Raw genomic sequence first — 115,343 nt, forward strand, 5'->3', positions numbered from 1 at the left:
TCCTTATTCAATGGTGCAGTGGTCTCATTGATGCAGGTGACGGTTCTAATATTGGCGTTGTATTTGGCGTTTACTTGCTTGGTGCATTTATCAGCGGTTTGACAATGTGTATTCTGAACTGCGTTGTAAACCCAATGCTGAACCTTCTCGGTGGCGGTGGCAACAAGGGTAACCAACTGATTCAGATTGGCGGTGTGTTCAACAGTACCGCTGCAGTTTGCTGCTACATCCTTATGGGTGCTCTGATTGCAGATGCCACAAAGGCCAAGATTTCGGATGCCACTCCTGCGTTGCTGATTGCACTCGCAATCTTCGTTGTTGCATTTGTAGTTATCCTTTTCACGAGGATTGAAGAACCTGAACAAGCCCCTGTCAAGATGGAACTTGTAAAAGGCGCTATGAGTTATCGTCATTTTGCTCTCGGCGCACTTGCAATTTTCCTTTACATGGGAATTGAAGTAGGTGTTCCCAACTTTGTTCAGCAATATCTTAATGCACCTGAGACATTTGCCCGTCTGCACATTCCAGCAGCAACCGTTGGTATGATTGTTGCCGTATATTGGTTCATGATGCTTATCGGTCGTTTTGCCGGTGCTGCTATCGGTAACAAAGTCAGCAGCCGTGCCATGGTTACCACAGTAAGCATTGCTACACTCTGCTTGGTACTTTTCGGTATGTTTGCCCCTGATACGGTCCTCGTTCCATTCCCAGGTGTTGATTGGGGACAACTGAAGATAGTTTGGTCCGACATTCCTCTCGGCATTTTTGCATTCTTGCTCGTTGGTCTTTGCACCAGCGTAATGTGGGGTGCTATCTTTAATATGGCAGTGGAAGGACTTGGTAAATACACAGCCATCGCTTCTGGTATCTTTATGACAATGGTATTTGGCTGTGCAGTGATGATGTTCATCCAGGCTACCGTTGCTGATGCTGTTGGCTACATCCAGAGTTATTGGGTAGTTGTTGCATGCGCTGCATACATTTTGTTCTACGCTCTCATTGGCAGCCGCGTAACAAAACGTGAAGAAGAAAAAGAATAATATAGAAATTATATAAAACTTATTTATCATGAAATTAACAATCGAAGACGTTCGCAGTCGTTTTATCAAGCATTTCGACGGTCAGACTGGCTCTGTTTATACCGCTCCCGGTAGAATTAACCTCATTGGTGAGCACACTGACTATAACAACGGTTATGTATTCCCTGGCGCCGTAGAACAAGGAATGATTGCCGAGATTAAACCTAATGGCACTCGCAACGTTGATGCCTACAGCATTGACCTCAAGGATCGTGTTCAGTTCTCACTCGATGACGAGAAAGGGCCTAATGCCACTTGGGCACGCTATATCTATGGTGTTTGCCGCGAAATGATGGCTCTTGGTGTTCCCGTAGAAGGTTTCAACACAGCCTTTGCCGGTGACGTACCTCTCGGAGCAGGTATGAGTAGTTCTGCAGCCCTTGAAAGCACTTACGCTTTTGCTATCAATGATCTCTTCGGCGAGAACAAGATTGAGCGCATGGAACTGGCGCTTGTAGGTCAGCGCACAGAACACAAGTACATCGGTGTAAACTGTGGTATTATGGACCAGGCGATTTCTTGCCTCGGTAAGGCCGGTCATCTTATGCGTATGGACTGCCGCAGCGGTGAGATAGAGTATTTCCCCTGGCATCCAAAAGGCTACCAACTCGTACTCGTAAATAGTTGCGTGAAGCACGAACTCAAGGGTTCTCCTTATAATGAGCGCCGCCTGCAATGCGAACACGTTGCAGAGGTGATTGCCAAAAAACATCCTGAAGTTGAGAGTCTTCGCGATGCAACGATGGAGATGCTTGACGAAGTGAAAAACGAAATCACAGGTGCAGAATACAAGCGCGCACGCTACGTCATCGGTGAGGTAGTTCGCGTTCTTGCAGTCTGCGAAGCCCTCGAAATCGATGACTACGAGAAGGTAGGTCAGATGATGTACGACACCCACTATGGTCTCAGCAAGGAATACGAGGTTAGTTGCGAAGAACTCGACTTCCTTAACGATGTGGCTAAGGAGTGCGGTGTAACAGGTTCACGCATCATGGGCGGCGGCTTTGGTGGTTGCACCATCAACCTCGTTGCTGACGAACTGGCTCCTAACTTCAAGAAGGTTGTAGTAGAAAAATTCGAAGAGAAGTACGGCAAGAAGCCTATCGTCATTGACGTTGTCATTGGTGATGGTGCCCGCAAACTCTGCTAATATTCTTTCATACTTACATAACAAACACCCCGAAGATTTCTAATTTCTTCGGGGTGTACTTTTTATGTCAGTTCCAAGGAGAACAAACCATCCTACGGAGCCGTAACATCACGGATTCTCGGTCAAGTATTTTATTCTGTAAACAGTAATAAAAACATACTATAACAGGACGATATAAGTCGCTTAAAAACTAAACTGTACTATAGTCTTCTATGCACAATAAGTTAGAATAGTGAATTGTCTGCCATATTGACCAATGTCACAAAGACGAGAGTTTCCAGATTGCCTCCATATTTTATTTCCGTTTTCATAGTGTAATTTGTATTTAGATTGTTTAAGTAGGTTTATAAAATAATTGGAGCCTTTAGATGTGAAAAATTTCACAGAAAAGTTATGGCATAAACCAGTTCCTATTGACCAATGTATTTCACTTCCGAAGCCATCTCGCGTATTTCTTATATAAGTCGTAGTGCTACCAATAAATTCTGCTTGATATGAAGTTTGTTTGTATCCAAGACTTCTTAATATAGATTCAGCTTTATACCCTTCATTGTTATCTGCATATTGATTCATCATTTGTAATGTATATGGAGTTACACCTGTAGGATATTTTCTTTGAGCAAATAGAGTCAAAGGCATTAGAATTAATATTAAAAAGGGTACGTATTTTTTCATAATTTGAAATTTGTTAAAAGGATTTAATAAAATATCTGTCGCACTCCAAAAAATATGGAGTGCGACTATAATTGTATCAGTTAACTAAAACTTTTATTCTGCGAGTTTGTTGTCTGAACCGAGTACTTCAGTAATTTTATGACAATAGAGGTCATACATCAGGTCGCGTGCTGGTCCGCAATATTTGCGTGGGTCGAATTCGCCCGGTTTGTCATTGAAGACCTTGCGCACAGCGGCTGTGAATGCGAGACGACTGTCGGAGTCGATGTTAATCTTGCATACAGCGCTCTTTGATGCCTTACGGAGTTGTTCTTCTGGAATACCTACTGCATCGGGCAATTTACCGCCATTGGCATTGATGATGTCCACATATTCCTGTGGTACAGAACTTGATCCGTGGAGTACGATTGGGAAACCTGGAAGTTTCTCCATAATAGCATCGAGCACGTCGAATGCCAAAGGAGGAGGAACGAGTTTACCAGTCTTCGGGTCGCGCGTGCACTGTTCTGGCTTGAATTTGTAAGCGCCATGACTTGTACCGATGGAGATTGCGAGGCTATCGCAACCAGTTCGTGTAACGAAGTCGATCACCTCTTCTGGCTGTGTGTAGTGAGATTCTTCTGCAACAACCTCGTCTTCAACACCTGCAAGTACACCGAGTTCACCTTCTACTGTAACATCGAATTGGTGAGCATATTCAACTACCTTCTTTGTAAGTGCAACGTTCTCTTCATAAGGAAGTGAGGAGCCGTCGATCATAACGCTTGAGAAACCGCTGTCAACGCAACTCTTGCAAATCTCGAAACTGTCGCCATGGTCGAGGTGCAGACAGATTTCGGGATGCTCACAGCCGAGTTCTTTTGCATACTCTACAGCGCCCTGTGCGAGGTAGCGCAGGAGAGTCTCGTTAGCGTATGCACGCGCACCCTTCGATACTTGTAGGATTACAGGAGACTTTTTGTCGCTCGATGCTTTGATAATTGCCTGGAGCTGCTCCATGTTGTTAAAGTTGAAGGCGGGAATAGCATAGCCGCCATTGATGGCACGTTTGAACATCTCGCGGGTGTTCACAAGGCCTAAATCTTTATAATTTACCATAGATTTGAAAAAATAAAAATGTTTGATATTCTTATTGCAAAAATAGTATTTAAATTTGAAATTATAAAAAGAATAAATCGATTTTAAATATTTCGAACCAAATTTGGTGTCAAAATATATCAAAACCTACTATAGACCTCGCATAATAAAAGGGGAATAGCCTGAACTACAAAGGGAGAAGTTCAGGCTATTATCCTATAAATGGAGACATTGATTGCCTTTACTATCTTACAATAAATTTTCTTGTAAAAACAGAACCATCTTCTCGTGTGAGTTTTACGATAACAACTCCTCCACTAAGATCGGACTTGGCTATTTCATATTCTCTTGCACCATTGAGTTTTGTTTTGCGAATCAGTTGTCCGTTTGGTGCATATAATTCCACATTTTTTAATTTGGAGTTACCTGACACAGAGATGAAACTTTCTCCATTTTTCCAACTTGGAGCATCTGAGTTAATAGCGAAAGTTTTTATGGTTGTAACTTCAGAAGTATCCTTATATTCTTCTATCTCATAGATTGAAGGCGCTGTTCCGGTCCATGCTATTTTTATGTCTGAAGCGTCATTGTATCCCGTCAGGTCGATAATCTGAATATTTGCAGTGGCGCATTTTCCTAAACGCGTCCAACTGCTGCCGTCGGTTGTTACACTGGCACTTGCGTTACTACCTACTGATGCATCCTGATAGATGCAAACTCCTGCGACCTTATAATCTTGCATGAAATGATAAGTGATGGGTGAACCACCATAGCCTTCCTTTGTACTTGCTTTGCTGTCATACAAGTTAAACAATCCGTTTCCATTTGCATCTTCTGCAACAGGCAAAACAAGCGAATGCTTGTTGACTTCAATTTCAAAAAGTCTTAGCCATTTTGATGTATTTGCACTGCTGACATACAAACGTACATAAAGCGCAGCCTGATCCTCACCATCAAAATCGCAATACGTCATTTCGTCATTGAACTTGACAGCATTAGCATTAGATATTGTAAATGTCGTTGTATTTGTCCCTTTTATCTTCAAGTCTTTCCAATCTGTCTTATTTGTGGAAAACTGGACTTTTGCTCCATACGGATAGTCGTTGTTGACTGTTCCGAAACATACTCTCACATCGCTAAGACGGGTGGTGTCTTCGAGTGTCAACACGTAGGCATCGCCAGTTGCTTGATTTCTGTTTAATGACCACCATGAGGTATAGTCGCCATCGGTCAAGCTGCTCAATGAAGTTCCGCTGGCATTACCACCAGACGGGACTTCAACCTGACTTATCTTTGCTGTTGAAGATGGAGTAACGGAGAAAGTCCTTGCAGACATCTTCATCGTTTTAGGAGTTTCTCCATCATTCTCGAAGATTATATACTTGATGAATCCTTCTTTGAGTTCCTCGGCAGATGTGATGGTTCGCCATGTCTTGAAGTTTTCTGACACTTTTACTGTATAATTTGCGAGCAGTGTATCATTCAGAATGTAAGATGATATTTTAGTTGCATCGGGCAACTTTATTCCGATATAATTGCCTTTGTTCAGAACAACCGTTGAAGTGATATTCAGATAATAGCTGTTTGTCGTAGTTGCATACATTGCGCGTACTGCTTTTGCTTCTATACCTGTCAGGTTAGTTACTGCCTGTCGCCCTGTTGGTAAGCCATTCTCAAAATAATTGTCCATGCAGTATTCCTGCAACCAGGCCACAAATTTCTTGAAATACAGTTCTGACGGTTGGGAAACACGTTGTGACACCGATATGCCGCTACCCATTCCTTCTAAAGCATAGGCTATGTACTTTGTATCGGTATATATCGCTTCGAGCTCTTTATTAGCAGCTATAAATTCATTCCACCTCGTTTCTCTATCGCCTGTTGTTTGCGAAACTTCTATAAGCTTCAATGAATTAGAGGTCATTGTTTTCAGCTTTTGCAGCCATGGTGCAATGTCTTGATAGAAAAGTCGGTCAGACTCTTTTTCAGATGTTTCAAATGCTATGAATTTGTCACAGGCGGTATTTATTCTTTCAAGTCTTTGTTTCAGATTAACAAGATATGTATTAGATATTCCTTTCTGAATGGCAGATTTGGAACTGTTCATCATAGTGGAAAAATCAGAGGGGTCGTTGTAACGCAGATAGTCAGCCAAGAACTCGAAATCTTCTGCATTTTCCTTACCTACCACAGCCTTAACAGCAGCCTTGTAACTTGTACTGTTAACAAACTTGGCTGTATTCCAAGCATAATCTGCAACGCTGAAAAGTGCTATTTTTGAAAGTTCGCCCTCTTGCATAGGATTGGAAACAATACCTATACCATTTTCAAGAGTTGCAGGCAGGCTTCCATTGTTTGATACACTCGGCATGTCATAGAAATTTGAATACATATCCTTTGTATATATCTGACCGTCAGCATTGTCATTACATGGATAATTCCACCACCAACCGACATTCCTCCCAAGATATTTCTTTACCTGATTGAGGTCAGAGGAGTTTGGAATACTCCACACTCCCCATCCGGTAGTATATATAGTTATGTGTTGTGGAGTATTTGCAAGAGCAGTAAAAAATCCTTGTCTCTGTTCTTCTGAACTGGAAAATGTGGTACAGTAAATCTGTGGCACAAAATGGAGTGGCTTAACAGTGTCAGCCGGTGCCGCAGTGGATTTATTGTACTTTTGTTCTATTGCCTGTTGAACAGCATTCAGTCTTTCTGCATTCAGCGCATATCCAGATTCAGAGTTAGGTATGCCAACATCATCCACAAATATAGCAAATTGTCGCACCCCGAGTTTGTACATCAAGTCAAATTTAGCCATGATGTCATTGACAACTGTTGAGCTGTTGAGGAAATTGTTTCCGGGATGAATCGCCCATATAAAGTTAACTTTGGTCTTGTGCGCCTCTTCTGTCAGTTCTTTTACCATATTTTGAGAAAGCCATCCGTTCTTTTCTTGCTGTTCTGTAATAGAAACAGGATAAGCATCTTTCCAATTATTGGAATGATATGGATCACTCTTCGCACCATAAAGATACGTATTCATCTTATAGCGCATCATAAATTTGAAAATATCCTTCTTGACTGAGACGCTGTAAGGATAACCATAGTAACCTTCAACAAGCCCCCTACTCTGCTGGTCTGCGTAGTCATAAATATTCACACACCGCAAGTTTTCGGTTCCGTTGTCAAGCATTTGTTCAAAGGTGGCGAGCCCCATGAATGTGGCATCAGTATTTTCGCCGAGCACTATGAGTTCAGCCTGTCCGTCTTGATTTCTTAGCGACAATAAATGTTTGTCATACTTATCTGTTTTACCGAAGACCGTTCTGTTCAATCCACGGGTAGAGACAAGATTATCGGCTACTTCATTTGAGCCATTGACACCGAGATAGATATTAGTCATGCCAGAGACTGCTGAACTGCTGATTTCAGCAGACACACCTGCTTCTGACAAAATGCTTTTTATTCGGTCTTTTGTATAATTGTCTATTCCCGACTCGCACACGATGTTCACTGTCGAAGAGAGCGAAACCGTCCCATCCTGCAAGTTTTGTGTTTGCGGTATCGGATAAATCGAATAGCTTTGTCCGAATGCAAAGAGGCTGATGACGCATGTCATTGCAGCTAAGAATAATCTTTTCATTTTCATTTTTAAACAGTTTTTGTGATTTATCTTAATGCAGCAAGCGTTTCCTTGAGTGCTGCTATTTTAGTCTTTGCATCGCTCTGCTTTTTCCTCTCCAATGCGACGACAGATTCCGGTGCATTCTGCACAAAGCGTTCATTTGCGAGTTTCTTTTCTACACCTGCGAGAAAACCTTCAAGGTGCTTCAACTCTGCTTCTGCTTTTGCAATTTCTGCCTCTTTATCTATAAGATTGCCGAGTTGTACGGCATATTCGGAAGTACCTATGAGGAAAGCAGAAGTTCCTTCACTCTTTGCATTCACGACAGAGATGTTTTCAACATTCGCCATTTTTTTGACCAAATCGTCATATTTTGCGAAAGTATTGTTTCCTACTACTTCGATGTTGAGTTTTTGCTTTTGAGCGATGTTCCTTTGATTTCTCACAGCCCTTACACTGCTGATTATGTTCTTTACTTGCTCCATTTCTGAGAGCATTTGATTATCCTTCTCTTCGGGCTTTCCGATATTTTGCGGACTGACCATAATGCTTTCGCCATCTTCTCTGTCATAGAGATGCTGCCAAAGTTCTTCAGTGATGAAGGGCATGAATGGGTGCAACAGATGCAGCAGATTATCGAAGATATTTAGTGTTGCTATATATGTTTCATTGTCAACAGGTTGTCCATACGCAGGTTTTACCATTTCAAGATACCAACTTGAGAATTCGTCCCAGAAGAGGCGATAGACGAGCATTAGCGCTTCGCTTATGCGATACTTTGAATAAAGGTCGTCCAGTTCTTCTGCGCTTTTCCTTATTTTGGCACTCATCCATTCCACTGCTTTTCTTGCTGTTTCAGGTTGCTGAACATCAGCAGTCTGCCATCCTTTCACGAGTCGGAAAGCATTCCATATTTTGTTACAGAAATTTCGTCCCTGCTCACAGAGTGTTTCATCGAAGAGAATATCATTTCCCGCCGGTGCACAGAGCATCATGCCTACACGCACACCATCTGCCCCGAACTTGTCAATCAGTTCGAGGGGGTCGGGACTGTTGCCAAGTTGCTTCGACATTTTCCGTCCCAACTTGTCGCGGACGATACCCGTAAAATACACATTATTGAAAGGCATCTTTCCTGTATATTCGTATCCTGCCATGATCATACGTGCTACCCAGAAGAAAATAATGTCTGGACCTGTTACGAGGTCGCTGGTGGGATAATAATAATTTATCTCTTCGTTGTTTGGATTTGAAATGCCATTGAAGAGTGATATTGGCCACAGCCATGAACTGAACCATGTATCGAGTGCATCTTCGTCTTGTCTCAGGTCTTCTGCTTTGAGATTTACGTTACCCGTTTTCTTTTGAGCAAGTTTCAGGGCTTCCTCGATTGTTTCTGCAACTACATAACCACCTTCAGGCAGATAGTATGCAGGTATTCGGTGTCCCCACCAGAGTTGCCGGCTGATGCACCAGTCCTTGATGTTTTCCAGCCAATGACGATAGGTGTTCTTGTATTTTGCAGGATGGAATTTTATTTCATCGTTCATAACCGGTGGCAGCGCGAGGTCGGCAAAATGCTTCATCTTAAGGAACCATTGCATTGACAATTTCGGCTCAATAGGCACGTTTGTACGTTCGCTGAACCCTACGTTATTGGTATAGTCTTCAATCTTTTCCAACAGTCCTGCATCAGCGAGATCCTTTTCTATTTGCTTTCTGACCTCGAAGCGATCCATTCCTACATAAAGTCCAGCAGATTCGGAAAGCGTTCCGTTATCGTTGAATATATCAATGCTTTGCAGATTGTGCTTTTCGCCAAGCATATAGTCGTTGACATCGTGTGCAGGTGTTACCTTCAGACAGCCTGTACCAAATTCCACGTCTACGTAGTCGTCCTCTATGACAGGTATGCTTCGTCCCACCAGTGGTACGATAACGCGCTTGCCTTTCAGCCATGTATTCTTTTCGTCGTTTGGATTGATACACATTGCCGTATCTCCCATAATGGTTTCAGGACGTGTAGTGGCAACAATGGCATAACGCCCATCCGGGTCGCCTTCTACCATATATTTTAAGTAGTACAACTTGCTGTGTTCCTCTTTGTAAACCACTTCTTCGTCGCTTAGAGCCGTCTGGGCCTTGGGGTCCCAGTTTACCATACGAACACCACGATAGATGAGACCTTTGTTATATAAATCAACAAAAACTTTAATAACGCTTTTTGAGCGCTCGTCGTCCATCGTAAATGCCGTTCTGTCCCAATCGCAACTTGCTCCTACCCTTCTCAGTTGTTTGAGGATAATGCCTCCGTGTTCTTCTGTCCATGCCCATGCATGCTTCAGGAACTCTTCTCGCGTGAGTTCAGTTTTCTTAATACCCTGCTCTGCTAACCTGTTGACCACTTTTGCTTCTGTTGCTATAGATGCATGGTCTGTTCCCGGTACCCAACATGCGTTTTTGCCTTCCATGCGCGCGCGTCGTACCAGAATGTCTTGTATGGTTTCATTGAGCATGTGCCCCATGTGGAGGATACCCGTCACATTTGGTGGAGGAATGACTATAGTATATGGTTTTCTACCATCGGGTTTAGATGCAAACAATTTGTTTTCTTCCCAGTAGGCATACCATTTCTTCTCTACTTCTTCCGGACTATACTTTGTTGCTAATTCCATGATTTTGTGTTTGATTTTTGAAATTTTCGCAAATTTACGAAAAACAGCCCAAACTACTTATTGAAATAATGATATTTTTTAATGGTTGACACAAATATTAAAATTGATTAAATTTCATAAAAAAAGTTATGTCAGTCTTAAAATAAGATGTTACTTTGCAGAATAAAATAAATTCAACATATTTACCATGAAAAAAATCTGCGTTATTGTAATATTGCTTGTCTGTAGTGTCAATTTGTCTTCACAGATTCCTAACAATTACTACTCATCCGCCAACAACAAAAGCGGCTCAACACTAAAGACAGCACTTAGCAGTTGTATTGTCAATCATACAGAGTTGAGTTATATTTCTTTGTGGACAGCATTTCTCACAACAGATGTTCACAATGACATAATATGGGACATGTACTCTGATTCTTCAGCATACAAGCCTGGAGGTTCCAAACAAGGTGCTTCTTATTCAGGCGAACTTGACTCATACAATCGCGAACATTCATTTCCCAAGAGTTGGTTCAACGATGCCACTCCTATGTACACAGATTTGCATCACATAGTCCCTACCGATGGTTATATCAATGGACGACGCAGCAATTACCCTTATGGGGAAACGAGTAATCCTACATATAAAAGTTTGAAAGGTTTCAGTAAATTAGGACCATGCAACAAGGATATAGGATACTCCGGGACCGTTTTTGAACCCAACGATATATATAAAGGCGACTTTGCTCGTATTTATTTCTATATGTTGACCTGCTACGAGAATCAGATAAGCAATTGGTCATCTCCTATGCTCGGCGGCAACAAGTATCCTGGCTTCAGCACATGGGCATTGAATATGTTGCTGCGATGGGCAAAAGAGGATCCCGTTAGCCAGAAAGAAATCGACCGCAATAATGCAGTTTATAAAATACAAGGGAATCGTAATCCGTACGTTGATTATGAGGGACTTGAGCAATACGTTTGGGGAGATCTGAAGAATGTTTCAGTAGATTTGAATAACTACACATCTCCTTATGGCGACATTCCAGGCTCCACTTTGTCTTCTCCTGTATTTTCTGTGTCTTCTGGCCAGGTAGATTCTGCAACAAATGTGATACTAACAGGTCCTAATGGAGCTACTATATATTACAGTTTTGACAATGGAGAAACATGGTCCAGTGGAACTCCACCTATTACTTTTGTTATTACTGAATCTACAACCATTCTTGCTTATGCCACGGATGGCACCGCAAAAAGTTCTACGACAAGTGTTAGTTACACCGTTGGTAACAATTCAAATATATCATCTTCTCTATATGAAAAAGTTATTTCCAACGATCAATTAGTATCTGGAAAGAAATATATTATTTCCGTTCCAACTCGCACGGTATGCATGGCAGAGCGAGAAAACAATGACTTCAAAACTGTTACCACATCATTTGATGGGCAATATATAGATGTTAGTCAGATGGGTGGTGTATGTACGCTTAAATTAGAAGAGACAAGTAACGGTTGGGCATTGAAGAGCACATCGACAGGGCAATATCTAGCCTGGGAGAGCGGCAACTCACTAACTACCAACAGTACTTCATCGTCAAAGAACGCATGCTGGAACATTTCGGCTAATTTTGAATCTACTGCCATAACAAATGCTGCCAACAGCCAACGTAAATTGCAATACAATGCAGCAAACAACGTTCAATGCTTCCGTTGCTACACAAGTTCTCAGACAGCCATACAACTTTATGTACAAGTCAATTCAGACAATGATAATCCTGTTTCTGACACTATCGTTGCCGCTCCCACCCTTTCATATCCATCAGAAAAACCGACACCTAATTCAGAATTTACGTTAAGTTGTGCCACTGAAGGCGCTACAATCTATTATTCATTTAACGGAAGAGAATATGTCAGCGGCAATAGCCCATGTTCGTTCACTATTGACAATATCGGTTCATATAACATAAAAGCCTATTCAGTACTTAACTCACACAAGAGTGATGTTTGTGACTGGGATATTGACATCTATCCAAGTGCTCCAAGTTTTTCACTTGCAGGAGGAACATATCCTACAGGCATGACTATAAGCATTACTGCAAGTGAAGAAGTAAACATTTACTACACACTTGACGGTACAACTCCAAGCGAAGATAGTTTCGGCTATACTGATGCTATCGTATTGCAACCTGGTACTACTACAATTACAGCAATTGCAGAAAGAGATGGTTTTGAGAGTGACGAGGTTACTGCAACATACATCATTACAGATGAAGATGATATAACAAGTGATGTTTTATACAAGAAGATAACAAGCAAGGATGAATTAGTTTCTGGTAGCAAATACCTCATAGTTTATGAAACTGACAACATAACGATGGGAGACATTGCCGGCACGGGCACAAATACCTATTTCAATTCTTGCGTTGCGAATATATCAGGCAACATTATCGAAGAAGTAAATACTGATGCCACAATCGTTACACTTGCAGGCAAAATGGACGAATGGATATTAATTATTTCTAATGGCTACATGGCATGCCAGAGAGACGCGAACTACATACAGGTTCAAAACGAAATTGACAACTCTGCACAATGGACAATAACATTTGATGAGTCAGGCAATGCTCTTATCAAGAGCAATTATAGCGGACAAAATGACCGTTGGATACAATACAACTCTGCATCGAATTCTCTTCGATTCAGCACATACAAAGGTACACAGAAGGATATCCAATTATACAAGGAAATAAAGACAGAACCAACAGGTATTGCAAATAATGCAATAATAAGCGCTAAAACAAATCACATCTACTTTGACCTGCAAGGAAGACGAGTTTACAAACCCACAAAGGGCTTTTACATTGTTAATGGTAAAAAAGTATTTATAAAATAATTTAGAGGGGTGTTCTATGAATTAGGAATTCAAGTTTGATTAGTCTTGATGCTTTTTTAGTTCTTTTGTGCATCTTTTGACCTAAGTTCTTGGTACATAGCCCGCTATGCACCTGCGAACTTAAATCAAAACCTACATCAAAATAACTCAAAAATCATTCAAGCCTAATTTATAGAACACCCCTAGAAAGAACAACAATAGAAACATCATGAAGAAAATCGGTTTATTAGCCTTTGTTTATTTTATAAGCATAAGTTTGCTTGCCCAAATCCCGAGCGGCTATTATAGCGCTGCAAACGGAAAATCAGGGTCGGCATTAAAGACGGCGCTGTATAATATTATAAACACCCACACCACGCTATCTTACAACTACCTTTGGACTGCATTTAAGACAACAGACAAGCGTAGCGATGACAAAGTCTGGGATATGTATTCCAGTGCCACAAATTATACATTCGGCACAGATCAGGCGGGAAGTTACAGCGTTGAAGGCGACAAGTATAATCGCGAGCATTCGTTCCCCAAGAGTTGGTTCAACGAAGATGCCCCCATGGTTACCGACTTGATGCACGTTGTTCCTACAGATGGTTTTGTGAATGGCAAGCGAAGCAATTTCCCTTTTGGAGAAACAGACAATCCGACCTATTCAAGTCAAGGTGGCTTCAGCAAACTTGGCCCTGCCAACAGCGACTTGGGCTATATAGGCACAGTGTTTGAGCCCGACGACCAATACAAAGGCGATTTTGCGCGAATTTATTTCTATATGGTAACTTGCTATGAAAATGTGGTAAGTAATTGGAGTGGTGGCATGACTTCGGGAAATAAATACCCTGCTTTAGCAACATGGGCAAAGGACATGCTTCTTCGTTGGGCAGAAGAAGATCCTGTTAGCCAAAAAGAAATTGACCGTAACAATGCGGTATATAACTTGCAGGGCAACAGAAATCCGTTTGTTGACTACGAAGGACTTGAGAAATACGTATGGGGCGATTTGAGTTCAACTTCCGTGGATTTGAACAACTACACATCTCCGTACGGCACATCGAGCAACACCATAAATGCACCTTATTTCTCCATAGCATCTGGTTCTGCCGTAACTTCAGGCACGACCGTTACGATTGGTTGCCGTACCTCCGGAGCCACTATTCATTATAGTACTGACGGCGGAACGACCTGGCAGACAAGCAATACAAGCGTTGCATTGACTATAACTGAAACTACCACCATCCAGGCTTACTCTACGAAAGACACTTCAACCAGTTCGACTGTCAACGCCACCTATACTATAACCCAAACCGGCGGTGGAACAACAACCGGTAGCGGCACCTTATTCGAAAAAGTAACCAATGCAGACCAGTTGGTAAGCGGCAAGAATTATGTAATTTTCTGTCCATCAAAAAATATGACCATGACTTCAAGTGCAGCGGGTAGCGCTCTCGGTTATGTTGCAACTACACTTACATCAGACGGTTATATTGACGTGAGTACCATTTCAGATGTAGCAATCCTGACACTTGGTGGCAATGAAGGCAGTTGGACACTTCTGATGAACGGAGAAAACTATTTGTCTTGGACAAGTGGTAATTCTCTAAAAACTACTGCCGGTGCAGACACAGACAATCAAAAATGGACTATTTCTATTGGCGCAAGTACCACAACTATACTGAATAAAGCCGAAAACAGTCGAAAACTACAATACAACAGTTCTTCTGGCTCCGAACGATTCGCTTGCTACACATCTTCACAGACAGCAGTTCAACTCTATGTTCAGATAGAAAACAGTTCTTCTACTGAAATCACTACTGTAGAGGCTCCTGTTTTTACTCCTGCAGGTGGAACGATGAGTAAGGGATCTGCCATAAGCATCGCATCGACCACTTCAGGTGCTACCATTCATTATACCATATCAGGCGGCACCGAACAGACAGGGACTACACCTGTAAGCATAACGCTGAGCAATCCAGGAGTTCATGAATACACTGCATACGCCACATACAATGATCTTACCAGTGAAGAGACTTCCGGAAGTTTTGAGGTATTACCTACTGCCCCAGCCTTATCTGTGGCATCAGGGACCTATACGGATGCCCTGTCATTAGAAATTACCAGTTCTGAAACAGATGTAAACATTTTCTACACCACTGACGGCACGACTCCAGACGAGACCTCTACACCTTACACTACCACAATCTCGCTTCCTTTAGGTACTACAACTGTAAGTGCCATTACAGAAATAGATGGACTTGTTTCAGAAATGACAGAGGGGACTTACACTGTCATTCCGAGTTCTCCCGAGTTTTCTGTTGTTTCGGGAACTTATAATTCCGGAACGGTCGTTTCGTTAACAACTTTATTAACAGGAACTAACATATACTACACTACAGACGGCAGCGACCCGACTACGACATCGACACCATACACTTCTGCCATAACACTGACTTCTACAACCACTTTGAAAGCCATTGCCGAGAAGGATGGTGTTAGCAGCAACATCAGCGAGGCTACATATACGATAAGAAGCGGCAGTCTGGTCAGCACTGGTATTTATGCAAAAGTAATTTCATCTGATGACTTAGAACTTGATGCCAATTACTTGATTGTCTATGAAGGAGGGTCGAAAGCGCTTGGCGCATACTTTTCAAACAACAACAAGCCATATTTTGGTGCAGTTGATGTTACAATTAACAATGACAGCATTGACTTAAACGGAATTGGCGACATGCCAACGATTCTGACTATTGTTGGTGAGGCTGATGCCTACACATTTGCACTTCAGGATAATGAGCAAACTGTATATCTTTCATGCCCGACCGACAATAATTATCTTTCAGAAAGTTCATCTGCCACCGACACAAAATCACAATGGACCATCACGATTGGAGAAACTACAACTATTAAAAACAATAGTCTTACTTCAAGATATATCAACTACAACACATCCAGTCCGAGATTTGCTACCTACAAGGCAAGTAGCAACCAAAAGGCGGTTTGTCTTTACAAGGAAGTTCTTGAAGAAAGTGCGCCCTCAACCCTTACAGTCTTATTAGGCGATGTCAACCTTGATGGAGATGTTAATGTTGAAGATGTTACAACACTCGTTAATTACATACTGGGCAGCATGGTTGCAACATTCTCCGAACCTGCTGCAGACTTTGATGAGAACGACACGATCAATGTGAGCGACGTTGTAGATTTAGTCAACAGAATTCTAAACGGCAACACGAGTGAAACAAAGGAAATAACTACCAATTAGCATTGGCAATTAATTAAAGAACACTCCTATAGAAATGGGGAATGTCCGACCTTAACGAGGCATTCCCCATTTTCGCAAAAAAAATGCGACCTTTTCAGATTGCATTTTCATTTGAGCCGAGACGGGGACTCGAACCCCGGACCTACTCATTACGAATGAGTCGCTCTACCAACTGAGCTATTTCGGCAACTTTTGTTCAAAAGTGGTGCAAAGATAATTAGTTTTTGATAATTGGCAATAAATTTAGAAGAATTTATTCCTGTTTCATTCTATTTAATATCTATTAGTTTGTGCATCTGCAAAGAAAGACGCCACAGAGGGTTTGACTTGCAGAAGGATACACAATCTTCAATTATTTTCTGGTTCTTCGCAGATATTCCGGTATCGCATGGCTGAAGGAATAAGTGTTTGGGGAATGTAAAATTGCTCTCTTCAAGTGTTTTTATAAGTCTCTTTATCTGTTCGTCATTTTGGTACACTAATTTCAGTTCATCACACTTATTTTGCTGGATTTGCGCGTTTTGTGCCTGCCCTAATTTTGGTGAAAGCGTTATCCAATCCACTTTTTCTTCAACAAGACGTGTGCCATTTGTTTCTATTGCGACAAAACGTTGCTTATCATGCAGAGCCTTTATCAGGTGGCTGTCAATAAATAAGGACGGCTCTCCTCCTGTAAGTACCACATGCAGAGCGGGATACTGGCATACAACCGATACAATCTCCTCTACAGACATTTCTTTGCCTTCTTCATGAAGCGTGTCGCAAAAAGGGCACTTCAAGTTGCATCCGGAAAACCTCACGAAGACGGCGGGGACACCACTGAAGTACCCCTCGCCTTGCAATGAATAGAAAATCTCGTTGATTTTCAAGATTTTGAAATTTTAGATATTTTCTTCTAAAGAATAGATTGCAATGTTTCCTTCTGATTCTTTGAAGGCAACTTTGTAACAATTCGGAATCTGTTCACAAATCCATCTTGCCACATTTTCAGCCGTAGGATTGAAACTGAAAATATCATTAAAGCAAACATGGTCGAGACGTTTTACGACTTGCTTTACGTGCATAAAATCGACAACCATTCCGTTCTCGTCCAGTTTTTCTGCTTTGCAATAAACAGTTACGATGGCATTATGTCCATGCATATTAGTACACTTGCTTTCGTATTGTAACGACAAGCGATGCGCGTATGAAATTTCTATAGATTTCTCGAGGTAAAACATTCCTTTATTTTAAGATTTTTGCAGTAAACACTTTATTTACGACAGATTTCAAGTTTTCTATTTCATTTTTACGAATTTCGATGGCCAAAATTGTATTTACCGCATCGTATTCTCTTGATACTATCTCAGCCCCTGCGTTTTTAGATAGCCGCATTATCACATCAACATCTGCGTAAGGCACTGCTACTTTCAGCCTCTCTTTTATAATTCTTTCCTCAATCTCGGCAGCGTTCAGTGCTTCCTTTGCAGCAATCTTATATGCAGAGAAAAGACCTCCTGTCCCGAGTTTGACACCTCCGAAATACCTAACGACAACTACGAGCGTATCAGTCAGGTCCATTGAGGTTATCTGTCCCAGGATGGGCTTTCCTGCACTTCCTGAAGGTTCACCATCATCGTTGGCTCGTGTTGCCGATTTCTCTGGTCCCAGAACATATGCATAGCATACATGCCGTGCGTCGTAGTACTTCTTTCTGAATTGTGCTATTGTATCCTTGACATCGTCTTCATTCTCAACATGCAAAGCAAACGAGAGAAAACGGCTTCTTTTTTCTGTATAATTGCCTTCACCACGTTGAGCGATAGTCAGATATGCATCCATTGATGGAGGTGATGAGAAATTTATGCTTCAAAATAGTAGAGGAAAGTAGCAATACCATCGAGTGCATGCTTCTTTTCTCCTTGTATTTCGAGACAGAATTTCAATTCTACCTTCGTAATACCTCTCAAGTCAGCAATACTCTGAAGGTCGACGACCATTCTGACACTTTGGCCTGAGAGCACTGGTTTTCCAAACTTAAGTTTGTCCATGCCATAATTAACCATCATTTTGAGGTTGTTGACTTTTGCTATTTGTTCCCAAAGGCATGGCAGAAGCGACACACTGAGATATCCATGTGCTATGGTTTGTCCAAAAGGTCCTTCTTTTGCTCTTTCCACATCCACATGTATCCACTGATGGTCGTTTGTGGCATCAGCAAACTTATTTATGCGGTCTTGATCAACGAGAATCCAATCAGACTCTCCTATTCTATTTCCTAAAAACTGTTCGAACTCCTTATGAGAGTTAATTACCACTTTACTCATGGTCTAAGAAATTATTTTATTGTTTATTACTTTTCTTAACAACGTTGGACGTTCTTTGTTTACCATTCAACGCAGTATTGTCATCTTTTCTTATAGGCTTGTTACCTGCCTTTGCTATGATTTGTTCCTTCTTTTTGTTGAGTTGCAACGAAACTATTTCCAGATTTGTATTCATCTTACAATCTGCGTCATAATCCACATATTTCATCCCTCCGTAGTTATCTGCCAAGAATTGTTCTATAGTGAATTTGAGGTTATAGTTGTCGTCTATTTTCTCGATTGGTGAGAAATTATCTATTTTTATTCCGCAGGAATCGCTCTTAGAAGGCAGGATGCCTGCCATACCTCCCTCAAGGTCATCTCTCTTCAGTGTTGTTCTGCCCAGAAAGTCCGTCATTTCTTCTGCTACATATTGTTTCATTGCAGCCACATTTCTGTTTTCGAGATTTTGGAAAAACAGATATATAACATTCTCATAATCGAAGGCTGTATTGTTTTCTTTAATAAAATTCTGCTGTGCAAGTTTCATCTCCTCAGGAATTTCTTTTTTATGCTTTCCTTTGGGATGTTGGTCAAGATACGTTTTATAACTTCTGTTTGTATTTTCTTTTTTTGCAACTATCCAATCCAAAGAATCCAATTTTGCTTCTACCAAATTAGCAAAGCAAGCATCATTGAATCTGTTTTGGAATGCTCTGAAATCGTTGGGGTTTGATGAATTTTTTATGCTTTCCCACTCTTTGACTTCCACTTTCACTTGCTCCAATCGAGCGCTTACTTCGCGGCTGTGCCTGCTTTTGGGGAAATCCTCGAGAAAGTCTTCGTAATCCTCAACATTTCGGCTGTTTTTCAGAGCGTCATACCTACTCTTTTCGTTCTCATCTCTTGTTGACGATTTATATGTGATATAAGAGATTGCTATAATTGCAGTTAAAAGTAAGACTACTCCTAAAATGAATGTTTTGCTTATTCGCTTTTTTTTGTTCTTCACCTGTTGGCTGTCTTGCACATTGTCAGTTGAATTCGAACTGTTATTTTTCGATGTTTTATTTTCCATTTTGCTCCCTCTATCTTATTTTTCTGCAAAAATACGTATTGAAGACAAAATTTCAAAATAATTAACAGTTGAAAAACAATGGTGATTGTAAACAAATGATTATTTTTGCAAGAATAAATGAATAAACATAGCAATTAATTGTCTGTAATAATTATGAAAAGTTATATTCTTTCTCTTGTTTTCTGCATACTCTCAGTTTTGGGAGTCAATGCTCAAAAAGTGGCATGTGCCACAAACGTGATACAAATAGTAAACGGAAAAGGCGTTGCGAGCCAGAAGTCCATTAAGAATTCCGGTCTTTCACTTCTCAAGAAGTCAGGTGGTCATTACATTTATGGAAACAATGTTGAGATTGTCAATAATGTCGTAAAACCCCTCAACAACCATGCCTGCTACCTTAATATCTCGAATACAAAAACCCTGTCGGCTGTAATTTACTTCAAAAACAAGGTTGACGCCAATAAGTTTTGGAACGAACTGATGTCTCAGAGTTACATACCTTGCAAAGGTAGTGTTAATCTTTACGAGAAAGTACATAATAATGTTGTTTACCATGTTGTGCAAAAGCCAGTTTACAAGAATGGCTGGCACACTATCAATCTTAATGCTAAACGTCCTGTGCAAAATGACAAACAGGCAACGAAAGAGCCCACCAATCCTGGTAAGAATGAGCCCATTTCAACAACAAAAACAAATGGCAAAAAAGATAATTCTACACAGAAAAAACCAAGCGTTCAGGGTGCAAAGAGCACTCAGGGTAATTCAAGGAAGACGCCCCCTATGAAATCTACAAAGCCCACACTAGACACGAATACTAACGAAACAAAATCTACAAACAAAAAAGTAGAGAACAACACGACTAAACGACCTATGCGACTGACTCCAGAGTCACCAAGAAAGGATTAAATAATCTTCTATGAACTCAAATGATTTTTAACCAGTTATACCTATAACGAACTTGCCGCATATATAATCATAAAACTACTATAAGATATAAGAATAAAAGATATAAATGAAGTCTCCGTCTTCTCAACATTCTGAAAAATCAAAAAGGGGGAATTACAAGAATTTCTTAAATAGAACTTTTTGGGTTTCTATTTTTGTTATTACAGGATTATCTATACTCTTTTTTCTCCCTGATATTACATTTTTTGGTATTGAGTTAAAAAAAATAGACATATTAAGCGACATAAAGAAAGATTCAAATAAAAATGCGTCCTCTGGATTAATCGCACAAATCAACAATGCACATCAAACGTTCAACGATTCTTGTAAAACAGGTGTGACTTGTATCAGAAACTATTCTCAAGAAGAAGGCAAAGGTATGGACGCATTTTACAGTGCGCTTGATAAAGCGTCTCAACAAAAAGTCAGGATCGCTTTTCTTGGTGATTCATTCATTGAAGGAGACATTCTTACAGGCGATTTGCGCGACATGCTTCAAAAGAAATATGGCGGGCAAGGTGTAGGTTTTACAAGTATCGATAATGAGGCTGCACATTTCAGAAAGACGTGTCGTACAACTAATGAGGGTTTCAACAAGCACACCATTTTGGACAAAAACAACAAGATTGAACTAATTGGATTGAGTGGGCAATATTTTACACAAGCAGACAGTGTGCCTCATGCTTCTTTTGAATTGAAAACTCTACCAGACATCTTTTCCACTTTAGGCAACTGTAACCAATCTGAGTTTTTCTATAAAGGAAATGGTAGGTCTTTCAACATTACAGCACGCGTTAATGGAAGTGAAACAATAAATTTCCAAGCAGAGGCTACTCCTGGATTGCATAAGTTGACTGCAACCAATAGTCAAATCAACTCCATACGTTGGCACGTTGACGAAGGTCGTGGAGCGGTGTTTTATGGTGCTACGCTTGAAAACTCAAGTCCAGGCGTATTTGTAGACAACTTTGCCTTAAGATCGAACACAGGAAAAAGACTAATTGACCTATCGGAAGAATTGTTAAGACAGATTGACTCTTTGCGCCACTATGACCTGATTGTACTCCAATATGGCCTAAACATTGTTCACAAACGCTGCACTGATTACTCCACATACGAGGATGAACTTGCAAACATTGTAAAAAAACTCAAACATTGTATGCCCAATACTGCTATAATGATTTTTGGTATGGCAGATAGATGTTCCAAAGGTTCGGATGGCAACTTTCACACTATGAACGCGATTAAATCTTTCATTATTCATCAGGAAAATGCTGCAATTAAATCTGGCTGTTCATTTTGGAACACATTTGAGGCCATGGGTGGTGAGGACAGCATGGAAAAGTTTGTAGAATCATCTCCCCCTATGGCAAACAAAGATTATACTCACATCAATTTTGAAGGAGGCGCATATTTTGCGAAACTGCTTTATGATGCACTCGTATGGGGCAAACAAGAATATGACAGAAAATTACAACTAATAAACAATAATAAAAATTAGATGAAACGCATTATTTATAAGATTATAAACATATTTGTTTTGATGCAAACAATGTTTATATTTTCAACAAGATCCCAAATTGTAACCAAAGAATTGGAAGCAGAACTATTGGTAAATCCTAACTATCCTACAATATTTGAAGGGATGTCGTCTAATGTGATTATAGATGACAACTGTAGTTTGGACGCTTTTTACGAAAAGTTGTACCAATCTAAATTCAGAGGTTCGCAAGATCCAATCAGTGTAGTTCACATAGGTGACAGCCATGTGGCAGGACGCTTTTTTCCTAAACAAGTTGGCGATAATCTTGAAAAAAACTTCCCATCAGTAAAATTCAGCGATTTTGGTAAGAATGGTGCCACATTCACCTCTTTTATGAATTCTGGCTTGTTGCCAAAAGTATATCAACAAAATCCTGATTTGGTTATTTTGTCTTTTGGAACAAATGAAGGCTATTCTTCAACATATACAGGTGAGAGACACTATGGTCAAATAGATCAACTCATCTCAACCATAAAGGAACAGTTGCCAAATGTACTTTTCTTACTAACGACTCCTACTGGTTGCTATTTAAAAAATGGAAAAATTAACCCAAAGAACGGAGAAGTAGCACGCACCATCGTTAAATATGCCAATGAGAACAATATGGCAGCCTACGATCTTTATGATGTGCTTGGAGGTGAAGATTATGCGTGCCAAAATTTGAAAGCAGCCAAATATTTCAGAGTAGATGGCGTGCATTTTACATGGGATGCCTACAAAATGCAGGGTATAATGTTGTACAATGCCATTATAAATGGTTTTCTCGACTATATAGAAAACACCAAACAATAATATTTCTATTTTCATAACACTTATATACATTGGATTTCAGCCATCTTATAGGAAAATTTGATTTTTCTCATTTGACAGAATTGTTCATGTATAATGAGAATAGTCCTCTACTTTTCAATAGTGGGTTATTTCTATTCTTATTTGCAGCGTTTGCAGGGATATATGCACTGCTAAAGAACAAAACTTCAGCAAGATTGTTTTTTGTTATTTGTTTCTCTTATTATTTTTATTACAAGTCAAGTGGATTCTATTTTTTCCTTTTGGCTGTAGTATCTTTATCTGATTTTATAATAGGTAGTTTTTTGGGCAATGTAAAGCGCCAAACTTTCCGCAAAATGCTTGTAGCATTAAGTTTGATTATAAACCTCGGTCTTTTGTGCTATTTCAAATACACAAATTTTCTTGGTGAAATTTTTTCAAATGTTTTCCATGATGGTAAATTTCAGCCCTACAACATATTCCTTCCTGTAGGAATATCTTTTTTCACCTTCCAGTCATTAAGTTATACTATTGATATCTATCGGCAACAAATCAAGCCTCTGATAAATCCTTTAGATTATTTCTTCTATGTATCATTTTTCCCTCAATTGGTAGCAGGCCCTATCGTTAGAGCGAAGGATTTTATCCCCCAAATACGTAAGCCACTATATGTTTCTCGTGAAATGTTTGGGCATGGTCTTTATCTTATAATGAGTGGACTTTTCAAAAAAGCAGTCATTAGTGACTATATCAGCATAAATTTTGTTGATAGAATTTTCGACAATCCTACGTTGTATAGCGGTGTGGAAAATTTATTTGGAGTTTACGGGTATGCACTTCAGATATATTGCGACTTTTCGGGCTATAGCGACATGGCTATTGGCATTGCTTTGCTCCTTGGTTTTACATTCCCTCTAAACTTTAATTCTCCATATAAATCAGCATCCATAACTGAATTTTGGAAAAGATGGCACATATCTTTGAGTTCTTGGCTGAAAGATTATGTATATATATCATTTGGGGGTAATCGGAAAGGTAAAATCAGGCAGTATATCAACCTAATGCTAACTATGCTTATTGGTGGTCTTTGGCACGGTGCCATGCTTAAGTTTATACTTTGGGGCGGCATACATGGATTAGGACTCGTTGTACATAAAATCTGGATGTTCATAACACGACAACAAAAAGGTGGAAAGAACCTTCCCTTATGGCGCCGAATTCCTGCGATATTCATTACGTTCCATTTTGTTTGTATTTGTTGGGTATTTTTCCGAGCGGACAATATGGACAAAGCCTTTATGGTGCTGTCACAAATCGTAACATCTTTCAATGCTCAAGTTTTTGTGCAAATGATTACTGGTTATTGGGGTGTTTTCGTTCTTATGCTAATAGGCTATATTACGCATTTTATGCCTATACAACTTGTAGCAAAGGTTAGCCGTACCATCCAACTATCGCCACTATTTATTCAGGCTCTCTTGATTGTACTAATTACTTACATTGTTATTCAGATTAAAACCGCTGATGTACAACCTTTTATCTACTTCCAATTCTAAAAGTTGCTTTGCTTTTATTGGGGTATGGTTTTCTCATTGGCAATCTTTCTACTGCCCCAAGATACTCTGTATTTACCTGAAATTCAGAAAGAGTAAACTTCTTTAATGAAAAGAATTACAGATTTACATTTGATGGTGAAATTAAATATGTAAATTCGCAGTTAGAAATTTAAGAAATTTGTAGTTTATCATGAAATTAATAATATCAGATGAATTGACATCTCGTTGGCCTAAACTCAAAGTTGGTGTGCTGACTGCAAAAGTCAAGAATTCACCAACTTCATCAGATTTGTGGCGGGAAATATTGAACGAGGTGTCGTGCATTCGTTCAAAATATGATACGACAACCATCAAGTTGCGCCCTGGAATTGTAGCGACCCGAAATGCCTATAAGGCAACAGGAAAAGACCCAAGCCGTTATCGCCCTTCAAACGAACAACTGGCACGGCGCGTAATACAAGGCAAGGAACTTTATAGTGTTGACACACTCGTTGACATAGGTAATTTGGTGTCCCTGCGTTGCGGATATTCTATTGGTGTACTTGACTCTCTTAAGATTGTTGGTGATGTTGTGTTGGGAATCGGCCATCACGAGGAGCCATACGAAGGAATAGGTCGTGGCGTACTAAACATAGAGGGATTGCCTGTTTACAGGGATGAACAGGGTGGCATCGCAACTCCTACAAGCGACAGTATGCGAACAAAGATTTCTTCTGAAACAGTCAACATCTGTGTTTTCTTCAATGGTTATGATGGTGACGAAGGAAACATTGCTTTAGCCATCCAATTCATGCAGTCGCTATTAGAGAGATATGCCGAGGGAAGAGATTTTTCATCCACCATTGTGAAATAAGATTATCCAAACACCATGGGAAACATTCCAAACTTAAAGGACATAGTCCTTCGCGATACTCCATTCGCCGATTTAATGAACCGGAGAGTTTTCAACATTTTGCTTCTTGCTACTAAATATGATGCATTTATGCTCGAAGAAGATGGTCGTGTGGATGAAGAGATGTTCAATGAATACACCCATTTAGGTCTTCGCTATCCTCCTCGTTTTGCTCAAGCAAGCACGTTGGAAGAAGCGGAAAAGATGCTTAGTGAGCGTAATTTTGAACTAATTATCGAAATGCCCAACATGGACAACATCGATTTGACAGCCAATGCACGTAGCATCAAGGAGAAATGGCCACAGATTCCAATCGTGCTTCTGACCCCGTTTTCGAAGGAAGTCAGTAAGCGTGTGGCACGCGAGGATCTCTCTTGTGTGGAATACGTGTTTTCATGGTTGGGCGACTCTGAGTTGCTTTTGGCTATAGTCAAACTGATGGAGGATAAATGGAATGCTCCTCACGACTGTGCTTCTGTAGGTGTTCAGATTATTCTTTTGGTGGAAGACAGCGTGCGATTCTACTCCTCTGCATTGACCCACTTATTCCGATATGTGCTTGAGCAGAGCCAATATTTCGCAAAAGAAGCCTTGAACGATCAACTCCGTACGATGCGTATGCGAGGAAGGCCTAAGGTAATGTTAGCCCGCAGTTATGAAGAGGCTCTGGGCATCTATAATTTATATAAAGACAATATTCTGGGCATCGTCAGTGACATGAGCTTTGCAAAAGGCGGCAAGAAAGAAGAGAAGGCCGGTCTTGCTCTTGGTGAATATATCCGCAGAATTGATGAACACCTTCCAATCATTCTCGAATCAAGCGAAGACGAAAACGCTATTGTTGCAGACAAATTGGACGCAGACTTTATAAGCAAAAACTCTAAGACCTATCCGCAGGACCTGAAGCAGGCAGTGAGAAAGAACTTCGGTTTTGGAGATTTCATCATACAAAACCCTGAAACGGGCGAGGAATTGATGCGCATGAAATCGCTCAAGGATCTTCAGCACCACGTTTTCGAAATACCAGATGATGCTATGCGTTATCATCTTACAAAGAATCATTTTTCCCGTTTCTTCTTTACACGCGCCATGTTCCCTCCAGCAGTAATCTTGAAGGAGGTCAGTGTTCAAGAATACGTTGACATGGATGAGGCGCGCCAGTTGGTATTCGACCTCATTATGAGTTATCGTCGTATGAAAAACGAGGGTGTGGTTGCTATTTATAGCCGAGACATGTTTGATGAATACAGCCATTTCGCCCGTATTGGCAAAGGCAGTCTTGGCGGCAAAGGTCGTGGTTTGGCATTCATGGGTACTATGGTCAAGCGCTACCCAAAACTTGAGAGTAAAGATCTTGCTGTAAACATACCTAAGACTGTAGTGGTCTGCACGGATGTTTTCGATGAGTTTATGGATCAGAATAACCTTTACCCTATTGCATTAAGTGATGCAAGTGATGATGAAATTCTTCAGGCTTTTGTAAATGCCACTCTGCCCCTACATGTCCGAGAAGACTTAGCCTTCTATTTCAACACCTTGCATTGTGCAGTAGCTGTACGCTCTTCAAGCATTCTTGAAGATGCTCATTATCAACCTTTTGCCGGCGTTTACAGCACTTATATGGTACCTGTTGACCCGAACAACAAGGACATATCGTTAGAGAGACTACTAAAAGCCATTAAGGGCGTCTATGCCAGTGTATTCTTCCACGATAGCAAAGCCTATCTTACTGCAACACAGAACCTCATAGACCAAGAAAAAATGGCTGTAGTTCTTCAGGAAGTTGTCGGAAGCATTCACGATACGCTCTACTACCCCACTCTTTCCGGTGTTGCGCGTTCGCTTAATTTCTATCCTGTAGGTGAAGAAAAGGCAGAAGAAGGCATTGCAAGCATTGCTTTCGGACTTGGTAAATATATTGTTGATGGTGGACTTACTCTAAAATTTTCGCCCAAACACCCACGCCATATTTTGCAACTCAGCACTACAGATTTTGCACTACGCGAGACACAGCGTAATTTCTACGCGTTGGACATGGAAAATGAGGTAAACGAGTTTGATATTCACGAAGACTTCAACCTAAAAAAAGTCAGTATTAAGGACGCCCCATTGGACAGCACGCTGAAATATGTTGTTTCTACTTACGATCGCGACAGCGACATGATTTGGGATGGTTATTTTCCTCATGGACGCCGTATTATATCGTTTGCAAACCTTCTTCAAAACGACTCTCTTCCTCTTGCTCCGACCATCAGCAGATTGCTCGAAATAGGACAGAAGGAAATCGGTCGTCCTGTTGAGATAGAATTTGCGGTGAATGTCAATCCAGAAACAGGCACTGGCACTTTCTATCTTCTGCAAATTCGTCCCATCGTGGATAACAAGGAGCGCATAGAAGAAGACCTTGGCATTATTGATTCGAACAATACCATTATCAGTTCTACAAAAGTATTGGGTAATGGCATAGTCAATGATGTTTATGACGTTGTTTATGTGAAATCCGAACTTTTCGATGCGACCAACAATCCACGCATAGCAGAAGAAATTGTCAAAATTAACGAGAAACTGCTTTCAGAAGACCGAAACTACATTCTCGTTGGTCCGGGTCGTTGGGGTAGCAGCGATCCATGGCTTGGTATTCCTGTGAAATGGGCTCACATCAGTGGCGCCAGAGTTATTGTGGAATGCGGTTTGCAAAACTATCAGGTTGACCCCAGTCAAGGCACACATTTCTTCCAGAATCTCACATCGCTTGGGACAGGTTACTTTACAATAAATCCGTTCCGCGATGATGGGTCGTTTGATGAAGACTACCTCAACAGTCTGCCGGCAGAAGAGGAGACAGAATTCGTCAGACTCGTTCACCGTGAAAAGCCTTTCGTTATAAAGATGGACGGCAGAAAGTCTATTGGAGTTGTCATGAAATAAGCCATACTTTGCTTTATTATTTCTAATTTATAGCAATTTCATCAACTTCCATTTTTATTTTTCTGCAATTTCCTATAAGATTTCTGTATATCTGATTATCGGAGAGCAGTTGTTCATTCCCCACTATGAACATCTGCTTTCTTGCTCTCGTAATTGCGACGTTGAGTTTTCTGTCGATTATGACGTCGCCACTTGTCTGAACATTTGAAAGCGTATCGAGTTGATATCGTCTTGAAATCGTAGTACTGAAGAAGATAAAATCCCTCTGACTTCCCTGAAAGCACTCTACAGTGTCTATTGTAATGTCTTCGTAATCGGGAACTTCCTCTTTTCTGAGTTCATTTCTTACAGCCCTAATTTGATTTCTAAAAGGTACGATAATACCGACCTGTTTAGGTGTGTATATTTCCTCCCCGTTTCGCTCATAAAGATTTATCAGACTTTTCAACAACTTTGCGACCACCTTTGCCTCGTTTGTATTGACTTTTACGTTTTCTACTATTTCGGGCGGACTGACATTTACAAACCCCATTCTTGTTTCAGCGATAAAGCGTTCTGTTTGCGACTGGGTTTTATTGAGATTGAGATTTTCCTTTTGGTGTGGGCACGGCACTTCTTCGAGTCTGCCTTCATAGAACACATTGCTTACGAACTTACTGATTTCCGGGTGCATTCTTCCTTGTTTATTCAGTAGTGCCGTAACACCTCTCCAATCATACTTTTGCTGCAGAATGCTCAGGCGTTGGAAGAAAGAATTGCGCAGGTTGTTAAGTCCAATCTGCTGCAGTGAATCCATTTCCACCTTTGTGTTTTTTTCTGATTGCACTACTACTGCGGGCAGTTGCTTGTGGTCCCCTATCAAGATAAACTTAGGTATGCAGACTTTTCCTCGTGAATTCTGCACTGAGAGTAATCCCACTATAAATGGTTCAAGAATTTGTGATGCTTCGTCGATGACTGCACATCCAATTGATTTCAGTTCAAAGAGTTCCGGTTTTCCGCTAATTGAAAGCACTGTTCCCACATAAATGTCCGTAGTTTGAATTATTCTCGCCGCATCCTGTCTTCTGTCACATTTTTCTACTCTTTTGCTCAAGAGCCTCTTTCTAAATTCAGGGGCACAAGCATGTTCATTCCCAATCCTGATATAGTTGGCATTTATTCCATCAAGCATACCACAGATTTCATCAACTGCTCTATTGGTATATGCCATTAGAAGCAGTGCTTGACCGTCAGGAGAAGTTGCAACAAACTCTTCTGTAATATTCTTTAGTGCTACACTTGTTTTTCCCGTTCCAGGAGGTCCTACAAGAAGGAAATAATCTTTCGCCTGCATAACCTGCAACACAATAGAGTTCATTTGTTCTCCATATTCTCCCTTTAGACGAATATTCGGGTTTGTTTCGGGTTTTCTTAGTCCGAGCAACAACTCTTGGCGACTTTTTTCTGTTCTCAGGAGTTGGAACAACCCTCGGAATGCCGTATTAAAAGAACTGTCTGTGTAATCATGTTCTATAGCATATAAGGCATCGGCGGGAAAGACTTCGGAATTTCTTTGGGGAAAAGTCAAAGCAAGTTCTATCTCATCAGTTCTTAAATTCACGATGTGTGCCCTAATCAATTGCTTATTGAGCACATTGTCTTCATTCTTATTCCGTTGATATACTTGAACTATTTCTCCACTTCTGAAATTGGGTATAAAATCATCATCGTAAGCAGGTATTTGGAAAACGATGTTTTCAACAGAATCATTTCCTTTTGTTTCCTTTATTTTCAGATCATAAAGTATGTCGCCCGTCAATATTTTCGTAGTGAAGTCGGCATTCCAGACTCTTGCAAATCCTCGACTTCCTCCCTCTCTCATGTCGCTTGTTTTGCTCATGAATTGTTCACGAACAAGGAATGTCAGATACTCGCAGAAATAATCTTTCAACACTCCTTTCATTTCTTTGAGTGGTGTTGTTATTTCAGAGAGACGAGGCTTCAGAAAATTATTGTATAATTTATCATTTATCTTATTTTCGTTAATAACATCTTCTCTGATATATGGCAGATATTTCGAGAAGTTGCCTTTTCTGATTGCCTGAAGCATTTTCACGATTCTGTTTCTGAGGAACATGATTTCTGCTACTGCTTCTGCTGAGTTACGTTCCTCATAAATCACGGGGTACTTGCTATATAAGAGATAACTTTTAATTTTGTCGCGTGGTATAAGGAAATTATAATGCAACATTTCAGCATAGAGCGTCATTTGCATCAAATTGTCCTTCTTAGGTTTTACTGGCTTACTGTAAAATTCTTCGGCTTTTCCACTTTTGAGTTCTATAAGACTTAACCTGTCTGACGACATGATGTCATACCTTCCTCTCAGCCCTAACGCTTCACAAATAAATGATGGCTCAAGAATGATTTCATCGAGTTTGATATTTACATGCCGGCTGCCGAAGTTTTGGTGTACTATTTTGTATATATTAGCGAAGTGCCGTTTCGTATCTTCAAAAAAATCAGTATTAGTTTCAGAAGAAAGAACCAGATATTGAAGAGCGAAATCCCTAAAGTTTTTCTTGCAAGCATCAAGATAGATCTGCTTCTGTTCACTCTTTTTTGAGTTGACGATATCATCTACAAACTGGTTAGCCAAATTTCCAAGCAGGAAGAAAATTTTTGTGGAAACCGGTTCAAACATCTTTAGCAAATAATTGAACGGATGATTTCCATAATGCATCATACAACCTGCAAGTTGGCTGACATCAATAAGAAAGTCCGGTTCAAAGATGATGAGCCTTGGCTCATATTTTCCATCAGATACTTTAGTATCTATCAAATTAACCGTCATGCCTGTTTCGAGGATTTTGAAAGTTTTTGAAGTTCTTTCGTTCGGAACGACAGTCCATTCATCGCCATCTACAGTAGAACAAACAAAGTTATCTTTATTGATTTGTTCTACTATGGCTCTTTTTTTAAGGTATATCGCCTCTATCTTTTGGGTTTCTCTTTTTTCTGGCACGTAAAGATGTGCCAGATTTGACGGTACTTTTGTATGATAGAGTTGTGCTATAAAATGAGAAAGATGTCCGCAATCCCTTGCAAATGTCTGCTCATCGGGCAACATTTCGCCACGAAGCACTAATCTTATCCTTCTTCGAGCAAAATCTATGTCTCGCTTATCAATTTTGTTTGCTTGACAGACGGCATTAAGTTGTGAAAACAACCCTGTAAATGATGTATTGTAATCTTCTGAAAACGAATTGCAAACACGTTGAAGTAGTTCGTTTAGTTGATAATACTTTGAGCGCAACGATGTTTGTTGTCTGGTGAGTTCCTGTATTTCGGAAAATAAAAGCGTTGGCATGTTGTTATTCTATATTAGATTATGAGTTACACCTCAAATCGTGTCTTCTTCCTCTCCTTTTATGGACAGCCTTGAGTCGTTTGGGCCAAGAATAACCGTATTCTTGGTAAATCGATTTGTAGTGTTGTTTTTATTGCCTGCATTTCCTGTTACTACCTTTTGAGAAAAATCTGCCTTGTTGTTTGTGTTGGCATTTGGGGATATTATCCGGGCAGTATCGTTTGCCAATACAGCGGTTTGGTTTTCTATTTCTATCAGGTTTGGAATGCTCATGCCTATATCACCGACATACTGTTTCCATCTGGACAGTACTTTCACGACGTGATTAGCCGTTTCATCTCCTAACAAGAACCCATCTTTGACAATCGGGTCATGATAATACGCAGGTTCCTTCAGATGAAGTATATAGAAACTGACATCATCCCAGTTCTTTGGATTCTTGCCATTCTTTTGTGCAAGCGCCATAGCATCTCGCACGTGTGCACTTCCACCATTATATGCCGCAATAACATATTTGATTCGTTCTTTCCCTGTAATGTCTTTAAAGTCCTCATTGAGTGCGGCAATTATTTTACATCCCAATTCTATATTCTCTCTTGGTGCAAGATACTCTTTTACATTGTATTTCTCTGCCGTTGCGGGCATTATCTGCATCAGTCCCCTCGCTCCTGCTCCACTTATGGCATTAGGATCGAAACCTGACTCTTCATAGCACAATGCTGCTATAAGATGCCAATCCCAACCTGCCATATCTGCGTTTGCCTTAAAATGTTCATCATAGATGGAAATGACGTCGTCTTCAAGCGATATATAAGGGGGTATTGATTGTTTCCTTACTTCATGTCGCTTTCTGAGACATTGTATCATTACATTTTCAAGACTATCCCTCAACGCGTCCGAATACCATTCGTTGAGTACTTTCTCAAACTTAGGCTGATTGTTTCTTATAGCCCAGGACAAGTGGCTGACAGAATCCTTCGACCCTGCACTAGTCAGTTCTGCGCTATCGATGACTGTCGTCGGGACGAGTGTTGCTATTATATCTGCATTTTTTTCTTTAAGGATGTTTATCATCTGGGTGGTGTCTTCCGCCAAATTCACCTGTAATTCCAGGCCATTATCATCGGCAAAACTCTGCACCAATGCTAATTGTATTCCCATGACTGTATCGTCGATTTCCTCATAAGAATCAATGCCTCGTGTCATGGTTACGACAAGTTTACCACTTTCGAGGATTTCGTCCCAATCGTAAATATTCTTTGCCTCTTGTTTTTGCACCTCTTGTTTTTCGTTGTCATCTTTGTCTTGACGAGTATAATAATAAATACATGTACCAATGATGCATAGAAGGATAACAGCCAAGGCTAAATAAACAATCTGCTTTCTTTTCTTCTTATTATTATTGTTGGCAGCATTGTCTTTGTTGTTGGCAGGATTGCCTATTTCATCATTCTTGTTATCAGTCATATTGACTTTTTGCTTCACGTCTTTCTGTGAAACATTGTCATCCATGTACGGGGTTTCTTGTTCCATTATAAGAATTTGGTTCAAAATTATGCGCGAAGGTACGGCTAAATGTAACAATAATAAATACTTGCATCGTTAAATTATTATAAATTTCTTCTTCAAAGATATTTGTCTACACTCATTATCAAAATAAATGATTAAGTTTGCAATCATAAATCCGGACTGCGTGAACAGAGCATTTATTCTTCAACTCCATCCAATCATTGTCAAAGCAATTCTATCTTTGCTTATGGTTGTTTTTCCGGCTGTCTGCCATGCCTACGATTTTAAGGCAGAGGTGGACGGGGTAACTATGTATTTCAATGACAAAGGAGATCGAAAGGTTGTCCTTACCTATGAAAGTAGGCAGTTGGTATTTGAAGACGGCTCATTTGGTGATTTTGTTGAAGGTTACACTCAACTATCATTCCTTACCATTCCGTCTTCTATAGAATATAACGGCAACACGTATTCCGTTGTTGGGATTGAATCAGGGTGCTTTCAGAATTGCAATTTCAAGAGATTGTCTTTACCACATTCCATTACTTTTATCCAAACCACTATAGCATCATTGGACACCTTGTGCATTGAAGACGCTGCGGCATGGTGTAATGTGAATGGAGGTTATAAGATGATGGAAAAGTCGAAGTTTGTATTATCAGGTACTGAGCCACTGATCCATATAGATTTATTGAGCGCAGACACTCTTACGAGCATACAACCGGGTGCATTCAAATCATGCACCAGTTTGGAGTCCGTTTCATTACCGACATCCATTAAGACTATCGGCAAAGAGGCTTTCTATAATTGCAACGCTCTTGAAACAGTGAACATACAAAGAATAGACGTCTCCGTTGGCGACAAAGCATTCCAAAACACACCATGGTTAAAAAATCAGGCTGACGGGATGATTTACATTGGAAAAACTGCATATTGCTACAAAGGCAGTATGCCTTCGGGAACTTGTCTTTCCATTGATAGCGGCACAACCAACATTGCTTCATTTGCGTTTTCAGGATGCGCCGGTCTAATGTCTGTTGATGTGCCAGAAGGTGTTAAGGATATAGGAGAATCCGCTTTTGAAGATTGCACTGGATTGACAAATGTCACACTACCTTCTACTCTTAACACCATCGGAAGTTCTGCATTTTGTAATACTAAAATTTCGCACATCTCACTTCCTGATAATTTAAGCGTCATTCCTGCCTATTTGTTCTACAGTTGCAAACAATTGGAGTATGTTAAGTTGCCTTCGTCATTGGAACAGATTGGTAGCCAGGCGTTCCGCTATTGCACCAATCTACAAAGCATTGAGTTGCCTTCAAGTCTGAACACTATTGGCTTGAGCGCCTTCCGAAACTGTTCCAAATTGACCAACGTAACATTCAACGACTGCACTCCTGTCATTTCCAATTACGCCTTTCATCAAACAGGCAATTATAACAAAATCTCTGAAGGCATTGTTTACATCGGATCATTGGCATATTGCTATATAGGAACACTTGCAGACAGCACCAATTTAGAATTGAACGACGGAACCACATTCATTGGCGAACGTGCATTCACAAATCAGTCGGGCATCATGTGTCTGACACTTCCTAACAGCATAAAACGCATTGGGGCAAATGCCTTTAATGGTTGTAACAACATATCACACATTGAAAGTAAAATAGAGAACCCTAGTGAATGCTTGCTAACTTCCAATTCATTTACACCCTACGTTTTTACAAATGCACAACTGAATGTACCTTACGGCACGAAACATCTTTATTCCATACAAGAGAATTGGCGTAAATTTAAGTCCATTACTGAAGCCATCCTGACTGGTGATGCCAACGATGACGGCATAGTTAATGTATCGGACGTGGTTCTTCTGATTAACAAAATTCTTTCTGGCGAAGAAGTTGAATACACAGTTGACGATGTTGTTACGTGTATCAACGACATTCTTTCTTCCACATCCGACAAAACTGTAGATGACATTGTAGATATCATAAACAGGATTCTTGGCAGTAATATTCAGAAATTCAACAAGAAAGCGGCAGATTTGACAAATGACGGTGTAATCAACGTGTCAGACGTTGTTGGACTAATAAATGTGATTCTTGGCGAATAAAGAGACTTTCAACAATAAAAAGAGACTTTTTAAGTTAAATATTATAATACTAATGACTTTTGATGTCAGTTAGATCTTCAAAGTGAATGGTTAAATAATGAGAAGACTTATCAATTTAGCATATTTATTGTCTTTAGGAGTGTTTTTGGTTTCATGTGCTACTGCAGAGCGTTTGCAAAAGCGTGGCGACAACTTTTTGGCATTGGGCGAATATGCAGAGGCCTCAGGTCAGTACAAACGTGCTTATAATCTGACATCACCTAAAGACCACGAGAAACGCGGCTTTCTCCAATATCGCATGGCTGAATGTTTCAGAAAATATGGCTATACCGCTCGTGCAGTAGGTGCGTATAAGAGTGCTGCTCGTTACAATTACACAGACACTTTAACCTACTATTGGGAAGGTGAGATGCTTCGCAAGCAGGGAGATTATAAAGGTGCTCGAAAGGCATACGAGAGTCAACTTGAAATTACCCCCAAACATGAAGGATCTCTTCAGGGGCTTACATCTTGCGACATATCGCCAGACATCAAGGCGGCAGGTTCGGCTTACAGTGTGAAAATTGAGCCACTATTTAACGGAAGTCGTGCAGATTATTCCCCTGCTTTTATGGGCACCGAAGCCGATCAGTTGTACTATTCCACGACACGTTCTCAAGCCACTGGGGACGACTACAGCGGCATTACAGGTGAGATGGCAGCCGACATCTACTATAGCAAGAAAGATGACAAAGGAAATTGGACACGCCCTGAAGGCGCTGAAGGCAACCTAAACAGCGAATTTGATGAAGGTGCCTGCCAATTCAGTGCTGACGGTAAGACGATGTATCTCACGATTTGTCGTACTGATGCCGACTATCCGAGAATGGCAGAAATTTGGACGGCTAGTCGCAGCGATGCAACATGGGCCAAGCCACAACAACTAAAAATAACAAGCGATACTTTATCAAGTTATGCTCATCCCGCTCCGAGCGCTGATGGTCGTTGGTTGTATTTTGTCAGCGATATGCCGGGAGGATTTGGTGGTCTAGATATCTGGCGCGCCTCTTTAAGCAGCAAGGGCGTGGGTACGGTAGAAAACCTCGGTCCCAAAATTAATACAAAAGGCGACGAAATGTTTCCCACCACACGTTACAATGGTGAACTGTACTTTTCTTCCAACGGAAAGGAGGGGCTTGGCGGTTTGGACATATTCAAAGCGGTGGAAGATACCGTGAACAAGACATGGATTGTGGAACACCTGCCTGCCCCGATGAACTCAAATGGTGATGACTTCGGTATGACGTTTGAAGGCAAACACAATCGCGGCTATTTCTCATCAAACCGTAGCACTGGCGGCAGAGGTTGGGATAAGATTTATTCTTTCAGTTATCCGGAAAGACTAACGACAGTGAAAGGCTGGGTGTATGAACAAGACGGATATGAACTCACTACTGCACAAGTGTACATGGTAGGTGATGATGGCACTAACGAAAAGGTGGCAGTCCTTAGTGATGGGTCCTTTGAGCGTGAAGTGAAACCTGGAGTGAACTATGTTTTTCTTGCTGTTTGCAATGGTTTCTTGAACTACCAGAATGAATTGAAAGTACCCGAGCATCTCACCGAAGAGACACAATACGTACTTCAGTTCCCTATGCCAAGCATGAACATTCCCGTCCTGGTCCGCAATGTCTTCTACGAATTCGACAAAGCCGACCTTACTCCAGAATCAGTAGAGGCTTTGGACCGACTCGTAAAACTTCTCACACAGAACAAGCATATCACTATCGAACTGAGTTCACATTGTGACTATCGTGGCGAAGACGACTATAATCTTGCTTTGTCTCAACGTCGCGCAGAAAGTGTGGTAAACTATCTTACGGAACATGGAGTTTCGGCAGACCGTCTTCAAGCCAAAGGCTATGGCGAGAAGCGTCCGAAAATTGTCAACAAGAAACTCACCGAGACGCACACATTCCTCCATACAGGAGACACGCTCACGCTGGACTACGTACTCAAACTTGATTCTGCCAAGCAAGAGGTTTGCAATGCTTTGAACCGCCGCACTGAATTTCGTGTATTGCGTACAACTTACGGACTATTCGACGAGAAGGGTAATGTTAATGTTGACGCTGTGAAGGCCGATGTCAAGAACAATGCAGCACTGAAAGAAGAGGAAGATAAGGAGAAGGCTGTTGGCAAAAAGGAGGAAGAGGAGAAAGAGGCTGAAGACGAAGTATTTGAATATGTGGAATAGAAAAAATTCAGATGATTTCCATTCTCATTCCCGTATATAATTATGACTGCACGATACTAATTAAGGCATTGTGCAGTCAGTGTGTATCTCTACGGGAGTCAGATAACGATTTTGATTATGAGATCATCTTAGGCGACGACTGCTCCACTGACGAGTCCTGCATTACAGCATTATCAGAAATTGCAAAACTGCCCAGATGCCGTTTGTTACACCAAGACGTCAATATCGGCAGGGCTGCCATACGCAATCGTCTTTACGAAATTTCATGCGGAGATTACTTGCTATTCATCGACTGCGATGCAGAAATAGTGAGTGATGATTTCGTGAAGCGTTATTACAACGAGCGTCAAAACGCTGATGTGATATGTGGAGCACTTTGCAATCCTTCTGAAAAGCCTTATGGCTGCGAATTGCGTTATAAATACGAAAAGGAAGCCGAACTCGCAGGACAACGAAGTGTCTCCTTCCGCACAGCACGACCTTATGACATGCTCTCCACATTCAATATCATGTTTCGTCGTGAAGTATTTGGTAGCATACTTTTCGATGATCGTTGCACTGAATATGGCTATGAAGATGTCTTGATGGGTATTCGCCTAAAAGAAGAAGGTTACAGCATACTACACACAGACAATGCTCTTCTTCATCGCGGCATAAACAGCAACTCATCCTTTCTTAAAAACACAGAGGCAGGCATTCGCGCACTCTATCGCATAGGCGAGCCGCTTCTCTCCCACTCCAATCTTGCCAATACGGCACTCCGCCTGAAACGTTGGCACTTGATGGGTGTTTTTATCTTTTTCTTTAAGTTGTTCAAGTCCATCATCAGGAGCAACTTATTAGGGCGCCACCCCTCGTTACTGCTTTTCAAAGTTTACAAATTAGGGTATTTATGTGCATTGATGGACAAACAAGAAGATTTATAGGCCTTTATACCCTGATTATCCATCAAATATTCGTAATTTCGCGCCCGAAAACAAAAAAGCGAAAAATAGCATGATTACAGTATCAAACCTTGCCATTCAATTCGGTAAGCGCGTTTTGTACAAAGACGTCAACATGAAGTTCACGTCGGGCAATATCTATGGTATTATCGGTGCCAATGGTGCCGGCAAATCAACCTTATTGAAAGCCATTTCCGGCGAGTTGGAACCTACGAAAGGAACAGTAGAGATGGGGCCAGGCGAGCGACTCTCTGTATTGAGTCAGGACCACTTCAAATTTGATGAGTTTACAGTTTTAGATACTGTAATGATGGGTCATACCGTGCTTTGGGATGTTATGAAAGAACGCGAGACCTTATATGCCAAAGAGGACTTTAGCGATGAAGACGGCATCAAGGTGGCAGAACTTGAAGACAAGTTTGCTAGCATAGGTGGCTATACGGCAGAGAGCGATGCTGGCGAGTTGCTCAGTGGTCTCGGTATCAAAGAGCATCTCCACGGCAAACTTATGGGAGAGCTTAGCGGTAAGGAAAAAGTGCGCGTAATGCTTGCACAGGCACTTTTCGGAGAGCCTGACAACCTTCTTCTCGATGAGCCTACCAACGACTTGGACTTGGAGACTGTGGAATGGCTTGAGGACTATCTCGGTAACTTCGAGAACACTGTACTTGTAGTGAGCCACGACCGCCACTTCCTTGATCAAGTTTGTACTCACACCATTGACATCGACTTTGGCAAAGTTACACTCTTTGCAGGCAACTATTCATTCTGGTACGAGAGTAGCCAATTGGCTCTTCGTCAGGCGCAAAATCAAAAATTGAAAGCCGAAGAAAAGAAAAAACAATTAGAAGAATTCATTCGCCGTTTCTCAGCCAATGTTGCCAAGAGTCGCCAGACCACAAGTCGTAAGAAAATGCTTGAGAAACTCAATATAGAAGAAATTAAGCCTTCTACACGCCGCTACCCGGGCATCATCTTCCAAATGGAGCGTGAACCAGGCAACCAGATTCTTGAAGTGAACGACATGAAGGCTGTTACCGAAGACGGTACTGTGCTCTTCGACAAACTTAGTTTCAACGTTGAAAAAGACGAGAAGGTGGTATTCTTGAGTCGTGACCCACGTGCCATGACTGCCTTGTTTGAGATTATCAACGGTCATGCAGAGCCTGCTGAAGGCAGTTACAAATGGGGTGTTACGATTACGACAGCATATCTACCCTTGGATAATACAGAGTTTTTCAAGAGCGAAATGAATATGCTCGACTGGCTGAGCCAATATGGTCAGGGCAACGAAGTCTATTTCAAGGCCTTCTTGGGCAGGATGCTGTTCAAAGACGAAGACGTACTAAAGAAGGTGAACGTACTCAGCGGTGGTGAAAAAATGCGTTGCATGATTGCTCGTATGCAGTTAAAAAATGCAAACTGCCTTATTCTCGACACCCCTACCAATCATCTTGACATGGAAAGTATTCAGGCCTTCAACAACAACCTAAAACTCTTCAAGGGCAATGTGCTCTTTGCCAGTCATGACCACGAATTTATTAACACTGTGGCAAACCGTATCATCGAACTTACGCCAAATGGATGTATCGACAAGTTGATGAACTACGAAGATTACATCTACGATACTCACATCAAGGAATTAAAGGAAAGACTTTATGCCAAGTAAGAGAATACTGTGTTGAGAAAAAGAATGCTGTACTAATGTGCAGCATTATTTTTTTAGAAGGCATATAAAAGTATGCTTTATTGGCATAAAAGTTGCAATTGTAAAAGCATAAAAAGATATAAAAAAATGGAAGAGGAACAAGAAGAAAGAAAAGAAGAACATGTTTTCAATGAAGAAAACGAAGTTACGTTAGAAGTACCTAAAACAGAGGGTTCTAATGAAGAAACTACTGAAAATGTTTCTGAAGAAGACACTGTCGTTTCTGAAACTGACAAAGACTTAGTTGAATCAAAAGAAACAGGCGAAGAAACGCACGAACTCACAACAGAAGAACTTTTGGCAAAGACTGAAAGAGAACTGACGGAGACAAATGACAAATATCTCCGCCAAATTGCTGAATTTGACAACTACCGTAAGCGCACGCTCAAGGAGAAGGCTGATCTCATTCTGAATGGTGGCGAAAAGGTGCTGACGAGTTTGTTACCCATTCTCGATGACTTTTCGCGTGCTCTTGAGAACATAGAAAAGAGCAACGACATTGAGGCACTGAAAGATGGTGTAAAGTTGATATCCGACAAACTCTTCAAATGCCTTGCAGAACAAGGACTGCAGAAAATTGAAACAGAAGGTCAGGATTTTAATACAGACTATCATGAGGCTATTGCCATGATTCCTGCGCCAAGCGATGAAGAAAAAGGCAAAGTTATGGATTGTGTGCAAACGGGTTATAAACTCAACGATAAAGTAATTCGCCACGCCAAAGTGGCAGTAGGCCAATAACTACAGAACTGATACCAAGAAAGGAAAATCATGGATTTTTACGAGATATTAGGTGTAAAAAAAGACGCCACGGCAGACGAGATTAAGAAGGCATACCGCAAGGCAGCGCTGAAATACCACCCCGACCGCAATCCTGGCGACAAGGAAGCCGAGGAGAAGTTCAAGGAGGCCGCTCGTGCTTACGAGATTTTGAGCGATCCCGACAAGCGTGCCCGCTATGACCAGTTTGGCGAAGCAGGCATCAATGGTCAGGGTTTTGGTGCACAAGGTATGGACCTTAATGACATCTTTTCACATTTCAGTACCATATTTGATGAAATGGGTATAGGTGGTTTTAGTGGTTATAGCCGTGGTCCACGCCGTGCACAGTTCAGAGGCAGCGACTTGCGGATGAAGGTAAAACTCTCACTTTCAGAGATTCAGAATGGCGCAACAAAGAAGTTTAAGGTGCATAAGGACATACCTTGTCCTGACTGCCACGGCACTGGTTGCGTCAACGGCAGTCAGCCTGTCACTTGTCCGGACTGTAATGGTCAAGGTTTTGTTCTTCGTCAACAACGCACCATTTTCGGTACAATGCAGTCGCAAGAAACCTGTCCAAAGTGCCATGGAGAAGGCACCATCGTGAAAGACCCTTGCTCTCGCTGTCACGGTGAAGGTATCACGAAGGGTGAAGAGATTGTTGAAATCAACATACCTGCCGGTGTGGAAGAAGGTATGGTGGTTACTTCACGCGGAAAGGGCAACGCTGCGCGTCATAATGGCATAGCCGGCGACCTTCAGGTTCTTATTAGTGAAGAAACCGACAAGTCGCTTATTCGTAATGGCAATGACCTGATTTACAACTTATTACTTACTATACCCCAAGCAGTATTGGGCGACAGTGTGGAGATTCCGACAGTAGATGGTAAGGTACGTATCAAGATTAAGCCTGGTACTCAACCAGGCACAGTTCTTGCTCTTCATGGTAAGGGTTTGCCCTCTGTTAACAGTTACCATACAGGTGATTTACTCGTCAATATCAGCGTTTACATGCCTGAAAAATTGAGCGACGAAGAGCGGAAATTCTTTGAAAAAATGAAAGACAGTGCCAACAGCAAAGGCAACGAGAGCATCAAAGACAAGATTTTCCGTACATTCAGGAAATACTTCGACCAATAAAAGAAATTATACTCATTAGAATAATGGAGCGGTAAATGTGTCCGCTCCTTTTTTCAGACTTTTGCAAAATGGACAACCGTTACCAACATGCTATAGGTTATTTGTTTAATGCAGCTCCTTTGTTCCAAAATATAGGTGCTGGAGCCTATAAACCAGGACTGCAAACAACGAAAACGCTGGATGCTCATTTCGGACACCCACACCGCAACTATAAGACCATCCATGTGGCAGGCACTAATGGTAAAGGTTCCACAGCACACACACTTGCTGCCATCTTGCAGTCTGCAGGCTATCGCGTTGGGCTTTACACCTCGCCACATCTTGTGGATTTTAGGGAACGTATTCGCGTTAATGGTAAGATGATTCCCAAAGAGCGCGTTGTACGTTTTGTTGAAGAAGAGCGATTCTTTTTTGAGCCATTGCACCCTTCATTCTTTGAAATTACCACTTCGCTTGCCCTACTCTACTTTGCTGAAGAAAAAGTGGATGTTGCAGTTATAGAAGTAGGGCTTGGTGGACGCTTGGACTGCACTAACATCATTCAGCCCGAACTTTGCATTATTACCAATATCAGTTTTGACCACACTTCATTTCTTGGCAACACACTTGCAGAAATTGCGAGTGAGAAAGCAGGAATTATGAAAAAGGACGTTCCTGTTGTTATCGGCGAAGCATTAGCAGAGACGAAACCTGTATTTCTGAACAAAGCGAAAGAAGTTGGTGCACCCATTTATTTTGCAGAAAAGGAAGACGAACTTAACAGCATTACCGAAAATGCAGAAGGTTTTGAATATACCACAAAGACTTGGGGCACTTTTCGTGGGGAACTTCGAGGAACTTGCCAACAGAAAAACACCAATACCATTCTATCAGCACTGAAACACCTAAAAGGTTTCAATATTAGCACAAAAAATGTGCATGAGGGATTCGAAAATGTCATGACATTGACAGGTCTTGCAGGACGCTGGCAGACCATCCACGAACATCCTCTCACGATTTGCGATACAGGTCATAATGCTGGTGGTTGGCAATACTTATCAAAACAACTTGAATCACTCAGCAAGAAGCACCATCTACACGTGGTTTTCGGGATGGCAAACGACAAGGACATTGATGGTGTACTCGCAAGTCTTCCTAAAAATGCCACCTACTACTTTACACAAGCAAGTGTTCACCGCGCTATGCCATTTGACTCTCTTCTTGACAAAGCACTTCAACATGGTCTTACGGGAACAGGTTATGCCACTGTAGGCGAAGCTTACGATACGGCATTGGACCTTGCAAAAGAAAGCGATGCCATCTTCGTTGGTGGCAGTAGTTTTGTGGTAGCAGACTTGCTGGCACATATCGAGTTGTAAATGGAATCAAAAGGAGAAAAGAGTTTCTTTATTTTCAGCATTTTTCACTAAATTTGCATTGACTTTGATTTGCACACACGATGAGTAGATAAATCTTTCATTACAATCTTGACTACAGTCATAGTTCTGTAAGAATAAAGAAACAATGCAGTTGTGAAATTGGATAAGGACATAGAGAACATTATTTCTCAGGGTAAAGACTTTGCTCTGTATCGTCTGCCCTTGCAAACGACATGTCATTTCATCGATGGGCAGAAACCAACAAAAGAAGTGCAATCGTTGTCGAGATTATGCGACATTGAAGGTTTCTTGATTTCTCCTTTTTCAACGGACGGATGCGAAAAAACGCTACTTATTCGCGGAAATAATCTGTGCTTTGAATTGCCCACAAACGGAGACTATTTACACATAGATTATCATTTGAATAATGAAAAGTCTTCTTACACAGAAGATTTTGAACGATTTTCTTCTGCGCTTCGTGATGGAGATTTGAAAAAGATTGTGTTAGCTCGCAAACCATTTATACAAATAGATTACAATGCCAATGAGACTTTACATTTTTTTCTAAAAGCCTGCAATCTATACCCTCGTAATTTCGTAACGCTTTGGCATACATCATTGAGCGGGACATGGCTCGTTGCTACACCAGAATTGTTGTTAGAACAAGAAGGAAACACGTTCCGAACAATGGCGCTTGCTGGCACACGTAGCATCCATGAAAAAGATGTTGTAGATGTAGAGAGTTGGGATGCTAAAAATCGACATGAGCAACAAATGGTGGCGGACTACATTTCGGGGATTTTGAACGACAAAGGCACAATTGTGGAAAGCGCAGGTCCCTATCCATCACAATCGGGCGAATTGATGCATCTTCGTACGGATTATACTTTTAATTCGACATCGCCTGTTGGGGATATTTTATCAAGTCTCCACCCCACTCCTGCTGTTTGCGGGTTCCCTAAGCAAATTGCATATGACAAGATAGTTTCATTAGAAAGTATTGACAGGGAATACTATGCTGGTTTTTGTGGTCCACTCAATATCAACAAAAGAAGCGGACTTTACGTTACGTTGCGGTGCATGAAGTTCGTACAAGGTGGTGCTTATGCATACGCTGGCGGCGGACTATTGAAAGAGAGCAATGCTTCAGAAGAATGGACCGAAACATGCCGCAAGATAGAAACCCTACTTAAGATTTTAGAATGATGTACTGCGACAAGACATCCGTCAACATATTATCAGCCTTATTATTGGAACATGGCATTCAGGACATTGTGGTTTGTCCCGGCGCTCGTAATGCTGCGCTTGTTCACAATTTCCATAAGATGTCCTTAGAGGCCTGTATGACCCTTTACCCTGTTACAGACGAGCGTTGTGCTGCATTTGTGGCCTGCGGACTCTACTATGCCAAACGTCAACCGGTGGCTGTATGCGTTACTTCCGGGACGGCCTTGCTTAACACGCTTCCTGCTGTAGCAGAGGCGTATTACCAACACATTCCACTTTTAGTTATTTCTGCAGACAGGCCCGCAGAAGCGATTGGCCAACTTGACGGACAAACCTTACCCCAAGAGGGTGCTTTGATGCCATACGCCAAGACCATTGTGCTGAACGAGAATAATGTGCATTGGTGCGAGCGGGCTTGTAATGAAGCCCTTCTTGCTTTGCGTCATGATGGTGGCTGTCCCGTCCATCTCAATTTGCCCATCTCTCGTCCCCTTTTCAATTTTAACGTAGAGCATCTTCCAACAGTCAGGAAAATTGAAGAGTTTACTCCAAAAACTGATAATGAAACGTTGCCAAAGCATATTATTGAAAGGATTTTCAATGCGCGTCTGCCACTACTCGTAGTGGGTCAACTGTTCCCAAAGAACGTAAATGATACAAGAAGCAAAGTTTTACATAGCGCTCTCGACCATTTAGAGTCCACGGACGGTATTTTGATTATGCCGGAAATCATCAGTAACTGCAATTATAGTTATCGCACGGTATCATACGAGTATTCTGATGAACAGCATGAACTGAAACCCGACCTTGTGGTACACATTGGTGGCAATTTCGTTCACAAACGCCTACGCAAGACGTTAAGAGAACAAGAATGTCCTGTTGTTCGAATTGAAGAGCGACAAAACGACTTTCCTGACACTTTTTACCATCTTGACACGATTGTACGATGTTCGCTCGCAGGTGCCTTGTCTCAATTAGCAAACAGACTCGAAGAGAAACAAGACGTAGTCAGTGAAAAGGCATATTTCAAAGGATTGCTATGCAAGGAAAGGAATGATTCTATTTTTTGTGAAGCAGGAGCAATGGCGCTTGTAAGCGAAAAAATCCAAAACAAGATACAAATCATTCATTTAGGGAACAGTAGTGCGGTACGTCAAGCCTCCCACTATTTTGAAGATGGACCCGATTTCTACTGCAACCGCGGCGTGAACGGCATAGAAGGCACACTCTCTGCTGCAGCCGGACATGCTTTGGGAACTGATGAACAGGTGTGTGTTATTTTAGGCGATTTAAGTTTCTTCTACGACAGTAATGCGCTGTGGAACTGCAAATTAGGAGGAAATTTGAACATCATCATGTTCAACAACAAAGGCGGTGGTATATTCAGAGAACTTGAAGGTCTGGACGCTTCTCCTGCCACTGAAGAGTATGTTTCTGCACGGCACAACACTTTTGCCAAAGGTATTGCAGAAAGTTATGGCGCAGAATACATAGAAGCGACAGACTACGATGAACTCGCTTCCGCCCTCGATGTGATGATAAACCAGAAAAGGTCACGCCCCATTATTATTGAAATTACGATTAAGCAATAAATATATGAGAAATTGGACGACTATTAAGTCCTACGAAGAAATCTGTTTCGATTTCTTCGAAGGCATTGCAAAAATCACTATCAATCGCCCCCGTTACCGCAATGCCTTTACACCAAAGACTGTTCAAGAAATAAGCGACGCTCTGGTGTATTGTCGTGAGAGTCAGGATGTGTGTGTGGTGGTGCTAACTGGTGCAGGTGATAAAGCCTTTTGTTCAGGTGGCGACATGAACGTAAAGGGACGTGGCGGATATGTAGGTGGTGACGGAGTGCCCCGTCTTAATGTGCTCGACGTACAGAAGCAGATTCGCTCTCTTCCGAAGCCCGTTATCGCCATGGTGAATGGCTATGCCATCGGCGGAGGTCACGTACTCCACTTGATGTGCGACCTCACCATAGCCTCTGACAATGCAATTTTCGGACAAACAGGTCCTAAGGTTGGTTCCTTCGATGCAGGCTTTGGTGCATCATATCTTGCTCGCATAGTAGGTCAAAAGAAAGCCCGTGAGATATGGTTCCTATGTCGTCAATACTCTGCGGCAGAAGCCGAACGCATGGGTATGGTCAACAAGGTTGTACCATCAGAACGACTGGAAGACGAAGTAGTGGATTGGGCAAAAACCATGATGGAACGTTCTCCTCTGGCTCTTCGTATGATAAAGGCTGGTTTGAATGCTGAACTTGACGGACAGGCGGGCATTCAGGAACTTGCCGGCGATGCCACAATGCTCTACTATATGCTCGATGAAGCACAAGAAGGTGGTCGTGCTTTCTTAGAGAAGCGCAAGCCTGACTTTTCAAAATACCCCAAGTTGCCATAGCGTTTTATTCAGATGGGACTTCAGATTGACATCCTGCCACGAACACTTCATTTCAAGCAGCCCGCAGGCACCTCGCGCGGCATCTACACTGAGCGCCGACTTTGGTACGTGCGCCTTACATCTGCCGATAATTCTCAACTTTTTGGGCTTGGTGAATGTGCTCCACTTTTTGATCTCAGCGCAGAATATAACGATGATTATGAGCGCGTGTTGCATCATGAGGCTGAAAAATGGAACAAGGAGGGACATTACGATGAAGATTCTCTGCGAGACAACCCATCTATACTGTTTGGTTTTGAGACAGCCCTTTTATCTGCAAAAGCATCATTACGCGGCAATTATCTCCGACTATATGATACATCTTTTACGAGAGGTGAGACGGGTATTCGCATCAACGGATTGGTCTGGATGGGCAATTATGACGAAATGCTGCAGCGCATGCATGAGAAATTGTCTTCCGGTTTCAAATGTATCAAGATAAAAATCGGTGCCATCGCTTTCGACGAAGAACTCCGGCTCATTCAATTACTACGCAAGGAGTTTGACAGAAACATGGTAGAAATTCGCGTAGATGCCAATGGGGGTTTTCCTCCAGAAGAGGCGCCAAAAATCATGGAGTTGCTTTCGAAATACGACATTCATAGTATTGAACAACCCATCAGACAGGGTCAGTGGGACAGCATGGCGACTATTTGCAATCAGTCGCAACTTCCGGTTGCACTTGATGAAGAATTGATAGGTGTTAATAACACTTCAAGAAAAGCGGATTTGCTTGACACGGTTCGTCCGAACTATCTTGTACTCAAACCCACCTTGCATGGTGGTCTGAAAGGCTGTGAAGAATGGATGGCATTGGCTCGGGAGCGTGGAATAGGCTACTGGGTAACCAGTGCTTTGGAGTCTAACGTTGGGCTTAATGCTATTGCTCAATGGGTGTCTTACTTAATGGAAATTCATCCGAAGGACTTTTCGGACTATTATCAAGGTCTTGGCACGGGACAACTATTTATAGACAATTTCAACGACACATCGCTTTTTATCAAGAATGGTGCACTATGGATGAGTTAACAAGATTTAAGTCGGAAGAAGCCGCTTTTCGTGAGCGATGGTATGATGACAGCACAGCACTCGAAGTGTGTACTTCAGGCAGCACAGGTTCGCCAAAGAAGATATTTGTGGATAAAAACAAAATGGCAGCCAGCGCCACGCATACTTGTCGCTTCTTAGGACTTAATCGCGGTGACAGTGCCCTTCTTTGCATGCCGTTAGAATACATTGCAGGACAAATGATGTGTGTCCGGGCATATACGCATGGCTTGCGGCTTGTCATCGTTCCTCCCAGTTCCCGTCCTTTGCGTAACTTGGATACTCCCATAACTTTTGCAGCCATGACACCGATGCAGGTGTTTGAAACACTACATCATCCAGAAGAAAAAGCACGTCTTTCCCATATTCGACAGTTAATAATAGGTGGAGGTGCCATCAGTGATAATCTCAGCGATGAATTACGCGACTTTCCTCATGCGGTATGGAGCACCTACGGCATGACCGAGACACTTTCTCACATTGCCATGCGGCGGCTTAATGGTAAAGAGGCATCCGACTGGTACACACCTTTGCATGGCGTTAAGATTACTCTAAATACAGAATCGTGTCTTGTAATTGACGCGCCTCATGTCTGCGACAGAACGCTTATCACGAACGACATTGCCGAGATGCACATTGATGGCAGTTTTCGCATATTGGGGCGTAAGGATAACGTGATTTGCAGCGGTGGCATCAAGATGCAAATTGAAAGCATTGAGGAACGCATTGGAAAATTGGAGGCAGACTATGCTATCACTTCATTGCCTGATGAAAAATACGGCGAAATCATTGTTATGCTTCATACGGGATTGTCGGAAGAAGAAACCATGGCTATTTGTCGCGCTCATCTAAATCGTTATGAAGTGCCCAAACGTCTGATTTCCTGTCATAAAATTCCAAAGACAGGTTCTGGAAAAATCGCTCGTCAAGAAGTAAAAAAAATGGCTATGAAATTATCCTCCATTCAATGAAAGATTATTTCGACTTTAAGCATTACCGGATTTATCACGACCGCTGCGCCAATAAGGTGGGCACCGACGGTGTGTTGCTCGGTGCGTGGGCAGATGTGTTAGGCGATGAGCGTTTGCTTGACGTTGGTACTGGTAGCGGGATAATTGCTTTAATGATTGCTCAACGAACAGAAAAGGCTTTGATTACAGGAATTGAGAGCAACAAGGACGCGGCAGAACAAGCGGCAGAGAATATCCTTCATTCGCCATATCAACCACGAATAGACATTGTGAATGCTGATTTTAACAATTGGTTGACTGAAGAGCATTTTGACCACATTGTCAGTAACCCTCCATATTTTGATGAAGATGTTCTCCCTACAGATGAAGCACGAAGTTCGGCACGACACACAACTTCACTTACACTTGAAAACCTGATTAGGAAAAGTAAATCGCTTCTCACTGAAGATGGGAAAATCTCTTTGATTATGCCTTACCAACAATTAAACCGCATAAAAAGCATCTGCACCTTGGAACGGCTGCATCTGCATCGCGAAACAGATGTCATAACGACAACAGGAAAAATGCCAAAACGCTGTTTGCTCACATTTGGTAAACGCCAGAGAACAAAGTTGATACATAACACACTGCAACTGTTAGAAAAAAATGGTTTACGAACAGTGGAGCATACGGAACTCACCAAGTCATTTTATCTTTGGTAAATCACAAAAAAAATAAGATTATAAATGAAACGTCTTTGCAAGTTTATTTCTGATTATATGGGCATATTGGTGCTACTGACTGCAGTATTAGCACTTTTGTTTCCCAGTGTCTCATCTCATATAAAACCGACGCTTATCAATCCGCTCTTGGGTATAATTATGTTCGGGATGGGTATGACGCTTAAGTTAGACGACTTCCGCGTGGTATTCAGCCGTCCCAAGGATGTGTTAATAGGCTGTATGGCTCAGTTCACTGTGATGCCATTGTTGGCATGGTTGCTTGCGCATATATTCTCACTTGATGAGGCGCTGACCATTGGTGTTGTACTTGTTGGTTGCTGTCCAGGCGGAACGGCATCGAACGTCATTACCTATCTGGCAAAGGGCGACCTTGCGTTAAGTGTTGGTATGACAGCCACTTCTACGTTGTTGGCACCAGTATTGACGCCATTGCTCGTATGGATTCTGGCTGGCAAGAATGTAGATGTTGACATTATCGGTATGCTACTAAGCATCCTTTGGGTTGTCATTCTGCCCATCGTGGCAGGTTTGATAATCAAGACATTTTTGCCAAAGTTCTCGGAAAAGGCAACGGCTTATCTACCCGCTCTGTCTTCGCTTGTCATTTGTATCATTGTGTTCATCGTGATAGCCGCCAATGCTTCAAAACTTTTATCTGGTGGACTCATCATTATCCTCGTTGTTATACTCCACAACCTCTGCGGACTGACCTTGGGGTACGCAATAGGAAAAGTTACTGGCATGAAAGCCTCCAAGCGACGCGCTGTCAGCATAGAGGTGGGTATGCAGAATTCCGGCCTAGCCTCCAGCCTCGCCACCATCCATTTTGCAGCATACCCCATGGCAACCATCCCAGGTGCCATATTCAGCGTATGGCACAACATCAGCGGTGCTGTTGTCGCTCGGATTTATGGTAGGGAGGAGAATTAGACTGCGTTTTCAAAAAAAATTTTAAATCTTTAGATGAAAACACCTGTTATTTAAGTTTTTTATTAAATTTGCGGTGTCGCAGGGAGAAATCTGCGACCAAGGAAGCGTTTTGATTTATCCTGTATTCTGAAATCGCCAATTTCACAAAGCAAATAGGATTAAATGATAGCGCTCATCTGTGATATATAGATTCATGCAAGCACTCACGCTGTGTGACCTCCTATATGTTTCACAGCGTGAGGTTATTGTTGTTCATTATTTGCATGGTGTTTGGCGATACCAAGAATACAATGAGCTTAACAAGTCTTCACGCTTTTCTTTTCACTATATAGAAGCATTAAGATATAAACTGATATAATGAAATCAACGCTTATACATATATTATCAACGATTGGATTTTTTGATGTCTTATCGCTTCTCATCTTATGTACTCCTCTTGCCTTATTTTTTAATCTTTCGAAGTTAGACCCTACATATTGGTTAAGCAATTTTTCAACGAATCATAATCAACTCACAACGAAAACTTTATATGAAATCTATAACGCCAACCACAATGGAGATGACGAAATTAATGAAATTCTAACACTTGTTGATGTCAAAGATATTACTAGTCGAAAGAAATTGGCTACTCTCATTGACACCATATACAACATGAATCCAATTGGTATAGCAGTAGATTTCATGTTTCCATCTCCACAAGAAGTATCGACTGACAGGGCTTTGGTTGAAACTGTAAAAAAGGTAAAAGACAAGACTTTTTTTGCGTATATGTTAAAAGATTTTGACAAACAATCTAACTCTTTTTGTAATTCAGAGCATTCATTCTTTCTGAATCCAAATTATCCTGAATGGTTTTGCGATTCTGTTAAGGAAGGTTACGCTAACATGAAAAACAACGGAACTAGTGAATCTGTATGGAAATATAGTGTTGTTGAAAAAATAAATAACAAAAAAGTATTCTCTTTACCAGCGATGCTTATAGGAGAAGAATGCTTTAACGATTATCAACCACATGAGTCTTATATTATTAACTATAAAAGAATTAATGTAAAGAAACTATCACCTGATAGTTTAGATTACAACAAAATCAAAGACCATTTTGTTATTGTTGGTTCATACAAATATAGTGGAGATAGATTTGACAGTCCTTTGGGCATGATCCCGGGCATGCTCGTACATGCCTATATAGTACAATCAATAAATTGCGACACCGTGACTGAGCAATCCCCCACAGGAAATTTTCGTATGACAGTTACAGCTTTGTTAATACTTATTATTGTATTAATCTTGACAGACGTTTTTGTCTATTTTTTAAGAATAAAATGTAATTATACATTTGGAGCCATGATTATTGATGGTATTTTTCCATCAATATTCATAGGCATAATTGCAGTTGTGCTAGTAAAAGCTTATAGTTATCATTTACTAATGGACAATAACGTTTTTGCGCATGGACAATCTGCAATAAATGGAATTCTTATTGCGGCTGCAATCATTAAAGTTATATACACATCACTTATTATTTATCTTAGTAGACATAAAACTTGTAACAGAATTTGCAGTTTCTCTATTTATTATAAAATCAATAATCATTAATTATTATGAGAAGAAGCGTTTTAGCCAGTATTTTATTCCTTATTTGCATATTCACTTTTGCCGGACAAAAGTATACTGCATTTATAGTTAAAGGTAATATCACTATTGTTGTAAATGGGCATAGTCGCTTAATGAAGAAGGGTGATGTCCTTGATGAAACGATTTTCATAAACGTACCTCAAGGGGCTTTCCTTACGCTAAGAAGTAATGACAAAAGACACACTATAACCATGAACAAAAACTTTAAAGGTACGATAAAACAAATGAAGAAAATACATGGGGCGAGAGTCAAGCGCACAGTTACATTTATGGATATCATAAGAGGTAAAACTTCTGACGATTTTGTAAATGAAATGTCAGTAGGAGGGTTTAATACAAGAGGTATATTTTGTTCAGAAGAAGAAAAAAAAGCATTTAAAGAGCTTGAACTATTATTTGAAGAATCAGGTTTATTAGATTAGTAGTGAGTCTATTTAATTTATTGTTAAAAACAGAATAACTTCATTGAAAATCAAATGAAACATCTTAAAACAGCAATTCCTTTCATTCTAAGTCTTTTATGTTCTTTTCTTGAATCATATGCACAGACTATTAAGGAAAACTCTACAATCAATACAATCAATAAAAAAGACGATTATTCTATTATTGATAGTTTAAATGGTCAAGATTACATTGCATTTAACAATAGTGACAGCGTTTTATGCGTAATTCGAAGAAATAAAGAATCTCTATCTCTTGAAAGCCTTTTTCCTGAATACAAAGAGATTAAAATAATAGCTAATTCAGAAGGACGCTATTTGTTATGCCGAAAGACTGATAAAAGTTCATATATATATGACTATAAACTAAAGAAAGAATATCCTACAATCTATCATAATGAGAGAAAGCATTACGATTCCCTTGTTTATCTTGGTTTAAGAACAAAAGAACCAATTTTTCACGACTATCAATCTGACATGTTTGGCCTTAATGGTTTTTACGCAGGATTAAATGCAGAAGAATCAGGACTGAATACAGATTCACTTTATAATGATAAAGTATCTATTTACAATGAATACATAGGTAAAGTTTTTGTCCCATTAGCAGAAATACCAATAGGACACTTTGTTTGTTTTGATTTAGACAATTATACAGAGACCTTAAATTATCAAATACCTATTAATAATTCTGAAAATTCCGATTCTATTAATGAGACTTCTTTTTATATTAGTATCCCTAAGTTGAATAATTTGGATAATATTAAAGAAAACATCTTATACTGGATTGCAGATTGTTATGCCGTTTCAAAAGGAGAATACTTTATCTGCGACATTAGAAATATTAAGGATGAGAAATCCTTAATTGAAAGCATTATAAACTATTTCAATAACAACCTCACATCCAACGAATCCATTCATGAAACCTTTCTAGTTTGCCCACTATACAAATCAAACGAATATGCATCATTTTTCATAGAGTATTCTCGACATTCAGAGGCAGAGGGAGATGTAGAGTGCGCATTTGCAGCGACTTTTGATATAAGACAAGGCATACGTCTAACGCTTTCTGATATTGTGAATGAAGAAGGGAAAGAATATATTTATAATTATTTAAGAGATCATTATTATAGAGATCTTAACATTTCATTCTTTAGAATGCCTGTGGCCATTGATAAAGAAGGACTAAAATTCTTTATGGGAGAGAGAGAGAGTAGTTTTGAAGTTGTAACGTCTATCCTAAATAGTGTAAACAATTATGGATTAGAAGATTATATTGACGCCTTAAAGACGCCTTTTATTCCTTATCAAAATATCGAAAGTTATCTTAGAATTAATATCAGTGACACATGTAAAACTATAACAGACCATTTGAATTATTGTTTTAAACCTTTAGAGAATATAGTAAATTCTTTTAATCCACATAAAACCCAACATAAAATTGACACTTATAGTCGTTTCATTGATGATACATATTTCGAAAATATAAATAATAGTTACAACAGACACTATGCAAAAAGTATTCAGAATGAAAAGCCAGAATTGTCAGCCAACATCTACGAACGTTTATTAGAAGAATTCCAAACCACTGCAGCAGATAATTCAATTAGAAATAATTACTATTATTCAGTGTTTCTAACTGCAAATAATTATTATAAGAAAGAGGAATATGATAAAGCAGACAGCATTTGTAATTATCTACTGAATGAAATGCCTATAAATACGACAAGACCATTATCCACAAATTATTCTTTTTATATACTTTTTAATAAAATCATTAGTGAGCCAAATCTTCAAAACTTCAATCCTAATACGAGCATTTATGACTATAGTACAGATGAAGGATTTAACGTTCATATAGACGCACTAATTCTTCTTTCAAAAATACGAAAAAAACAAAATGACTCAAAAGGAGAAAGAGAATATGCGATTATATCTACCGATTTAATTATACCATATCTACAATCAAAAATATTCTCAATTTCTAGAGAACTTCGAACTGGGTTATGGCAACATTATCGCAACTGGCTATTATTTGACTTAGTTGAAATTGCTGTGCATTCAAGAGAGAATCAGATAACGAGTTCAGCATATGGGGCTCTCTTATTTGGGAAAGGACTTCTTTTAAATTCAGAAGTTTCTTTAATGAAACATATACTAAACGGAACCAATGAAGAAGCAAAGATATTACTTTCTGAATATAACAAGATTAAGGCGGATATTGAAAAGTATAGAAGAATTGGAAGACTAGATAAATGTAACGAATTATCTTATCAACTAAATGACATTCATAAAAGTCTTACATACAATGTAGACTATTCCAATTATATAGAAAAACAAAAAGTCTCGCTAAATCAGGTAGATAGTTGTTTACATAATGATGAGATTGCAATAGAATTTACAGATTTACCAAATAAACAAGATACCACATACTATGCATTTGTGCTATGCCCCAATGATACAACACCAAAGATTGTCAAATTATGCTCAAATGGTGACTTAAGAAATACATCCAAAAATGACATCTCTAACGGTAATTTGTATAATGTGATTTGGGGGAACTTAGAAGATTACCTTACTGCAACTAAAACAATTTTCTTTTCTCCTTCTGGAATTCTCAACACTTTGCCTATAGAATCCGCTATAGATATATATACTAATCAAAGAGTTAATTCTATTTACAATATATATAGACTTTCTTCTACACGAGAAATCGCAGTAGCAAGAGATACGGCTTTTAATCATCAGAGTGGAGATTATCATTATGGACTGCTTGTCGGAGGACTTAATTACGATAATGACAGGTATAACACAAAACAAAAAAGTTTTACGGAAGATAACAACGAACCTCTATTTAGAGAGGGATTGAAAATAAATAAAGTAGATTACTTGCCAGCTACAAAAAAGGAAATTGAATGCATAGAACCTTTAATGTATCACATAGAAAATGTTAAAAAGGTTGGTGTGCTTACTAATGATAAAGGCACTGAGCCTGCTTTTAAGTATTATTCGCAATATCCTATTTCATTGCTTCACATAGCCACTCATGGGTTTTATATCAATGATGATAATTATTCGAGATTAGACAAGAATAACTATTTTTCAATCATTGGGAGAAACTATAGAGATATTGAAGAAAAAGGTCTTATACGTTCGGGGCTCGTATTTGCAGGAGTTAACAAAGTCTTAAAGAATAATAAAAAAATCTCCAGCAACAATGATGGAATTTTGACAGCAATGGAAATAAGTTCATTAGATTTACACGGAGTAGATCTCGCAATACTCTCAGCTTGTCAAACAGGCACTGGCATTATAAGTAATGATGGAGTTATCGGAATACAAAGAGGTTTTAAAAAGGCTGGTGTAAATTCTATTCTAATGAGTTTATGGTCAGTTAACGATGAGTCAACATCTATCTTTATGACTAAATTTTATGAAGCACTCGCTAAATATAATGACAAACAGCAAGCACTTAATGAAGCACAAAACTATTTAATTGTTAATACTAAATATAAAGACCCACATTATTGGGCTGCATTTGTATTGTTGGATGGTATAAGATAATTTATCCAAGTATATCAGATTCAGATAAGAGAAGAATTATTCCACAATTCCTGCTCTAACGAAAGAACTCAATCTATATGAAAACTCTCCATTCGTCTAAAGGTATTCCACGAGCATATCCCAGATGGCGATAATGTGGCAGATGCTGCCAGCGAGGACGAAAAAGTGGAAGATGCTGTGCATGTACGTGCGCTTGTGGAGGGTGTAGAAAAGTGCTCCTGTGATGTAGCAGACACCTTCTGCAATAATCCAGACTACTGCAGCCGTGCTTACTGCATCGATGAGGGGCTTGAAACAGATAAGGACTGAAAGTCCCATGCCTATGAAACAGATAGTTTCAAAATTGCTGTGGTCTTTGAGTTTGATGAAACTTACGATGGTGCCTGCTATTGCGCACATCCAAACGAAGGAGAAGAGCCCCCACCCCCACCAGCCTTGTTCGCGAAGTGCCACGAGTGTGATGGGCGAATAACTGCCTGCTATGTGCCAATAGATGGCCGCGTGGTCACATTTGCGCAGAAACGCCCTAGCCTTAATTGTTTGCGGCAAGGCATGATATATCGTTGAGGCTACGTAAGAAAGGAGCATGCCTACCAAATAGAGGATTACTCCTGCGCGCGCGAAGCCGTTATCGGAGCGGTTGCACCATACGAGGAAAATGATGCCAAAGACTATGCCGAGGATGATACCTCCGGCATGAGACAGGGAATTTATGAGTTCTTCTTTTTGGGTGTATTTGATAGACATTTTTACCTAAATGAGGGTGTGTCATCAATAAATAGAGTGCGATGTCGCGCAGAAATCCTACAAATCTATTCAAATCTAACAAATTGATTTTCAGTTAATTGTTTTTGTATGATTTGTAATGATTATGCAAGATTTCTCGCCTTTTAGGCGACTTTATCAATTATGACACACCCTCACACTACATTTTATTACTATTTTTCAGGCATTTTATAGCGTTCGCCTGATTCCTTTACTATTATCTCCTTGAACATGTCATCGTATCCTGGACGTTGTGGCGGTACGGCAATGCCGTCGCGTGTCATTTTGAACTTGCCATCAACTTCCGGTTTTACGCATTGGTCATTGTATTTCACGATGATATATTCTCCGAGTTTTTTCCATTGTTCCAGCATATCCGCAGCCGTTTTGTTTGTATAGTCGTTGAGAAAAGCCTTTGCTTCATGCGGATTAGAGTTGTATAATGCAAGTGCTTTAGCTTCTGTTTCCGGCTGACTTTGGATATAGCCATTTTCGAGTTTTTCGCGCACTGCAAAAACAGCCGGGAAGATGTGGCTGTAGCGCGGATAGGTCATGTTTGCCACCCAGTTGCATACCCAGAATGCCGACTCCCAGGAGAAAGTAACGTCGTTGGCTGTGTTTACGTCGTAACACTTTGGTACTGTTGTTGTGCAACAATAGACAGGTGTGTATGCTATCATGTTGGCATCGTCGTTTCCGAACCACAGTATGCCACCGATGGCATTGGGCAGTGTGCTTCGCATCTGCGCTACTACAGTATATGATGACTGCATTGTAGAAATGGGGCGTTCGTTGAAATACTTCTTGCCTTCGTGCTCCCAAGAAAGAGGAGTTGTGCGATAAGGACCGGAGAAGGGACCTGCTCCTACATCTTTTGTTATGTCGAAAGGCGTGTTTTCGTAGTGGTCGCGCATAGAGTTCATCACATCCTTCAATGAGAGTTTGCGCTTGGGCTTCATATAGAGCGGGAATGGCTCTGCGGTATCTATATGTCGTCCGTCGGCATAGTCTAAGTATTTATCCATGCCTTCCACCCACAGATTGAAGAAACTCCAGGCACGTGTCTCACAATAGCGTATAGCACCAAAATCGGCAGGAGCGTAGGCTTTCGAGAATGAGAATTCTTCATCGCTACCTGAGAAAAAGCCTTTTTTACGCGCGAAATCCACGACATCCTTGCTATACATCACATTCTTTTTGTCCTTCATATCGAACTGATGAATACGGCTATGGTTGGCATGTACTGCAATACAGTCGTCGGGGATACGCACTGCCACCCAAACAGCACCCTTCTCATTGGGTCCTTTTCCTATCATTTCCATGATCCACACTTCGTTGGGGTCTGCAACGGAAAAACTCTCGCCCTCGCTGGCATACCCATATTGCTGCACGAGATCTGTCATAACCTTGATGGCCTCACGAGCCGTCTTGGCGCGCTGCATACCCAGCGCCATCAGGCTTACATAATCAATCTTTCCATCAGGGTCAACCAGTTCTTCGCGTCCTCCAAACGTTGTTTCCATTATGGAGACCTGATATTCGTTGATATTGCCTATGACACTATATGTCTCCGGTGCTTCCGGAATTTCTCCGAGATAATGGTTTGTATCTCCATCTACAATACGTCGCATTTCGCCTTTAGCATGTTTTGCTGCCGGATAGTAGAGGAGTTTTCCATACATGCCGTATGAATCTGCGCTATATGATATGAAAGTGCTACCATCTGCTGAAGCGTCTTTTCCTACAAGAAAGTTCGTGCACGCCAGAGTTGGAACTGTAATGGCTACAGATATGATTGATGAAAGAATTTTCTTCATTGTATGTATGTTTTTTAATTATACTGCTTTGAACGACATATCGAGACACTTCACAGAATGCGTCAATGCCCCTACAGAAATAAAATCCACGCCACATTCGGCATAATCTCTAAGTGTGTCGAGCGTAATACCCCCGCTCGATTCTGTTTCTGCCCTCCCAGCTACGATTTCTACTGCCTTTTTTGTGTTTTCTACTGAGAAATTGTCGAGCATTATTCTGTCGGCACCACCGTTTTCGAGTGCTTCGTTCAGTTCTTCGAAATTGCGGACTTCTATCTCCACTTTCAGGTTGAGGTGGTTGTTGTTCAGGTATTCGTGGCAGCGGTCGAGGGCATTTCCTATACCACCTGCAAAGTCAACGTGATTGTCTTTTAGAAGAATCATGTCAAAAAGTCCGATACGATGGTTCACACCACCCCCGATTTTAACGGCTTCTTTTTCAAGCATACGCATGCCCGGAGTTGTTTTTCTCGTGTCGAGCACACGTGTTTTGGTCCCTTCAAGTCGTCTTACGTACTCGTTTGTCATTGTTGCGATACCGCTCATTCTTTGCATCACGTTCAGCATAAGCCTTTCAGTTTGCAGCAGGCTTCTCACCTTCCCTGTAACAATCATTGCTACATCGCCAGGTTTAACGTGCGCACCGTCGTTTATAAACACCTCGACATCGAGTTGCGGGTCGAAACGGTGGAATATCTCTTTTGCTATTCTTACTCCGGCAAGAATGCCTTCCTCTTTAATCAGCAACTTCTGCTTACCCATTGCGTCTTCGGGTATGCAGCAAAGCGTGGTGTGATCACCGTCGCCGATATCCTCTGAGAAAGCGAGGTCTATCAGTCTGTCATTGAGTTCGTTTACAGTGTACATATTTATTATTGTTTAATTCGTTTTTTTCTATGAGTTCTATGGTTTGTGTGCAATACTTGATTATTTCCGGTCTATGCGTAACGAATATCATCGTTCGGCCTTTCTTTCCTGAAATAATGTTTTTTATCACTTTTTTCTCCGTCTCGGTATCAAGCGATGATGTTGCCTCATCGAAGAGGAGGATGGGATTGTCCTTCAGCAGGGCACGCGCTATACTTATTCTCTGCGCCTGACCTTCAGAAAAGCCATCACCGACTTCACCGCATCGGGCGTCAAGCCCTTCTTCCCGACTGAAAACGAAGTCTGCTGCAGCCATACTGAGCGCAACCCTCATGTCGTCTTCGTTTGCTTTAGGGTTACCCAACAAGAGATTTTCCCTTATTGTGCCACTTAACAATGTGTTTCCTTGTGGTACGTACGAAAAGTTGACTCGTGTGCCAGGTGTTACAACGTGTTCCCCACGTTCTGCATCGGTTATTATCACCTCACCCGATGTGGGCTGAAGGACGGAAAGAAGGAGGCGAATTAGCGTAGTTTTTCCTGCTCCTGTCTCTCCTACTATTGCCGTGATGCTGCCTGGAGAAAATTCCAGGCTTAGGTTATCAAGAATTATCTTACTATCAGGTTCATATCTGAACGTTACATTGCGTACAGAAATGCCAAGAGGTGCATCAAGCGGTTCTTCTTTGCTGTTCTTCTCTTTAGGAATTTCGTCCATTGCCATCAGTCGCTCGGTTGCTGTGAATGAGCCGATAAAGACAGGGATAAACTTTGTCAGAGTCCTGACAGGACCTTGAATTTGACTTACGAGTTGAATGAATGCAATCAATGCTCCATACGTTATGGCGCCAGCGCTGAGACTGGAAACTCCCCAGATGAATGTAACGAGATAGCCAGTGGCGAAACCTATGTTCATGACACCAGAAGAAACCGATGAATAAATGGTTCTGGTCACTATTTCGTCTTGCAACTGTTCCTGTGCACCAAAGAGTTTTGCAATCATGCTGTTTTTACGGCTTAATGTTTTAAGCAATAAAGAATGTTGCAGACTTTCTTGTATGATACTTTGAATCTTACTTTCTGAATCTCTCACCAGATGTGTCAAGACCCGCATCTTTTTGACATACAACTTACTGATTATCAAAAAGAAAGGAAGAATCATAACGATAATCAGTGCAAGTTTGTGGTCCATCCAGAAAAGGAATACAAAAGCACCAATAAATTGGAAGATGGTGGTTAAGAGTGAAGGCAGGTTTTCTGTAAGGAATGTAATGACGTTTGTGACATCTTGTTCTATCCTGTTAAGAAGGTCTCCTGTATGATATTTTTTAGCCTTCATCCACTCACTTTCAAGCAGATGGCTGAAAATATATCTGCGCATTCTGTTTTGCGCCTTTACTCCAAGGAGTGCCCTGATCCACCTTGATGCTAATGAAAGCGCTATTTGCAGGACGACAATAATGCCGAGTAAGATGAATGAAAATGTCAGCGAAAATGTCTGGGACTGTCCGGTGGCAGTGTCAATAGAATTCTTTGTTGCCCAAACGAAGGCTAAGTCAAGGACGACGAGTAATATTCCCACCACAATGTTCAAGACGGCTTGAAAACGGTGCACCTTCCACACCTTCCAAAGCCATTTCATCAGTTCGCTAACCTTGCGCGTTTTGTTCCCTGCTTTTGCGTTCGCCATATCTGTTTCGCATGATAATCAATTGTTTCTTCCCCCACCCCACATGAGTTTCTCTCTGAGTGTATCAAAATAAAACTTGTGCTGCACTTTCATTACACCTATGGTGTGAGGTGCTTTACAAAGTGATATTCTGGTTTTATCCGAAAAACTGCTACTCCTGCCATCTACAGCGAGCATAAATTTGCCGCTACGACTTTTTACCTCCAGCATAATTTCCACATCGTCGCTAAGAACAACGGGGCGTATGCTGATGCTGTGCGGTGCGACAGCCGTCAGGCAGAACGACTTGCTTTGCGGTACGAGAATTGGTCCGCCTGCACTTAAAGAATAGCCTGTAGAACCGGTCGGTGTGCAAACCACAAGACCGTCGGCGGTATAATTAGTCAGCAATTCGCCATCAACAAATGTTTTTATGTCTATTGTAGAAGAATTGTCGTGCTTAAGGAGCGCTACTTCATTGAGTGCATAACAGTATTGCAACTCGCTGTTATACTTTATGCAAGCCTTTAAGACAGTATGCTGTTCTACTATATAGTTTCCTTCTATCACATTGTCGAGTGCCTGATCAATGACATCGGGAGTTACATCAGCGAGGAAACCGAGACGTCCGGTATTAAAGCCAAGGATTGGGCATCCCTTATCACCGACACATGCTGCAGTCGTAAGGAATGTACCGTCGCCACCGACAGAGATAGCGAGGTCTGTTTCAAAATCATTGCCTTCGAATGGCTCACATTCTGTGATGTCCGCATTGAAATTCTGCTTGATGAACTCGCAGAACTTTCTTTCTATGCAGATATCAAACCCATGGTCTTTCAATGACTTAATCAGTTGAAGAACCTGCTGGTTTTTTTCTATTTGGAAATTGTTGCCAAATATTGCAATTTTCATTATGGTTCAACTTTTTCAAGTTTTTTTGTTACTTTTGCACTATTAGTGTCAAAAAGTTGAAGCAAAATTAGTAATTTTTAGGCTTAAATCATCGAATGGTATGACAAAACTTAGTGTAAATGTCAACAAAATAGCAACATTACGCAATTCTCGCGGTGGGAATAACCCTGATTTACTCAAAGTTTCCAAAGACATTGAAAGATTTGGAGGACAAGGTATTACAGTACATCCACGCCCTGACGAGCGTCATATTCGCTATCAAGATGTGCGCGACCTGAAACAAATTGTCAACACTGAATTCAACATTGAGGGTTATCCGAGTGATGATTTTTGTAAATTAGTTTGCGAAGTCTGCCCTACTCAAGTAACCCTTGTTCCAGACTCGCCGGATCAACTGACTTCAAACCATGGTTGGGACACCAAGCACAACGTTGCATTCCTTACTGATATAACACAGCGTTTCAAGACAGCAGGCATAAGAGTGTCCATTTTCATTGACGCAGATATCGAAATGGCAGAATATGCGCTAAAGGCAGGTGCAGACCGCATAGAATTGTACACTGAACCATACGCATCGGGATACACTCACAACCGTGAACTTGCCATTGCTCCCTTTGTTGAAACGGCTAATCATTGCAAATCAATAGGGCTTGGCATCAATGCCGGCCATGACTTAAGTCTTGAGAATCTTCAATACTTTCATGAGCGCATACCCTTTACTGATGAAGTAAGTATAGGCCATGCGCTCATCTGTGATGCACTGTATTCAGGTCTTAAGCAAACGGTTCATGCCTATTTGGAATGCTTGAAATAACACATTAACATTAAATAAGTCGAACGTAACATTAAACCATTTTTATGATACATTTATTCCTTGCAGAGGGCTTCGAGGAGATTGAGGCTCTTGGCACTTTGGACATTCTCAGAAGGTGCGGTCTCAACGTACAGACTGTGTCGATTAACAAGGAAAGCGTTGTCTCAGGCGCCCATGGCATTGATATCAATGCCGACATCACTTGGGACGAGTTGGATTTAACCAACGTTGAAAACATTATTCTCCCCGGCGGGATGCCTGGCGCCGAAAATCTGAGAAACAAGGCTGAACTTATCTCCCAAATCAAACTCGTCAATACACGTGGTGGCATCATCGGTGCCATTTGTGCTGCCCCTTTCATTTTGGGTACAAACAAAATGCTTACTGACAAACGCGCCACTTGCTATCCAGGCTTCGAAAAATATCTTGAAGGAGCGACAACAACGGGAAATCTCGCAGAAGAGGACGGCAATATCATCACAGGGAAAGGTCCGGGAGCAACATTTGAATTTGCTGCAAAAATTGCCAAAAGATTTGTCGACAGCAAAATAGTTGATGACGTTTTAAACGGAATGATTGCTAAATCAGAATAATGACATTTCATGTCGGACATTCTTTCTCAAGACATCCAATATCTTAAAGGCGTTGGTCCGGCAAGGGCGAAATTGCTGAACAGTGAACTCGACGTTTACACGTTGAAGGATTTGTTGTACACCTTCCCTTATAAGTATGTGGACCGGACCATCATCCACAGGATACAGGACCTGGAGGAAGACATGCCGCAAGTTCAACTTGTAGGTCAGATTGTTGATTTTGAGCGTGTAACGAAAGGTCCACATAAGCGTATTGTCGCCACCTTTACAGATGGCACCGGCTACATTGAACTTGTATGGTTCAAGGCATTGAAATACATCAATGAAACCATAAAGGCTAATGTTCCATATTTGATTTTAGGCAAGCCTACTGTTTTTGGCAGGAGGTTCTCCATTGCTCATCCTGAAATTGAAAAATATGACGAAGAGAATACCCGCCAGAACCAGTTTCAGGCGTTCTATTCAACCACTGAACTTCTGAAAAAACGCAACATTTCTTCGAAAGTCATCAGCCATCTGATAAGTAATGCATTCGATGCGGTTCAGGGAAAATTAGCAGAAACTCTCTCGCCTTCTATCATCAACGAAAAAGGGTTGCTTAGCCTTGAGAAGGCATTGTATGATGTACATTATCCGAATAGTTCGAAATCGCTCCCTCTAGCACTTCATCGTCTGAAATTTGAGGAATTATTCTATCTCCAACTCGACATTCTTCACTACGCAAAGGATAGAAAAAAGGAAGTTGCAGGTTTTCTTTTCAAGAAAGTAGGCGAACAATTTCTCACATTCTATAACGATCACTTGCCTTTTGAACTTACCGAGGCTCAAAAACGCGTCATTAAAGAGATACGCTCAGACATGCGCAAGGGGCAACAGATGAACAGGCTTCTTCAGGGTGATGTGGGTTCTGGCAAGACAATGGTTGCACTTATGAGTTGCCTCCTTGCCATAGACAATGGGTTTCAGGCCTGCATCATGGCTCCTACGGAAATACTTGCAGAGCAACATCTTGCAACAGTTCGGGAGCTACTTGGCAACATGAACGTAAACGTAGAATTGCTGACAGGCATTGTAAAAGGTAAAGAACGTAAGCGCATCCTTGACGATTTGGCATCGGGTAAAACACAAATTCTTGTCGGTACTCATGCACTGATAGAGCCAAAAGTCCATTTTCTGAATTTGGGCCTGGCCGTGATCGACGAGCAACACAGGTTTGGAGTGAAACAACGCTCAAAATTGTGGGAAAAGAATATCCGTCCCCCTCATGTACTGGTCATGACAGCAACCCCCATTCCACGAACGCTCGCCATGACTGTTTATGGCGACTTAGATGTATCCGTTATCGACGAATTACCCCCTGGTCGCAAGCCTATCCAGACACTGCATTACTATTCGTCTGACGTTGACAAAATGTATGCAGGAATACGAACAGAACTCAAGCGCGGTCGTCAAGTTTACATCGTTTACCCACTTATAGAAGAGAGCGAAAAGAGCGACCTGAAAAACCTTGAAGACGGTTATATGCAATTAACGGAAGTGTTTTCAGAATACAATGTAGGGAAAGTCCATGGGAAGATGAAATCTCAGGAGAAGGAAGCCGCAATGTCTGCATTTCTGAACAATGAAATACAGATTCTTGTATCCACGACAGTAATAGAAGTTGGAGTGAATGTGCCTAATGCATCAGTAATGGTCATTGAGGAAGCCGATCGTTTCGGTTTGGCACAACTTCACCAACTACGCGGTCGTGTAGGCAGAGGAGCAGAGCAATCCTACTGCATACTGATGACCCATCGTCGGTTGAACGAAAATACTAAGCGAAGGATGGACATCATGGTAGAAAGCAACGACGGATTTGTCATTGCAGAAGAAGACATGAAACTTCGCGGTCCCGGTGATTTAGAAGGCACTGCTCAAAGCGGCCTACCCTTCACACTGAAAATAGCAAACATCATTAAAGACAACAAATTGATGGAAGAAGCCCGGGAATGTGCCACACGGATCATGACTTCAGATCCCGATGAAAATCTTTCGGACAACGCGATTGTCTGGAAACAACTGAAACGACTAAAACGCAACAAGGAAAACTTTTCTGACATCAGTTAAAATATCTGTTTTTTCGCATGAACAATACAATATGTGCCATAGCAACCGGACAAGGAGGTGCTATAGGAATTATACGCATTTCCGGAAATAATGCCATACCTGCCACTCAGAAGATTTTCCGTTCTGCATCTGGGCAGGAATTGTCCCTGCAGAAAGGATATACAATAATTTACGGCACGATTATAGATACAACAAACTCTGTCATCGATGAGGTCCTCGTCAGTGTATTCAAGGCTCCTCATAGTTATACAGGTGAAGATTGTGTGGAAATCTCATGCCATGCTTCAAGTTATATTCTTCAGAAGATATCAGAACTATTGATTAACAACGGTTGCGCTGCTGCCAGACCTGGCGAATTTACTCAACGCGCATTTCTTAACGGAAAGTTGGACCTATCGCAAGCAGAGGCAGTGGCAGATGTCATTGCTGCGCAGTCTGCGTCGGCACATAAAATCGCCATTAACCAAATACGTGGTGGCATTTCAAAAGAACTCCAAAAACTGAGAGAACAATTACTCCACATCAAATCGTTGCTGGAATTGGAACTCGACTTTTCTGACCATGAAGACCTTGAGTTTGCAGACAAAGAAGAACTTATGGCATTGGCTAAGCACATCAATGCCGAAATTGACCGGTTGCTCGGCACTTTCAAGTTAGGCAATGCTATAAAGAACGGCATTCCTGTTGCCATTATCGGAGACACCAATGCCGGAAAAAGCACCTTGCTCAACCGGCTTGTTGGCGAAGAGCGAGCCATAGTCAGCGACATAAGAGGGACGACTCGAGATGTCATAGAAGACACAGTCGTTATCGATGGTGTTCTTTTCCGTTTTATTGATACGGCAGGCATCCGCGAGACCACCGATGTAATTGAACAGATGGGCATTGACCGCACATTCAGCAAACTCCGTCAGGCAGAGATTGTGTTGTGGGTAGTTGACCTGGAACATGCGGATGTTGAAATTGCCAACATATACAAACAAATCGCATCTGCCACGAGTGATTCTAAACTAATTATACTCCTAAACAAAACAGACATTCATGACAAAGATGAATCAGAAATAAAAGAACATGTACTATCTTTGATTCATTCAGATACCAAAAACTCATTCTCGCACGACATATCCATATTTGCTATTAGCGCGAAACGCGGCGACGGGATAGACAAATTAAAAGCCACACTTAGCGAATTCACAAAACGACTGAACACAGAAGATGTGGTTTTGAGCAATGTGAGGCATTTCGATGCATTCAAACGTGCTAATGAGGCTCTTCTACGTGTTATCGACGGGCTTCAGAATGCCTTGTCAGGAGAATTCATCAGTCAGGATCTACACGAATGTACCGAAGCTTTAGGAGAAATCATCGGCGAAGTAAGTTCACAAGAAGTGCTTAACAACATCTTCTCTAAATTCTGCGTGGGAAAGTAGGTTTAGTTTAGACCTCTTTATATATAAAGCGGACTAAACTAAACTGCTTTCAAAAGGCAATTTTCTTTCAATATTAGGAAGTTACATTCTTTTATATAAACAATATGGAAGGATTTTATTTATTATCGCTAAAATGTGCCAACGCTTAGTAACGTAGGCTTTGGATTTCTTCTTCCGAATGGCAGTAATGATTTGATTAGCAACTTTTTCTACTGGCATTACCCAAAACAATCCTTCTCCTTTTGCCATAGCTGTATCAACAAGACCTGGACGAATATCTGTAACAATTATATGCCCTCCGTTTTTGAAAGCCTTCTTACGCAGGGCTTCCATATAGTTGATTTGATAGGCTTTAGTTGCACTATAGGCAGGTGCCATAGGTTCACCCCGCAGACCACCTGCAGAAGTAATGGCAACAAGATAGCCGCAGCCTTGTCGTTCGAAAATGTGGTAGAGCATGTCAATGACAAATGTCCAACCTACAACATTAGTATCAATAGTTGGACGCTCCACGGCATAGTCAAGAGTGGCGTTAATCTCACCAGTACCAGCACACGCGATAGCAACATCAATGTGCCCTAACGTTTCATGGAGAGTACAAATGGCTTGTTCAATCTCTTCTAATTTGGTAATGTCTGCTTTGGCAGGAATGGTCTTTGATGGATATTTCTGATACAATTCGTCAAGCAAATGTGCACGTCGGCCAATAATGCCGATTCTATTGTTCTCATTTGCATACTTTTCGAAAAGAGCTTTACCAATACCTGAGGTGGCTCCAATGATAACGATATTCATATTGTGCTTTTTGTGTACAAAAGTAATAGTTTACCAGTAGGCCTAAGCACAATATAAAGCAAAAGAACCGTCATGACAACAAATTCTCAAAACGTTTTGAGAATTTACAGCCCAAAAGTTATCTCTCTACGTATGTAGCTGATAGTTGTTGGTGTAACTTTTAGATAAGAGGCTATGTTTTTTAGGTTAATACTTTGTACTATTTCAGGACAACGAAGAAGTAAACGCTTATACCGCTCTCTGGTGGTCATGCGATAGGTATCAAGATATTGTGTATAGACCTGCGAAAAGAGATGGTCGGATATGGCTTGCTTAAGCTCTCTCATACCATTGGAATCTAATAGTTTACCTAATTCTTCACCAGCTAATTGAAAGACCTTACAGGAAGTGCCTGCAACAATTGTCACTTCTGACGTCTTGTTTGAAAGACAATTTGGATAGTCGCCCACAAACTCCCTCTCAAAGGCAAATCCTGTAATATAATCTTTTTGTTCAGAGGAATTATGTACTATGTAGTTGAAGTAGCCACATTCAACAAACCCAATATACCGAGATTCTTCACCTGCTTTGATAAAATAATCGCCTTTAGCATATTGTGTCAATCGTCCATGATTAACACAATACTCTTTCAGCGCAGAGAGGTCAAGACCATCGATGTATGAGTTGAAATCTATCATATCTACAATATGTTGGCATTAGTCTACATAAAACACAAATATTCCATTTAGATTATTTCATAAAAATAACAATAGAATTAAGTGTTCAACTTTCACGTAGTTCCTTTATATTTTGTTATCAAATCTTGTCTATCAAATCTATATGAATTCATATAATGTTCAAATGACAATTCATATTGTCGATTCTTAGCCATGTATCTATTATACATTTCAAAGTAATATGCAAATCCTTTCTGTCGAAACCTTTTGGCATGTTTTATCAGCGTCATAGGCGTCATCACAATTAAAGGTCTGTTAGCAGCCAAACGCCTAATTGTTTTGTTCTTAAGAGATTTAAGGTAGCTATTCCAGATGATACCATTTAATCCTTCTTGGTTAACATTTGGGTCTGATAATACTAGCACAGGATACACTTTCTTTCCGCTACCAATAGATGCCCAATGGAAGTTATTGTTTCTGATGTTTTGTAAATGGCCAGTAAGTTGCCCAACCCCTTTATGATCATCACGACCAGCACCTAAAATCTTTTCTTTTAGTTCTTGTATGATTAAATTATAGTTCTTTTGTTCTTTTACCCAGCCATTAAGCCTTATATCCTTACACTCAAACAAAATTGCATGTCGATGCGAGATTAAAACAAGATCAGGTGCACCTAATTCATTCTCTTTTTTATCGTAAAGAGCCTCCATCCTAGCTTCTGTATACATTTCATACCCACTATGACTAGATTCCTTAACATATCTGTACAATAGTGTGTTTTGAACGAAATCTGTTGTTATTAAATCTTTAATAGAACCAACTCTATTCTTTTTTTCTGGTATTTCCTTATTTATCTTTGGCAAATCAAAATATAAACTGTTATAAGCTTTGCCGAGAAAAAGTGGTGATGAATAAAGAATGTAACTATCGCCATCATCAATGACTGGAGATTCACGAAAATAACGATAGTCAGAATTACCTTCCCTATCTTCTTTGGATGAAGAAGCATATTTCATTTCCTTAGATGTATCTAATATCATATGATCGTAAACAGATTTCTCCATCAAGTTATCTATATCACATTCCAATGTTTTCTTGAGTCTTCCTGCGTGTCCAATACTTATTGTTCTTGCAGATATTAGGGTTAAAACATACCTCTTCCATGAAGTTCCATAATGAGTTTCGAATGCATTGAGCAGATTTTTGTTTTGAATGTTAGAACTCTCTAAGTATTTGAAAAAATGATATGCGTAAACGTATTGTTGTATTGCCAATTCTTTTAAATCTTTGCCTAAATCTACATAACACAGATTATTCAAATAAATCAGTTCATATTTTTTTATTCCTTCAACAGCATGAAATTTGCAAATTGTTTGTTGATTAATTTGCAATATTGCTCTAAAAAGATCCCATTCAAATTTTGAATATGATTCATCGTCTGATATTTTTTCTGGCATAGAATATGTGTACCTCAACAATTCTAATCCAGATATAAAGCTACAGAAAAAGAAATCAGTATTAGGATATATCGATTGTGATTTGAAAACATGAAATCTTCTCATAATCTCTTGATACTGCCCTTTGTTTCTTTCAGAAAAGAAATGAATACACTTTTCAAACTCACCTTCTCCATAGTAAGTATCTAAAGCTAGTGCAACATTTATCAACGACTTACGGCTATAATGAGACAAAATATCTTTCACATTTATTTCTGGTTCTTCAGGAAACAAATCTTTAAAGGTGACATACAGATGTATTCTGTATTTATATGGAGACATGTATTTATTCATATTAATTATCTGTTATTAAACCTAAACATCAAAGGATCTATCTGACGGATATCGTTAAACTCAAATATACCAACTCGATCACTGGTCGGCAATAATATATGCTTAGCTTCATTCTGCAAATATGCCATACCTTTAACATTGAAAGCAATAGGAAAAACTTCAAGATAAAAAGAATGTCCTAAAAGCCAAAAATGGTACACGCCATATTCCCTCATAGCGTCTAATAGTATATCTGACATACCCAAATGAGGTCTATCTTGTTCTTTCTCTGCAAGAATGATATCGTTGAAAGCATAGTACACACGTAACTCGCCATAATTGTAACGAGCATATTGTCTTACACTATCAAATATTAGGTTATTACCATCACCTGTTACTTGATGATATTTTTGTAAGAAACATTCATATAACCCTCTCTTCAACTGTCTACAGAGAACATCATTTCTGAAATTTTGACGTATTTTTATCGAATGAGTACTATGGTGATATGAAAAGAAAGTTGAACGTAACTTCTTGTATGAATTCTCGTTAAGATTTTGGCAAAAGAAGCGATATGCATTGAATATCTCTTTGAATGTCAAATCAATCGATGGCACACCATGTACCTTGGTTGTTCCAAAGTAATGATTGCATTCATCGCATACATCTGTACATGTATCCTCGCCACCTAATGCATGAGGAAAAACATGTGGAATGTTGTGAAATGATGCTCCATCAGCAATAGTGCGACCACACCATATACATTTGCCAGTAGATATGTAATTACCAATAGTCACTATAAAAGGATTTGTCTACAAATACATAGAATAATTGTTATTTGACCTATACATTTTGCCCAAAGGGATAATATTTTAACCTCTCTTCCCCTCCATCCTATCAATAAATGTTTCATAAATCAATGAATAGGCATCACTTGCAATGAATACTATGCCTGGGCGCAGAAGAGATTGCATATCATTGGTAAACTCAGGATCTTCCATCTTCTCCTGCATGTTATTGACAAACTGCTTGTAAGATGGAGCCTTGCCAACTACGAACTCCATATATCTCTTATAACACTGAAGGACTTTATCAGCATCCACATCCTTGCGCTGTAAAGCGATATAAAGGTCAAAGAGGTCACGACCTTTCTTGCGCTGGTAAAGGGCACGAAGTTTGGTGCCCAACAATTCCTCGAAATGATAGGTCGTCAACTCGGCTTCGCCAGTGAACCATGAATTCTCCACTTTGAACGGAATCTTTGTCAGCCCAAGTACGTTGAAATGTTCAAAGCAGTTGATTTCAACTTTCAATCGTATCTGCACTGTAGGCGGTATTTCAGACTCCACACGGAACAGCATAGTATTATTATATCGTTTCTGCTTAGTTACCCTATCTGGCAACCAATCTAGAACTTCGCCCAATCGATACATAATAGGCTTGATAGGTCCAGGAGTAATCTGAACCAAGTCAATGTCTTCACTATATCGAGGCTGAGGCGAGAGATAAAGTTTATGCAGGGCTGTTCCACCTCGGAATGCCAACTGCGATGCAAGGAACTCATCACTAAAGATGGAAACCAAGGCACGGCATATAATCAGATCTTGCTCTATCTGCGCATTATCTATCCAGGGAGCATGCTCACTCCATTGTTGTATTGCTGTTCTGTTTATCATATATCGTCCATTTCTATTTCTACGTTTATGTTTATCTTCCATCGACTATCTCTGGATGATGGATTATCTTCTGCCGATGTACTTAAAGGTTGATATTTGAAATACCCCGAAGATGCACGAAGCTGTTCATACAAGTCATCTGCCAAGTTTTTTTCCTTAACGACATTTTCAAGTATATAGCCAAGTCGTTGCCATACAACCTTTTTCACATAAGTTGCAAGTGGCGCAAACTGATTATTAATGTCAATCTGCTCTGAAAGTTCTTCAAGTATGGTGGCGACTCGCGACAATCCGCCTACATGTTGTTGATATTGCACTAAGTCAGCGGCGGTTAGAAGAGGATTTGATATACGGATAGTTCCCGTTTCAGTATTCTTTGTAATCAGGGCTTCCTCTGGCAGTCCATCCCGATAAAACCAATCTATGGTTACATTACGAGTAGAGACTGTCCTACGCTTAGGAAAAGTCGTCATTACAGAGAATTGCTGGGGGCGCTGATGAGCTGCACCAAGCATCTCGGCTGCACTAAGCATACATACATAGTAAGGCTTTTGCAGATACGACATTAACTGATCAATATAATAGGTTGCTGGCACAGATCCACGCAACACATATTGAGTGGGAATAATAACGTAATACCCTCTATATACACTGGCTATAGTCTTGTTTGAACTAAGTCTGGAAAGTTCATTTTGAAGAATCTGTTCTGAAGAGCACAAGTCAACAGCCCTAACATCCTCAACAGAAAACGTAGGAAAGCCATGAATAGCTCTATCTTCAATCCACTTTTGTAATGTCATACTGAGTTATTTTGGTGCAAATATAATAAAATAAATATTATCTTTGTACTGTTTTTGCCTAAAATCACTCTGTTTTATAGAATTTTATCTCAAAATTCGCATTTTTATCGAATTTGGAAGCAAAATACACGCATATAACTCTAAATATGAGATATGATAGCCGTCCAAAAGAAAGAGAAGCCAATTATTCTGTTTGATAGCGCAACCCTTTGGTTTAGTTTATACCCATATTAAATATCCATAACCTAAACTAAACCTTAATGCAAGAATGTGCAAAAATCTGCGTTAAAAAGTGTAAACGTGCAAAGAACTGGAAAAACGATTTTGCAGATGTTTGCATTTTCTTTTTTTGGACGGCACCCATATTTGCAGATTTTTGCCAATTTTGCGTCCCTATACTGTCCCTCGGAGTCACTTTTGGCGCCCATAAATAGGCGCATTTATACTGGCTATCAATCATTTACATTTACAGATATTACTTTCTGCATCGGAAAGTAGTTTTTTTATTGTCAGATGGCTGAGGGGTATGTGTGATTTTACTAAAATCAAGGGCTTATTAAAAGAAACTCTTGAAGTCGGTTCTAAGGGGACTAATCCGTGATTGTCGAAGCCTTGGACATATAATACGGGTATAAGAGAATAACCATTACATTTTTACGCCATTAGTAAATCCTTTAAGTTCTTAACATATTGATAATAACGACATATAACATCGTTGAATAAAACGCATCATCCTATTGTTTAAGGAACTTCGGGATAATATTTAAGCGCATCCGAAGGCCATCCCGTGACGTTTTTGCCGGTATCCAACAGTTGGATATCGTGTAGGTCATATTTTGACAGTTTAAAGTCGAATAATTCTATATTCTCTTTCATTCTCTCAATATGGATTGTCTTGGGGATGATTACAATGTCGTTTTGAATAAGGAATTTCAGTGCCACTTGTGCTGCTGTCTTTCCATACTTCTTTCCTATGCGATCAAGTGTTTCGTTCTTGAGGATATTGCTTCTCCCTTCAGCCAACGGACTCCATGCTTCCAGCGCCACGTTGTAAGGGATCATATATTCTATCATTTTGCGTTGCTGATAGAGGATATGAGTTTCACATTGGTTGACTGCAGGTGTTACTATGGCTTCATCAATAATATTTTGAAAGGTATTAGGATAAAAGTTCGAGAGTCCTATTGCTCTAAACATTCCTTTGCCATAGAGTTCTTCTAGTGTCTTCCATATAACCTTTGGATTTCCCACAGGCCAGTGAATGAGCATTAAATCCACATAGTCAAGTCCTATTTGTTGCATAGAACTGTCTATTGTGCGCAACGTATCTTCCCTTGTATAGCATGAGTTACAAATTTTTGTTGTAATAAATAGCTGCTCCCGAGGTATGCCACACGCCTTGACTGCATCTCCCACTCCTTTCTCGTTATAGTACATGGCTGCAGTATCGATGCTCCTAAAGCCTACAGAAAAGGCATCTTCCACGACTCTCTGCGTGTCGCGTTCAGGGATATTATAGACGCCAAGACCTACCATAGGCATCTTTATACCATTATTCAGTATTTTATATTCCATGGGGCTGTATCAGTCTTCCACATCGTTTTCAAGTTTCTTAATCAGTTTGGCTGGTATGCCACCAACAAGCGAGTTGTCAGGGACATCCTTTGTGACAACAGCACCCGCTGCTATTACAACATTGTTTCCAATGTTAATTCCCGGCAGGATGGTTACATTTCCCCCAATCCAAACATCGTTGCCTATCCGGACTGGTTCTGCTTTTGCCATATATCCACGTCTGGCTTTAGGTGAAAGTGGGTGTCCAACTGTTGTTATCAGTGTGTTCGGTCCAATCATCACGTGGTTCCCGATATATACTTCGCGGATGTCGAGGATAGTCAGGTTGAAATTACCTGTAAAGTCATTGCCTATGTAGATGTTTTTTCCGCAGTCGCAGCAGAAAGTCTTGGCTATCCACACTCTTTCTCCTACGCCGCCAAGCATTTCCTTCAGATAGGCATATTGGGCGGCATAGTCCCTGCCATCTATGGCATTGTATTCCTCACACCACTTGATGGCCTGAGTCTTGCGCGCGATAAGTTCTGCATCGGCATAACTGTATTCCAATCCAGATTTCATTTTCTCAATTTCAGTCATAACATCTGTTCTTATATTTTTCATACATCTTCCAGGCCTGCTGAACAGCATCTGGGGTATCTTCGTTATTGAAAAAAACTGCCCGAGGATTTTTTCCGAATGGTGCCCAATTTCCACATACTGTTCCATTGAGCGCGACGATGGGTTTGAAGATACCGTTTTTGTTATGGGCATGGTGCTGATACTCTTGAGGCAGCACTACATCCCGGCTCTTATAGCCAATAAGGTATTCATCGTATGGTGGTATCAACAGGTATTTTCCTTTTCTGAATCCACGGGTGCGACAGTTTTCCGTGAGGTAAAATTCACGTCCTTGCCATATTTCCTTGTGTATTTCGTTTCCTAAAAGTTCTATGCCTCGTTTGCAATCGCGAACGTTCAATCCCGACCACCATAAAAAGTCTTCCAATGTTGCCGGTTGGCGGCTTTGGAAGTATTTTCGTGTGAAGTGCATCAGTGTATCGTCTCGGTCATACACAGTCGGTTTCTTCACCTTATTGTCAGAAAGTGTGTAGGTGGCTTTAGTCGGGTGTAAATAGCCACTGCATATTGACCCAGACATTTCTGCCATACGGATATGGTACGACAGTCGGTGACTATCCATTCTGATATCTTTCTCTTTTAATGCTTGCACAAAGTCCTCTTTCGTCACACCTGCAGTATCACCTGCAGTACTTTCCAGGATACTCCGCACCTTTATTTCTTCTTCATCTGAAATATTGATCTTATTGCTACTCATCCATCCTTTTGTAACAGCAATGGCTTTTGGCGCACAGAGCCGAAGAAAATGCCAATAGTCTACGGAAGCAATCAGTTGCCATGTTCCTCGCATCAGATGCAGGCGGATGATCTGTCCACTATCGAAAGCCGCCTTGAAAACTTTGTGCGACGGATTACGTGTTCGCATTGCCACCGCCCACCTCATCATGCGATAGTCCTGCGCCTGTATGGCACCCATGTGGCTTACCAAATCTGCAGGGCTGTCGAGCTGCGGTGCTGCGAGTTGTTGATTGAGAAGTCGGATGGCTATAGGATTCATTTTTTACTCTACACTATTGTCTTATTTGAGGACAGTGCGAAGGAATTCGCGCATCAATCGTGCGATTTCGGTATGATGGCTTTCGAGGGTGAAGTGGCCGCTTGAAATAAAATGTATCTCCGCATTGGAGATAGGTCTTCATCGTCTTGTGTCATATTCTGCAACTTTGCACATAATCTATTTTCTGCTTGTTGTCCTCATTTCATTCTATTACTTCTATATAAAAACTGTATGGTCTGAAGCCGTCATTACAACTAATCATTGCACTCATCGGATTCCTCATCCATCCATCGTAAAAGTTGCCTTCACCTCGGGCAAGTGCTTCAACGAACTCACGCATTGAATACCACGCAGAAGGGCACATTCCTTCGGGTTGCTTCCCATCAATAGAAATCCATTGCTGTCCTTCCCTGATATCGCATGTGTGCTCGATAGGATTCTCAAACTTTTTAATCAAATCGGGATAGATTGTCTGTCGCAATGCAGTTATTTTTACTTTATTCATTCTATTTTCTATTTGTTTTTGAAAACGGAACATTTCATCGTCTTCACTCCATTATGAAATCCATCTTCACGGACGGCTTTTGGCAGTTTTGAAACTATGAGTTGATAGGCCTCCATAATCCATGCCTGGACCAAAGATTCGTCTAATTGCTCGTAATACACGTCACTCCAATGTTTTTTATTCCAATGGTAGGCTGGTGTTACTGCAGAAAATTGCGACCGAAGTTCTTCATTTCTTTCAGGTGGCAACTTCAATGCCAGCCTTGGTTCAGCATCATTTATATTATGCTTACCACCCCCTATCCAAAGGCAGACGAAGATCTTACCCTCCAGACGGAAAGTAATAATGTCATCACCAAATGGTTGGTCTTCAGTAACACCATAGAGCGACAACGTGTATTCTCGTACTTGCTCAATGTTCATGATTATTGTTTGTTTGAACAATTCTCAAATCTACCGTGCTTCTTGCAGATATACCTAATGAATGTTATTTCAATGTTTTACCATCTGAAAAAGCCTTGCCTACAGTTTTTCCCAACTGAATGTAAGTATGGTGTACGGGGTCGTAGGTGATAATTTTCATTTTCTCCACATCGGGATTACCGTCTTCAGCCAGATAATTTTCATCACAAAGGATATTGACGATTTCTGCAACGAGATAATAGCCCGTTTCTGATTCGTCAATTTTTTGTTTCACTCTACATTCAAGTGTCATTGGAAAAACTTTGAATAATGGGGCATTCACATTAGGCGCTTTCTCAACATTCCAACCAGTCTTTTCCATCTTGTCTGGCGTATTTCTTCCACTTACGATGCCAACATAGTCTGACGCCACCATTGTTTCAGTTGTGGCAAAGGCTACAGTGAAATCATCATTCTCTTTCAGATTGTCTGTTGTTGCATGAGAACCAAGCGAGATTACAATTTCATGCATATCCCACTGGCCGCCCCATGCAGCATTCATGGCATTAGGTTTTCCATTCTTGTCATAAGTACCGATAATCAGTACGGGTTGTGGAAGAATCCACGGTTTTGATGCAAAACTTTTCATAAAAATTGTTTTTATATGTTTATTAGAACTTCTTTGCTAATAGTGTTATGCCCGCTATGCACCTGCGAACTTAAATCAAAAACTACACCAAAATTACTCAAAAATCATTCAAACCTAATTTATAGAACACCCTTTTATCATATCCAATCAAAATTATCTTTTCCGGCACCTATTTCAAAATGACACTTTGCAATGCCCAGATCCAAGTTGGTGTAACCAATTATTGAAAACCTTTTATTAGCACATACTTGATGTCGATTATTATTCATACCAACATATTCAAAGTAGAATTTCTGCTGATTGACGGCAGTTGGAGCAAACAGCGCCGCTTCTACACCTTTTTTGAACCATAAAGGGGTACTGTCGCTTATGTTGCTTACTTGTTCCGGTGTCTTTATTTTATGCTCAACCCCATCCGTCTCACCATAACCAATAGCAATGTAGCAAACAATCTTCTCACTTTCGGCAAGAACATAAGTTCCAGGCACTTTCGAGTAACTTAGTCCTACCCAACAGGTATTTAAGCCTAATGTTTGAGCATACAGCACTAATTGCTCCCCATAATAGCCAATTCTTTCATCAAGGTCTTTGGCTTTCTTTCCTGCCATGACAATATAATTGTTCACTTTGCGGAACTTACCATATTTGGCCAATCTTCCTTGAAATGCCTTGGGTTCATTTCGTATCAGTTGAATATGCAAACGGCCTTTAATGTTAAGAACATCTATCTTTTCTTCCAAGGCCTTTACTATTTCCTCTGTCAAAGGTTGCCCGTTGTAACTCCTTACGCTATGACGCGCCTTTATGGCTTCATCTATGGTCATATTTATAACTATTATTATTGTTTAATTATTGATTCGTTGAGGTGTAATTGCCATTTCTCATCAGTATGTTTACGCCATTTATTCTCTATCTCGGTTGAAGACTTTGTCGATACTCACTTGGTGATTGACCTAAATGTTTGGTACAGTACCGACTGAAGTAAGATAAAGAGGCAAAATTCATCAGTTCCGCTATTTGAGTGAGCGACAGCCGTTCATCTCCTAAGTATTCTTTCAAGATGGGCATTGTATGACGATTGATGTAAGATATAACGCTATGTCCAGTCATACGCTTAACTGTGGCAGAAAGGTATTTTGGAGACACATTCAGTCTGTCAGCATAGTAACTTACATTACGTTCTCTGCGACTGACTCCAGAAGATAGAATCTCCATAAGTTGTTTTACGATGTATGCAGTCCTGTCGCTGTGTTGGTCACTTGCATCGCGTTGTGCGTGTGCTTCGAAAATGTCGTACATCATAGTCAGACAGAGACTTCCCATCAGTTCTTTGTAGAATTGCAGATTTTTGTCGCACATGCGGTCTTGAATCCGCTTAAAGTCGTAGAGTATATGTTCCGCTTGTTGGTCTGTAAGGTGAATGACAGGATTTTGATTTAAAGAAATACTACCGCCTATACTATAATTGTTTGAAGGTAATAAGTTCTGCAGAAACAGATAGTCCGCGGCCAACCATACCACTTTCATGTCGTTGTGAGCAGCGAGATTGCTTATTCGTTTTGGCATGGGAACAACTACGAGGTCGTTCTTTACGATGTGATAACATCTTTCGTTGAAAACAAAACTACCTTCACCTGCCGTGCAAATCAAATGCAAACAAGTGTTGCTCAATTCTGATGCATTTATATCGTAGAAATCTGTAGAATAGAGAAAATCTGTTTTCATGGACACAAAATTAAGCATTAAGTTATGAAAACCGAATCGATTTGTGGAAAAAGTAAAAATTATGATGTTTTTTGTAAAACTTAAACATAAAAAACACCTTGTACTTTTGCATCATAAAACTTAAAAAAATGGATTTCAGAATGCAAGATCGTATGGAGTTGAAGACATTAGTAGACTTCTACGCAACAGAAAGTGACAAGAACAATCAGGACTGCTACGTTGAGATTTTCCGTCCTGACATTAAGTTGAATGTATATTTTGGTGGTAAGTTGGGCATGAGTGCAACTGACGTTCAAGACATGATCCGCCAATATAAAGCCTTCGGTGCGGCAAAGGTGTCGTTCCACATGAACGGACAACAGAATGTAGATTTCATCGACGAAAATAACGCAACAGGGACTTGCTACGCATTGGCTACACTTGTAACAGAACAAGATGGCAAGGATGTATTGACCACACATGCTGTTCGCTACTATGACAAGTATGTGAAGATTGATGGTCGTTGGTGGATTGCCGAGCGTGAGCAACATTTTGAGTGGTCAACCAATCAAACACTTGGATAATATGGTAAAGCCTTTGAAATTGATACTGGCATCTGCAATGAGCCTATTGTTTTCTACAGCATGTAGTGGAAGCAATAAAGTAAGCACAGATGCAAATGATAATCAAACAAAAAACAAAACAACAGTTATGGCAAAAGATGGAAAAGCAATTGTAGTGTTCTTCTCACATGCTGGAGACAACTACGCAGTAGGAAACATAGAAGTGGGTAATACGAAAATTGTGGCAGATTATATCACAGAACTAATCGGTGCTGAACAGTTTGAGATAGTTACGCACAAGTATGATGGTATGGCTTATACCCCACTCATTGAATTGGCTAAAGAAGAAACAAGAAAGGGCGAATTGCCTGCATACGAGGGCGATGTTGATTTGAGCCAATATGACACGGTTTTTATCGGTGGACCTGTTTGGTGGGGTACTTACCCACAAGTAATGTTCACCTTCTTCAAGAAGCATGCTAATGACCTGAAGGGTAAGACAGTCATACCTTTCACTACTCATGAGGGTTCTGGTCTTGCCAACTGTGTTGAAGACGTGAAAGAAGCCTTCCCCGGTGCAAATGTTACAAAAGGTTTCTCTATCTATGGTCATGAGGTGAGAACAGAGAAAGCAAAGGTGGAAAAATGGCTTAAAACATTAGGATATTAACAATAATAATAATAATAAACAATACAACTATGCAGAATTTTGATTATATGACTCCTACACGGCTCATCTTTGGTAAGGAGTCGATAGTTAAACTTCCTGAGGTAATGCGTTCACTTGGCAAGCGCGTGTTACTGACTTATGGTGGTGGTAGCATTAAGAAGATTGGCCTCTATGACCGTGTGAATGAACTACTGAAAGACTTTGAAATTTTCGAACTTCCAGGTATTCAACCCAATCCCAAGTATGACCCCAGTGTGCTTGACGGTGTGCGTATGTGTAAGGAAAACCAAATTGACGTTATTCTCGCCGTTGGTGGCGGCAGCGTGCTCGATTGTTCTAAAGCCATTGCTGCAGGTGCAAAGTACGATGGTGATCCATGGGATTTGATCACCTATAAGGTAAAGGCTCAAGCCGCATTGCCTATTGTGGATGTTTTGACTTTGGCAGCAACTGGTAGTGAATACGACTGTGGAGGAGTTATCTCGCGTACCGAAACCAATGACAAGGTGGGCTACATGGATCCCCTGCTCTTCCCCGTTTGTTCTATTCTCGACCCGGTATATACTTTCACTGTTTCAAAGAAACAAACCGCAGCGGGCTGTGCCGACGCGATGAATCATACTATTGAACAGTATTTTGTTGCCGACTCCACACTACTGAATGATGGTTTTTGCGAGTCAATGTTAAAGAGCCTGATGGTAAATGCTACGAAATGCATCGAAAATCCAGAGGATTACACTGCTCGTGCTGAAATGATGCTATGCTGCACTTACGGTTGTAACGGAATTCTCTCGCTTGGCAATAGTTATAGTGGTTGGCCTTGTCATGGCATAGAGCACGCTCTTTCTGCCTACTATGACATCACACACGGCGAAGGGCTGGCTATCATCACACCACGCTGGATGCGTCACATCCTGAACGAGAAGACTATTGACCGTTTTGTGAAATATGGTATCAACGTATTTGGTATTGATGCAACTTTGCCTAAACAGGAAATTGCAGAAAAGGCGATAGATGCCACGTACGCATTCTTTGAGAGCATCAACATTCCCATGCATCTTCGTGAAGTTGGAATAGATGAAAGTCGTATAGACGAAATGGCTCACCACATTGCCGTCAACGAAGGCCTTGAGAATGCATACGCCCCGCTTACAGAAGAGGATATAAAGAAAATACTGATAGAGAGTCTTTAAATGAGAATCATTGTTTCTATTTTATTGTCAATTTTGTTTATGGCAACAGTAGAAGGACAAAGTTTGACCAATCGTCAAAAAGGTTTGGCATCTTGTGCCTGCCTAATGGCTCAAGGCAATTTGGAACGGTTGGAGCCTGCCGTGCGTAAGGCGCTCGATGAAGGTGTTACTATAAACGAGTTGAAAGAGGCTTTCTCTCAACTCTATGCCTACACTGGATTTCCACGTTCGCTGAATGCTCTTGGAGTACTTAACAAAGTACTGGAAAACAAACAAGAGAATTGGCAAGAAGGTAAACCATGGAAACGCCCTGCCGAATGGGACAATGCAAAGGCTGCTTATGAGTTAGGCAAGAAGAATCAAACACAGGTCTCTGGCCGTCCATTCAACTATGATTTTTGTCCCCAGGATGACTACTACTTGAAGTCGCACCTTTTTGGCGACATCTTTGCAGGAGATCAACTATCTCACGCTGACCGCGAGATAGTTACAGTTGCTGCTTTAAGTGGCCTTGAAGGTGTAGGCCCGCAACTTGCTGCTCACAAGCGAGGCGCGGTGAATATGGGCAATAGTCAACAGTTGGTGGATGAACTCTGTGTCTGGCTTGACAGCGAGGGCTATACTTTGCGTAGCAGATGGCCTAAAGGCAATCCCAACACAGCCTTTTCCAAGTACTTCATAGGTAATAGTTATTTATCTGATGTAGGTGGCGGTGTACATAATGTTACCTTCGAGCCACGCTGCCGAAACAACTGGCATATTCATCACAAAGCGGTACAAGTGCTGATCTGCGTCAGCGGTCGCGGATGGTATCAAGAATGGGGAAAGGAAGCCATCGAAATGACACCGGGTACTGTCATTGCCATTCCTGCTGAAACAAAGCATTGGCATGGAGCCGCAAAAGACTCATGGTTTCAGCATCTCACCTATCATAAAGATGTTCAAGAGGGTTCCAGCAATGAATGGCTTGAGCCTGTTAATGACGAAATTTATAATGCACTTAAATAAATATAAAGATGGAATCAATTAAGTTATATAATGGAGTTGAAATGCCTTTGCTGGGCTATGGTGTGTTTTTGGTAAGCCCCGACGAATGTGAACGATGTGTAACAGATGCGTTGAGTGTTGGTTACCGCCTTATAGACACAGCACAGGCTTACCAAAATGAAGAAGGTGTTGGCAATGCCTGGCATAAAAGCGGCATCAAAAGAGAAGATTTATTCTTAACGACAAAAGTATGGATATCAAATGCCGGAGAAGAAAAGGCTGCTATGAGCATCGACGAAAGTTTGCGAAAGTTGCAGACTGAATACATTGATTTACTTCTGATTCATCAAGCCTATGGAGACGTATTCGGTTCATGGCGCGCCATGGAGAAGGCCTATCTTGACGGTAAGGTTCGTGCCATTGGTGTCTCGAATTTTCAGGCAGGACGTTTCTTCGATTTTGCGCATTATGTTGATGTAAAACCTATGGTGAACCAATTGCAGTGTAACGCGATGATTCAACAGACAGGTATTGAACCATTTCTGGAAGAGACAGATACCAAGATGATGGCATGGGGTCCGCTCGGAGGTCAGGGCGTCGATGAGATTTTGAAGAGTGACCTGCTGGCTTCTATTGGTGCAAAATACAGCAAAAGTGCAGCGCAAGTTGCCCTTCGCTGGCTTACACAACGTGGAATCGTTGCTATCCCCAAATCGAGCCACAAAGAGCGCATGCAACAAAACTTCGACATTTTTGACTTTTCTTTGACTTCTGATGAGATGGCACAGGTTGCTACCATGAACCAGCATGACACAGGCACCATCAACTTCGGCGACCCCCAGTTTGTGAAGTATTTAATAGAAAACTACGGATAAGATATCGAAACAGATATCATAAGATTATGAATAAATACATAGCATTGACTATACTTTCCATTATTTCGGTATCAGCATTTTCGCAAATTGATACAACGTCCATTGATTTGGAAAGAGCAGTCGTTACTGGTACACGTAATGCCACGGACGAACGCTATCTACCCATGAGCATTTCTGTCATAAACCGTGAAAAACTAACAGAAAACGCACGAACAAATATCTTACCAACCCTGACAGAACAAGTCCCCGGACTGTTTACATCTTCACGTGGCATGTTGGGCTATGGTGTAAGTGGTGGCGGAGCGGGTGAAATCAATCTACGTGGTATATCCGGCGGAGCAGGTCAGTTGCTTGTTCTCATTGATGGTCATCCCCAATATCAAGGCGTTTATAGCCATCCTGTTTCTGACAGTTATCAAACCATGATAGCCGACCATGTGGAAATTCTTCGCGGTCCTGCATCCGTACTCTATGGCAGCAATGCCATGGGTGGTGTTATTAACATCATTACACGAGACATGAAACATGATGGTGTAAGTACAGATATTCATCTGGGTGCAGGTTCATGGGGCAGTTTCTCTGCTGAAGCGAGCAACCAATATCGCAAAGGAAGATTCAGTTCGACCGCCGCTGCTCAATATCAGCGTTCAGACAACCATCGTCCTAATATGGGATTTGAACAATACGGAGGCTATTTGAAACTGAATTATAAACTGAATGATAATTGGAAGGTCTTTGCAGACGGGAATATTACTCGTTTTAACGCATCCAACCCAGGTAAGACTGATGCACTTTTACTTGAAGCCAGACAATGGATAACTCGTGGTGCTGTAGCGTTTGGTATTGATAACCATTATAACAGAACAAGCGGGCGTTTTACTGTTTACGACAATTTTGGTATCCACAAAATTAATGATGGGCATAGTGCTGGAACTGCACCCCAATCTGACTTATTCCGTTCAAAAGACTATCTTCTTGGTATTTCATGGTACCAAAGTGCTAATCTTTTCCAGGGAAATCGTACTACTGTCGGAGTGGATTACCAACACATTTATGGCCATGCTTATTACACCGACCGCGAAAGTGGCGAAGAAGTGACAAGTGGCAGGCGAATTAACATGAAACAAAGTGGCAAAAGCCATCGTAACGATATAGCCGGATACGTAGATTTTCGTCAGGATTTGCTGAGTTGGCTCACCATAGATTTAGGTATCCGTCTTGACCACCACTCTGTGAGCGGTACTGAATGGGTACCCCAAGGCGGATTGGTTGTTCGTCCTATAATCAACGGAGAAATGAAGGCTATGATCAGCAAAGGTTTCCGTAATCCTTCTATGAGAGAAATGTATCTCTATCCACCATCTAATGAAGACTTACGCCCTGAAAGGATGATGAATTACGAATTAACGTGGAAACATCGTCTATTGTCAAACATGCTGACCTATGGTGTAAATCTCTTTTACATCAAAGCAGACAATCTTATCCAGACTACGACTATAGAGGGGAAACCGCGAAACATAAACACAGGAGAGGTTGAAAATGTTGGCGCCGAACTTGAGTTAGCCTGGCGCATCAACAGACATTGGTCAGTAAACACTAATCACAGTTTTCTACACATGCACCGCCATGTGTTAGCAGCACCTGAATATAAAGGGTATATTGGAGTAAACTTCCGTCAAGGACGTTGGTCAACCACTGCGGGTCTGATGCAAGTGAGTGGGCTTTTTACAGAAATTGGCGCAAACGAGAAGAAAGAACACTTCACATTACTGAATGCTACAATTGGTTATCAACTAAGCAAAAATATACGTCTTTGGGCAAAGGGTGATAACTTATTGGCGCAACGATACGAAATCAATACAGGTTTCCCCATGCCCCGCGCCACATTTATGGGTGGTGTAGATATACATTTCTGATTTATAAATTGTTAAACAAATACAAAAGAGACATGAAAAAAGTATTATCATTTTTGGTTTTGGTGCTATTTTTTGTTGGCGCATCTGCACAGAGCAAGGTTTATTTCACAAAAGAGATTACACCAGAGTCTTTGCTCAAATTATACAAAGTGCTTGGAGTTAAGGTTGATGGCAGAGTTGCCGTAAAGATTTCCACTGGAGAAGGTGGCAACAAGCACTATCTGAAGCCCACACTTATAAGAAATCTTGTTGACGAGGTGAATGGCACCATAGTAGAATGTTGTACGGCTTATGGTGGTACTCGCCAAGATGTAAGCAAACATTGGGAAACTATCCACGAACATGGTTTCGATAGTATTTTTGCTGTTGACATTATGGATGAGTATGACCAGATTCGTATCCCCGTTCAAGACAAAAAGCACCTTAAATATGATATCGTTGGTGGTCATTTGGCTAACTACGACTGGATGATAAACCTTGCTCACTTCAAAGGTCATGCCATGGGCGGTTTCGGTGGTGTTTTGAAAAATGCTTCTATCGGTGTAGCATCAACCGCGGGTAAAACATACATCCATACAGCAGGCAAGGTTACTGATCCCAGCCTACTATTCCAAAACCTTCCCGAACAAGACCACTTCCTGGAGTCGATGGCTGCTGCAGCACAAGGCGTACACAACTACATGAACGGCAAAGTAATCTACATCAACGTGATGAACAACATGAGTGTTGACTGCGACTGCAACGGTCATCCTGCCAAGCCAGAACTTCAAGACATGGGCATTCTTATTAGTTTAGACCCTGTAGCCGTAGATCAGGCTTGTCTTGATAAAGTTTTCAATTATGTTGGTAAGCCTGGCGATGACAACAAACCACTTATCGAACGCATTAACCGTCAACACGGTACATATATCACAGATTATGCTGAAAAGATTGGTCTCGGCTCAAAGAAATATGTGTTGATAGACATTGACAAATAACCTTACAACTTGATTAAATCGCTGATTCTTTATATTTTATATACAGAAACGTTCAAAAGAGTATAAATATATTGCCCGTAAGTCATTAAAATTGGCTTACGGCTTTTCTATGCTGAAAAATTGTTTCTTGCGGAGCGTTATCTCGGAACAATTATCCGGCAAACGAGCGGTGTTACCGCCAAAGAATGGATAGACCGCTCTATATTGTCGCGTATCAAGGTAGATTTGCGCCATACCACCAAGACCGTCGCACAGATATCAGAAGAGATGAACTTCCCCAATCCTTCGTTTTTCAATAAATATTTCAAGCGATTAACGGGGACTACTCCTCTGCATTTCAGAACATCTAAGGACTGAATGAGAAATATTTCCTATCTGATGAAATGCGGGAAATCAGCCTCTCCTGCATTTGAAGCAAATTGAAAATTCTCGTAACTGAAGGCACACAATTCCTCTGGTGTTGTGATGCGATGGGTAATGATATATCTTGTCATGGCTCCTCTGCATGTCTTAGCCCAAACGGCTTGCATCTTCAGTTGGTTTCCTTTGCGTACATAAAAGAGCGGCTGGACTACACGCAGTTCCTTGCTGACCCGTTTCCAGTCGAAGAGATGCTGGAATTCCACTGTGGCAAGGTGTATGAGTATGCCGTCATCCGCCTTGACACTCTCTATGAGGCATTCGGTGAGATGTGCCTTCCAGAAATCGAACATGGTTATTCCGTCTGCACTTGGCAAGGTCACCCCACCCTCCATCCGATATGGCAGGATGCCATTGAGTGGCCGAAGAAGCCCATAGAGGAACGACGTAATCCACAGATGTTTATTTGCATAATGTAAATCATCTTCATTTAAGGTTTCTGCATTCAGATGCTTGTAGGCTTGACCATGGTATGCAAGTATGGCAGGCAGTTTCTGTTTGTCCTCATCGAAGAAAGACATAAAGCGCAACTTATTCTGCGCTGCAATTTGGTGGCTGCAACACAGCATATCTGCTATTGTTTCCACATCGTATTGCATCATGTCGTAAGCAAACCTTTCAGCCTGTTGCTGAAATCTCGGGGGCGTCAGCAACAAGTTTGTTTTTACTTCATCGTGCATTGTTTTGGCACAGGCAAGGAGTATCTGCATATCTTCATAAGTAAGTTACAATCTCTTCCATTTGCTTACGCACCTTTTCCTTGGGCTCATCAGCCGGATGTCCGATGGGAATCAGTACGGCAGCCTCCTCGTTTTCACCCAGACCGAACAAGTCATGACAAAGAGGTGCATCAAAAATGCATACCCAGCATGTGCCTAAGCCCAGTTCCTGAGCAGCCAGACAGATGTGTTCAGTTGCAATTGCTATGTCGATGTTGCCGTGTTCTTTGCCGTCATTTCTTACCCATGCTTCATCATGACGTATGGTACACACAATGTACATGGGTGCTGTCCGGAACCAGTCGCGGTTATAGCACTTGCGTAAATTATCCTTCTGCTCTTCGCTTCTGACAACATAAAAATGCCAGGGCTGTCGATTAACGGCTGAAGGTGCTAATCTTGCGCATTCCAGGATATACCTTAATTGTTCTTCTGTAACCGGTTCTTCTGTGTATGAGCGTGCTGAGAAACGCTTTTCTGATAATTCTTTGAATAACATGTCTCAAAATTCTAATTTGAATCCCTTTTGTTTCATTTCTTCGTATTTCTTCGCATTGAAGGTATAAAGCAGTGCGTCGCGCCTGGGCTTACGTGTGAAACTCGCATCAATCTCAAGAGGGCCAAACTTGAAATTTATTTCCTTAACGTCATTTTCATCATCGTGATTTACCTGATCAAGCAAGCCAAGATGAATCATTTTGTTATAGAAATTCCTCCTGTCAAACTTTACGTTGAGGATGGCTTCGTAGAGTTGTTGCAGGCTTTTAATAGTAAATTTTTTTGGCAACAGTTCAAAACCTATCGGCTCGAAATGGATTTGTTTTCGCATTTCTTTCAATGCCATCTGAAGCATTTCATCGTGGTCGAAAGCCAATGGTGGTACATTGTCGAGCGAAAACCATTCAGCCTTTACTGCGTCATCGCCTCCTTTCACCTCCTGCAATCGAACTAATGCATAATATGCCACCGACAAGATGCGTTCTCTCGGATCACGATTAGGGTCGGAGAAGGTATGAAATTGCCTGATGTATGCACCCTTTAAGCCTGTCTCTTCCTGTAGTTCCCTTAACGCACCGGCTTCTGCAGACTCATCCATATTCAAGAAACCGCCGGGAAAAGCCCAACGGCCTTTATATGGTTCTAAACCACGCTCAACAAGCAACACATTCAGTTTGTTCCCGTCAAAGCCGAAAATCACACAGTCTGTTGTCACATTCGGATGCGGATACTTGTAATGGTACCTTAAATTTTCCATGATAAGTATTATTAGATGTATGATTCATTCTAAATTATGCGTAATTTTCACGCAAAATTACACATTATATTTAACAACACAAATTTTCTCGTAAATTTTACGCGTTTTCCAATTTTTGACTACAAAGAGTTCAAAAGGCAAGCGTGATGGCGTACATGCATACGAAGTCCAAAAAAAATCGAAGTGCTCGACGAAGAAACGCCGAACACTCCGAATGGTGTGGATAGCGGTGAACAAACTAATTCATCCTACCCGCTTGCAAAGTTACTAAAAGGAGTTGAAAAATCCTACGATTCTGGCAAAAAAATTCTTGATGCGAGTTTGGACGCGGATAAAGCTCAGGCGCGTTTCTCCTTGCCGGAGCGTGAGCAGAAGCGCGATGACGAGTATAAGAAAGCGCATGATGAGATGCAACGTGCGAAAGTCGCAAATTCTTATGACAAGGGCATTGACGTGAACTATTCAGAAAATGGGAAAACAAAGATTATGCGGTTGCATACTCCTGTTTCAGACGTTGAAAATTTGAAAGCTACAGCTATAAAGCCGCATTCTTTGTCGCGTGATGAACAAAAGAGGCTTTATCAGTCATTTAAGCCAGAGACTAATGCTTCAACTGGAGAGACTGTTGAGTTCTATACAAGTGCGTTTGGTAAGAATCATCGTGAGGATGGTTTATTTGAGAAGATTATTCCTCAAATCAGAGAGTTGTTCAAAGATTCTAAACTGATATATTCCGAACCAGAACAATTATCTGGGACTAAAAGGAGAGATGGTACTACGCACAAGCGACATTTTGACATTGTTGGATATGGGAATTACCTAAATAAAATAAATATCGATGGCAAAGATTATTATATACGCTTCACTGTTCAACGTCAGAAAAATGAGAGTGGTCTCCATTCTTCATTTGTCAGCAATGTAGAATTATATAATAATCCTGCCATAGACGCTTCCAATCCCTCATCTAACGGTGGGCGCAAGTTGGACTACGACAGGATTACAGACACAAAGTTAAAGACTTACTTTGAGAAGAGCAAAGAAAATGCGAATAAGTTTTCTCAACTTACAGATAATCCTGAATATACTAAGATTATATCTGATTCCGAGTCTCGTATGCGTGAGATTTTGGACGAGGTGAAGCGTGAGAAGGGTTATTCGGACGATAGCAGTTATCAGGGCAGCCTGGCTTTCAATGGTGCTGCGCCATCAAAGAACGGTTACTTTGAGACCAAAGAGGAGCAGGCTAAGGCAGAAGCGGAGAACAAAGAGGGTCTTATTGGCAAGGCTCGCATTATTGCGATGTTCAACCGCTTTAAGGATATGCTTTCTAAGTATTGGCAGATGGCTCGCGATGTGTTTGCCGGTAACAATGCGAAGTTGAAGGATAAGAGTGCCGAAGACTTTGCTGATATGGCTATGGCAGACTTGATGCATGGGACGAATCCTTTAGACGCAGCAAATGCAAAGAATAAAGGTGGTCGGAATGCTCGGAGTGAGCGGAGTTCTCGGACGGGGGCTGATGTCGAGAGAGAGGCGAAGGCTAATGGCACTTGGCTGAAGGCTCCTAATGGTGCAGAGACGAATCTTGAGGAGAAGCAATGGAAAGACGTTAGGACGGATAGCTTTAAGGGTTACTTTGGGGACTGGGAAAGAAGTTATCAAAAGGATTCCTTGATGAATGCGGAGCCTGTATCACGGCTTAATGGTGATGAATTTCAAAAGAAAGATGGCAAAACTTTAACTGAACAGGTCGGAGATTTCTTTGCGCATATAGGAGGTAAAGCGGCATCACCTGTATTTGGAGATGTAGTTCTTGACAAAGATGGTGCGGATGATAGTCTTTCTCATGGAATGGGACGCAATAAGGCTATTTCTTATGCTGCTGTTAAGGATGTTATAGAAAAAGGTATTGTAATTGATACTGAATTGAATCATAAGCAACGTGGATATAATACCGCAGTAATCGCAGCACCAATTTCAATAAAAGGAGAAGATTATGTTTGCTGTGTGGTAATACGTCGTAATAAGAATGGTAATAGGTTTTATCTTCATGAAGTTACAGCAATAAAAAAACTCCACGATGATGCTTTTGTAACAAATTCGGCTCAAAAGCCTGCATCACGCGGAGCGGTTGCAAAGTTACTGCAAGAAATTGTAAATAGCAAGGATAATTCTTCAAAAGTTGTTGATGATAATGGTGAGCCGTTGGTGGTTTACCATGCTTCTCCGGACCATGGGTTCACTACATTCAAGGATAACGCTTTCTTCTCGAAGAACAGAGAATATACGGACAGGTACGAAAAAGGCGGAGACACTTATGAGGTTTATCTCAATATCAGGAAGCCTTTTGACATACGCAATCCTAAAGACAGGAAGATATTCACAGAATATCGCAATGGCCATGAGCCAGCGCGCACAAAAAGCGGTGCCATGGACTGGGCAGAGTTCGACTATTACGATAAGGAGTATGATGAGGATACTTAAATTCAAATAAGAAGTGCAAGACTCGTCCTGTGGGATTCACTGATTGAAAGGTAAGTCAGAGACATCAAGTAGCAACATAAAAGCAAAAGGGAGATTTTCATCTCCCTGAGATTAACTACTTTTGTGTTGCATATGAAATATAAACAGCTAACCTCGCAGCAAAGGTACACAATCCAGAACGGATTAAAGCAAGGATTGACCAAAAAGATGATCGCCGCCCTCATAGAGGTGAACGAAAGCACCCTTTACAGGGAAATCCATCGAAATGGCGGTGCCAAGGTTTATAATGCAGAAAAGGCACAGCGCGAAGCAGACCGCCGCAAGACGCGTCTTCAGAAACCGCGAAGATTCACACACGCCCTTAAGCGGGAAGTCATAAGTCTGCTGCAAAAGAAATGGTCGCCCGAACAGATATGCGGGTATATAAAGAGACAAGGGCGCGAATGCGTCTCCCATGAAACAATATACGCATTCATCAGAACCGACAGGAAGTGCGGAGGGATGCTTTGGAAACTCTGCCGTCACGCAATGAAGAAGCGACGGAAGACAGACAAGGGAAAACGGATTCCCATAAAAGACCGCGTGAGTATAGACCTTAGGCCGGAAGAGGCAGACGGCACGCGTTTCGGAGATTGGGAAATGGACACCATAGTCGGTAAGGATGGGAAAGGAGCGCTAGTTACACTCTACGAGAGACGTACTGGATATGGGATGGTCAAAAGGCTGCCTGATGGAAAAGAGGCAAAAGGCGTGGAAGAAGCAGTATACAGAATGTTGATTCCTTACAAGAAACAAGTACTCACTATTACTACAGATAATGGAACAGAGTTCGCCAGGCATAGTCAATTGGCAAAGAAACTCTCCACGAAAATCTTTTTTGCACACCCTTATAGCTCATGGGAAAAGGGAGGTGTAGAAAACTACAACAAACTCGTCAGACAATATATACCTAAGGGAACGAATTTAGAACAATACACAGACAAATATCTTATGGAAGTACAAAAGCAAATTAACAGCAGACCAAGAAAAAAACTCAACTTTAATAACCCAAAAAACGAATTTTACAAACTTTTAGACTAATATTGCACTTGCTACTTGAATCTACGATATGGTAAGAATCCTCGTTTCAAAATGAGATTTATTTACAAATTATCACTAAATTTGCCAAATATTGTGCACTTACATTACGAGATGAGATTTCTATACATTATTTATCAGATATTCATTGGTTGGCCCTTAGTGGCTGTTGTTGCAGCGCTTACGAGCATTGTTGTCATTATTGGCAGCATATTCGGCAGTGCTCATTTTTGGGGTTACTACCCCTATAAGATTTGCGGTATTCTGACGTTGAAGATTCTGCTTATTCCCGTCAGGATTGAGGGGCGTGAACACATTGACAAGCATAAGTCGTATGTATTCGTAGCTAATCATCAGGGCGGCATGGATATTTTCCTTGTTTACGGTCATATTGGCAGGAATTTCAAATGGATGATGAAGAAATCGCTGCGCAAGATACCTCTGGTGGGTTTTGCCTGCGAGAAGGCGCATCACATTTTCGTTGACAAGTCTGGTCCGAAAGCCATCAAGAAGACGTACGACGATGCCCGCTCCACCCTTCAGGGCGGCACATCGCTCGTGGTGTTCCCCGAAGGCGCGAGGACCTTTACCGGGCGTATGGGTCTATTCCGCAAGGGTGCCTTTTCACTCGCTCAGGAAATAGGTCTTCCTATCGTACCTGTGACAATCGACGGCAGTTTTGACTTACTCCCCCGTCAGCGCGGCATGGTGGGTATTCTGAAATGGCACAGACTGCGCCTTATCATTCACCCTGCTATTTCCTCCGAGGACATCAAGGTGGCTATGGATTCATCGTACAAGACGATTATGAGCGACCTTCCTGAACACCATCAGGGCTACGAAAAGAACGACGACCAATAACATTTTTGTATTCTTCTGAAAAATTAAATATACGACATAAAGACATGCACACGCTTCTTTCTCTTCCTCCCAATGTAGTTAAGCATTTCCATTCGCTCACCAGTCTTGACAGGGCGGAATGGTTCTGCACGTCCGACCCCGTTGGTTGCAAACTCGGCTCCGGCGGTGGCACCACCTGGCTTCTTCAGCAATGCAAGTTGCAGGAGGATGCCTCAGCATCTTTCTCAGAGTGGCTCGGCAGAGAAAAGCGTATATTGCTTCATGCAGGCGGTCAGAGCAGGCGTTTGCCTTGCTATGCACCTTCGGGTAAGATTCTGACGCCCATTCCCGTTTTTCGCTGGGAAAGCGGCCAGTGCATCGACCAGACTTTGCTCGATATCCAAATGCCACTCTACAACTGCATTATGGACAAGGCGCCTTCTTCGCTTCGCACGCTTATTGCCAGCGGCGATGTTTATCTGCGCGCCACAGAGCCGCTTCAGGAGATACCTGATGCCGACGTGGTGTGCTACGGACTATGGGCTGATCCAACTTTGGCTTCTCACCATGGTGTTTTTATGATAGACCGTCAATGTGCCAACAGCCTTGACTTCATGCTTCAGAAGCCTACTGTGGAAGAACAGGCAAGACTCATACGTTCTCATTACTGCCTGATGGACATCGGTGTCTGGCTACTCTCCGACAGAGCCGTAGAATTACTCGTCAAGCATTCTACAGACAGCGAAGGCAACGTCATCAACTATGACCTTTACAGCGATTTCGGCTATGCTCTGGGCAACAACCCCAAACATTATAATGCAGAAATCAGTCAGTTGAAAGTCGCCATTCTGCCACTCCCTGGTGGTGAATTCTACCATTTCGGCACCGCCCCCGAACTGTTGTCATCGTCGATGGACATTCAAAACCTCGTAAAGGACCAGCGCTACATTATTCAGCAAAATGTGAAGCGCCATCCCTCACTTTTCGTTCAGAACGTGGCAATGCAAATTGGCTTCAACGAAAACAACCAATATATCTGGATAGAAAATTCTTTTATCGGCAAGAATTGGCGCTTTACTGACCACAACATCATTACGGGAGTTCCTGAAAATGATTGGCTTATAGAAATGCCTTCCGGACTTTGCATTGACGTCATTCCTTATACCGAAAAAGGGTTTGTGCTTCGTCCTTACGGTTATAACGATGCTTTCCGCGGTGCTTTTGACAGTGAAGCCACCACTTATCTTGGCAAAAGTTGGAAGACTTGGGCAGAAACGCATGGTCTCGAAGCAGCCGACTTTGGTTGTACTGACGATATCCAATCCGCAAAACTTTTCCCGATATTTGAAGATATTGAGGAGATGGGCAAATGGTTCGTCTGGATGACTTCCGATCAGCCCGACCTGAAACTTGCTGAAGCATGGAAAACCCTTGCGCGCCTTTCTGCTGACGACATCTCCAATGATGCCAACTTGCCACGCCTGTTTGAACAACGCCGCAAACTGCTGAACGGCAATCTGCTCAAACTTGCCAACAACTGGCAGAAGAGTGTGTTCTATCAAGTGAACCTAAAAGATGTGGCACAGAAATATGCCGACTCACATCTTGCCCTTCCTTTCCCGCTGCCGGAATCGGCACCGCTGATGGCCCGCATCCACGACGCCATGTTCCGCGCAGAGAAACTTTACATAGAAAACGACAGCAATGCCGAGACCATGGAGCGCCGCGCCTTTGAACTCCTTAGTCAAGGTCTTACGGACGGCATTTTGGACCACAAGTGCTCGCCTAAACTCGATATTTGTGAAGACCAGATTGTGTGGAGCCGCAGCCCGGTGCGTATCGACATCGCAGGGGGGTGGACAGACACTCCACCCTATTCGCTTACGAAGGGCGGCAACGTTATCAATTTTGCCATAGAGATGAACGGGCAGCAACCCTTACAGGTTTATGTAAAGCCTTGTAGGGAGCCCGTGGTTATCTGCCGCAGTATTGACATTGGTGCCATAGAACGAATTGAGACATACGACGAACTGAAGATGTTCAACAAGATAGGTTCACCATTCTCCATCCCCAAGGCGGCACTTGCTTTGTCGGGATTTCTCTCACCATTTGGTGCTGCAACTTATCCATCGCTTCGTGCCCAGTTGGAGGATTTCGGTTGCGGTATAGAGATTACGCTTCTCTCTGCCATACCTGCCGGCTCAGGGCTTGGCACAAGTTCCATTCTTGCAGCGACAGTACTTGGTGCTTTGTCCGACTTTTGCGGTCTTGGTTGGGATAAAAACGATATCTGCCATCGTGTGCTTGTGCTTGAACAATTGCTTACTACCGGTGGCGGTTGGCAGGATCAGTATGGCGGCGTTCTGCCAGGTGTCAAACTCCTTCAGACATCACCCGGTTTCGAGCAAATGCCTCTGACAAGGTGGTTGCCGGACACACTTTTCACTGCTCCGGAATACAAGGATTGCCACTTGCTTTACTACACGGGGTTGACCCGAACTGCAAAAAAGATTCTTGCAGAAATCGTACGCGGCATGTTCCTCAACTCCACCCGCCACCTCTCGCTCCTCCAACAGATGAAAGACCACACACTTGAGATGTACGAGGCTATACAACGCATCGACATGCTGGCGTACGGGCGCCTTCTGCGTGAGACGTGGCGACAGAACAAACTGCTCGACTCAGGTACCAACCCACCGCTCATCGACCAACTTTGCGACGGAATTGATGACCTCACGCTCGGTTACAAACTGCCTGGTGCAGGCGGAGGAGGATTCCTCTATATGCTTGCCAAGTCGCCTGAAGCCGCAGAGCGCATCAGAACGAAACTTGCGGAACAGCCTCTTGGAAAGAATGCCCGTTTCGTAGATATGAGCATTTCTCAGACAGGTCTTCAGATTAGCAGGAGTTAAGTATTCAACAGAATTCTTACAAATAGCAATTAAAATAAAACATACATATATGAAAACTCATTTCATCAAATCAATTCGCAGCATCGCAACAGTTTTGCTGCTTGCCGCTTTTGCTTTATGCAGTCAGGCACAGACCATCAAGGTGGCTGTGTTCAGTATCAACGATTTTCATGGAGGAATCATAAAAGATGCTCGTAAGAAAATTCCTGGTGCCCCTGCCGTTTGGCAGACGCTCGATTCTCTGCGCAGCGTTTACCCATACAGCGTTACTGTTTCTGCTGGCGACAACTTTGGCGGCAGTTATTTTTACACTGCCACGGAAGGCGTTGTCATTCCTGACTTTTTCAACAAAGTTGGTATCACCATCTCTGCCGTTGGTAACCACGAATTTGATGACGGACAAGAAAAACTCGCTGACCGCTGGAGCAGCAAACGTCCTGAGGGTTGGGACCTCACATACCTTGCGGCAAATGTTACGGACCAGAGCGGTAAACTTCCTTCTTATATTAAGCCCTGCACCACAACAGACATCGCATTGCCCGGTGGCGACAAACTTACAGTAGGTATCGTAGGACTTCTCACTTCGAACACCCCAAACCAAACGTCTAAATCGAAATGGAAAGGATTGTCCTTCAACGGCAATTACACAGGTGTAATCAATTCTCTTAAATCGACAGAAGCCTACAAACCAGTGGCAGATGCCGACATCCGCGTCCTTCTCATGCATGTGGGTACACGCATGGACGGCGACAAACCGGTATGGAATGACAGAGACAGTGCCAACATTGCCACCTTCAACGACCCGGATTTCCATGGCCTGCTCACGGGCCACGCACACGAGGTTGTATGCGGTCGCATCAACAGCGCCAACTATCCTGTGGTACAAGGTAAATGGCATGCTGAATACATTGGTGCCATAGTGTTTGACGTAGATTTAAGTACTAAGCAGGTTGTCGGAGCAGAGCCCAAACTGATTCCTGTAAATCCCGACGTGGCGCTTGGTGAAAAGCAACTGGCATACAGTATGAGAATAGATTCCTTGCTCAATGTTACAGAATTCAGCGGTCATAAACTGAGCGAGGTACTCACTACCTGCACAGAAGACCTTGAACACGACCGCACTAAAAATAAATACATTCAGACCGAAATGGGCGAGATGGTATGTCAATCGTATGCCGAAGCCGTTCGTGAAGCCGGTCATTTCGACAAGGACCAAATCATCATTGGCGTAAGCCACACCGGAAGCATTCGTGGTGGTTTTCCGAAGGGAAAAATCAGGATTCTCGATATTGGTGAGGCATTACCTTTCGCCAACAAACTACACGTATTCAACGTTCGTGGCTCCATCATCAAGGATTTAGTTGAATTCGGTCTTCACAACAAGGTTTATGGTTGGCTCCAGACGAGTCGCCTTGAGATTGATACGACCAAGACGGGCAACGTGAAACGCCTGATCTATAAACACATCAGTGGCAAGAAAACAGAAATAAAGAATAAAGACTACTACCTCCTCGTAGCGGATGAGTTCCTCGCCGGCGGCGGCGACGGCTACTCCACCGACTTCTTCCCTGCCTCTCAGAGAGTTCTTTTCGATGGACTGCCAACAAGTACTAAGGCTTTCATCAAATATCTTCAGAAGCGCGAATCGGTTCCAGGCGATGCCCGTCCGGACATTAGGCTTTATCATAAGTTCTACTTTAAGAAGTGGTGAGAAAGTTGACAGTTTGACAGTTGAGAGTGGTTATTTATGGCACGATTTACATTTCTATCCAGGACACCAGACCGTGATTATGACATTGAGCAGTTTCTGACAAATGACGAGACTGCTGAAATCAGGCGGAGCCGTCGCATCCTGCCTGCAGAATGGCAATTTCAATGCGGTGTTCAGATCACTTGGCCACATTCGGAAACCGACTGGGCACCTGTTTTGCCAGACATCACTAAAACATATTTACGTCTGGCCTTTGAGATTGCCACTCGTGAGAAATTGCTCATTGTTACTCCAAACGTATCTGAATTGCAGGCTCTGCTGGAAAAACAACTGCCAAAACGCGCCATAGACAACATCGTCCTCTTCGAATGCCCTACAAACGACACATGGGCTCGCGACCACGGCTTTATTACCATAATCGGAGAGACGAACTTTGAATGTCTCGACTATTGCTTTAACGGTTGGGGCGGCAAATTTGAAAGCGAGAAAGATAATGCCATCAATGCCCTCCTCTCGCAATCCGGACTGATTAAGGGCAAATATGTTGATTGTCTTGACTTTGTGCTTGAAGGCGGTAGCATCGAAAGCGACGGTAAAGGAACTTTGCTTACCACTACAAGTTGCTTACTCGGCAAAAATCGTAACGGGAATAATAAAAGCACCATCGAAGAACGTCTGACATCTGATCTTGGTGTCAGGCGTATCCTCTGGTTGAACCATGGAAAACTTGAAGGTGATGACACAGACGGGCATATTGATACCATTGCCCGTTTCTGTCCTGGCGACACCATTGCATACGTGCGTTGTGATGACCCTGACGATAGCCATTATGATGATTTCAAAGCCATGGAAGAAGAGTTGCAACAATTTACCACCGAAAATGGTACACCATACAATCTCGTACCTCTACCCTTCCCCGATGCCATATTTGGAGATGATGGGCACAGGCTTCCCGCAACCTATGCAAATTTCCTGATACTCAACGACTCTATCCTTTTGCCTACATACAATCAGCCGATAAACGACAACAAGGCCATGCAAACGTTGCAAAGGATATTCCCAAAATTTGGCATCATTCCCATTGACTCCACGATTTTAATTCAGCAACATGGCTCAATCCACTGTGCAACAATGCAGTTTCCACGTGGAAGCCTGAACATTTGACTAATATAATCCGCACAATGAAAGTATCCCTCATACAGATGTCATGCGTTACAGATGTTGCACAAAACCATCTGAAACTCAAATCAAAAATAAGCGACGCCAAGAAACAGGGCGCAGAATTGGTTGTTCTTCAGGAACTACACGACACACCCTATTTCTGCCAGGCTGAAAATGTTGATAATTTCGACCTTGCTGTTTCTATACCTGGTGCAGAAACCGATTTTTATAGCGGTATAGCGAAGGATAACGGCATCGTTTTAGTTACGTCATTATTTGAACGTCGCGCTGCAGGATTATATCACAACACAGCAGTAGTATTTGACACCGACGGCAGTATTGCAGGTCAATACCGCAAGATGCATATTCCAGACGACCCTGCATACTACGAAAAATTCTACTTCACACCCGGCGACCTTGGTTTTCAACCCATACAGACAAGTATAGGAAAACTTGGTGTACAGGTATGCTGGGACCAATGGTATCCCGAAGGAGCACGCCTCATGGCACTCCGTGGTGCAGATCTGCTGATTTATCCCACCGCCATTGGCTATGCTGCGGAAGACAGTGCAGAAGAGCAGCAGCGACAGCGCAATGCCTGGCAACTCGTGCAACGCGGTCATGCCGTAGCGAATGGTCTTCCAGTCATCACTGTGAACCGCACTGGTTTCGAACCCGACCCAAGCGGTCAGACCGCGGGCATCCGTTTCTGGGGCAGCAGTTTTGTTTGCGGACCGCAGGGTGAAATACTTGCTGAAGCGCCTGAAGGCGAAGATACCATCCTGACTGTAGAGATTTCGCTCAAGAGGTCAGAGCAAGTGCGTCGTTGGTGGCCTTTCCTCCGCGACCGACGAATAGATAAATACAACGACATACTTAATAGATTCAACGATTAAAAAACTTAACCATGAAACGTTTTCTCATAGCACTCTTTGCCATCCTGTCCTCTTCTGTGGTAGCACAAAATGTGATAACACCGCCAACAACGGAAGAAGGCTTCAAAGTCATCGAACTCAGTAAGATGGACCTCAGCAAGACCACATGTGGATGGAGCACTCCAAAAGCCAACAAGAGTATTGAAGGTCACCCTATCACAATCGCTGGCAAAACGTATGCCTCTGGTGTGGGTACACATGCCACAGGGCGCATAAATTTAAAACTCAACGGTAGCGCCATGCGCTTCAAGGCACAACTCGGCATAGACGACGAAGTGGTGCCAAATAAGGGCAACGTGAAATACACCATTAAAGGTATCGGCGAGAATGGTCTGTCCAGTGTTTTGGCAGAAGGGACTATCGTTTCAGGTGGTCTGACTCAAAATATTGACGTTGACGTCAACGGCTACAAATACCTCATTATCGATTTAGATGAAAATGGCGAGAACAGTTATGACCACGTTGATGTGGCTAATGCTTACTTCACTTGGGATGACGATGAAGGTGCTGCCTCTCCTCCTTACATAGTCAGCAATGACGAGATTGGCTCACCCTTGGCTTGCGCCACGATTGTGTTCTCTCAACCTGGAGTCCGTTTCATGCACAAAATCCGCGCATCGCAACCCAATGCCCTGGTAAGTGTCAGCGACCTCCCAAAAGGGCTGAAATGGAACTCCGAGCGGAATCTTGTAGAGGGATGTGTCAAGAAAGCCGGTGTTTATACCTACCATGCCTTGGTGGAAAACGATGGTGTAACGCAAAAGGTGCCTGTCACACTCACTGTCAGCAAAGACCTTCAGCAACCAGTGCCGTTCATGGGTTGGCTATCGTGGAACGTATGGGAAGAAGCAATCGATGAAAAAATCATGCTTGAGACCGCCCACGCTGCCAAGCGCTATGGATTAGACAAACTCGGCTATAAATACCTCTGTCTCGACGACTGGTGGCATTGCTGCAAAGAGCGGCCTGCCGATGGATTTCCTGAATGGGATCAGGCAAAATTCCCCAACGGTATGCGGTATCTCACAGATACACTTCATGCCTTAGGTTTCAAGGCTGGCATTTATTCAGATGCTGCAGCCCACACCTGTGCCGGTGCTTTCGCTTCATACGGCTACGAGAAGATTGACGCCAAGGCTTACGCCGACTGGGGATTCGACCTCCTTAAATACGACTATTGTGGTGCTCCGCCTGCAGCCGAAGAAGCACAACGGCGCTACACTGCCATGGGCAATGCCCTGAAGGAAAGCGGCAGGAACATACTTTTCTATATGTGCGAATGGGGACCACGCGAGCCCTGGAAATGGGGAGCAGAAACAGGTGCAACATGCTGGCGATGCACCTACGACAGTCGCGACTATTGGGATTGGGGCAGCAAAGCCAATGGTGGACACATCGGCGTTATTCAAGGGGTTGACGTCATGAAGCATCTTTGGGCATATTCTGGTGTGAACCGCTTCAACGATGCGGACATGATGATGATAGGACTTCACGGCACAGGGCGTTCGTCGAGTTATGATGCTGCCAACTATCCCACCGGACGCGCAGGCATGACACAGGAAGAATACCAAAGCCAGTTCTCGCTTTGGGCGATGTATGCCTCGCCGCTGACCCTTTCGTTCGACATCCGTAACATCAGCGACGACGACCTGCGCATCATCAGCAACAAGGAAATGATAGCCATCAATCAGGACCGTATGGGACAGGCTGCCGAACTCGTGAGTGATACCATCATCAGCGGTCAGCAGGTAGAGGTGTATGTGAAAGACCTTGAGAACGGCGACATGGCTGTGGCTGTGTTCAATCGCGGAGAGAGCACCATCCACTACACGTTCTATCCCCAACAAGCCTACCTCAACGGCAAAAAGCCATACAAGTTCCATGATGTTTGGGGCATTTCGCAAGACAAGATGGTAGGTGCAGAAGGCTACAACATGCAAGTGCTTCCCCATCAGACCCGCGTATTCCGAGTATCGCGGAAGTAGTTTTTGAACCGAGATCGGCTCAAAATGTTGGCCACATAAAAAATGAAAAAGATGTTTGCTCGTTTTAGAAATTTTATAGCGCTTATCAAGCGGCAAAGCCGTAAGATCTTTGCTTCGCTCGGTCTTTCCGCGCTTATCACTATTCTGTGCTATCTGATGAACAATTGTCCCTACCCCTATTGGGACAGCTTGGACAAGTTCACATGGATGGAATATTTCTTGAGCAACATCAAACCCGACTCTACAGACACAAGTGATGCTTTGTTCATCAATATTAGCCATGATAAGCAGATAACCAAAGTGAGTTACATCAGAAAGTTGGGTGAACGAAGTTATGACGGAGAAGCATACACTTATCTACCCTATGAACCAAACAACGGCTCAATCGGCACAACAGACATAACCAATCGAGACACCTTGCTAAGTTTCTTGAAAAAAGCAGAAAAAGCAAACAACTACAAATACATCTTCCTTGACATCCGTTTTGAAAAAAATATCACAACAAAAACGGATAGTTTGCTATTTGCCCAAAAGGCAAGAATGAGAGACGTGTCCTACGCCACACATTCAGATATTGAGAATAATGAAAAGGCAGACCCCACAAAAGCGGTTATTAACGACTATTTTACCACTATTACAAACACAAGTTTTACTCGTTACCAATATCTACAGAATAATAGAGAGTCTGCTCCCTTGAGTATATACACATCTGTAGATAGCATCAACCACAAAACCATCAAAAAGTGGGGTCCATTCTATTATAGTAACGGCCAATTGTGCCAAAATAGTCCTTTCATGCGGATACCAAAAGATTTTGGAGATGTAGCATATATGAAATACTATGATTTGGGACCTGAATTGCTTCAATATTGGAATGAAGAGGATTGGTCGTCTGAATTAAAGGATAAAGTTGTATTTGTGGGTAATTTCGAAGATGATGTGCACAACACCTATAACGGCACACAGCCATTTCCATATATCACATACCTAGCTTATAAAGAACTCTGCGAAGGTAAACATATCGTTTCGTGGAAATCTATTGGCTTATTGTATGTTATTTATGTGATTATATGCTTATTCATTATGAATAAGAAAAGCATTTGGCAGTTTATTCCTTGCATCAGGCGCTCAAATAATAAGTTACTCCTATTTGTATTAAAAATGCTTGGTTATACAACGTTCCTCTCAGCTCTCACGATAGTGTTATATATATGGTTTAACAATATTTATAACGTGTTTTTTCCATCTCTTATATTCTCTATTCTAAGTTTAATCTTCTCATATAAAAATAAATCCGTATGAAACGTGTCTTTCTCATATCAAATTACATACTCTTTGGTTTGATAGCAATCTATAGTCAACGAGTAGAAATATTGAAACTTAGCACAGATAACATTGCGATTGGCAACGCGCCTAATGTAAAGACATATAAAGTGCATGGAGTATTCAATGCGAATGAGACAATCCACTGGAATGCCGAAAAACAAAGCATGAAGATTAAGATTTTAGACGGAAAAAATAAACGGCATATTACAGACATTACGAAGAAAGATTTTGAAAAATTAAGTATCAATACCGTTGCAAAATATATGAGTAGGCCAAATGAGAAGAGTAGAAAAAACACATCTATTGTACACGGATCTTGGAAAGATATAGAGGAAGTTTCTGAAAATTCAGATTCTGTTTTTCCTGAAAAACGTTTCGCCTTGGTAATTGGAAATTCCAATTATGAACATCTGAAACGACTTGACAACCCGAAGAATGATGTGGATAGTGTTACCGACAAACTTTGTTCTTTGGATTTCGACGTACTTCCTGCATACGATGCAGATTATAAACAATTTAACAATCTTATCAACATATTAAGTGAGAAAAAGGATTATGACGTTGTGCTTGTTTATTATTCAGGACACGGCATACGACATAATAACAAGCAATATCTCATACCAATTGATGCAGAAATCAAGGATCCCTCAGATTTAGAAAATAATTGCTTCACCCTTTATCAATTATACACTAATCTTGGAATTTTGAAAGAAGCAAAGGCAAGAATAGTATTTATTGATGCGTGTCGAACAGAAACGCCCTGGCAAAAAGAAGGAGACAGCGAAGAAGAGGCAGAGCAAGATAACCCAATTGCTGTTATTTATTCCACATCAAAAAATAAAAAAGCTTTCGATGGTAAATCTGGAGGGAATAGTCCTTTTGCTAAAGCTTTTATTCAAGAAATAGGAAATCCATCTGAAAGCCTCGCTAAAACTATTGGAAATATCAATGAGATATTACAACAGAACACAAATGGAATTCAAAGCGTCAGTGACCACGGAAGCGCTATTATCACTAAATTCACATTTGTTGCTGTGGAGAAGGGGGGGATAAGTCTAATAACTAATATGGATGTTATTAGAAATGTTGCAGAAGGTAGGATAAATGCTGAGCAATTGGGGTTTGATGCACAGAAATTTTTAGGTTATAGCAATGTTGATATTTCCACTTCTGTAACGTCCATTCTTGATTATGGTTTTAAGGATTGTGACGAACTATACAGTATATCCATCCCAAAAACTGTAACAAAAATTGGTAAAAATGTTTTTGAAGGTTGTGAAGGACTTTCAGAAATTATAATTTCTCCAGACAACCCTAAATATGATAGTCGTGATAGTTGCAATGCTGTCATTGAAAACGAAACTAATACGATTATTGCAGGTTGTAAAGAAACAATTATTCCCAATAGCGTAACTAGCATCGGAAAGTCTGCTTTCAAAGGTTGCTCAGGTTTGACATCTATAACCATCCCCAACTCCGTTACGAGCATAGGAAATCATGCTTTCAATGATTGCTCCAACCTGACATCTGTAACCATACCCAACTCCGTTACGAGCATTGGAGATGAGGCTTTCTATAATTGCTCTGGCCTGACCTCAGTAGCCATCCCCAACTCTGTCACGAGCATTGGAAGTAATGCTTTCTATAATTGCACAGGTCTGACATCAGTAACCATCCCCAACTCCGTTACGATCATAGAAAATGGTGTTTTCGGGGGTTGCTCAAGCCTGACATCCGTAACCATCCCCAACTCCGTTACGAGCATTGGAGAGTGGGCTTTCATGAGTTGCACAGGTCTGACATCAGTAAACATACCCAACTCCGTTACGAGCATAGGAGAGTGGGCTTTCAATGATTGCTCCAACCTGACATCTGTAACCATCCCCAACTCCGTCACGAGCATTGGAGATAAAGCTTTCAAGGGTTGCTCAGGCCTGACATCTGTAACCATACCCAACTCCGTTACGAGCATTGGAGAGTGGGCTTTCAATGGTTGCACAGGTCTGACATCTGTAACCATACCCAACTCCGTTACGAGCATCGGAGAGTGGGCTTTCGAGGGTTGCACTGGCCTGACATCGGTAACAATCCCCAACTCCGTCACGAGCATTGGAGATAATGCTTTCGAGGATTGCTCCAACCTGACATCTGTAACCATACCCAAATCAGTCAAAGAAATAGGATCTGGTGCGTTCAATAATACTCCATGGTTTAACAAGCAAGAAGACGGATTGGTATATGTTGGCAACGTTGCATATAAATATAAGGGAGAAATGCTTGAAGGAGCTACTATTAATATTAAAGAAGGTACGACTAGTATTGCAGATTATGCTTTCAAAGGTTGCTCAGGTTTGACATCTATAACCATCCCAAACTCCGTTACGAGCATAGGAAATCATGCTTTCAATGATTGCTCCAACCTGACATCAGTAACCATACCCAACTCCGTTACGAGCATTGGAGAGTGGGCTTTCGAGGGTTGCTCAGGCCTGACATCTGTAACCATACCCAACTCCGTTACGAGCATTGGAGATGGGGCTTTCTGGGGTTGCTCAGGCCTGAATTCTATAATCATCCCCAACTCCGTTACGAGCATAGGAAAAAGTGCTTTCTCAGGTTGCACAGATTTGGTGTATGTAACCATACCTGCGTCTGTTAAACAAATAGGAAGTGGTGCTTTAAAAGGAACTTCTTGGTATGACATGCAGCCTGATGGGTTAATTTATGTTGGCAACGTTGCATATAAATATAAGGGAGAAATGCCTGAAGGAACTACTATTAATCTTAAAGAAGGTACGGCATCTATTGCTGATGAGGCTTTCTATGGTTGCTCAGGCCTGACATCAGTAACCATACCCAACTCCGTTACGAGCATTGGAGAGTGGGCTTTCGAGGGTTGCTCAGGCCTGACATCTGTAACCATACCCAACTCCGTTACGAGCATAGGAGAGTGGGCTTTCAAAGGTTGCTCAGGTTTGACATCTATAACCATCCCCAACTCCGTCTCGATCATAGAAAATGGAGTTTTCGGGGGTTGCTCAGGCCTGACATCCGTAACCATCCCCAACTCCGTTACGAGCATTGGATATTGTGCTTTCGAGGATTGCTCCAACCTGACATCTGTAACCATCCCCAACTCCGTTACGACCATAGGACAAGAAGCTTTCAGTGGTTGCAATAAACTAAAAAGCATTAGTCTTCCTAATTCTGTGGAATATATTGAGTTTGCTGCGCTTGGTTATAATTTAGAGAACATGTATATAAAACGTGAAACACCATGTAATATTGTGTGGATGCTACCTGACCTATCTATATGGCGCGTTTCATCATGCACCCTCCACGTTCCCAAAGGTTGCAAGGAAGCCTACGAAAATGAAGAGCCTTGGTGCGATTTCAAGGAGATTGTAGATGACCTATAAGCGTATTATAAAGCAACTTGCACCCCGAAAGTTCAAAATCTTACTTTCGGGATGCATTTTTATGCGAGAATATGGAATGGGTGCGAGCCAGCAAATGAGTCTTGTTTCATCTTCTTCAGAAATACTCTCTCACTGCAAACTCATACTGTTCTATAAAAATCTGCTTGATTGCGTAGAAACTATTCTGTTCATAGAAAACAAGCATTGCTTTTTTGTAGTCATAGGAATCTACAGAACGGAAACTCAATGGGCAATAACCATTGGCAATGAGGATGGCGTTAGAAGTGATACGTGCAGTACGTTTGTTGCCATCTGAGAATGCCTGTATATACGACAAAAGGACTAATGCGAGTAGTGCTTTTTCGAAAACACTGCTCTTACTGTTTATCAACTGGCAGGTATCGCTCATCGCTTCGCGAATCTGGAATTCATTATCGAGGGGATGGTATTTTGTACCGGTTATACCCACGCGGCGATGACGTATGCCTCTATCTACTGAAAGTTCCTTAGTGAGTAACTGGTGTATGTCCTCAATATGGCTTACGGTGAGTGTTTGCAAATAGTCCGGATTGTCGAGAATGAAACGCAATGCATCCTTGTGGTTAAGTAGCATCACCGCTTCTTCCTTTGTTTTTCCATCTGCCGTTTTACTCTCACGCAGCAGCCGCTCCGTTTCCAGCAACGAATATGTATTTCCCTCGATCTGCGAAGATTTCCAACTAAGGTCGATGCCCAAGCGTTCCATCTCCTTGTGATACTCGCTTTCGGTCATTTCGCTGACATGCAGTCTGAACTCTGCTTGAAGGTTTGTGAGAAGTAATTCCTCCTCTTCCGTAAAAAGTTTAATGGTAGGCAGTTGTTCACTAATCAGTTCAAAATTAAAGGAAGTCTGAACCTGTCGCCGGTCAACATCTACTGCAAAATAGGTGTCTAAATTGAATGGCATCAGAAGTTGTGCCTTATTTGAAAGACTGTAATGAGTGGCACGCGCCTTTCCTGTAACTACGATATCACCGTTCTGAATACCTGTGGCTATAAGGCGTTTCATCGTAGCATCACTGTTTTCAAAATTGATTCCTTTTGTTATTTCATCGCGCGTAGATTGCGGATGATAGTGAAGAAACTGTAGGATTGTTCTGTAAACGTCCATAATTGTCTATAAAAACTAAATCGGTGCAAATTTGGCTAAAATTTTCATATTATCGGCTCATTTTGTGCTTAAAATTGGATTAAATCTTTGATTTTTGAGCCGATTTTTCTTTCGCATTACTTTATTTTTCGTTTTTTGCCTAAAACAGTGTTATTTCCCGAGTTTGTTTTTTATCTTTGCAAGATAAAGCGGGCTTTTGTCGCTTGGATTAGCGGACATTTGGTCGCTTGAGAGAAAAGGAACAGATAGGAAATTCAATGTCAAAGAGGGTAAAGCGCATCTTGAAATGGGCTGTCGGCATCATCTTGCTGCCGGTGGTGCTGGTTTTGTTATTGGGCGTTTTACTGTATGTTCCTGCCGTCCAGAATTACGTTGTTGACAAGGTGGCAGAAAGCCTGAGCGACAGCACGGGCCTGAGTTTCAGCATAGACCGCGTGCGCTTGGGTTTCCCCCTTGACTTGGAGGTTCAGGGCGTGCGCGCCACGCAGAGAGGCGACAGTGTGCTCCGCGCCAAGGAGTTGCGCCTTGATGTGGAATTTTGGCCTCTTTTCAGCGGTCAGGCGAACGTGAGCGGCATTACGCTTCGCGATGCAGGCGTAAACACGCGCGATTTGATTTCCAACACACAGATTATCGGTACAGTCGGCGAGGTTAAAGCCGACGTGAAGGGTATCAACTGGAAAGAGAACAAGGTCATTGTGCCTTCTGCAGAATTGCGCAACAGCGATGTTACCGTCCTGTTGTGCGACACTGCCGCAGAAGACACCACGAAAGGTGCGCCGTGGCTCATCAAGGTGGACCGCGCACAGATTGAAAATACGCGGGCTCGCCTGACGCTTCCCAACGACTCATTGCATATTTTTGCAAATATTGGCGATGCAGAAGTGAGGGGTGCATCTTTCGACACGGGCAAGCCTTTGTATGAAGTAGGAAGCCTTACGATGTCAAGTTCTACGGTGTTCTACGATGCAGAGTGGCGCGACAGGAATCTTGCCACGCAATGGCAGCCCGACATGAGGTGGACAGAGCGCGGTCTCGACTTCAACCACATCCATTTAGACAGTCTCGACCTCAGTGCCGAAGGATTCAGTTACAACGAGTTTGGCGTGCTGCGTCTTGGACTACGCAATCTGGCAGTAACAGAATTAGTAAGTGGTTTCCGCCTTGAAAGCCTCGAAGGCGACATCTACTACGACCCAGACCGCATCCGTGTGAACGGTCTTCATCTTACTACCCCCTACTCTAATATTGACGGCGAAGTCTCCCTCCTTTTTGCTGCTCTCGACAGCCGCGCTACAGGTGCAAACAACATGACCACTTCCATCAACAGCCGCATAGGCTGGCAGGATGTCAAACTTCTCGGCAAAGGCTTCGTTCCTGACGAACTATTGAGGAATTGGCCTCACTATCAGACCGAACTGAATGCCAACGTCAGCGGAAATGTGAAGCAACTGACAATTAACGACCTCTACGTCAAGACACCTTACAGCAAAATCACGGGCAGCGTATTCGTTCAGCCATCAGCCCTTGACGCCAAGGGCTATATCCCTGCGAATCCGGGTCTTAAACTCAACGTACAGACCGTTATAGGTTGGCAAGATGTCCTGTCGTTCGGCAAGCCATATCTGCCACAAGAAATTCAGAAGAATTATCCGCACTATGCCGTATCTGCTAACGTGAATGGTGAAGGTAATCTGCACAACATCAAACTTCGCCACATTACGCTCAAAACGCCATATTCGTCGATAGACGGTGCCGTCAGCCTCAACCTCGATGCCTTCAGCGGCAGTCGTGGAGATGCCTACGCCATGAACGTGAAGAGCAAGATTGGCTGGCGCGATGCCCTCGCTTTCGGTGGTCCATACATGCCGAAGGAACTGCGCAGCGGCTATCCTCACTACGACATAGCCCTCAACGTTAATGGTAGCGGCAACACCAACCACATCAGCATCAAGGACATGCTCCTGCGCACGCCTCACAGCACCATCAGCGGAAGCGGTAACGTCAACTTTGCAGCCCTCTCGGGCGGACGCAGCAGCGGTGATGCCTTCAATCTGAACATCAAGTCGAAAATTGGTAAAAACGATGTCAATGTATGGTCAAAGCCCTTCGTTTCAGGAGATGTAGCAAAGTTGCTTCCCCCCTACGACTTCACGCTAAACGGCGAGATAAGGGGCAACCTGCAACAGATTAACACACGCAACCTGTTCATCAAGACCCCTTACAGCCAAATTCAGGGCGACGGCATGGTGAACATCGCAGCCCTGAGCAATGGCGGCACACACGGCGAAGCCCTCAACCTCAGACTCAATACAAAAATAGGTTGGGCAGACATCGCTCACTATGGCGGTCCGTTCCTCTCTGCCGACATGATGCGCCAACTCCCACACAGTACCTACACCCTGAACGGGCACGTAACCGGCAACCTGAACAATCTGAACATGAGCAATATGCTGGTAGGTATTCCCGGTGTCGGTCAGGTGTCAGGCGATTTCGCCTTGAACAGTCTCAGCGGCGGTTCTCCGAGCGGTACGATGAACGTGAACATCACCGGTCAGAACATGGACCTTATCAACCGCCTGCTACCCGACGACCTGCGCGAGACCATCCACATTCCCAATGGCGTTTCGGCTAAAGGCAAGATAGAATTCAGAGCGGACAACTACTGCGCCAACCTCAATATAGCACAAGGCGGCGGCACAGCCCACGTGAACGGCTGTGTGAACACGCGCACGGAGACTTACGATGCTACGGTTACCGCCAACCACTTCCCGCTACAGAACTTCCTCCCCGACATGGGTATGAGAAACTTCACCGGCGACATTGCAGCCAACGGGAATGGCTTCAACGTACTCGAAGCAAGTTCGCGCCTTGCTGCCGATATTGACATCAAGGACTTCAAATATGAAAACTACGACCTGAATGGTGTAATCATCAATGCGAAAAACCACAACGGCACACTGATTGCAGACTTCACCGCAAAGAACGACATGATAAATGGTAGTGGTAAACTTACTGCACACATCGGCAATGAGATAGAAGGTCATTTGGATGCATCGTTTCCTTTCATCAATCTGACACAGTTGGCGCAATTGGAAGACACAGTTGAAGCCGGTGGAAACCTTGACGTTACATTCCACAGCACGAGCGACTTCACCAGATATGGTGCCTCGGGAAGTATGTCAGGCATCCACTATACCACGAACGACTACGGATACATGACTAATGACTTCCATGTGAAGTTCAATACTCAGCCCGATTCGACGACCATCTGGGCACAATCGGGCGACCTCTTGCTCGACTATCGCGCAGAAGGCGACCTTACCTACGGCTTTACACGACTTGCCAATTCTGGCAGCGAGATGGCTGACCAGATTTCAAAGGGTCACATAGACGAATTGCGTCTCAGCGGTGAACTGCCTGCTGTTGATCTGAATTTGCACATCGGCAAAAACAATCCGTCAGTATCATTCCTTAAGACACAAGGCATCACCTTTGACGAAGTGAGCGTGAACCTCAACACTACACCTGAGACCGGTCTCAACGGATTTATCAACGTCAAATCTCTCCAGAAGGATCACCTCATGTTAGACACTGCCTACGCTGTAATCGGCACAGATTCCACAGGTTTCTTTATCGACGGTATGGTTCACAACTTCAAACGCAAAAACCCCAACAAATTCAAGGCGTCTCTGAAAGCCTCGCTCAACGAGACTGGTGCGAATGTTGAAGCGATGTTCAAGGATAAGGACGGCGCTACGGGTGTTGACCTTGGCGTCATGGCAGAAATTCTTGAAAACGGCTATAAATTCCACCTCTATCCCAAGAATCCCATCCTTGCGTACCGCACATTCAGTATCAATGATGACAACTACGTCTATATCGGGAATGACAACAAGATAGGTGCCGATATCAACCTTCTTGCTGACGACGGCACGGGTCTGAAAGTCAACAGTGAGCCCGGCGACAGCATCAACGACATCACAGTGAGTCTCTCCAACATCAACCTGCAAGAATTGTCTGCATGTGTGCCCTACATTCCCAACATGAAGGGGAAACTCAGCGGCGACATTCACGTTAACGACGACCACAAGCAAATCAGCGCAATGGCCAACCTCAACTTTAATGAATTTGAATATGAGGGTTCCTACTTAGGTGATGTCGGCGTGGAAGGCATCTACCTGCCAAAAGAAGGCAACGAACACTATGCCAGTGCGTTTATTACCACGAGCAATCAGGACGTAATGAGTGTGGAAGGCACATATAACGGCGACACGGAAATGTTTACCGCCGATGGCAACCTGCACGACTTCCCCTTACAGTTCGTCAATGGCTTCCTTAGCGGTACAGACGTCAAGATGAGAGGTATAGGTATGGGCGACTTCGCAGTTAGCGGCAAAGCCAATGCTCCTACAATCAACGGCGATCTCAGTTTCAACGACGGTCATATCTACAGCGACGTGTATGGATTCGACTTCAAGATGGAAGAGACGCCTGTTGTCATCAGCAACAGTCGCATGAAGTTCGACAATTACCAACTCTTGTCAACCGGCATAAATCCGCTCTTCGTAAACGGTAATCTCGACATGAGCGACTTCAGCCGCATTGCTCTTGATTTTGACCTCAAAGCGAAAGATTTCGAACTTATCAACACCAACAAGAACAAGGAAAGCATGCTTTACGGCAAACTCTTTACCGACCTCAATGCCACGATGAGAGGAAATACTGCGGATGGCCTGAGTTTGCGTGGCAATCTCAACGTACTTCCGAAGACCGACCTGACCTATATCCTTAAAGATTCTCCACTCACTGTGGAAGACCAGATGGCAGGGCTTGTTAAGTTTGTTGACTTTAGCGACACGACAAGTGTGGAAGAAGAAATCGTTGACGAGAGTACTAATTTCGACATGACCTTTGGTGTGAACATCGATGACAATGCCCACTTGCTATGCCTCCTGAGCGAAGATGGCAGAAACTACCTCGACGTACGTGCAGGTGGTTCAGTTACACTGCGCCAGAACCATCAGGGCGATATGCGAATGCTTGGCAAACTCACCGTAAACAAAGGTGAGATGAAATATGAGTTGCCCGTCATTCCTCTCAAGACATTTACCATAGAGGAAGGCAGCAGTATAGAATTCCGCGGCGACATAGAAAATCCTGCACTTGACATTTCCGCCAAAGAGCGTGTAAAGGCTCTTGTTACAGAGAACGACCAGCAGCGCACTGTAGCATTCGATGTTGGCATCGACATATCAAAGACGCTCAACAACATGGGTCTTAATTTCACCATTGACGCACCTGAAGATCTGTCCATTCAGAACCAACTTGCAGCAATGGGTGCAGAAGAGCGCAACAAAGTGGCAGTTGCGATGCTTGCCACGGGTATGTACCTCACAAACAATATGCAGTCAAGTTCCGGTTTCAAGGCGAGCAATGCCCTTAACGCCTTCCTTCAGAGCGAGATACAGAATATTGCCGGCAATGCATTAAAGACTATTGATGTGAGTGTGGGTGTAGAAAGCGGCACTTCCACTTCGGGTACAGCCACGACCGACTACGCTTTCCAATTCTCAAAGCGCTTCTGGGGCGACCGCATCAGCGTCATCATAGGCGGGCGTGTGAGCACAGGCTCCGATGCAGACAATTCTGCAGAGAGTTTCATCGACAACATTGCCGTGGAATATCGTCTCGACTCACGTTCTGCAAAACAACTTAAAGTGTTCTACAACCGTCAAACAATAGATCCACTTGAGGGTCAACTCACCAAAGCAGGCGTTGGTCTTGTACTGCGGCGTAAGAGCAATACGTTAGGCGACTTATTCATCTTCAGCAGGAAAAAGAACAAAGAAAATAAAGAATAGCATTCCTGAGTTTCAGGAAAAATGGCAAACAGACAAATCATGAGTATGTCAAAGAGACTCATATACTTCGTATTACCACTGCTCTTGTTCGGACTATTTAGTTGTTCTACAACAAAAAATCTGCCCGAAGGCGAACAGTTGTACACAGGTGTGAAACGTATTCGCTACAGCACCGATATGCCCAAGAAACCTAAAAAACGAAAAAACAGGGCAAGGACTGACAGTGTGGGCGTGATTACATCCGTGGCCAATGCCGTAAAGGCCGTTGACGCTGCTCTTGAGGGGCGCACGTATGCAATGCGTCGCAGGGAGATGATAGACTCTATGTCGAAACAGGAGTTGAAAGAATATAAGGAATATCTGTCTGCACAGCGCAAAGAATTTGCCACTGCCAAGGAAGAAGTTGATGCTGTACTGAATTATGCTCCAAACGACGCTTTTATGGGTTCTGCTTCTATGCGTTCACCCATCCATGCTGGTCTGTGGGCATACAATAGTTTTGTGAACGACAGCACAAAATTCGGTAAATGGATGTTCAAGACTTTCTCCACACAGCCGATATACATATCAACCGTCACCCCTGAAACGCGCGTAAAAGTTGCCGCCAATACCCTGCGCAACTACGGTTATTTCAACGGCAAGGTAAACTATCGCATAGTTCAGCAAAAGAACCCAAAGAAAGCGAAAATTTCTTATTATGTCAGGACGGGAGAACTTTATCGTCTTGATAGTATAGAATATGAAAAATTTACACCCGAAGTAGATAGTTTAATAAAAGCCACAAAAAACCGTTCTAAATTAAAAAAAGGTGATGGCTTTAGTGTCGTCAATCTCAATAGTGAGCGTACTCGTATCAGCGATCATCTTCGTCGTAGGGGTTATTACTATTATAGTCCGTCCTTTATAACATATGAAGCCGATACTTTTCAGCGTCATGGTTTTGTGCAACTCCGTGTGAAACCAACGGAAAACATACCTCCTCAAGCCATGCGTCCATGGCGCATCGGCAATGCGCATTTCGATATCCGCAACGAAGCAGGTGAGATTCTGACAAAAGAGGAAACATTCCGCGATGCCACATTTCGTTACAACGGCAAAAAGATGCCGCTCAACCCCGGCGTATGGCGTCATTCTATTTATTTACGCAAAGGCGATCGCTATAGTCTGATGCGAGAACAACTGTCGCTTCAGAAACTCAACGAGTTGGGCGTATTCAGTATGCTGGAGATGAACTTCATTCCGACAGACACTACCGACACCTGCCAGA

84 protein-coding genes, 1 tRNA gene and 2 pseudogenes (2 of these 87 cut by a window edge) are annotated in these 115,343 nt (G+C 42.0%); 51 read left to right on the forward strand and 36 right to left on the reverse strand.

What is annotated here, in order from left to right:
- Window positions 1–1,040, forward strand: the 3' portion of a protein-coding gene (locus tag C7Y71_RS01730) for an MFS transporter (RefSeq protein WP_111897783.1). The gene continues 262 nt to the left of window position 1, outside the view; 1,040 of the gene's 1,302 nt are visible here — the last part of the coding sequence; the start codon falls outside the window, past its left edge; it ends in the stop codon at window positions 1,038–1,040.
- A gap of 28 nt (window positions 1,041–1,068) precedes the next feature.
- A complete protein-coding gene (galK, locus tag C7Y71_RS01735) occupies window positions 1,069–2,229 on the forward strand; it encodes a galactokinase (RefSeq protein WP_111897782.1) in 1,161 nt (386 codons plus the stop codon).
- 210 nt (window positions 2,230–2,439) lie between these two features.
- Here the strand turns inward: galK and C7Y71_RS01740 are convergent, their stop codons facing one another.
- From C7Y71_RS01740 to C7Y71_RS01755, 4 genes are all read right to left on the reverse strand, one after another.
- Entirely contained in the window at window positions 2,440–2,904 is a 465-nt protein-coding gene (locus C7Y71_RS01740; protein WP_111897781.1) for a hypothetical protein, read from the reverse strand.
- A gap of 93 nt (window positions 2,905–2,997) precedes the next feature.
- Window positions 2,998–4,002 (reverse strand): class II fructose-bisphosphate aldolase, encoded by a 1,005-nt coding sequence (locus C7Y71_RS01745; RefSeq protein ID WP_111897780.1) that lies wholly within the window; start codon window positions 4,000–4,002, stop codon window positions 2,998–3,000.
- A 223-nt stretch (window positions 4,003–4,225) separates the two neighbouring features.
- Window positions 4,226–7,630, reverse strand: coding sequence for a beta-N-acetylglucosaminidase domain-containing protein (locus C7Y71_RS01750; RefSeq protein WP_193215939.1), 3,405 nt, complete (start codon window positions 7,628–7,630; stop codon window positions 4,226–4,228).
- A gap of 26 nt (window positions 7,631–7,656) precedes the next feature.
- The gene (locus tag C7Y71_RS01755) at window positions 7,657–10,287 is read right to left on the reverse strand and encodes a valine--tRNA ligase (RefSeq protein ID WP_111897778.1); all 2,631 of its coding nucleotides are present in this window, start codon (window positions 10,285–10,287) and stop codon (window positions 7,657–7,659) included.
- Between the two features lie 187 nt (window positions 10,288–10,474).
- Between C7Y71_RS01755 and C7Y71_RS01760 the strand changes: the two genes are divergently transcribed.
- Both C7Y71_RS01760 and C7Y71_RS01765 read left to right on the forward strand, forming a co-directional pair.
- On the forward strand, window positions 10,475–13,159 hold the full coding sequence (locus C7Y71_RS01760; RefSeq protein ID WP_111897777.1) for an endonuclease: 2,685 nt from the start codon (window positions 10,475–10,477) through the stop codon (window positions 13,157–13,159).
- A gap of 208 nt (window positions 13,160–13,367) precedes the next feature.
- A complete protein-coding gene (locus tag C7Y71_RS01765) occupies window positions 13,368–16,412 on the forward strand; it encodes an endonuclease (protein ID WP_111897776.1) in 3,045 nt (1,014 codons plus the stop codon).
- Between the two features lie 114 nt (window positions 16,413–16,526).
- On the opposite strand, the gene C7Y71_RS01770 is transcribed toward C7Y71_RS01765, so the two are convergent.
- From C7Y71_RS01770 to C7Y71_RS01795, 6 genes are all read right to left on the reverse strand, one after another.
- Window positions 16,527–16,599: transfer RNA gene (locus C7Y71_RS01770), tRNA-Thr, on the reverse strand.
- 82 nt (window positions 16,600–16,681) lie between these two features.
- A complete protein-coding gene (locus C7Y71_RS01775; RefSeq protein ID WP_111897775.1) occupies window positions 16,682–17,284 on the reverse strand; it encodes a 7-carboxy-7-deazaguanine synthase QueE in 603 nt (200 codons plus the stop codon).
- Between the two features lie 9 nt (window positions 17,285–17,293).
- Entirely contained in the window at window positions 17,294–17,632 is a 339-nt protein-coding gene (locus tag C7Y71_RS01780; protein WP_111897774.1) for a 6-pyruvoyl trahydropterin synthase family protein, read from the reverse strand.
- A gap of 4 nt (window positions 17,633–17,636) precedes the next feature.
- Window positions 17,637–18,233, reverse strand: a complete 597-nt coding sequence (locus C7Y71_RS01785) for a YigZ family protein (protein WP_111897773.1) — start codon at window positions 18,231–18,233, stop codon at window positions 17,637–17,639.
- Between the two features lie 20 nt (window positions 18,234–18,253).
- The gene (locus C7Y71_RS01790) at window positions 18,254–18,718 is read right to left on the reverse strand and encodes a MaoC family dehydratase (RefSeq protein WP_111897772.1); all 465 of its coding nucleotides are present in this window, start codon (window positions 18,716–18,718) and stop codon (window positions 18,254–18,256) included.
- Window positions 18,719–18,734: 16 nt separating this feature from the next.
- On the reverse strand, window positions 18,735–19,775 hold the full coding sequence (locus C7Y71_RS01795; protein ID WP_111897771.1) for a hypothetical protein: 1,041 nt from the start codon (window positions 19,773–19,775) through the stop codon (window positions 18,735–18,737).
- Between the two features lie 153 nt (window positions 19,776–19,928).
- On the opposite strand from C7Y71_RS01795, the gene C7Y71_RS01800 reads away from it, so the two are divergent.
- The 6 genes from C7Y71_RS01800 to C7Y71_RS01825 all read left to right on the forward strand — a co-directional run bounded on the left by C7Y71_RS01800 (window position 19,929) and on the right by C7Y71_RS01825 (window position 28,410).
- Window positions 19,929–20,681, forward strand: a complete 753-nt coding sequence (locus C7Y71_RS01800) for a hypothetical protein (RefSeq protein ID WP_146739351.1) — start codon at window positions 19,929–19,931, stop codon at window positions 20,679–20,681.
- A 106-nt stretch (window positions 20,682–20,787) separates the two neighbouring features.
- On the forward strand, window positions 20,788–22,221 hold the full coding sequence (locus C7Y71_RS01805; protein WP_111897769.1) for an SGNH/GDSL hydrolase family protein: 1,434 nt from the start codon (window positions 20,788–20,790) through the stop codon (window positions 22,219–22,221).
- Window positions 22,222–23,055 carry a GDSL-type esterase/lipase family protein gene (locus tag C7Y71_RS01810; protein WP_111897768.1) on the forward strand — a complete coding sequence of 278 codons (834 nt, stop codon included), beginning with the start codon at window positions 22,222–22,224 and terminating at the stop codon, window positions 23,053–23,055.
- An 86-nt stretch (window positions 23,056–23,141) separates the two neighbouring features.
- Complete coding sequence (locus C7Y71_RS01815) at window positions 23,142–24,590, forward strand: MBOAT family O-acyltransferase (RefSeq protein WP_111897924.1); 1,449 nt, start codon at window positions 23,142–23,144, stop codon at window positions 24,588–24,590.
- 190 nt (window positions 24,591–24,780) lie between these two features.
- Entirely contained in the window at window positions 24,781–25,443 is a 663-nt protein-coding gene (locus C7Y71_RS01820; protein ID WP_111897767.1) for a B3/B4 domain-containing protein, read from the forward strand.
- Between the two features lie 15 nt (window positions 25,444–25,458).
- Window positions 25,459–28,410: a PEP/pyruvate-binding domain-containing protein gene (locus C7Y71_RS01825; RefSeq protein ID WP_111897766.1), complete on the forward strand. Its 2,952-nt coding sequence runs from the start codon at window positions 25,459–25,461 to the stop codon at window positions 28,408–28,410.
- Between the two features lie 22 nt (window positions 28,411–28,432).
- On the opposite strand, the gene C7Y71_RS01830 is transcribed toward C7Y71_RS01825, so the two are convergent.
- Both C7Y71_RS01830 and C7Y71_RS01835 read right to left on the reverse strand, forming a co-directional pair.
- The gene (locus C7Y71_RS01830) at window positions 28,433–31,762 is read right to left on the reverse strand and encodes an AAA domain-containing protein (protein ID WP_111897765.1); all 3,330 of its coding nucleotides are present in this window, start codon (window positions 31,760–31,762) and stop codon (window positions 28,433–28,435) included.
- 33 nt (window positions 31,763–31,795) lie between these two features.
- Entirely contained in the window at window positions 31,796–33,295 is a 1,500-nt protein-coding gene (locus C7Y71_RS01835) for a transglycosylase SLT domain-containing protein (protein WP_111897764.1), read from the reverse strand.
- Window positions 33,296–33,422: 127 nt separating this feature from the next.
- Here C7Y71_RS01835 and C7Y71_RS01840 point away from each other — a divergent pair, with 127 nt between their 5' ends.
- The 17 genes from C7Y71_RS01840 (at window position 33,423) to C7Y71_RS01920 (ending at window position 56,516) form a co-directional block, all read left to right on the forward strand.
- Entirely contained in the window at window positions 33,423–35,384 is a 1,962-nt protein-coding gene (locus tag C7Y71_RS01840; protein WP_111897763.1) for a leucine-rich repeat protein, read from the forward strand.
- Window positions 35,385–35,481: 97 nt separating this feature from the next.
- Window positions 35,482–37,620, forward strand: coding sequence for a PorE family type IX secretion system protein (gene porE, locus C7Y71_RS01845; protein ID WP_111897762.1), 2,139 nt, complete (start codon window positions 35,482–35,484; stop codon window positions 37,618–37,620).
- A gap of 11 nt (window positions 37,621–37,631) precedes the next feature.
- On the forward strand, window positions 37,632–38,546 hold the full coding sequence (locus C7Y71_RS01850) for a glycosyltransferase family 2 protein (RefSeq protein ID WP_111897761.1): 915 nt from the start codon (window positions 37,632–37,634) through the stop codon (window positions 38,544–38,546).
- Window positions 38,547–38,616: 70 nt separating this feature from the next.
- Window positions 38,617–40,233 (forward strand): ABC-F family ATP-binding cassette domain-containing protein, encoded by a 1,617-nt coding sequence (locus C7Y71_RS01855; RefSeq protein WP_111897760.1) that lies wholly within the window; start codon window positions 38,617–38,619, stop codon window positions 40,231–40,233.
- A 126-nt stretch (window positions 40,234–40,359) separates the two neighbouring features.
- The gene (locus tag C7Y71_RS01860) at window positions 40,360–41,013 is read left to right on the forward strand and encodes a nucleotide exchange factor GrpE (protein WP_111897759.1); all 654 of its coding nucleotides are present in this window, start codon (window positions 40,360–40,362) and stop codon (window positions 41,011–41,013) included.
- 30 nt (window positions 41,014–41,043) lie between these two features.
- Window positions 41,044–42,174 carry a molecular chaperone DnaJ gene (gene dnaJ / locus C7Y71_RS01865; RefSeq protein ID WP_111897758.1) on the forward strand — a complete coding sequence of 377 codons (1,131 nt, stop codon included), beginning with the start codon at window positions 41,044–41,046 and terminating at the stop codon, window positions 42,172–42,174.
- Between the two features lie 68 nt (window positions 42,175–42,242).
- Window positions 42,243–43,532, forward strand: a complete 1,290-nt coding sequence (locus tag C7Y71_RS01870; RefSeq protein WP_111897757.1) for a bifunctional folylpolyglutamate synthase/dihydrofolate synthase — start codon at window positions 42,243–42,245, stop codon at window positions 43,530–43,532.
- A gap of 159 nt (window positions 43,533–43,691) precedes the next feature.
- Window positions 43,692–44,738, forward strand: coding sequence for a chorismate-binding protein (locus tag C7Y71_RS01875; protein WP_193215940.1), 1,047 nt, complete (start codon window positions 43,692–43,694; stop codon window positions 44,736–44,738).
- The gene (menD, locus tag C7Y71_RS01880; RefSeq protein ID WP_111897755.1) at window positions 44,735–46,351 is read left to right on the forward strand and encodes a 2-succinyl-5-enolpyruvyl-6-hydroxy-3-cyclohexene-1-carboxylic-acid synthase; all 1,617 of its coding nucleotides are present in this window, start codon (window positions 44,735–44,737) and stop codon (window positions 46,349–46,351) included. Before C7Y71_RS01875 ends, menD begins: the two co-directional genes overlap by 4 nt.
- 4 nt (window positions 46,352–46,355) lie before the next feature.
- Complete coding sequence (gene menB / locus C7Y71_RS01885; protein WP_111897754.1) at window positions 46,356–47,171, forward strand: 1,4-dihydroxy-2-naphthoyl-CoA synthase; 816 nt, start codon at window positions 46,356–46,358, stop codon at window positions 47,169–47,171.
- A gap of 12 nt (window positions 47,172–47,183) precedes the next feature.
- On the forward strand, window positions 47,184–48,239 hold the full coding sequence (locus tag C7Y71_RS01890; protein ID WP_111897753.1) for an o-succinylbenzoate synthase: 1,056 nt from the start codon (window positions 47,184–47,186) through the stop codon (window positions 48,237–48,239).
- Window positions 48,227–49,228: an AMP-binding protein gene (locus tag C7Y71_RS01895; protein WP_111897752.1), complete on the forward strand. Its 1,002-nt coding sequence runs from the start codon at window positions 48,227–48,229 to the stop codon at window positions 49,226–49,228. The genes C7Y71_RS01890 and C7Y71_RS01895 overlap by 13 nt, the downstream gene beginning before the upstream one ends.
- Window positions 49,225–49,929 carry a tRNA1(Val) (adenine(37)-N6)-methyltransferase gene (locus C7Y71_RS01900; protein ID WP_111897751.1) on the forward strand — a complete coding sequence of 235 codons (705 nt, stop codon included), beginning with the start codon at window positions 49,225–49,227 and terminating at the stop codon, window positions 49,927–49,929. Before C7Y71_RS01895 ends, C7Y71_RS01900 begins: the two co-directional genes overlap by 4 nt.
- Window positions 49,930–49,953: 24 nt before the next feature.
- Window positions 49,954–50,880 (forward strand): bile acid:sodium symporter family protein, encoded by a 927-nt coding sequence (locus C7Y71_RS01905; RefSeq protein WP_111897750.1) that lies wholly within the window; start codon window positions 49,954–49,956, stop codon window positions 50,878–50,880.
- 357 nt (window positions 50,881–51,237) lie between these two features.
- Window positions 51,238–52,476, forward strand: coding sequence for a CHASE2 domain-containing protein (locus C7Y71_RS01910; RefSeq protein WP_111897749.1), 1,239 nt, complete (start codon window positions 51,238–51,240; stop codon window positions 52,474–52,476).
- Between the two features lie 5 nt (window positions 52,477–52,481).
- Window positions 52,482–52,937: a hypothetical protein gene (locus C7Y71_RS01915; protein ID WP_111897748.1), complete on the forward strand. Its 456-nt coding sequence runs from the start codon at window positions 52,482–52,484 to the stop codon at window positions 52,935–52,937.
- Window positions 52,938–52,991: 54 nt separating this feature from the next.
- Window positions 52,992–56,516 carry a CHAT domain-containing protein gene (locus tag C7Y71_RS01920; protein WP_111897747.1) on the forward strand — a complete coding sequence of 1,175 codons (3,525 nt, stop codon included), beginning with the start codon at window positions 52,992–52,994 and terminating at the stop codon, window positions 56,514–56,516.
- A 96-nt stretch (window positions 56,517–56,612) separates the two neighbouring features.
- Here C7Y71_RS01920 and trhA read toward each other — a convergent pair whose 3' ends face one another.
- The 5 genes from trhA to C7Y71_RS01945 form a co-directional block, all read right to left on the reverse strand.
- Window positions 56,613–57,263 (reverse strand): PAQR family membrane homeostasis protein TrhA, encoded by a 651-nt coding sequence (trhA, locus tag C7Y71_RS01925; RefSeq protein WP_111897746.1) that lies wholly within the window; start codon window positions 57,261–57,263, stop codon window positions 56,613–56,615.
- Between the two features lie 191 nt (window positions 57,264–57,454).
- Window positions 57,455–59,098: a dipeptidase gene (locus C7Y71_RS01930; protein ID WP_111897745.1), complete on the reverse strand. Its 1,644-nt coding sequence runs from the start codon at window positions 59,096–59,098 to the stop codon at window positions 57,455–57,457.
- Window positions 59,099–59,116: 18 nt separating this feature from the next.
- Complete coding sequence (gene nadC, locus C7Y71_RS01935; protein ID WP_111897744.1) at window positions 59,117–59,965, reverse strand: carboxylating nicotinate-nucleotide diphosphorylase; 849 nt, start codon at window positions 59,963–59,965, stop codon at window positions 59,117–59,119.
- Complete coding sequence (locus C7Y71_RS01940) at window positions 59,940–61,655, reverse strand: ABC transporter ATP-binding protein (protein ID WP_111897743.1); 1,716 nt, start codon at window positions 61,653–61,655, stop codon at window positions 59,940–59,942. The genes nadC and C7Y71_RS01940 overlap by 26 nt, the downstream gene beginning before the upstream one ends.
- An 18-nt stretch (window positions 61,656–61,673) precedes the next feature.
- Window positions 61,674–62,546: an NAD kinase gene (locus tag C7Y71_RS01945; RefSeq protein ID WP_111897742.1), complete on the reverse strand. Its 873-nt coding sequence runs from the start codon at window positions 62,544–62,546 to the stop codon at window positions 61,674–61,676.
- A 100-nt stretch (window positions 62,547–62,646) separates the two neighbouring features.
- Here C7Y71_RS01945 and C7Y71_RS01950 point away from each other — a divergent pair, with 100 nt between their 5' ends.
- The 4 genes from C7Y71_RS01950 to mnmE are packed head-to-tail and all read left to right on the forward strand — an operon-like array spanning window position 62,647 to window position 67,489.
- Window positions 62,647–63,360: a pyridoxine 5'-phosphate synthase gene (locus tag C7Y71_RS01950; protein ID WP_111897741.1), complete on the forward strand. Its 714-nt coding sequence runs from the start codon at window positions 62,647–62,649 to the stop codon at window positions 63,358–63,360.
- Between the two features lie 44 nt (window positions 63,361–63,404).
- Complete coding sequence (locus C7Y71_RS01955) at window positions 63,405–63,953, forward strand: DJ-1 family glyoxalase III (RefSeq protein WP_111897740.1); 549 nt, start codon at window positions 63,405–63,407, stop codon at window positions 63,951–63,953.
- Window positions 63,954–63,962: 9 nt separating this feature from the next.
- On the forward strand, window positions 63,963–66,059 hold the full coding sequence (gene recG / locus C7Y71_RS01960) for an ATP-dependent DNA helicase RecG (protein WP_111897739.1): 2,097 nt from the start codon (window positions 63,963–63,965) through the stop codon (window positions 66,057–66,059).
- Window positions 66,060–66,076: 17 nt separating this feature from the next.
- A complete protein-coding gene (gene mnmE / locus C7Y71_RS01965; RefSeq protein ID WP_111897738.1) occupies window positions 66,077–67,489 on the forward strand; it encodes a tRNA uridine-5-carboxymethylaminomethyl(34) synthesis GTPase MnmE in 1,413 nt (470 codons plus the stop codon).
- A gap of 81 nt (window positions 67,490–67,570) precedes the next feature.
- On the opposite strand, the gene C7Y71_RS01970 is transcribed toward mnmE, so the two are convergent.
- The 15 genes and pseudogenes from C7Y71_RS01970 to C7Y71_RS02035 all read right to left on the reverse strand — a co-directional run bounded on the left by C7Y71_RS01970 (window position 67,571) and on the right by C7Y71_RS02035 (window position 79,658).
- Window positions 67,571–68,284, reverse strand: a complete 714-nt coding sequence (locus C7Y71_RS01970; RefSeq protein WP_111897737.1) for an SDR family NAD(P)-dependent oxidoreductase — start codon at window positions 68,282–68,284, stop codon at window positions 67,571–67,573.
- A gap of 104 nt (window positions 68,285–68,388) precedes the next feature.
- A complete protein-coding gene (locus C7Y71_RS01975) occupies window positions 68,389–68,961 on the reverse strand; it encodes a Crp/Fnr family transcriptional regulator (protein ID WP_111897736.1) in 573 nt (190 codons plus the stop codon).
- Between the two features lie 92 nt (window positions 68,962–69,053).
- On the reverse strand, window positions 69,054–70,730 hold the full coding sequence (locus C7Y71_RS01980; protein ID WP_111897735.1) for a hypothetical protein: 1,677 nt from the start codon (window positions 70,728–70,730) through the stop codon (window positions 69,054–69,056).
- A gap of 5 nt (window positions 70,731–70,735) precedes the next feature.
- Complete coding sequence (locus C7Y71_RS01985; protein WP_193215941.1) at window positions 70,736–71,506, reverse strand: HNH endonuclease; 771 nt, start codon at window positions 71,504–71,506, stop codon at window positions 70,736–70,738.
- Between the two features lie 75 nt (window positions 71,507–71,581).
- Window positions 71,582–72,385 carry a nucleotidyl transferase AbiEii/AbiGii toxin family protein gene (locus tag C7Y71_RS01990; protein WP_111897733.1) on the reverse strand — a complete coding sequence of 268 codons (804 nt, stop codon included), beginning with the start codon at window positions 72,383–72,385 and terminating at the stop codon, window positions 71,582–71,584.
- On the reverse strand, window positions 72,382–73,185 hold the full coding sequence (locus C7Y71_RS01995; RefSeq protein WP_111897732.1) for a type IV toxin-antitoxin system AbiEi family antitoxin domain-containing protein: 804 nt from the start codon (window positions 73,183–73,185) through the stop codon (window positions 72,382–72,384). The genes C7Y71_RS01990 and C7Y71_RS01995 overlap by 4 nt, the downstream gene beginning before the upstream one ends.
- A 741-nt stretch (window positions 73,186–73,926) precedes the next feature.
- Complete coding sequence (locus tag C7Y71_RS02000) at window positions 73,927–74,760, reverse strand: aldo/keto reductase (RefSeq protein WP_111897730.1); 834 nt, start codon at window positions 74,758–74,760, stop codon at window positions 73,927–73,929.
- Window positions 74,761–74,796: 36 nt separating this feature from the next.
- Window positions 74,797–74,946: pseudogene (locus C7Y71_RS12190) on the reverse strand (DapH/DapD/GlmU-related protein); the annotation flags it as partial.
- Window positions 74,947–75,180: 234 nt separating this feature from the next.
- A pseudogene (locus C7Y71_RS12195) lies at window positions 75,181–75,390 on the reverse strand (maltose acetyltransferase domain-containing protein); the annotation flags it as partial.
- Window positions 75,332–76,378 carry a winged helix DNA-binding domain-containing protein gene (locus C7Y71_RS02010; RefSeq protein ID WP_111897728.1) on the reverse strand — a complete coding sequence of 349 codons (1,047 nt, stop codon included), beginning with the start codon at window positions 76,376–76,378 and terminating at the stop codon, window positions 75,332–75,334. The pseudogene C7Y71_RS12195 and the gene C7Y71_RS02010, both read right to left, overlap by 59 nt.
- Before the next feature lie 202 nt (window positions 76,379–76,580).
- Window positions 76,581–76,883: a TIGR04076 family protein gene (locus C7Y71_RS02015; RefSeq protein ID WP_111897727.1), complete on the reverse strand. Its 303-nt coding sequence runs from the start codon at window positions 76,881–76,883 to the stop codon at window positions 76,581–76,583.
- A gap of 8 nt (window positions 76,884–76,891) precedes the next feature.
- On the reverse strand, window positions 76,892–77,326 hold the full coding sequence (locus tag C7Y71_RS02020) for an MmcQ/YjbR family DNA-binding protein (protein ID WP_226943516.1): 435 nt from the start codon (window positions 77,324–77,326) through the stop codon (window positions 76,892–76,894).
- 43 nt (window positions 77,327–77,369) lie between these two features.
- Window positions 77,370–77,933, reverse strand: coding sequence for a flavin reductase family protein (locus C7Y71_RS02025; protein ID WP_111897726.1), 564 nt, complete (start codon window positions 77,931–77,933; stop codon window positions 77,370–77,372).
- 137 nt (window positions 77,934–78,070) lie between these two features.
- A complete protein-coding gene (locus tag C7Y71_RS02030; protein WP_111897725.1) occupies window positions 78,071–78,757 on the reverse strand; it encodes a nitroreductase family protein in 687 nt (228 codons plus the stop codon).
- A gap of 85 nt (window positions 78,758–78,842) precedes the next feature.
- The gene (locus tag C7Y71_RS02035; protein WP_111897724.1) at window positions 78,843–79,658 is read right to left on the reverse strand and encodes a helix-turn-helix domain-containing protein; all 816 of its coding nucleotides are present in this window, start codon (window positions 79,656–79,658) and stop codon (window positions 78,843–78,845) included.
- A 128-nt stretch (window positions 79,659–79,786) separates the two neighbouring features.
- On the opposite strand from C7Y71_RS02035, the gene C7Y71_RS02040 reads away from it, so the two are divergent.
- From C7Y71_RS02040 to C7Y71_RS02075, 8 genes are all read left to right on the forward strand, one after another.
- The gene (locus C7Y71_RS02040) at window positions 79,787–80,221 is read left to right on the forward strand and encodes a nuclear transport factor 2 family protein (protein WP_111897723.1); all 435 of its coding nucleotides are present in this window, start codon (window positions 79,787–79,789) and stop codon (window positions 80,219–80,221) included.
- 127 nt (window positions 80,222–80,348) lie between these two features.
- Entirely contained in the window at window positions 80,349–80,870 is a 522-nt protein-coding gene (locus C7Y71_RS02045; RefSeq protein WP_226943518.1) for a flavodoxin, read from the forward strand.
- Window positions 80,871–80,899: 29 nt separating this feature from the next.
- Entirely contained in the window at window positions 80,900–82,063 is a 1,164-nt protein-coding gene (locus tag C7Y71_RS02050) for an iron-containing alcohol dehydrogenase (RefSeq protein ID WP_111897721.1), read from the forward strand.
- A gap of 39 nt (window positions 82,064–82,102) precedes the next feature.
- Window positions 82,103–83,071 carry a carboxymuconolactone decarboxylase family protein gene (locus tag C7Y71_RS02055; protein WP_193215942.1) on the forward strand — a complete coding sequence of 323 codons (969 nt, stop codon included), beginning with the start codon at window positions 82,103–82,105 and terminating at the stop codon, window positions 83,069–83,071.
- An 8-nt stretch (window positions 83,072–83,079) separates the two neighbouring features.
- Complete coding sequence (locus tag C7Y71_RS02060; protein WP_111897719.1) at window positions 83,080–83,925, forward strand: aldo/keto reductase; 846 nt, start codon at window positions 83,080–83,082, stop codon at window positions 83,923–83,925.
- Between the two features lie 26 nt (window positions 83,926–83,951).
- Window positions 83,952–85,841: a TonB-dependent receptor gene (locus C7Y71_RS02065; RefSeq protein ID WP_111897718.1), complete on the forward strand. Its 1,890-nt coding sequence runs from the start codon at window positions 83,952–83,954 to the stop codon at window positions 85,839–85,841.
- A 32-nt stretch (window positions 85,842–85,873) separates the two neighbouring features.
- Window positions 85,874–86,818, forward strand: coding sequence for a DUF362 domain-containing protein (locus C7Y71_RS02070; RefSeq protein WP_111897717.1), 945 nt, complete (start codon window positions 85,874–85,876; stop codon window positions 86,816–86,818).
- Window positions 86,819–86,938: 120 nt separating this feature from the next.
- Complete coding sequence (locus C7Y71_RS02075; protein ID WP_226943520.1) at window positions 86,939–87,175, forward strand: helix-turn-helix domain-containing protein; 237 nt, start codon at window positions 86,939–86,941, stop codon at window positions 87,173–87,175.
- A gap of 14 nt (window positions 87,176–87,189) precedes the next feature.
- Here C7Y71_RS02075 and C7Y71_RS02080 read toward each other — a convergent pair whose 3' ends face one another.
- From C7Y71_RS02080 to C7Y71_RS02090, 3 genes are read right to left on the reverse strand one after another with little or no spacing between them, the layout of a single operon-like run.
- A complete protein-coding gene (locus tag C7Y71_RS02080; protein ID WP_111897715.1) occupies window positions 87,190–87,948 on the reverse strand; it encodes a YaaA family protein in 759 nt (252 codons plus the stop codon).
- Between the two features lie 4 nt (window positions 87,949–87,952).
- Window positions 87,953–88,456, reverse strand: coding sequence for a nitroreductase family protein (locus C7Y71_RS02085; protein WP_111897714.1), 504 nt, complete (start codon window positions 88,454–88,456; stop codon window positions 87,953–87,955).
- Window positions 88,457–88,459: 3 nt separating this feature from the next.
- Window positions 88,460–89,212 (reverse strand): NUDIX hydrolase, encoded by a 753-nt coding sequence (locus C7Y71_RS02090; RefSeq protein WP_111897713.1) that lies wholly within the window; start codon window positions 89,210–89,212, stop codon window positions 88,460–88,462.
- A 183-nt stretch (window positions 89,213–89,395) separates the two neighbouring features.
- Between C7Y71_RS02090 and C7Y71_RS02095 the strand changes: the two genes are divergently transcribed.
- The 10 genes from C7Y71_RS02095 to C7Y71_RS11950 all read left to right on the forward strand — a co-directional run bounded on the left by C7Y71_RS02095 (window position 89,396) and on the right by C7Y71_RS11950 (window position 107,062).
- Window positions 89,396–91,696 (forward strand): LPD3 domain-containing protein, encoded by a 2,301-nt coding sequence (locus C7Y71_RS02095; RefSeq protein WP_111897712.1) that lies wholly within the window; start codon window positions 89,396–89,398, stop codon window positions 91,694–91,696.
- Between the two features lie 132 nt (window positions 91,697–91,828).
- Complete coding sequence (locus C7Y71_RS02100) at window positions 91,829–92,776, forward strand: IS30 family transposase (protein ID WP_151908877.1); 948 nt, start codon at window positions 91,829–91,831, stop codon at window positions 92,774–92,776.
- A gap of 111 nt (window positions 92,777–92,887) precedes the next feature.
- Window positions 92,888–93,634 (forward strand): lysophospholipid acyltransferase family protein, encoded by a 747-nt coding sequence (locus C7Y71_RS02105; RefSeq protein WP_111898873.1) that lies wholly within the window; start codon window positions 92,888–92,890, stop codon window positions 93,632–93,634.
- A 29-nt stretch (window positions 93,635–93,663) separates the two neighbouring features.
- Window positions 93,664–96,525, forward strand: a complete 2,862-nt coding sequence (locus C7Y71_RS02110; protein ID WP_262883959.1) for a bifunctional fucokinase/fucose-1-phosphate guanylyltransferase — start codon at window positions 93,664–93,666, stop codon at window positions 96,523–96,525.
- Between the two features lie 49 nt (window positions 96,526–96,574).
- Window positions 96,575–98,236 carry a bifunctional metallophosphatase/5'-nucleotidase gene (locus tag C7Y71_RS02115; RefSeq protein WP_111898875.1) on the forward strand — a complete coding sequence of 554 codons (1,662 nt, stop codon included), beginning with the start codon at window positions 96,575–96,577 and terminating at the stop codon, window positions 98,234–98,236.
- A gap of 36 nt (window positions 98,237–98,272) precedes the next feature.
- On the forward strand, window positions 98,273–99,400 hold the full coding sequence (locus tag C7Y71_RS02120; RefSeq protein WP_111898876.1) for an agmatine deiminase family protein: 1,128 nt from the start codon (window positions 98,273–98,275) through the stop codon (window positions 99,398–99,400).
- Window positions 99,401–99,417: 17 nt separating this feature from the next.
- Window positions 99,418–100,293 (forward strand): carbon-nitrogen hydrolase, encoded by an 876-nt coding sequence (locus C7Y71_RS02125; protein WP_111898877.1) that lies wholly within the window; start codon window positions 99,418–99,420, stop codon window positions 100,291–100,293.
- Window positions 100,294–100,304: 11 nt separating this feature from the next.
- Window positions 100,305–102,317, forward strand: coding sequence for an NPCBM/NEW2 domain-containing protein (locus C7Y71_RS02130; protein ID WP_111898878.1), 2,013 nt, complete (start codon window positions 100,305–100,307; stop codon window positions 102,315–102,317).
- Window positions 102,318–102,359: 42 nt separating this feature from the next.
- A complete protein-coding gene (locus C7Y71_RS02135) occupies window positions 102,360–103,619 on the forward strand; it encodes a hypothetical protein (RefSeq protein WP_111898879.1) in 1,260 nt (419 codons plus the stop codon).
- Window positions 103,616–107,062: a leucine-rich repeat protein gene (locus C7Y71_RS11950; RefSeq protein ID WP_111898880.1), complete on the forward strand. Its 3,447-nt coding sequence runs from the start codon at window positions 103,616–103,618 to the stop codon at window positions 107,060–107,062. Before C7Y71_RS02135 ends, C7Y71_RS11950 begins: the two co-directional genes overlap by 4 nt.
- Before the next feature lie 115 nt (window positions 107,063–107,177).
- Here the strand turns inward: C7Y71_RS11950 and C7Y71_RS02145 are convergent, their stop codons facing one another.
- On the reverse strand, window positions 107,178–108,212 hold the full coding sequence (locus C7Y71_RS02145) for a Fic family protein (RefSeq protein WP_111898881.1): 1,035 nt from the start codon (window positions 108,210–108,212) through the stop codon (window positions 107,178–107,180).
- Between the two features lie 257 nt (window positions 108,213–108,469).
- Between C7Y71_RS02145 and C7Y71_RS02150 the strand changes: the two genes are divergently transcribed.
- A complete protein-coding gene (locus C7Y71_RS02150; RefSeq protein WP_146739457.1) occupies window positions 108,470–114,076 on the forward strand; it encodes a translocation/assembly module TamB domain-containing protein in 5,607 nt (1,868 codons plus the stop codon).
- A 45-nt stretch (window positions 114,077–114,121) separates the two neighbouring features.
- A protein-coding gene (gene tamL / locus C7Y71_RS02155; RefSeq protein ID WP_111898962.1) for a translocation and assembly module lipoprotein TamL crosses the window boundary here: on the forward strand, window positions 114,122–115,343 show its 5' portion. Its footprint extends 1,265 nt past the window's final position; 1,222 of the gene's 2,487 nt are visible here — the first part of the coding sequence; it begins with the start codon at window positions 114,122–114,124; its stop codon lies off the right edge, out of view.

Source organism: Pseudoprevotella muciniphila, from assembly GCF_003265305.2.
GTDB classification, from domain to species: Bacteria; Bacteroidota; Bacteroidia; order Bacteroidales; family Bacteroidaceae; genus Alloprevotella; species Alloprevotella muciniphila.

Coding starts and splice junctions, on each gene's coding strand:
- galK (WP_111897782.1), top strand. CDS start 1,069: ATGAAATTAACAATCGAAGACGTTCGCAGTCGTTTTATCAAGCATTTC.
- C7Y71_RS01740 (WP_111897781.1), bottom strand. CDS start 2,904: ATGAAAAAATACGTACCCTTTTTAATATTAATTCTAATGCCTTTGACT.
- C7Y71_RS01745 (WP_111897780.1), bottom strand. CDS start 4,002: ATGGTAAATTATAAAGATTTAGGCCTTGTGAACACCCGCGAGATGTTC.
- C7Y71_RS01750 (WP_193215939.1), bottom strand. CDS start 7,630: ATGAAAAGATTATTCTTAGCTGCAATGACATGCGTCATCAGCCTCTTT.
- C7Y71_RS01755 (WP_111897778.1), bottom strand. CDS start 10,287: ATGGAATTAGCAACAAAGTATAGTCCGGAAGAAGTAGAGAAGAAATGG.
- C7Y71_RS01760 (WP_111897777.1), top strand. CDS start 10,475: ATGAAAAAAATCTGCGTTATTGTAATATTGCTTGTCTGTAGTGTCAAT.
- C7Y71_RS01765 (WP_111897776.1), top strand. CDS start 13,368: ATGAAGAAAATCGGTTTATTAGCCTTTGTTTATTTTATAAGCATAAGT.
- C7Y71_RS01780 (WP_111897774.1), bottom strand. CDS start 17,632: ATGTTTTACCTCGAGAAATCTATAGAAATTTCATACGCGCATCGCTTG.
- C7Y71_RS01785 (WP_111897773.1), bottom strand. CDS start 18,233: ATGGATGCATATCTGACTATCGCTCAACGTGGTGAAGGCAATTATACA.
- C7Y71_RS01790 (WP_111897772.1), bottom strand. CDS start 18,718: ATGAGTAAAGTGGTAATTAACTCTCATAAGGAGTTCGAACAGTTTTTA.
- C7Y71_RS01795 (WP_111897771.1), bottom strand. CDS start 19,775: ATGGAAAATAAAACATCGAAAAATAACAGTTCGAATTCAACTGACAAT.
- C7Y71_RS01800 (WP_146739351.1), top strand. CDS start 19,929: ATGAAAAGTTATATTCTTTCTCTTGTTTTCTGCATACTCTCAGTTTTG.
- C7Y71_RS01805 (WP_111897769.1), top strand. CDS start 20,788: ATGAAGTCTCCGTCTTCTCAACATTCTGAAAAATCAAAAAGGGGGAAT.
- C7Y71_RS01810 (WP_111897768.1), top strand. CDS start 22,222: ATGAAACGCATTATTTATAAGATTATAAACATATTTGTTTTGATGCAA.
- C7Y71_RS01815 (WP_111897924.1), top strand. CDS start 23,142: ATGTATAATGAGAATAGTCCTCTACTTTTCAATAGTGGGTTATTTCTA.
- C7Y71_RS01820 (WP_111897767.1), top strand. CDS start 24,781: ATGAAATTAATAATATCAGATGAATTGACATCTCGTTGGCCTAAACTC.
- C7Y71_RS01825 (WP_111897766.1), top strand. CDS start 25,459: ATGGGAAACATTCCAAACTTAAAGGACATAGTCCTTCGCGATACTCCA.
- C7Y71_RS01830 (WP_111897765.1), bottom strand. CDS start 31,762: ATGCCAACGCTTTTATTTTCCGAAATACAGGAACTCACCAGACAACAA.
- C7Y71_RS01835 (WP_111897764.1), bottom strand. CDS start 33,295: ATGGAACAAGAAACCCCGTACATGGATGACAATGTTTCACAGAAAGAC.
- C7Y71_RS01840 (WP_111897763.1), top strand. CDS start 33,423: ATGATTAAGTTTGCAATCATAAATCCGGACTGCGTGAACAGAGCATTT.
- porE (WP_111897762.1), top strand. CDS start 35,482: ATGAGAAGACTTATCAATTTAGCATATTTATTGTCTTTAGGAGTGTTT.
- C7Y71_RS01850 (WP_111897761.1), top strand. CDS start 37,632: ATGATTTCCATTCTCATTCCCGTATATAATTATGACTGCACGATACTA.
- C7Y71_RS01855 (WP_111897760.1), top strand. CDS start 38,617: ATGATTACAGTATCAAACCTTGCCATTCAATTCGGTAAGCGCGTTTTG.
- C7Y71_RS01860 (WP_111897759.1), top strand. CDS start 40,360: ATGGAAGAGGAACAAGAAGAAAGAAAAGAAGAACATGTTTTCAATGAA.
- dnaJ (WP_111897758.1), top strand. CDS start 41,044: ATGGATTTTTACGAGATATTAGGTGTAAAAAAAGACGCCACGGCAGAC.
- C7Y71_RS01870 (WP_111897757.1), top strand. CDS start 42,243: ATGGACAACCGTTACCAACATGCTATAGGTTATTTGTTTAATGCAGCT.
- menD (WP_111897755.1), top strand. CDS start 44,735: ATGATGTACTGCGACAAGACATCCGTCAACATATTATCAGCCTTATTA.
- menB (WP_111897754.1), top strand. CDS start 46,356: ATGAGAAATTGGACGACTATTAAGTCCTACGAAGAAATCTGTTTCGAT.
- C7Y71_RS01890 (WP_111897753.1), top strand. CDS start 47,184: ATGGGACTTCAGATTGACATCCTGCCACGAACACTTCATTTCAAGCAG.
- C7Y71_RS01895 (WP_111897752.1), top strand. CDS start 48,227: ATGGATGAGTTAACAAGATTTAAGTCGGAAGAAGCCGCTTTTCGTGAG.
- C7Y71_RS01900 (WP_111897751.1), top strand. CDS start 49,225: ATGAAAGATTATTTCGACTTTAAGCATTACCGGATTTATCACGACCGC.
- C7Y71_RS01905 (WP_111897750.1), top strand. CDS start 49,954: ATGAAACGTCTTTGCAAGTTTATTTCTGATTATATGGGCATATTGGTG.
- C7Y71_RS01910 (WP_111897749.1), top strand. CDS start 51,238: ATGAAATCAACGCTTATACATATATTATCAACGATTGGATTTTTTGAT.
- C7Y71_RS01915 (WP_111897748.1), top strand. CDS start 52,482: ATGAGAAGAAGCGTTTTAGCCAGTATTTTATTCCTTATTTGCATATTC.
- C7Y71_RS01920 (WP_111897747.1), top strand. CDS start 52,992: ATGAAACATCTTAAAACAGCAATTCCTTTCATTCTAAGTCTTTTATGT.
- trhA (WP_111897746.1), bottom strand. CDS start 57,263: ATGTCTATCAAATACACCCAAAAAGAAGAACTCATAAATTCCCTGTCT.
- C7Y71_RS01930 (WP_111897745.1), bottom strand. CDS start 59,098: ATGAAGAAAATTCTTTCATCAATCATATCTGTAGCCATTACAGTTCCA.
- nadC (WP_111897744.1), bottom strand. CDS start 59,965: ATGTACACTGTAAACGAACTCAATGACAGACTGATAGACCTCGCTTTC.
- C7Y71_RS01940 (WP_111897743.1), bottom strand. CDS start 61,655: ATGGCGAACGCAAAAGCAGGGAACAAAACGCGCAAGGTTAGCGAACTG.
- C7Y71_RS01945 (WP_111897742.1), bottom strand. CDS start 62,546: ATGAAAATTGCAATATTTGGCAACAATTTCCAAATAGAAAAAAACCAG.
- C7Y71_RS01950 (WP_111897741.1), top strand. CDS start 62,647: ATGACAAAACTTAGTGTAAATGTCAACAAAATAGCAACATTACGCAAT.
- C7Y71_RS01955 (WP_111897740.1), top strand. CDS start 63,405: ATGATACATTTATTCCTTGCAGAGGGCTTCGAGGAGATTGAGGCTCTT.
- recG (WP_111897739.1), top strand. CDS start 63,963: ATGTCGGACATTCTTTCTCAAGACATCCAATATCTTAAAGGCGTTGGT.
- mnmE (WP_111897738.1), top strand. CDS start 66,077: ATGAACAATACAATATGTGCCATAGCAACCGGACAAGGAGGTGCTATA.
- C7Y71_RS01970 (WP_111897737.1), bottom strand. CDS start 68,284: ATGAATATCGTTATCATTGGAGCCACCTCAGGTATTGGTAAAGCTCTT.
- C7Y71_RS01975 (WP_111897736.1), bottom strand. CDS start 68,961: ATGATAGATTTCAACTCATACATCGATGGTCTTGACCTCTCTGCGCTG.
- C7Y71_RS01980 (WP_111897735.1), bottom strand. CDS start 70,730: ATGAATAAATACATGTCTCCATATAAATACAGAATACATCTGTATGTC.
- C7Y71_RS01990 (WP_111897733.1), bottom strand. CDS start 72,385: ATGATAAACAGAACAGCAATACAACAATGGAGTGAGCATGCTCCCTGG.
- C7Y71_RS01995 (WP_111897732.1), bottom strand. CDS start 73,185: ATGACATTACAAAAGTGGATTGAAGATAGAGCTATTCATGGCTTTCCT.
- C7Y71_RS02000 (WP_111897730.1), bottom strand. CDS start 74,760: ATGGAATATAAAATACTGAATAATGGTATAAAGATGCCTATGGTAGGT.
- C7Y71_RS02010 (WP_111897728.1), bottom strand. CDS start 76,378: ATGAATCCTATAGCCATCCGACTTCTCAATCAACAACTCGCAGCACCG.
- C7Y71_RS02015 (WP_111897727.1), bottom strand. CDS start 76,883: ATGAATAAAGTAAAAATAACTGCATTGCGACAGACAATCTATCCCGAT.
- C7Y71_RS02025 (WP_111897726.1), bottom strand. CDS start 77,933: ATGAAAAGTTTTGCATCAAAACCGTGGATTCTTCCACAACCCGTACTG.
- C7Y71_RS02030 (WP_111897725.1), bottom strand. CDS start 78,757: ATGACCATAGATGAAGCCATAAAGGCGCGTCATAGCGTAAGGAGTTAC.
- C7Y71_RS02035 (WP_111897724.1), bottom strand. CDS start 79,658: ATGAAAACAGATTTTCTCTATTCTACAGATTTCTACGATATAAATGCA.
- C7Y71_RS02040 (WP_111897723.1), top strand. CDS start 79,787: ATGGATTTCAGAATGCAAGATCGTATGGAGTTGAAGACATTAGTAGAC.
- C7Y71_RS02045 (WP_226943518.1), top strand. CDS start 80,349: ATGGCAAAAGATGGAAAAGCAATTGTAGTGTTCTTCTCACATGCTGGA.
- C7Y71_RS02050 (WP_111897721.1), top strand. CDS start 80,900: ATGCAGAATTTTGATTATATGACTCCTACACGGCTCATCTTTGGTAAG.
- C7Y71_RS02055 (WP_193215942.1), top strand. CDS start 82,103: ATGGCAACAGTAGAAGGACAAAGTTTGACCAATCGTCAAAAAGGTTTG.
- C7Y71_RS02060 (WP_111897719.1), top strand. CDS start 83,080: ATGGAATCAATTAAGTTATATAATGGAGTTGAAATGCCTTTGCTGGGC.
- C7Y71_RS02065 (WP_111897718.1), top strand. CDS start 83,952: ATGAATAAATACATAGCATTGACTATACTTTCCATTATTTCGGTATCA.
- C7Y71_RS02070 (WP_111897717.1), top strand. CDS start 85,874: ATGAAAAAAGTATTATCATTTTTGGTTTTGGTGCTATTTTTTGTTGGC.
- C7Y71_RS02080 (WP_111897715.1), bottom strand. CDS start 87,948: ATGCAGATACTCCTTGCCTGTGCCAAAACAATGCACGATGAAGTAAAA.
- C7Y71_RS02085 (WP_111897714.1), bottom strand. CDS start 88,456: ATGTTATTCAAAGAATTATCAGAAAAGCGTTTCTCAGCACGCTCATAC.
- C7Y71_RS02090 (WP_111897713.1), bottom strand. CDS start 89,212: ATGGAAAATTTAAGGTACCATTACAAGTATCCGCATCCGAATGTGACA.
- C7Y71_RS02100 (WP_151908877.1), top strand. CDS start 91,829: ATGAAATATAAACAGCTAACCTCGCAGCAAAGGTACACAATCCAGAAC.
- C7Y71_RS02105 (WP_111898873.1), top strand. CDS start 92,888: ATGAGATTTCTATACATTATTTATCAGATATTCATTGGTTGGCCCTTA.
- C7Y71_RS02115 (WP_111898875.1), top strand. CDS start 96,575: ATGAAAACTCATTTCATCAAATCAATTCGCAGCATCGCAACAGTTTTG.
- C7Y71_RS02120 (WP_111898876.1), top strand. CDS start 98,273: ATGGCACGATTTACATTTCTATCCAGGACACCAGACCGTGATTATGAC.
- C7Y71_RS02125 (WP_111898877.1), top strand. CDS start 99,418: ATGAAAGTATCCCTCATACAGATGTCATGCGTTACAGATGTTGCACAA.
- C7Y71_RS02130 (WP_111898878.1), top strand. CDS start 100,305: ATGAAACGTTTTCTCATAGCACTCTTTGCCATCCTGTCCTCTTCTGTG.
- C7Y71_RS02135 (WP_111898879.1), top strand. CDS start 102,360: ATGAAAAAGATGTTTGCTCGTTTTAGAAATTTTATAGCGCTTATCAAG.
- C7Y71_RS11950 (WP_111898880.1), top strand. CDS start 103,616: ATGAAACGTGTCTTTCTCATATCAAATTACATACTCTTTGGTTTGATA.
- C7Y71_RS02145 (WP_111898881.1), bottom strand. CDS start 108,212: ATGGACGTTTACAGAACAATCCTACAGTTTCTTCACTATCATCCGCAA.
- C7Y71_RS02150 (WP_146739457.1), top strand. CDS start 108,470: ATGTCAAAGAGGGTAAAGCGCATCTTGAAATGGGCTGTCGGCATCATC.